This window comes from Olsenella sp. An188, assembly GCF_002160255.1.
GTDB classification, from domain to species: Bacteria; Actinomycetota; Coriobacteriia; order Coriobacteriales; family Atopobiaceae; genus Thermophilibacter; species Thermophilibacter avistercoris.
Genome location: NZ_NFKF01000006.1, coordinates 56491 through 165909, shown reverse-complemented (window position 1 = coordinate 165909; position 109419 = coordinate 56491). Strand labels below are relative to the sequence as shown.

Annotated in this window: 96 protein-coding genes and 6 tRNA genes (1 of these 102 only partly in view); 34 read left to right on the top strand and 68 right to left on the bottom strand. The window is 66.1% G+C overall.

Features of this window, described 5'->3' with window-relative positions; all coding sequences use genetic code 11:
- From B5F23_RS07840 to loaP, 10 genes are all read right to left on the bottom strand, one after another.
- Positions 1–108: sugar phosphate nucleotidyltransferase (locus B5F23_RS07840; protein ID WP_275083209.1), on the bottom strand; the 108-nt coding region annotated here is incomplete at its 3' end.
- A gap of 64 nt (positions 109–172) precedes the next feature.
- Positions 173–1627 carry a flippase gene (locus B5F23_RS07835; protein WP_087353416.1) on the bottom strand — a complete coding sequence of 485 codons (1455 nt, stop codon included), beginning with the start codon at positions 1625–1627 and terminating at the stop codon, positions 173–175.
- 2 nt (positions 1628–1629) lie between these two features.
- Positions 1630–2856 carry a hypothetical protein gene (locus B5F23_RS09610; protein ID WP_143786390.1) on the bottom strand — a complete coding sequence of 409 codons (1227 nt, stop codon included), beginning with the start codon at positions 2854–2856 and terminating at the stop codon, positions 1630–1632.
- 11 nt (positions 2857–2867) lie between these two features.
- Entirely contained in the window at positions 2868–3767 is a 900-nt protein-coding gene (locus B5F23_RS07830; RefSeq protein WP_087353414.1) for a glycosyltransferase family 2 protein, read from the bottom strand.
- 10 nt (positions 3768–3777) lie between these two features.
- Complete coding sequence (locus B5F23_RS07825) at positions 3778–4767, bottom strand: glycosyltransferase (protein ID WP_087353412.1); 990 nt, start codon at positions 4765–4767, stop codon at positions 3778–3780.
- Positions 4764–5915, bottom strand: coding sequence for a glycosyltransferase WbsX family protein (locus tag B5F23_RS07820; protein ID WP_087353410.1), 1152 nt, complete (start codon positions 5913–5915; stop codon positions 4764–4766). The genes B5F23_RS07825 and B5F23_RS07820 overlap by 4 nt, the downstream gene beginning before the upstream one ends.
- Positions 5916–5931: 16 nt before the next feature.
- The gene (locus tag B5F23_RS07815; RefSeq protein WP_087353408.1) at positions 5932–6897 is read right to left on the bottom strand and encodes a glycosyltransferase family 2 protein; all 966 of its coding nucleotides are present in this window, start codon (positions 6895–6897) and stop codon (positions 5932–5934) included.
- Positions 6898–6899: 2 nt separating this feature from the next.
- On the bottom strand, positions 6900–8066 hold the full coding sequence (cps2T, locus tag B5F23_RS07810; protein WP_087353406.1) for a beta 1-4 rhamnosyltransferase Cps2T: 1167 nt from the start codon (positions 8064–8066) through the stop codon (positions 6900–6902).
- Positions 8066–8785, bottom strand: a complete 720-nt coding sequence (locus B5F23_RS07805) for a sugar transferase (protein WP_241145834.1) — start codon at positions 8783–8785, stop codon at positions 8066–8068. Before B5F23_RS07805 ends, cps2T begins: the two co-directional genes overlap by 1 nt.
- Positions 8778–9302, bottom strand: a complete 525-nt coding sequence (gene loaP, locus B5F23_RS07800) for an antiterminator LoaP (protein WP_087353404.1) — start codon at positions 9300–9302, stop codon at positions 8778–8780. Before loaP ends, B5F23_RS07805 begins: the two co-directional genes overlap by 8 nt.
- Before the next feature lie 408 nt (positions 9303–9710).
- On the opposite strand from loaP, the gene B5F23_RS07795 reads away from it, so the two are divergent.
- A complete protein-coding gene (locus tag B5F23_RS07795; protein ID WP_087353402.1) occupies positions 9711–11222 on the top strand; it encodes an endonuclease/exonuclease/phosphatase family protein in 1512 nt (503 codons plus the stop codon).
- 321 nt (positions 11223–11543) lie between these two features.
- Here B5F23_RS07795 and B5F23_RS09745 read toward each other — a convergent pair whose 3' ends face one another.
- From B5F23_RS09745 to B5F23_RS07750, 9 genes are all read right to left on the bottom strand, one after another.
- A complete protein-coding gene (locus B5F23_RS09745; RefSeq protein WP_087353400.1) occupies positions 11544–12617 on the bottom strand; it encodes a PRC-barrel domain-containing protein in 1074 nt (357 codons plus the stop codon).
- Between the two features lie 3 nt (positions 12618–12620).
- Positions 12621–13064 (bottom strand): YtxH domain-containing protein, encoded by a 444-nt coding sequence (locus B5F23_RS07785; RefSeq protein ID WP_087353398.1) that lies wholly within the window; start codon positions 13062–13064, stop codon positions 12621–12623.
- Between the two features lie 56 nt (positions 13065–13120).
- Positions 13121–13810, bottom strand: coding sequence for a cyanophycin synthetase family protein (locus tag B5F23_RS07780; RefSeq protein ID WP_087353396.1), 690 nt, complete (start codon positions 13808–13810; stop codon positions 13121–13123).
- A gap of 111 nt (positions 13811–13921) precedes the next feature.
- A complete protein-coding gene (locus B5F23_RS07775; RefSeq protein WP_087353394.1) occupies positions 13922–15268 on the bottom strand; it encodes a hemolysin family protein in 1347 nt (448 codons plus the stop codon).
- A gap of 443 nt (positions 15269–15711) precedes the next feature.
- Positions 15712–16731 (bottom strand): hypothetical protein, encoded by a 1020-nt coding sequence (locus B5F23_RS07770; RefSeq protein ID WP_087353392.1) that lies wholly within the window; start codon positions 16729–16731, stop codon positions 15712–15714.
- Between the two features lie 218 nt (positions 16732–16949).
- Positions 16950–18140, bottom strand: a complete 1191-nt coding sequence (locus tag B5F23_RS07765; protein ID WP_087353390.1) for an FprA family A-type flavoprotein — start codon at positions 18138–18140, stop codon at positions 16950–16952.
- A 137-nt stretch (positions 18141–18277) separates the two neighbouring features.
- The gene (locus B5F23_RS07760) at positions 18278–20353 is read right to left on the bottom strand and encodes an elongation factor G (protein WP_087353388.1); all 2076 of its coding nucleotides are present in this window, start codon (positions 20351–20353) and stop codon (positions 18278–18280) included.
- Between the two features lie 140 nt (positions 20354–20493).
- Complete coding sequence (locus B5F23_RS07755) at positions 20494–20697, bottom strand: hypothetical protein (protein ID WP_087353386.1); 204 nt, start codon at positions 20695–20697, stop codon at positions 20494–20496.
- A 12-nt stretch (positions 20698–20709) separates the two neighbouring features.
- Positions 20710–21741, bottom strand: a complete 1032-nt coding sequence (locus B5F23_RS07750; RefSeq protein ID WP_087353384.1) for an SPFH domain-containing protein — start codon at positions 21739–21741, stop codon at positions 20710–20712.
- Positions 21742–21843: 102 nt separating this feature from the next.
- Between B5F23_RS07750 and B5F23_RS09600 the strand changes: the two genes are divergently transcribed.
- Complete coding sequence (locus tag B5F23_RS09600; RefSeq protein WP_143786389.1) at positions 21844–22062, top strand: hypothetical protein; 219 nt, start codon at positions 21844–21846, stop codon at positions 22060–22062.
- Positions 22063–22150: 88 nt separating this feature from the next.
- Here B5F23_RS09600 and B5F23_RS07745 read toward each other — a convergent pair whose 3' ends face one another.
- From B5F23_RS07745 to B5F23_RS07710, 8 genes are all read right to left on the bottom strand, one after another.
- Entirely contained in the window at positions 22151–22501 is a 351-nt protein-coding gene (locus B5F23_RS07745) for an Hpt domain-containing protein (RefSeq protein ID WP_087353382.1), read from the bottom strand.
- Positions 22498–23616 carry an HD domain-containing phosphohydrolase gene (locus B5F23_RS07740; protein ID WP_087353380.1) on the bottom strand — a complete coding sequence of 373 codons (1119 nt, stop codon included), beginning with the start codon at positions 23614–23616 and terminating at the stop codon, positions 22498–22500. The genes B5F23_RS07745 and B5F23_RS07740 overlap by 4 nt, the downstream gene beginning before the upstream one ends.
- Positions 23613–24773, bottom strand: coding sequence for a GGDEF domain-containing protein (locus B5F23_RS07735; RefSeq protein WP_087353378.1), 1161 nt, complete (start codon positions 24771–24773; stop codon positions 23613–23615). The genes B5F23_RS07740 and B5F23_RS07735 overlap by 4 nt, the downstream gene beginning before the upstream one ends.
- Complete coding sequence (locus B5F23_RS07730) at positions 24770–26986, bottom strand: ATP-binding protein (protein WP_087353376.1); 2217 nt, start codon at positions 26984–26986, stop codon at positions 24770–24772. Before B5F23_RS07730 ends, B5F23_RS07735 begins: the two co-directional genes overlap by 4 nt.
- Positions 26983–29544 (bottom strand): hybrid sensor histidine kinase/response regulator, encoded by a 2562-nt coding sequence (locus tag B5F23_RS07725; protein WP_087353374.1) that lies wholly within the window; start codon positions 29542–29544, stop codon positions 26983–26985. Before B5F23_RS07725 ends, B5F23_RS07730 begins: the two co-directional genes overlap by 4 nt.
- Positions 29545–29761: 217 nt before the next feature.
- Positions 29762–30247 carry a hypothetical protein gene (locus B5F23_RS07720; RefSeq protein ID WP_087353372.1) on the bottom strand — a complete coding sequence of 162 codons (486 nt, stop codon included), beginning with the start codon at positions 30245–30247 and terminating at the stop codon, positions 29762–29764.
- A gap of 21 nt (positions 30248–30268) precedes the next feature.
- Positions 30269–35518, bottom strand: a complete 5250-nt coding sequence (locus B5F23_RS07715; RefSeq protein WP_143786388.1) for an InlB B-repeat-containing protein — start codon at positions 35516–35518, stop codon at positions 30269–30271.
- Positions 35519–35939: 421 nt separating this feature from the next.
- Complete coding sequence (locus tag B5F23_RS07710) at positions 35940–37217, bottom strand: ATP-binding protein (RefSeq protein ID WP_087353368.1); 1278 nt, start codon at positions 37215–37217, stop codon at positions 35940–35942.
- Positions 37218–37432: 215 nt separating this feature from the next.
- Here B5F23_RS07710 and B5F23_RS07705 point away from each other — a divergent pair, with 215 nt between their 5' ends.
- The 8 genes from B5F23_RS07705 to rlmD all read left to right on the top strand — a co-directional run bounded on the left by B5F23_RS07705 (position 37433) and on the right by rlmD (position 43515).
- Positions 37433–38365 (top strand): transglutaminase-like domain-containing protein, encoded by a 933-nt coding sequence (locus B5F23_RS07705; protein ID WP_158096144.1) that lies wholly within the window; start codon positions 37433–37435, stop codon positions 38363–38365.
- Between the two features lie 9 nt (positions 38366–38374).
- A complete protein-coding gene (locus tag B5F23_RS07700; protein ID WP_206392332.1) occupies positions 38375–39457 on the top strand; it encodes a type II secretion system F family protein in 1083 nt (360 codons plus the stop codon).
- Positions 39458–39778, top strand: coding sequence for a hypothetical protein (locus B5F23_RS07695; RefSeq protein WP_087353364.1), 321 nt, complete (start codon positions 39458–39460; stop codon positions 39776–39778).
- Positions 39775–40299, top strand: coding sequence for a DUF4860 domain-containing protein (locus B5F23_RS07690; protein WP_087353362.1), 525 nt, complete (start codon positions 39775–39777; stop codon positions 40297–40299). The genes B5F23_RS07695 and B5F23_RS07690 overlap by 4 nt, the downstream gene beginning before the upstream one ends.
- Positions 40299–40679 (top strand): hypothetical protein, encoded by a 381-nt coding sequence (locus B5F23_RS07685; RefSeq protein WP_087353360.1) that lies wholly within the window; start codon positions 40299–40301, stop codon positions 40677–40679. The genes B5F23_RS07690 and B5F23_RS07685 overlap by 1 nt, the downstream gene beginning before the upstream one ends.
- Before the next feature lie 47 nt (positions 40680–40726).
- Positions 40727–41182, top strand: coding sequence for a hypothetical protein (locus tag B5F23_RS07680; protein ID WP_087353358.1), 456 nt, complete (start codon positions 40727–40729; stop codon positions 41180–41182).
- 11 nt (positions 41183–41193) lie between these two features.
- Positions 41194–42279: a type IV pilus twitching motility protein PilT gene (locus B5F23_RS07675; protein ID WP_087353356.1), complete on the top strand. Its 1086-nt coding sequence runs from the start codon at positions 41194–41196 to the stop codon at positions 42277–42279.
- Between the two features lie 69 nt (positions 42280–42348).
- Entirely contained in the window at positions 42349–43515 is a 1167-nt protein-coding gene (rlmD, locus tag B5F23_RS07670) for a 23S rRNA (uracil(1939)-C(5))-methyltransferase RlmD (protein ID WP_087353354.1), read from the top strand.
- A 286-nt stretch (positions 43516–43801) separates the two neighbouring features.
- Here rlmD and purN read toward each other — a convergent pair whose 3' ends face one another.
- The 5 genes from purN to purE form a co-directional block, all read right to left on the bottom strand.
- On the bottom strand, positions 43802–44416 hold the full coding sequence (gene purN / locus B5F23_RS07665) for a phosphoribosylglycinamide formyltransferase (protein WP_087353352.1): 615 nt from the start codon (positions 44414–44416) through the stop codon (positions 43802–43804).
- Positions 44406–45503, bottom strand: coding sequence for a phosphoribosylformylglycinamidine cyclo-ligase (gene purM / locus B5F23_RS07660; protein WP_087353350.1), 1098 nt, complete (start codon positions 45501–45503; stop codon positions 44406–44408). Before purM ends, purN begins: the two co-directional genes overlap by 11 nt.
- An 86-nt stretch (positions 45504–45589) precedes the next feature.
- On the bottom strand, positions 45590–47116 hold the full coding sequence (purF, locus tag B5F23_RS07655; protein ID WP_206392324.1) for an amidophosphoribosyltransferase: 1527 nt from the start codon (positions 47114–47116) through the stop codon (positions 45590–45592).
- Positions 47117–47127: 11 nt separating this feature from the next.
- The gene (locus B5F23_RS07650; RefSeq protein WP_087353348.1) at positions 47128–48192 is read right to left on the bottom strand and encodes a class B sortase; all 1065 of its coding nucleotides are present in this window, start codon (positions 48190–48192) and stop codon (positions 47128–47130) included.
- Between the two features lie 26 nt (positions 48193–48218).
- On the bottom strand, positions 48219–48680 hold the full coding sequence (gene purE / locus B5F23_RS07645) for a 5-(carboxyamino)imidazole ribonucleotide mutase (RefSeq protein ID WP_087353346.1): 462 nt from the start codon (positions 48678–48680) through the stop codon (positions 48219–48221).
- Between the two features lie 526 nt (positions 48681–49206).
- Here purE and B5F23_RS07640 point away from each other — a divergent pair.
- On the top strand, positions 49207–50088 hold the full coding sequence (locus B5F23_RS07640; RefSeq protein ID WP_087353344.1) for a PfkB family carbohydrate kinase: 882 nt from the start codon (positions 49207–49209) through the stop codon (positions 50086–50088).
- Positions 50089–50203: 115 nt separating this feature from the next.
- Here B5F23_RS07640 and B5F23_RS07635 read toward each other — a convergent pair whose 3' ends face one another.
- The 16 genes from B5F23_RS07635 to B5F23_RS07560 form a co-directional block, all read right to left on the bottom strand.
- Positions 50204–51760, bottom strand: a complete 1557-nt coding sequence (locus tag B5F23_RS07635) for a DUF6273 domain-containing protein (protein ID WP_087353342.1) — start codon at positions 51758–51760, stop codon at positions 50204–50206.
- 128 nt (positions 51761–51888) lie between these two features.
- Positions 51889–52686, bottom strand: coding sequence for a hypothetical protein (locus B5F23_RS07630; protein WP_206392322.1), 798 nt, complete (start codon positions 52684–52686; stop codon positions 51889–51891).
- A 377-nt stretch (positions 52687–53063) separates the two neighbouring features.
- A complete protein-coding gene (locus tag B5F23_RS07625; RefSeq protein WP_087353340.1) occupies positions 53064–54854 on the bottom strand; it encodes an ABC transporter ATP-binding protein in 1791 nt (596 codons plus the stop codon).
- A gap of 86 nt (positions 54855–54940) precedes the next feature.
- Positions 54941–55615 (bottom strand): NUDIX domain-containing protein, encoded by a 675-nt coding sequence (locus tag B5F23_RS07620; RefSeq protein WP_446723487.1) that lies wholly within the window; start codon positions 55613–55615, stop codon positions 54941–54943.
- 89 nt (positions 55616–55704) lie between these two features.
- Positions 55705–56991: a phosphoribosylamine--glycine ligase gene (gene purD, locus B5F23_RS07615; RefSeq protein WP_087353336.1), complete on the bottom strand. Its 1287-nt coding sequence runs from the start codon at positions 56989–56991 to the stop codon at positions 55705–55707.
- Positions 56992–57045: 54 nt separating this feature from the next.
- Positions 57046–57900 carry a DegV family protein gene (locus B5F23_RS07610; protein ID WP_087353334.1) on the bottom strand — a complete coding sequence of 285 codons (855 nt, stop codon included), beginning with the start codon at positions 57898–57900 and terminating at the stop codon, positions 57046–57048.
- Positions 57901–57922: 22 nt separating this feature from the next.
- Positions 57923–59203, bottom strand: coding sequence for an adenylosuccinate synthase (locus B5F23_RS07605; RefSeq protein WP_087353332.1), 1281 nt, complete (start codon positions 59201–59203; stop codon positions 57923–57925).
- Between the two features lie 99 nt (positions 59204–59302).
- Positions 59303–60655: a replicative DNA helicase gene (dnaB, locus tag B5F23_RS07600; RefSeq protein ID WP_241145835.1), complete on the bottom strand. Its 1353-nt coding sequence runs from the start codon at positions 60653–60655 to the stop codon at positions 59303–59305.
- A 478-nt stretch (positions 60656–61133) separates the two neighbouring features.
- Positions 61134–61661, bottom strand: coding sequence for a 50S ribosomal protein L9 (gene rplI, locus B5F23_RS07595; RefSeq protein WP_087353328.1), 528 nt, complete (start codon positions 61659–61661; stop codon positions 61134–61136).
- A 15-nt stretch (positions 61662–61676) separates the two neighbouring features.
- Positions 61677–62765 (bottom strand): DUF2232 domain-containing protein, encoded by a 1089-nt coding sequence (locus B5F23_RS07590; protein ID WP_087353326.1) that lies wholly within the window; start codon positions 62763–62765, stop codon positions 61677–61679.
- Positions 62766–62789: 24 nt separating this feature from the next.
- Complete coding sequence (gene rpsR / locus B5F23_RS07585) at positions 62790–63062, bottom strand: 30S ribosomal protein S18 (RefSeq protein ID WP_075577340.1); 273 nt, start codon at positions 63060–63062, stop codon at positions 62790–62792.
- Positions 63063–63107: 45 nt separating this feature from the next.
- Positions 63108–63608 (bottom strand): single-stranded DNA-binding protein, encoded by a 501-nt coding sequence (locus tag B5F23_RS07580; RefSeq protein WP_087353324.1) that lies wholly within the window; start codon positions 63606–63608, stop codon positions 63108–63110.
- A 48-nt stretch (positions 63609–63656) separates the two neighbouring features.
- The gene (gene rpsF, locus B5F23_RS07575) at positions 63657–63944 is read right to left on the bottom strand and encodes a 30S ribosomal protein S6 (protein ID WP_087353322.1); all 288 of its coding nucleotides are present in this window, start codon (positions 63942–63944) and stop codon (positions 63657–63659) included.
- A gap of 285 nt (positions 63945–64229) precedes the next feature.
- The gene (locus B5F23_RS07570; protein WP_087353320.1) at positions 64230–65372 is read right to left on the bottom strand and encodes a DUF4013 domain-containing protein; all 1143 of its coding nucleotides are present in this window, start codon (positions 65370–65372) and stop codon (positions 64230–64232) included.
- Positions 65373–65489: 117 nt separating this feature from the next.
- Positions 65490–65579, bottom strand: a tRNA-Ser gene (locus tag B5F23_RS07565).
- 40 nt (positions 65580–65619) lie between these two features.
- Positions 65620–65710 (bottom strand) — tRNA-Ser (locus B5F23_RS07560).
- Positions 65711–65861: 151 nt separating this feature from the next.
- Here B5F23_RS07560 and B5F23_RS07555 point away from each other — a divergent pair.
- Positions 65862–66602, top strand: coding sequence for a trimeric intracellular cation channel family protein (locus B5F23_RS07555; protein WP_087353318.1), 741 nt, complete (start codon positions 65862–65864; stop codon positions 66600–66602).
- Between the two features lie 84 nt (positions 66603–66686).
- Here B5F23_RS07555 and typA read toward each other — a convergent pair whose 3' ends face one another.
- The 5 genes from typA to B5F23_RS07530 form a co-directional block, all read right to left on the bottom strand.
- Positions 66687–68525 carry a translational GTPase TypA gene (gene typA, locus B5F23_RS07550; RefSeq protein ID WP_087353316.1) on the bottom strand — a complete coding sequence of 613 codons (1839 nt, stop codon included), beginning with the start codon at positions 68523–68525 and terminating at the stop codon, positions 66687–66689.
- Between the two features lie 163 nt (positions 68526–68688).
- Complete coding sequence (locus B5F23_RS07545) at positions 68689–70119, bottom strand: PTS ascorbate transporter subunit IIC (protein ID WP_087353314.1); 1431 nt, start codon at positions 70117–70119, stop codon at positions 68689–68691.
- Between the two features lie 19 nt (positions 70120–70138).
- Positions 70139–70558 carry a hypothetical protein gene (locus B5F23_RS07540; RefSeq protein ID WP_087353312.1) on the bottom strand — a complete coding sequence of 140 codons (420 nt, stop codon included), beginning with the start codon at positions 70556–70558 and terminating at the stop codon, positions 70139–70141.
- A 427-nt stretch (positions 70559–70985) separates the two neighbouring features.
- Positions 70986–71058 (bottom strand) — tRNA-Ala (locus B5F23_RS07535).
- Between the two features lie 91 nt (positions 71059–71149).
- Positions 71150–71226 (bottom strand) — tRNA-Ile (locus B5F23_RS07530).
- A 135-nt stretch (positions 71227–71361) separates the two neighbouring features.
- On the opposite strand from B5F23_RS07530, the gene B5F23_RS07525 reads away from it, so the two are divergent.
- Complete coding sequence (locus B5F23_RS07525; protein WP_241145833.1) at positions 71362–71895, top strand: bifunctional nuclease family protein; 534 nt, start codon at positions 71362–71364, stop codon at positions 71893–71895.
- 84 nt (positions 71896–71979) lie between these two features.
- Here the strand turns inward: B5F23_RS07525 and gyrA are convergent, their stop codons facing one another.
- The 7 genes from gyrA to B5F23_RS07490 all read right to left on the bottom strand — a co-directional run bounded on the left by gyrA (position 71980) and on the right by B5F23_RS07490 (position 82752).
- A complete protein-coding gene (gene gyrA, locus B5F23_RS07520; RefSeq protein ID WP_087353440.1) occupies positions 71980–74703 on the bottom strand; it encodes a DNA gyrase subunit A in 2724 nt (907 codons plus the stop codon).
- A 143-nt stretch (positions 74704–74846) separates the two neighbouring features.
- Complete coding sequence (gene gyrB / locus B5F23_RS07515; RefSeq protein ID WP_087353308.1) at positions 74847–76889, bottom strand: DNA topoisomerase (ATP-hydrolyzing) subunit B; 2043 nt, start codon at positions 76887–76889, stop codon at positions 74847–74849.
- A 147-nt stretch (positions 76890–77036) separates the two neighbouring features.
- Positions 77037–77597, bottom strand: coding sequence for a hypothetical protein (locus B5F23_RS07510; RefSeq protein WP_087353306.1), 561 nt, complete (start codon positions 77595–77597; stop codon positions 77037–77039).
- Positions 77581–78675, bottom strand: a complete 1095-nt coding sequence (recF, locus tag B5F23_RS07505) for a DNA replication/repair protein RecF (protein WP_087353304.1) — start codon at positions 78673–78675, stop codon at positions 77581–77583. Before recF ends, B5F23_RS07510 begins: the two co-directional genes overlap by 17 nt.
- Positions 78676–78711: 36 nt before the next feature.
- Positions 78712–79812: a DNA polymerase III subunit beta gene (dnaN, locus tag B5F23_RS07500; protein ID WP_087353303.1), complete on the bottom strand. Its 1101-nt coding sequence runs from the start codon at positions 79810–79812 to the stop codon at positions 78712–78714.
- Between the two features lie 245 nt (positions 79813–80057).
- Positions 80058–81623, bottom strand: a complete 1566-nt coding sequence (locus B5F23_RS07495; RefSeq protein WP_087353301.1) for a chromosomal replication initiator protein DnaA — start codon at positions 81621–81623, stop codon at positions 80058–80060.
- A 73-nt stretch (positions 81624–81696) separates the two neighbouring features.
- Entirely contained in the window at positions 81697–82752 is a 1056-nt protein-coding gene (locus B5F23_RS07490) for an ATP-binding protein (RefSeq protein WP_087353299.1), read from the bottom strand.
- 349 nt (positions 82753–83101) lie between these two features.
- On the opposite strand from B5F23_RS07490, the gene rpmH reads away from it, so the two are divergent.
- The 8 genes from rpmH (at position 83102) to B5F23_RS07450 (ending at position 87949) form a co-directional block, all read left to right on the top strand.
- Positions 83102–83236 (top strand): 50S ribosomal protein L34, encoded by a 135-nt coding sequence (rpmH, locus tag B5F23_RS07485; protein WP_072373740.1) that lies wholly within the window; start codon positions 83102–83104, stop codon positions 83234–83236.
- 12 nt (positions 83237–83248) lie between these two features.
- A complete protein-coding gene (rnpA, locus tag B5F23_RS07480; protein WP_087353298.1) occupies positions 83249–83569 on the top strand; it encodes a ribonuclease P protein component in 321 nt (106 codons plus the stop codon).
- A gap of 1 nt (position 83570) precedes the next feature.
- Complete coding sequence (gene yidD, locus B5F23_RS07475) at positions 83571–83807, top strand: membrane protein insertion efficiency factor YidD (RefSeq protein ID WP_342586925.1); 237 nt, start codon at positions 83571–83573, stop codon at positions 83805–83807.
- 23 nt (positions 83808–83830) lie between these two features.
- Positions 83831–84592: a YidC/Oxa1 family membrane protein insertase gene (locus B5F23_RS07470; RefSeq protein ID WP_087353296.1), complete on the top strand. Its 762-nt coding sequence runs from the start codon at positions 83831–83833 to the stop codon at positions 84590–84592.
- Between the two features lie 86 nt (positions 84593–84678).
- Complete coding sequence (locus tag B5F23_RS07465) at positions 84679–85221, top strand: Jag family protein (protein ID WP_241145832.1); 543 nt, start codon at positions 84679–84681, stop codon at positions 85219–85221.
- Between the two features lie 122 nt (positions 85222–85343).
- Positions 85344–86090 (top strand): 16S rRNA (guanine(527)-N(7))-methyltransferase RsmG, encoded by a 747-nt coding sequence (gene rsmG, locus B5F23_RS07460; protein ID WP_241145831.1) that lies wholly within the window; start codon positions 85344–85346, stop codon positions 86088–86090.
- Positions 86091–86286: 196 nt separating this feature from the next.
- Positions 86287–87087 carry a ParA family protein gene (locus B5F23_RS07455; RefSeq protein WP_087353292.1) on the top strand — a complete coding sequence of 267 codons (801 nt, stop codon included), beginning with the start codon at positions 86287–86289 and terminating at the stop codon, positions 87085–87087.
- Entirely contained in the window at positions 87080–87949 is an 870-nt protein-coding gene (locus B5F23_RS07450; protein ID WP_241145830.1) for a ParB/RepB/Spo0J family partition protein, read from the top strand. The genes B5F23_RS07455 and B5F23_RS07450 overlap by 8 nt, the downstream gene beginning before the upstream one ends.
- A gap of 330 nt (positions 87950–88279) precedes the next feature.
- Here B5F23_RS07450 and rlmN read toward each other — a convergent pair whose 3' ends face one another.
- A complete protein-coding gene (rlmN, locus tag B5F23_RS07440) occupies positions 88280–89326 on the bottom strand; it encodes a 23S rRNA (adenine(2503)-C(2))-methyltransferase RlmN (protein ID WP_087353432.1) in 1047 nt (348 codons plus the stop codon).
- Positions 89327–89428: 102 nt separating this feature from the next.
- Between rlmN and B5F23_RS07435 the strand changes: the two genes are divergently transcribed.
- Entirely contained in the window at positions 89429–90415 is a 987-nt protein-coding gene (locus B5F23_RS07435) for a D-alanine--D-alanine ligase family protein (protein WP_087353287.1), read from the top strand.
- Positions 90412–93354: a helicase C-terminal domain-containing protein gene (locus B5F23_RS07430; protein ID WP_087353285.1), complete on the top strand. Its 2943-nt coding sequence runs from the start codon at positions 90412–90414 to the stop codon at positions 93352–93354. The genes B5F23_RS07435 and B5F23_RS07430 overlap by 4 nt, the downstream gene beginning before the upstream one ends.
- A 3-nt stretch (positions 93355–93357) precedes the next feature.
- Here B5F23_RS07430 and B5F23_RS07425 read toward each other — a convergent pair whose 3' ends face one another.
- Together B5F23_RS07425 and B5F23_RS07420 are read right to left on the bottom strand one after the other, a co-directional pair.
- The gene (locus B5F23_RS07425; protein ID WP_087353283.1) at positions 93358–94287 is read right to left on the bottom strand and encodes a WYL domain-containing protein; all 930 of its coding nucleotides are present in this window, start codon (positions 94285–94287) and stop codon (positions 93358–93360) included.
- Positions 94277–95239: a helix-turn-helix transcriptional regulator gene (locus B5F23_RS07420; protein ID WP_087353281.1), complete on the bottom strand. Its 963-nt coding sequence runs from the start codon at positions 95237–95239 to the stop codon at positions 94277–94279. The genes B5F23_RS07425 and B5F23_RS07420 overlap by 11 nt, the downstream gene beginning before the upstream one ends.
- 132 nt (positions 95240–95371) lie before the next feature.
- Between B5F23_RS07420 and B5F23_RS07415 the strand changes: the two genes are divergently transcribed.
- The gene (locus B5F23_RS07415; protein WP_087353279.1) at positions 95372–97534 is read left to right on the top strand and encodes a M28 family peptidase; all 2163 of its coding nucleotides are present in this window, start codon (positions 95372–95374) and stop codon (positions 97532–97534) included.
- A gap of 464 nt (positions 97535–97998) precedes the next feature.
- On the opposite strand, the gene B5F23_RS07410 is transcribed toward B5F23_RS07415, so the two are convergent.
- Entirely contained in the window at positions 97999–98535 is a 537-nt protein-coding gene (locus tag B5F23_RS07410) for a biotin transporter BioY (protein ID WP_087353278.1), read from the bottom strand.
- Positions 98536–98716: 181 nt separating this feature from the next.
- Between B5F23_RS07410 and B5F23_RS07405 the strand changes: the two genes are divergently transcribed.
- A complete protein-coding gene (locus B5F23_RS07405) occupies positions 98717–99577 on the top strand; it encodes an aldo/keto reductase (RefSeq protein WP_087353276.1) in 861 nt (286 codons plus the stop codon).
- A gap of 5 nt (positions 99578–99582) precedes the next feature.
- Here the strand turns inward: B5F23_RS07405 and B5F23_RS07400 are convergent, their stop codons facing one another.
- The 3 genes from B5F23_RS07400 to B5F23_RS07395 all read right to left on the bottom strand — a co-directional run bounded on the left by B5F23_RS07400 (position 99583) and on the right by B5F23_RS07395 (position 101408).
- Positions 99583–100425, bottom strand: coding sequence for a LysR family transcriptional regulator (locus B5F23_RS07400; protein ID WP_158096143.1), 843 nt, complete (start codon positions 100423–100425; stop codon positions 99583–99585).
- A 142-nt stretch (positions 100426–100567) separates the two neighbouring features.
- A complete protein-coding gene (locus B5F23_RS10045; RefSeq protein WP_275083208.1) occupies positions 100568–100690 on the bottom strand; it encodes a hypothetical protein in 123 nt (40 codons plus the stop codon).
- 124 nt (positions 100691–100814) lie between these two features.
- Positions 100815–101408, bottom strand: a complete 594-nt coding sequence (locus tag B5F23_RS07395; protein WP_087353272.1) for a type IV toxin-antitoxin system AbiEi family antitoxin domain-containing protein — start codon at positions 101406–101408, stop codon at positions 100815–100817.
- Positions 101409–101634: 226 nt separating this feature from the next.
- On the opposite strand from B5F23_RS07395, the gene B5F23_RS07390 reads away from it, so the two are divergent.
- The 4 genes from B5F23_RS07390 (at position 101635) to B5F23_RS07375 (ending at position 104220) form a co-directional block, all read left to right on the top strand.
- Positions 101635–101709: transfer RNA gene (locus B5F23_RS07390), tRNA-Gly, on the top strand.
- Positions 101710–101760: 51 nt separating this feature from the next.
- Positions 101761–103041, top strand: coding sequence for an aminopeptidase (locus tag B5F23_RS07385; protein ID WP_087353270.1), 1281 nt, complete (start codon positions 101761–101763; stop codon positions 103039–103041).
- 28 nt (positions 103042–103069) lie between these two features.
- Positions 103070–103145 (top strand) — tRNA-Lys (locus B5F23_RS07380).
- A 403-nt stretch (positions 103146–103548) separates the two neighbouring features.
- Positions 103549–104220: a transaldolase family protein gene (locus tag B5F23_RS07375; protein ID WP_087353268.1), complete on the top strand. Its 672-nt coding sequence runs from the start codon at positions 103549–103551 to the stop codon at positions 104218–104220.
- Positions 104221–104262: 42 nt separating this feature from the next.
- Here the strand turns inward: B5F23_RS07375 and B5F23_RS07370 are convergent, their stop codons facing one another.
- On the bottom strand, positions 104263–105057 hold the full coding sequence (locus B5F23_RS07370) for a DeoR/GlpR family DNA-binding transcription regulator (RefSeq protein ID WP_087353266.1): 795 nt from the start codon (positions 105055–105057) through the stop codon (positions 104263–104265).
- Between the two features lie 200 nt (positions 105058–105257).
- On the opposite strand from B5F23_RS07370, the gene B5F23_RS07365 reads away from it, so the two are divergent.
- The 5 genes from B5F23_RS07365 to B5F23_RS07345 form a co-directional block, all read left to right on the top strand.
- Positions 105258–105710, top strand: coding sequence for a PTS sugar transporter subunit IIA (locus tag B5F23_RS07365; protein ID WP_164484258.1), 453 nt, complete (start codon positions 105258–105260; stop codon positions 105708–105710).
- Between the two features lie 94 nt (positions 105711–105804).
- Positions 105805–107220, top strand: coding sequence for a PTS ascorbate transporter subunit IIC (locus B5F23_RS07360; RefSeq protein ID WP_087353263.1), 1416 nt, complete (start codon positions 105805–105807; stop codon positions 107218–107220).
- Positions 107221–107265: 45 nt separating this feature from the next.
- A complete protein-coding gene (locus B5F23_RS07355) occupies positions 107266–107550 on the top strand; it encodes a PTS sugar transporter subunit IIB (protein WP_087353261.1) in 285 nt (94 codons plus the stop codon).
- 101 nt (positions 107551–107651) lie between these two features.
- Entirely contained in the window at positions 107652–108506 is an 855-nt protein-coding gene (locus B5F23_RS07350) for a transketolase (RefSeq protein WP_087353259.1), read from the top strand.
- Positions 108506–109419, top strand: partial view of a transketolase family protein gene (locus tag B5F23_RS07345; protein ID WP_087353257.1) — the 5' portion only. Its footprint extends 46 nt past the window's final position; 914 of the gene's 960 nt are visible here — the first part of the coding sequence; the start codon lies at positions 108506–108508; its stop codon lies beyond the right edge, outside the window. Before B5F23_RS07350 ends, B5F23_RS07345 begins: the two co-directional genes overlap by 1 nt.

Here is a 109419-nt window from a genome sequence, read left to right as displayed (position 1 = left end):
GTAGTAGACCATCGGCTTGTCGTAGACGGGCAGCAGCTGCTTGCTCGTCACGAGGGTGAGCGGGTACAGGCGCGTGCCCGAGCCGCCCGCGAGGATGATGCCCTTCATGCGGCGCTCCTTCCTTAACTTCATTGTGCGCTTACTGCCTAAATGGCTTCTCGCACCACAAACTTCACCCGCCGATTTTTTGGTCAACAAATGTTTTGATTGGAGTGAGAACCAAGCTCTCGGCGTATTCGTTTTTCGTAAGCATTGTCCAGAGCAGCGTAATCAGCGTAAACGTTACCATGCCCACGGTTATTTCGACGAGAACCCCGACGACGTCTTCCTCAACAAACCCGGCGGACATTCGCACAACGCCCAGCATAATCAGCCCGTTTACTAGACTTGGAATGTTTTCCTTAATCCAGCGTTTTATTGGAAGGCTTTGCCTCACTGCAACCGTTTGTGCAACACAGACTGTAATTTCTGCCAAAAGTGTTCCAACAGCGGCCCCAAAAGCGCCGAACCGAGGAATAAGGATACAATTTGAGGCCAGGTTAACAACCGCTCCAAGCATAACTGAAGATATGTAGGAGCGATCTTTGCCCGTTGGAATTAGCCATTGTGTACGTATTACGTTTGCCCATGCCATAAACGGCATATCTAGCACTATTACAATCATAAGTATCGAACACGGATCATATCCCGGTCCAAAGAATACCGGAGCCAATTCGGGAGCTATTGCCGTTAGTCCAAAACAAAATGCTGAAGACAGCAGCATGGCAAACCACATGGACGGCGCCATATGTTCTATTGCCTCGAACTTTCTGCCGCTTGCAAATAAATTTGATGCATGCGGTAACATGACTGTTCCTAATGCAGTAATTACTGTAAAAGGCATATTTGCAACTTTATACGCGTTTTCGAAGTACCCAGTCTGCTCCATTGTGCTCATTTGTCCAAGCATTACCTTGTCAAGCACTGTATAGAGAGAAACCGCAACCACAGGAATGAACAGTACTAGGTTCGGTTTTATATGGCTCAACACCCCTCTGATTTCAACCTTAATGGGAGGCACTCTTTTAATTGCCGCAGGCCAAAGCACTAGAGCCGAAATGATGAATTGAGCTGACATGATGCAGACATATATTTGGAGCGCATTCTCACCTTGCACTAAAGCGAGCGTGGCAAGAACAGTAATGATTTTAATCGCCGTATTTCTTACCGTTGTAAGCTTGAACTGCTCAAGGCCAAAAAATAGCCAGTTGATGTCAAGTCCTGCTGAGATGACATACGGAACCCAGATTAATGAAACGACCCGGTCGTCTGCAAACTCCAGCGAATATACTGTATATATTACAGTGCACGCCACTGATAGAGCAAATTGGAGTACCCATATGCTCCAAAAGACTTCTCTGAGGTGCCTAGGGTTACTCCTATTCTTCGCAACCTCCCTATTCCCATAGTTGTTCACGCCGAGCATCGCAACCAATACGAAGTAATACGCAACAGAATACGTATAAGAATACGTTCCGAGATTGGTCGCACCCAGCACTCTTGAGACAAAGGGAGCCGTCACGAGAGGGAGAATCAAGCTTAATATTTGATAAGATAGATTGTATATAAAATTGTGTCTGATGCTCATCTTTAATCATCCGCGGCATTTGGGTGGCCGACATTACCGTTTGAAATCTGACCTCTAGGAAAGTCCGCATACGTTGCCATCAGCAGCACTGATATTGACGGCATAAAGAGCCACGTCTCTAGCATCCCCAGAACACAAATCAGTGCAACCATTGAGCACATCAGAGCATCTTTGCTGGAAAATGCTCGTCTAACCAACAACCCATATACAGCAACGATCGCAATCAATGAAAGCACGCCGTAATGAAGCAGTAGATGGATATACGCGTTATCCAAGACTGATGCCGTTAATCCAAGAGCAGCCGCGTCTTGCGTGCTGAGGAAATGTATTTCTTGGCCGAACGGAGGAATATCATGGCTTCCCAAAAACCAGCTCGCACAAGATAGCCTCCCGCTCAGCCATCCATCAATAACCTGAAATAAACCTTTATCTTCGTACGCAAACGGAAGAAACACGCCCGCAAACACGCAGAGCAGACAAACAATCAATGAGGCATGCAGAGCCACTCGACTATTTACACGATGAATTAGCAACCACATCGCATCCATGATAAGAATAGAGTAGGCGGCTGTTCTTGTATCGACAACAAGCAGCAAAACAAGGGCAACTCCCGCAAACGCCAACGCTCTCCCAAATGGTTGCTTCTCACGATGGCTTAACACGTAGCTCGAGCACACGGCAAGACAAGTCGCACCCAATCCATTTTGACTGGCAAATCCAAACGATCGACGTATCCTTGTAGCCCCTGATTCTGTCACCGAGACAACTGTGGCGTTGTCTACAAATCCTAGTAAGGAGGAGAGCACAACTATACACCCTACTGCCACAGCAGTAGTGTAGAGCACTTTGCATATTTTATTAAAATCTACTTTCCTTGCCCCCACAACCATAATTGCAAGGTCGAGTATTTTTGAGTCGAAGCTATATTGAGCCGTAATCATACCAACCATGATTAATGCAGAGCAGCTTAAGGCTGTTGCACCATCATAGCTAATCATTATTATTTTAATAATAACCAATGCAAAAGCAGAATACTTGAGTAGCGTTACTGCCTTTGGGACAACCGTGTTGCTTTCAGCAAGCAGGGAAATTCCCAGTATAGAGGACACTTCGTATAGGAATAAGCCCAGCAGATAGAATATCTCTGCCTTATTCAGGTGCTTCGAGTTCCAGATTTGGATAAGCCCTTCGACACCTATAGCCGCTGATTGGAATCTCCTTACGCTCAAGCTAGCCGCCCCTATCTGCCTCTTTGTACGGAGCTTCTCCGTACAAGTGAGCTGACTCTGTTGGAAACAGCTATCGAAATATACTTGGCCAGCACTTCTGGCCTGACGGATCTTTTGAGACTTGCTCTAAAACACTGCTCTGAGTGCAAGGCATTAATTGAGCCAGTATCTTTGTATAGCTCTCCAAGCCACGCCAAAAATACAGCATCCGATTTCGCGTGCTCGCTATATTCGCACTGATACTTAGTGTGAATGTACTTACATGCTGGAATTAGCAGCTCATCCTTTGACGTAATGCTATCTTTAAGTATCCTTTGTGTCACCAGTACTTCAGGCACATATGTAAATACGTACCGTTTAATGAGTTGGATTCCAAGATCCCAATCCTGAAGTCTCTTTAGTCGCTCGTCAAACCTCACCTCATTAAAGCACTCAGCACGTGCAACCACCATTTGGGTACTAATAAAGTTACCCTTAAGCAAGGCTTCAAGACTAATCCCGTCCTGTCGAGGAGAAACCACGTTCGCGGCTCCGCTTAACATGTTTACGCTCAACATTTTGCATATGCATACGTCCGCCCCGGTAGAGTCTAACGCCAGCACCTGCCTCATTAATTTGTCGCTCTCCCAAAGATCATCGCTATCTTGAAAGGCAATATAATCTCCACTCGCTAGGTTAATTCCCGCATTTCTTGCAGAGCAGGCTCCGGCATTGTCCTGCCGCTCATATCGCACCCTTGAATCACGGATGCTTTTAACTACTTCGCACGTGTTGTCAGTTGAGCCGTCATCGATTACGAGTATTTCGAGATTCCGATACGTTTGAGCCAACACGCTTTGAATCGATTCGGATATGGTGTTTGCCCGATTGTATGTTGGTATGATTACTGAGACAAGTTTTTCGTCACTCATATGCCTTCGCCTACAACCGTCCAAGCAAGAACTTCGTTCGAATTAGTAGTGTGTCCATGATTGATGTGGAGCCATATTTTGAACTCAGGGCCCACTCAATCTTCCCGTGAGCTGTGTTTCTGTACTCTGCAAGCGATCTGAGCATCTCTCTATCCTCTGAATCCATAAAATTGGAATAGCCGCTCAGCAGTCGCGTTGCTGCGAGCTGGCATTCATGGGCGGGTGTTTTAAGGAAAATATTGCGTAACGAGGCTCTTTTGAAATCCATTCCGGGCAACTGTTCGCCCAACTGATTTAGCCCGCTAATCCTTCTTAATATGTTTGCACTCTCCAGGTCATAAATAACATGACCGCAGTAAAATGCGACCTGGTGACACCACGCGTCATGATATGTCGCAAAGCATGTTTGGGGCGCTTGCTGGAGCAACCTCACCATTGAGCCATTCATTACCATTGTGCAGCCTGAATAATAGTTTCGCACTACTGGTGTTGCCCGTAAAAATGTATGAAGATTTAGCCCTCTAAGCTCCCGTCTTCGGTTTTGTAAGCTTTCGTCAACATTAATTAAATCTGAACAATACAAAATCGGATGAGATTTGTGTTGGGTCCCCTCCCTGTTGAGCTGCAGTTCTTTGCTGTTTATTTCAGCCCACGCTTTGCCCAACTTTTCTGGTAGCCAAACATCATCCTGATCAGAAAATGCATATAAATCATATGCATTCGCATCCACTCCATACAGCATTCTCATGAAGTTCTGGTTTGATCCAAAGTTGGTTCTGTTGACCGCATATTTTAGAGGATAATTTCTGTTAATGTATTCTTTGCATATTTCGATAGTTTCATCAGTCGAAACATCGTCGGAAATCATCACTTCAACTTCTATATGTCTTTGGGAAAAGATTGAGTCGAGCTGTTCCCTCAGATACTTCGCCCCGTTATACGTTGCCATCATGACCAGGGCCCTCGGCACAGCTCTTTCGGAATTCATCTGTATGCTCACCGGTCATTCTCGTCGGGCAGTTCATTGTTATTTTGCAACGCTTTACGCACCGCCTCAAGGTACCTGTAGCCATACTTTTCGTCAGGCTCAAGGTGACCGCCTTCAGCCCATTCGTTCCAAGCAGTAATAAACAGCATGTCGGAGTGATAGACCTCCCGTGCCCTTTTTATCTGACATGTTAAGTACTTTTCGAACTTCTCGGGAGTTGATTCAAAGTATATCTTTGCGTTTTTGCCTCTTCTCGGAGTGTTGTCAAAACCCGTAAATGCCCCGGGTATACTTTTTTTGCTTACCGGCCTTCTCGTCAAAATGCACTCCCAGGCATCATCATAAGAAAGAGGCCTATTCCCACGATTAATGATTCCCTGGCCTACGTTGAGTAAATCGATTCCGAACAGTTTTCCTAGATTGTTTGACAAGCTTCGTCGAATTGCGCGCAGATACTTATGCTTACTCTTCGTCATGTCACGATAAGCGTAAAGCGGCTCAAACTCGATATCAAATGCGAACCTGCTATCGTCTTTATCGTGAATCAAATCGAAGTCAACGTTTTGATACCCGAATGCGATTCCATTCTCAAAGCCTGCCTCAATGGCAAGCGCGTTCCAATAGTCGAGCATCTCGTTTAGGCAGGGTACAATTTCAGGTCGATAGATAATAAACAGCGGCCTACCCATGCCATCAACGATATATCTTTTATCTCGAAGAAACGGGAGAAGGTACTCGAAGTGATCCCTCCACTCGGGCTCGCCACCATATGTTTGCGGCATTAAAACCTTGTTCTCTCCAACCCAAGCTTTTGTCCACGGCTCGTTTGCCCAAGAAATGCAGAACGGCAGATCAAGGGTCGGATCGGCAAGCATCTGTTCCATCGGCTTCTCTAAGAGCAGCTTGCCATTAAACCAATAATGGTAGTAACAGAACCCGTACACTCCGTATTCTTTTGCAAGAGCAATTTGCCAGCGTTTTGTTTCGTCATCCAATAGGTTGTAATAGTTGTCGTTGAGAGGAACATGTGGCTGATAATGGCCTGAAAATTGTGGCGTAGCTTTTTTTACGTTTACCCATTCGGTAAACCCATCGCCCCACCACTTATCATTTTCCGGGATATTGTGAAATTGCGGGAGATAGAAAGCGATTACCTTCAATATGGGTCTCCTTAGGCTATTTCCAACGGTTAATGTAGGGGTAAATTCGATATAGAAGCGGTCGGGCATAGCGGAACAGAATCAACGCCAGCTTGAGTTTTGTCCTCGCACGTCTATTATTAAGCACTTCCGTATATTCATTTAATATTAGATCACTACACTTACTTCTAATCTCTTGATATTTCTCATCAATTGGAGCGCGCAGTAAAACTCTCAAGGAGCAGTTCGCTCTGTAGCACTTCGCGGCTAGGTATAGTATCTCGTCTTTTCTATAGCGCTCGCAATATTGGTCACATATTTCAAGAATGTCACAGTCTCTTTGATCAAATATTCTGTTTGTTATACTATTTTTTCTATGGACGTATCCATATAGTCTTGATTTGTTCCACACTATTTTCGAGCATCCCTCGAATAATGGCCCCATAACAGCGATGTCCTCAAATAGTTTCCCCTCCGGGAACCGAATTTTATCAAAAATCTTTGTTCTATATAGCTTTCCACATGCTGACGGATAGATGCCATCTTGATAAAGGACATCTAGAATCGCTGCTCTGTAGTCATAGCAATCAGTTTGGTTCGAGTAACAAAACTCCGGTTCTTCATTTTCGGCAATATGCTCTGGATCAATCGAGACTATCTCAGCGTCATACTTATTTGCCAATTCAAACAACGTGAAGAGTAGGTGTGTGCTTACGACATCATCACCATCAATGAAGGTAATCCACTCGCCACGAGCCACGTCAATTCCAGCGTTTCTTGCGCCGGAGAGACCCTTATTCCTCTGATGAATCACTCGGACCGTGTCGTAATCAGCAGCATACTGATCGCAAATTACTCCGGACTGGTCCGTCGAACCGTCATCAACGAGAATAATCTCCGCATTATCGAATTCTTGCTGAAGGACCGAATCGACGCAGCGCCGCATATATTTTTCCACGTTATAGATGGGAATAACTACGCTTATTTCTGGCTTATTACTCATATCTAGCCGACTGTTCCTCTCACAAAAAGGTGCTCATACTTATCAGCAATCCTGCGCCAGCTGTACGCTTCAGCAATACGACGCGACGAAGCCTCCCCCAGCCCCTCGATCTGCCCCTCATCAAGCGCGTCGGCGTAATCAATCAACGCGGCTAGGTTGCCGGAGTCTTTCGTCCAGTACAGTGCGGCGTCCTCGGCCACCTCACGGTTGAAGCCCACGTCGAGCAGCAGGTTAAGGTCAGTTGATCCCAGTGCCTCGAGCAGGCTCGGGTTCGTTCCGCCCACTTCGTGACCATGGAGGTATGCATAGGCGTTCTCGCGAATTTTCATGAGGAGCTCCTGGTCATAGACCGTTCCCACGAACCTAATCCGAGGGTCGGAGCGAAAGTGGGTCCTCTGCTCTAGCTCGTCAAGGAACCTGTCGTTGACGTTCGTGATAAGCGCAAAGTCTCGATTGGAGCCACTCTTCATAAACTCGCGAATCATCGTCTCATAATTATTCTCGGGAACAAAGCGTCCTACCACAAGATAGTAGGACTTGGACGCCAGGCCCCTCTTAGCGTACCAGTCGAGCAACTTTGGATCGTCATCGGCGAGCTTGCTCTTACGCGTCTCGGCGCCGTAGGAGATGTAGGTTGTCTTGGGGTGGCACTTCACGTATTCCACGTTGATGTACTTCTCGATGCTCTTGCTATCGCAAATCAGCAGGTCGCAATGCTTGACCATAAGCCGCTCGGACAGCTTCCAGTACCTGCGCACTGGGGCACTCCACTTGGCACGCATCCACTCATGACCGTCCGGATTGACGTAAAGCTTGCCACCCAGTCGGTGAATCTGGCGTTCAAAGTGCGCACAGAAAGGCCCAATGCGGCACGCCAAGACGTAGACGATAGGATGCGCAATTTTGTGCTCACGGATGTACGCGACGCATCTTTTGAGCGCGCTCACGTCATAATAGATGGCTTGTGCGGGGCCGATGTCGGGCACCCTCACCTTGAAACAGTGGGCATTGTGGTATTCGAACTCGCCGACTTCCCTGGCCTTGCAGGCAACGTGAAATTTAAGGTTGAGTTTGTCCTGGTGGTACTCCGTAAGCTTGTCCACGAAGGTCTCGTAGCCTCCATAGCTACCCGGGATGCCCTTGGACCCCACGATGAAGACATGCTGCACTACGCGGCCCCCTCACCCGTGAAGATGACCTTTACGGTCCTTGCGATGAGCTTGAGGTCGTAGAGGAAGGACCTCTTATCGATGTATTCGAGATCGAGATTGACCATGTCCTCGAAGCTCAAATCGGAACGTCCGCTCACCTGCCAAGGACCCGTGAGACCGGGCTTCACGGTAAGCCGCCGGAAGTCGCGCGATTCGTACTCCGGAATCTCCCTCGGCAGCGGCGGACGCGGACCCACCACGCTCATCTGGCCCAGCAGCACGTTCACGAACTGCGGGAACTCGTCGATGGAGTGCCTCCTGATGAAGCGGCCGATCATCGTCACGCGCGGGTCGTCCTTCATCTTGAACATGGCGCCCTCGACCTCGTTCTTGTCGAGGAGCTCCGCCAGGCGCTCGTCGGCGTCCGCGTACATGCTGCGGAACTTGTACATGCGGAAGGGGTGGAGGGTCCCGTCGCGGTCGATGCGGCCCATCCTGATCTGCGAGTAGATAGGGCACCCCGGGCTCTCTAGGCGGATGGCCAGGCAGAGCAGCGCCGACGGGATGGCCGCCACGGCTATGACGGCGGCGGAGAACGCTATGTCGAAGGCGCGCTTGGCAATGCGGTAGCCACGCCGCCCGAGCTCGGGTCGATAGTGCGTGCGAAAGGTGCCGTTGGCGGCGGCGTCAACTATCGACGGGTTCTTCTCGCCGAGTAGGCCGGTGGAGCTAAGCACGTTTTCTAACGATTTCGAGTCCAACCTTGATCCTCTTGGTTCTGCCGAACATGTGCACTTCCAGCTCGGCGGTGCGCCGATGGCGGTCAATGCGTGCTATCTGGGCCTCGTGGCCACGCAAGGGGCCCTTGGTCACCAGCACGCGGTCACCCTCGATGACGCCTTCTGACATCTCGACCACGTGGGTCTGGACGTTGGTGAAGGCGTTGAGCCATGCGACCTCGTCGTCCGTCAGGGGAATGAACGAGTCCTCGCTGTTGCCAAGGAGACGGGTAAACGCGGGCACGCTCGCGAGCCTGTGCGCAAGCGCCGCGGGGTCGGTCGTCTGGACAAAGATGTATCCGGGGAAGAGAACGCCCCGGCAGAGCCTCCACTCGCCGTGGATCTTCTTCATGGCCTCGTACGCTGGGGTATAGCAATCCTCGGCCACGTCCGGCAGCAGGCGCAGCACGAGCTGACGCGCGCGCTCTTCCCGGCCACCCGTGACCTGAATCACGTAAAGAGAGGACTTGGCCATGGCATCACCCTCTTTCAGCAAGGCTTCGCCATGTGCCGCTCCCGGCAACAACTGCGACTATTCATTCTCCTGGCGGCCGCGACAACGCGCACCCAGCGACGATTGCCCGCCGGAAGGATATGTGAGCCCCGCGCCTGCGGGACATGCCCTCGGGCCGCAGGCGGCCGTCAGACATATGCAGCAGACATCATCGCATAACCCGGAGGCGTTTCTATGCCCCCTTGAATAAATTCAGCGCAATCTTACAGAGGGGTGAAAGAACCGGGATAGTTAAATTATCATTTATTAATGACTGGCGAGAAGGACCATGGTGCGGGAGATCTTGCGCATTCTGGAATGCACGTGGGAAACACGTGAATGTCCGGCCGCTCCGCTACGATGGGGCGTGAAGGCAACGGAAGAGGGACCATGGCGCGACACTTCACGGAAGACGACGAGACGCAGGCCCTGGGCGCGGACGAGACGGTCCTCGCGCCCTCGGACGAGGCGACGGTGCTGCTGGGCGCCGCGTCCCCCGAGGACGAGGCCACCACGCTGCTCGGCGCCGCCGGCGCGGGTCCCGCGGGCGCGTCGGGCCTCCCCTCCGACGACGAGGACACCGATGTCCGCTGGGAGCCCATGTCCGACGAGGAGTGGGCCATGACGATGGCCGCCCCCGAGCCGGCCTCCGAAACCGGCGCGGCTGCCGCCGTGGACGAGTGGCTCGAGCCCTCCTCGACGCTCCTCCAGCCTCGCGCCGTTGGCACCGTCCCCTCCCCCGGAGACACCGCGCCGGGGCCGCGCGTTGCCGTGGCGTCCCCGAGCACGGGAGAGGCGGGAGGTGCGTGGGAGCTCGAGGCGGCCGCCGGTGGCGCGGGGCCTGCGGGCGGAGGCCCTTCTCGCCGCGGCCGCGAGCCGCGGGAGCATGGTCCCCGACCGGCCCGGCACGGCTGCCTCTCCTTCCTGCTCTGGCTGGTCATGCTGGGCGTCCTTGCCCTCATGGCGCTGCGGATGCTGCCGTCGGAGCTGGCGAACGGGCGGCTGGTGCCCGAGGTGGTCTCGTTTGTCCCGTGGCTGTTTGCGCCCATCCTTGCGTGCCTCGTGCTGGCCGCACTGTGGCGCCGTCGGCTGCTCCTGGTGGTCACCGTCGCGGCCCTGGCAACGATGGCCTGGTGGCACCGCGGCTTCCTGCTCCCGGGATCGAGCGTCTCCGACGCGGCGGCGCTCACGGCGCAGACGGCGGCCGATACCTCGGACAACGTCGCGCGCGTCATGACGCTCAACACCAAGAACGGCGACGCGTCCGCGGAGGAGGTCGTGGCCCTCGTGCGCGAGAAGAACGTCGAGGTGCTCTGCCTCCAGGAGCTCTCGGACGAGTTCCTGAGCGAGCTCGCCGCTGCCGGCATCTACGACGTGCTGCCGTACTACGTGATCTCCGACGCCGCCTCCGAGGTGAGCAACGGAGGTCGCAACGGCATCTGGACGATGGCGCCCATGAGCAACGTCTCCGGCAACCTCCTGCCCATCGAGACGAGCTCCATGCCGGCGGGGACCATTGAGATCGGCGGGCGGGCGGTGCGCGTGGTGAGCGTGCACCCCAACTCGCCGGTACGCGGCGCCCAGGACCTCTGGGACGAGGGGCTTTCCGTGATTGGCTCGCTCTCCGACTACGACCACACCTACCTGGTGATGGGCGACTTCAACTCCACGTGGAACCACGCGCGCTTCCGCGAGCTGCTGGGGAGTGGCTTCGTTGACGCGGGCGAGCAGGCCGGCGAGGGGTTCCACATGACCTACCCCTCGGGCGCGCTGCCCTCGCTCATCGAGATCGACCACATCGTGTACGCGCGCGACTCCGGGATCGTGGTGAGCGAGCTGGAGGCCGTGGAGGTCAGCGGGACGGATCACCGGGCGCTGATCGGCGTGCTCGAGGTGTCGTAGCGAGCGTTCGAGTCGGCGTTTGGGCCGCACGCAGGCGTATGCGGGCGGTTGTCTGTGGTTTTTTCCGAGCAGCTTAAGTACTACCTTTCTGGTGCCATTTCTCTACCTGCAGTTTTGCTGAGCCGGAGCGCGCTGATACTTTGGGTACCCCGAAAAACCACTGACAACCGGTTGGCAGGGTCCGGAAGAGGAAAACAGGCGGCGCAAGTCAGTCGCAGGTGACCTCATCGAGAATGCCGTAGGAGCTCCCGGTCGGCTTCCCTGCTGGAAATGACCGGGAGCTCCTACAGTGGATGACGAGAGCAGGATAGGTTGATGCGGCTAGCCCTTGCTGGCCTTGTCGAACTCGTCCTTGAAGGAACCGAACATCTTGCCGAGGGAGCCGAGCTGCTTGCCGGCGGCACGGGCGACCTTGTCCCCGGTCGTCGCAGGCTTCTTCGCGGCAGGCTTCTTCCTGGCGGCGGGGGCAGCCTTCGGCGCGGCGCCGGCTGCCTTGGGCTTGGGACCAGGCCCGGGCTTGGGCGCCGCACCGTCCGCGACGGGCGCGTAGGTCTTGGGGGCGGGACGCGCGGGGGCGTCCGCGGGACCTGCGCTCTTCTCGGCGATGCGCTCGACCGGTCGCTCGACCCTGACGTCCGCCGCCTCGACAGCGGGCGCCTGGGGCTGCGGCTCCTCCTCGGGCGCGGTGGCGTCGGCGATGGCGCGCTTGGCCTTGCCGAGCGCGCGGCCGAGGGCGAACGAGCCCTTGTCAACGGCCTGGCCGGCCACGGCGCCGACCTTCTTGCCGACCTCGGCACCCTTGGCCTTGGCGCGCGCGTAGCCCTCCCCGGCCGCGCCGGCGAGACCGCCGTCGAGCTGCGGGGTCGCGTCGCCCGGGTCGATGACCATGCAGCCGTCCGCATAGCCGCGGACCATGTCGGGCGTAATCACGAACGAGCCGATGAGGGCGCGCGCCATCCCGCCGTCGGCGGTGAGGAAGCGGCTGACCACGCCGGTCTTCTCGTCAAACTCGGCGTCGGACACGTACCCGAGCGGCTTGCCCGCCACGGTGCGCGCGTCCATGCCGGCCCACATGATGCAGGCGTCCCAGTTGAGCTGCAGCCGCTTGATGGCGGCGGCGTCCATCCCGTCGTCCGGGCGCGACACCAGGAGGGTCTTCTCGTCCATGCGCTCGTAGGAGTCCCAGGCGAGAAACGCGTCCTCGCGCTTGATCATCCCGGCCACGTCCGGGCGCTTGATCATGAAGCCCACGACCCGCGCGCCGTCGGGCGAGAAGACCGCGTTGTGGACCTTGCCGACCTTGAGGTACTTGTCCGTGACGGTTCCGTCCTTGGCGGTCTTTGTCTTCTTGTGGAGAAGGACGCGCAGGCCGGTGAGCTCGCTGACCTTTGGCACGGGCTAGGCCTCGGGGGTCTCGTCGGCGTCGACGACCTCAACGTGGACGGCGTCGGCGGGCTTGGCGTCGACGGGCTCGTCGGCCATGGCGGAGACGCGGTCGGCAACGTTGGTCACGGCGTCCTGCACCTGGCTGGACGCGCTCGCGACGGCCTCGGAGAGAGAGTCGCGGAGCTGGTCCATGCGCTCGCGGGCGAGGTCGACCTTGGCGCGGAGCTCGTCGGTCTTGGCGTCCACGACGGGGCGCACGCCGCTGAGCTTGTCGTTGACGGCGCTGGCGCCGCGCTCGTAGGTGTCGACCGCGGAGTCCCACGCGTCGTTCATGGCATCGGCGGCCATGGCGCGGCTCTCGGCGCCCGAGCGGGGGGCGAGCATGACGCCCGCGACGACGCCCGCCGCAGCGCCGACGATGCTGCCAAGAATGAAGCCGACGGTCTTCTTGTTCATGAGGTCCTCCTGTCAGTGCTGTCTACATGCGGGCGCGCGAGGCGCCGTCTAAACGACTAGCGAACGAATCGGGGGCGCGGGACGTCGTCCATGTCCCAGCCGTCCCGGGGCGCGGAGCCGCGGGCGGGCGCGGGGTCGGGAGAGACCGGCTGGTCCGCGGGGGCGGCGTCAGCGTCGGTGGGCGGGGTCTCGGCCGCGGGCTGCTGGACGGGCGCCTCGGGCTCACCCTCGGCGACGTCTGCGGGCTCCTCGACGGGACCCTCCCCCGCCGCGGCGGGATCGAGGCTCTCCACGAGGCCGACGAGGCCGTCGGCGATGGCGTCGACGTCCGGCTGCGGCTCTCCGCCGCCGGAGTAGGCCCACTGCAGGATCCAGACGGCGCTGGAGAGCGCTCCGGCAACGAGCACGTCGTCGGGGCACGCGAGGGTGATCTGGTAGGTGCGCTCGCCGACCTGCGTGGTCTGGCCGCTCGGGGTGTCACCCGCGGCGTCGGTGCGGGCCAGGAGCTCGACGCTCACGTGCTCGAGCAGGTGCGCGAGTTCGGTGTCGGCCACGACGTCGCCGAAGCGCGGCGAGGAGTCGCCCAGGCAGAGGTGGTCGGCAAGGGCGGGCATGAGGTCGAGCACGAGCTCGGTGCCCTCGGTGTCGTCGCTCGTCATGAGCGGTGCGCTCGGCGCGACCTCCACGACGGCCTCGAGGTTCCTCGGCCCCACCACGACCTTCTTGATGTCGAAAAGCTGAGCCATGCTGCGGCTTCCCCTCACCTCGTGCCCGGCGCCGGCGCGGCGGGCTGCGTACTGAACGTCCTCACGAGCGTCGTGTATCCAACCATTGTAGTTAATGTCGGGGGCGCGGGCCTACTTCTCCGCCGAGTCCACGTCCTTCTCGCCGCCAGCGTTGGATTCCGCGTCCTCGGCGGACAGTTCGGGCGCGATGACGCGCAGCATCGAGAGGCGACGGCCGCGCATCGACTGCACGCGGAACTGGTAGCCGTCCTTCTCGATGACGTCGCCGGGGTGCGGGAGCTTGTCGGCGAGGTCCGTCACGAAGCCGGCGATGGTCTCGTACTCCTCGCTGTCCTCGACGGGCCAGCCCAGGTCGATGGCGTCGTCCAGCGAGAAGCGGCCGTCGACGAGCCACTCGCGGTCGGAGAGCTTGGTGAGGTACTTGTTGTCCGGGTCGAACTCGTCCTCGATCTCTCCCACGACCTCCTCGACGATGTCCTCGATCGTGATGACGCCCGCGGTCCCGCCGTACTCGTCCACCACGATGACCATCTGGTCGTGGCTGGACTGCATCTCGGAGAGCAGCGGGATGATGTCCTTGGTGTCGGGCACGAAGTCCGCCGAGCGGACGTGCGCGGAGACAGGGTCGGCGGCGCGGCCCTCGTCGAGGATGGGGCTGATGATGTCCTTGATGTGCGCGATGCCCACGATGCGGTCGACGGAGTCGTGGTAGATGGGGATGCGCGAGTAGCCCGTGCGGCGCATCACGGCGAGCACCTCGGTGAGCGTGGAGGTGTCCTCGAGGGCGGTCATGTCCACGCGCGGGACCATGACCTCGCGGGCGATGGTGTCGCCCATGTCGATAACCTCGTGGATCATGGACTTCTCTTGGTCGGAGAGCTCGTCCGCGTCGGTCACCATGTACTTGATCTCCTCCTCGGAGACGCTGTCGCGCTCGTCGGCGGACTTGATGCCCAGGAGCGCCGAGAGCCCGTTGGCCGACGCGGCCGTGAGCCAGACCAGCGGGCGCGCCACGTGCATGAAGCCGCGGATGGGCCCCGCGACGGACTTGGCGACGGACTCGGCGTTGGAGAGCGCCATGCGCTTGGGCACGAGCTCGCCCACGACGATGGAGAGGTAGGAGACCGCGAGGGTGATGAGCACCGGTGCCAGCGGGGTGGCGATGGCCTCGGGCATGCCGAGGCTCATGAACCAGGTATCGAGCGGGTCCGAGAGGCTCGTGCTCGCGAAGGCGGAGGACGCAAAGCCCACCAGGGTGATGGCGACCTGGATGGTCGCGAGGAACTGCTCGGAGTTGGAGGCAAGATTGAGGGCGGCACGTGCCTTGCGGTCACCATCCTCAGCCTCGGGTTCGAGAACCGCCCTCTTGGCGCTCACCACCGCCAGCTCGGACATCGAGAAATAGCCGTTGGCCAGGGTGAGCAGGAAGGTGACCACAATACTTATCGCTACGTCCATGCGCTCGTGCGCAACCTCCTCGGTCTGGGGTCAGATGCGCGCCGCCGGCAGGGACGCTGGCGCCAACGGCACAATAGGATGATTCTAGCAGGTCGCGGGCGTAGCTGCTTTGGAGGATGCCGGCGCGCGGGTACGTTGGCGGCTAAATTCACTGACGGAGGCCTGGGACGGCGGCAAGGTGGGGCGAGCGGGAACGTTCGAGCCCTTCGTGAGGTGAGATGGGGCGGACTGGCGCGTTCGGGCCCTTCGTGAGGTGGCTATTTTGGCTGGCAGCGGCCGTTTTTGGGCAGAGTTAGCGTGCCGACACTACAAAACCTCAGGTAGCGTCTCTTGCCATGCGAGGCCTGTACTTGCCCGCCCGCGCAAACTCCACCTCACGAAGGGCCCGAATGCGCTCTGAAGAGCACTCTCACCTCACGAAGGGCCCGAACGTCTCTCGGGAACTACCAGATGGGGCTTGGCAGTCCGCCACCGAGGCGGCGCAGCGCCTCCTCGGTCACCTCCGGGCCAAAGAGCTCCTCGCGACGCGCGGACCTCAGCCGCAGAATTGCCTCTGTGGGCCGCCGGCGCTTTACCCCCAGGCTTTCCTCGAGCTCCAACGCGTATGAGTTCAGCCTCTGGTCGCTCCCGAGAATGCCTTTCGTCAGGGTGAGGCAGTCGAGCCCGGCCTTTCGATAGGCGCGGCGCTTGCTCTCGTCGCGGGCGCGGGCCTCCGGGGAGTCGTGCTCGGAGTGGCTGTCGTACTCCGTTACGGTCCCGTTGCCCCAGGAAAAGTCGGGTACCAGAGTTTTCCTGCCGAGGTCTTGGGCCAGCGCGGCGGGCAGCTCGATTCGGTCGTTGAGCCGGAAGCCTCCCAGCCCAAGACCCCCTCGTCGACGTGGGAGAACGTGGAGGATGGCGACGTCCGTCTCACGCGGGGAGTTTGAGTTGGGCACGACCCACCTGAGGGCGTCGCTTGCCCGGGAGGCTCCTCGGACGCCGTTTGCCCGAGCGTAGTCTGCGTACGTCTGGAGCTCGCCAAGATCGACGAGGGGGCTGAGGCCGGTCCGCATCCCCTTGTCCGCCCACTCCGCCAGGCCATACGTCCCGGTCATCTCGTAGGCAATTCGCATGAGGTCGATCTCGCCGAGCTCGGCACCAAGCTGCGCAAGGACAACAGGCATGCGGCAGACAGCAATGCCGTCCCCCAGGCGAAACAGCCACCCCTCGCCCAGCGGGCCGCGCCACACGTGACTCTCAACGGGGCCTCGAGCGTATCGAGCGGCCGCCCTTGCGGCAACGACGTCTATGGGGCCCTCGGTGTGACACAGGGCGCTGATGCGCTCGGCCTGCTCGCGAAGGGTTAGGTCGCGGGCGCCAAATATCCTGCCCTCGCTCTCCAGCCAGGCGATGCCGCCCTCGGCGATACGGGCTGACCGCCAGAAATCGAGCGCCGTCTGAAAGCCAACAATGAGCTCGCGCATGCCTCTCCTCCCCCGTGCCGTGAGAACCCTACGCCATGAGAAGAAGGTATCGTAAAAATTGACGTCTATGCTTATAGATATATCTTTTAGGTTGTACTAGTTTTGAAGATAAGCGAAAGTCTGGCGTAAGCTAATCGCAAGCTGGAAAGAGGGGCCGCTCAGGGCATGCGCCCCGAGCGGCCCCTCGTACAGACGGGTCCAACTTGTCCCGGACGTCGCTACTCCGCGGCGGTAAGCCTCGCCACGAGGTCGCGCGCCTCGGCGAGCTTCTCCTCGCTCGGGATCCAGTTCACCGCGAAGGTCTTCTCCGGCAGCTGGAAGCCGGCGGCCTCGAGCTCCTTGCCCACGTTGTTGGGGCCGAGCGGCGCCCAGCCGTAGGAGCCAAACGCCAGGCCGACGCGCCCCTCGTTCTTGGGCGAGAGCCCCTTCATGTACGTGAGGAAGCTCGCCACGGTCGGCAGCATCTGGCTGTTGAGCGTCGGTGAGCCCACGCACACGTACCGGCAGTCCAGGAAGACGTCCATGACGTTGGAGATGTGGTTCTCCTTGAGGTCCATGAGCTGTGCGGGAATGCCCGCGGCGAGGAAGCCGTCGACCAGCGAGCGGGCGATCTTCTCGGTCGAGTGCCACATGGAGTCGTAGACCACCACGGCGCGCTCGCGGACCTCGCCGGAGACGAAGCCCTCGTAGGCGGCCAGGATGTCCTCCACGTGGCTGCGCCAGATCACGCCGTGCGCCGGGCAGATCAGGTCGAGCGCGTCGGCGCCCAGCCCGCGCACCGCCTTCACGGCAGCGGCGGCCTGCGTGCGGTACGGCTGCACGATGTTGGCGTAGTACTTGCGCGCCTGGTGCATGACCTCGCACATGTCGTTCTCGTCGTCAAAGCGCGCCGAGCTGGCAAAGTGCTGGCCAAAGGCGTCGTTGGAGAAGAGGATCTTGTCGTAGGCGTCATAGGTGACCATGTTGTCCGGCCAGTGGACCATGGGCGTCTGCACGAAGGTGAGCGTGCGCTTGCCGATGCACAGGGTGTCGCCGGTCTTGACGCCGTTGTAGCCAAGGTCGCCGAAGTGCGCGGTCATGTTCTTGACGCCCTGCGGCGCGGAGCAGTAGATCTGGGCGCCCGGCGCCAGCTCGTGGATGACCGACGTGGAGCCAGAGTGGTCCATCTCCACGTGGTTGGCAATGAGCACGTCGATCTTGGACGGGTCGATCACCGAGGAGATGCGCTGCAGCAGCTCGTCCTTGAAGGTGATCTTGGCCGTGTCGATGAGCGTGACCTTCTCGTCCAGGATGAGGTAGGCGTTGTACGTGATGCCCGCCTCGGTGGTGTAGCCGTGGAACTCGCGCGCGTTCCAGTCGAGCGCGCCGACCCAGTAGACGTCGGGCTTGATCTGAACTGCAGAAAGCATGCGTCCTCCCTTTTTGGAGTGGTGATGTGCTGCGTCGCAGCTAGCATAGCACGCCCGGGCGAGAAGAACGGGCGGCCGGCGCCTGGCCGACCGCCCGCGTGGGGGTCACGATGACGCGAGGGGACCGTCCCCTCGTATCACTTCTCGCCGGCGGCGCGGCGGGCGGTGTAGTCGGCCGCGAGCTTCTGCTGGATGTCGTGCGGCACCTGCTCGTAGCCGCTGACCTCCATCTCGAACTCGCCCGTTCCGCGCGACAGCGAGCGCAGGCGCGTGGCGTAGTCGGTGACCTCGGCGTACGGGATGGTGGCCACGACGGTGGTCTCGCCGGCCTGCGCGCCGGTGCCGGCCTCCATGCCCTCGACGCGGCCGCGGCTCGCCGAGACGTCGCCCATCACGGAGCCGGCGTAGCTCTCCGGCACGGTGATGCGCAGGTGCGCCATGGGCTCGAGCAGCACGGGCTCGGCCTGCTCGACGGCCTTCTGGAAGCCAATGCGCGCGGCGGTCTTGAACGCCATCTCGTTGGAGTCGACGGGGTGGTAGGAGCCCTCGTACACGGCGACCTTGACGTCGATCATCGGGTAGCCGGCAAGCACGCCGTCCTTCATGGTCTCCTGGACGCCCTTGTCGATGGCCGGGATGAAGCCGCGCGGGATGTGGCCGCCCACGACCTCGTCCACGAACTCGTAGCCCGCGCCGGGGTTGGGCTCGATGCGCAGCCAGCAGTCGCCGTACTGGCCGGCGCCGCCGGTCTGCTTCTTGTGGCGGCCCTGGGCGCTGGCCACGCGGCGGATGGTCTCGCGGTACGGGATCTTGAGCGCCACGGTGTGCGCGGTGATGCCGGCGCGGTCCTCAAGACGGTCGAGAAGGACGCTGACCTGCGCCTCGCCGATGGCGGAGATGACGGTCTGGCCGGTGTCCTCGTCGCGCTCCACCTTGAGGGTGGGGTCGGCGTCGGCGCTCTTCTCGAGGAAGGCGTAGAGCTTGCCCTCGGTCCCGCGGGCGTCGGCCTCGATGGCGGTGCGGTAGAGCGAGTTGGGGAAGCGGAACGCCGCCGCCTCGACCTTGCCGGTCACGGAGAGTGTGTCGCCGGTCATGGCCTCGAGCTTGGGCACCACCACGATGTCGCCCGCGGCGGCCTGCTGCACGTCGGTGGTCTCCTTGCCGCACATCTGGTAGAGGTGGCCGAGGCGCTCGTTCTTGCGCGTGCGCGCGTTGGTGAGCTCGACGCCCGGCGTGATGGTGCCGGCCAGGACCTTGAGGAACGAGAGGCGCCCGTTCTGCGGATCGTTGAGGGACTTGAACGCAAACACCACGGGGCGCTCGTCGTCCTCGGAGATGTCGAGCTGCTCGCCGTTGACCAGCGGGATGCGGCCGAAGTCGGCCATCGTGGGGAACCACGCAACGGCGGCGTCCATGAAGGAGATGACGCCCTCCTCGCGCACGCAGCTGCCGGAGAACACCGGCACAAAGACGCGCTCGCGGATGGCCTTGGCGAGAAGCCCCTCGAGCTCGTCCTGGGTGACCTCCTCGCCCTCGAGGTACTTCATCATGATCTCGTCGTCGGCCTCCACCACGAGCTCGGTGAGCTGCGCGCGGGCGGCCTCGGCGGCGTCGGCGTACTCGGCGGGGATGTCCTCCACGACCGGCTTGCCGCCCTCGAGGTGGCGCGCCTTCATGTGCACGACGTCGATGATGCCGGAGAAGGCGTCGCCGGAGCCCATCGGGATGGTCACGGCGCCGAGGTTGGTGCCAAAGCGCTCCTGCAGCGTGGCGAAGGCCACGTCATAGTCCGCGTCCGACCGGTCGAGGCGGTTGATGAACAGGGCGCGTGCGAGGGAGAGGTCCTCGGCCGCGTACCAGAGGCGGGTGGTGATGGTGCCGGGGCCGGACGCCGCGTCCACGACGAACACGGCCGTCTCGCAGGCGCTCATGGCAGCGTAGGCGTCTCCGACAAAGTCCGGGTAGCACGGGGCGTCGAGCACGTTGAGGCGGGTGCCCTCCCAGGTGATCGGGGCGATGGCGGTGGAGATGGAGAAGCCGCGCTCGCCCTCCTCGCCGTCGTAGTCGAGCGTGGGCTTGGTGCCGGCGTGGCCGCCGAGACGGGTGGTGCGACCCGTCAGGTGGAGCATGGCCTCGGCCAGCATGGTCTTGCCCACGCCGCCTTGGCCCACAAGGACCACGTTCTTGACCTTCTCGCTACCCTTTGCTGCCATGATGCCTCCCTCGAACGGGTGTATGCACGATGCCACTTACCATACCCACGTTGTCGCGCGGCATTGCGCACATATCGGGCAGCGGGCGAGAAGGGCGGCGGGCGCGCCGGCGGGGTGCCTGATCCCGCCGGCGACCATGGCTAGGTTGTTGGGCCTCCGTCCGACGGGCCCTCGTCCCCACCGCCGGGGCGCCTGCCCGGCAGCCGCCCCGCACGCCGCAGCGCGTCGCGCAAGATCCACTCGACCTGGCCGTTGGCGCTGCGCATCTCATCCGCGGCCCAGCGCTCCACCGCGGCCCAGACCTCCGGGTCGATCCTCAGCGGGTACTGCTTGCGCGCGGCCATGACCTCGCCCGCCTACTGGTACAGCGAGCCGGTGTTGAGCACGGGCTGGGCCTCGGACTCGCCGCAGAGCACCACCATCAGGTTGGATGCCATCACGGCCTTGCGGTCCTCGTCGAACTCGACCACGCCGCCGTCGGAGAGCTCCTTGAGCGCCATGTCCACCATCGAGACGGCGCCCTCGACGATCTTCTTGCGCGCCGCGATGATGGCCTCGGCCTGCTGGCGGCGCAGCATCGCCTGGGCAATCTCCGGCGCGTAGGCCAGGTGCGTGAGGCGCGCGTCGTCCACCGAGACGCCGGCCGGCGCCAGGCGACGGTCGAGCTCCTGCTTAAGGCTCTCGGAGACCTCCTCGATGTTGGAGCGCAGCGTGATGGACTGGTTGGAGGAGTCGTCGTCCTCCATGTGGTCGTAGGCGTAGATGCTGGCGACGTGGCGCAGCGCGGTCTCGGTCTGCATGGCCACGAAGGAGGGGTAGTTGTCCACGTCGAAGAGGGCCTTAGCGGTGTCGGCCACGTGCCAGACCACGACCGTGGCGATCTCGATCGGGTTGCCCATCTTGTCGTTGACCTTGAGGCGGTCGCCGTTGAGGGTGCGGGCGCGCAGGGACACCTTCGTGGAGAGGCCGCTGGCCGCCGCGGCGGCGATCTTCGCGGCCTTGGTGGAGCTCTCCACGCCCTCGGAGAGGCTCTCGGCAACGGCGGCGCCGTCCGGGTTGCCCAGGCTGCGCGCGTAGAAGGGGTTGGCCCAGTAGAAACCCGAGTCGTGGACCGTGCCCACGTAGCTGCCAAAGAGCACGAGCACGCGCGCCTGACCCGGCTGCAGCGAGAAGAAGCCGCAGGAGACGATGACGTCCACGATGAGCAGGACGATGCTGCCCACGAGCAGCACGGGGCCCCAGATGGGCGCGGCGACGCCGGCATCCTCGGCGGTGGCCAGAATGATGATGCCCTGGACCATCATCCAGACGGTCGCGGCGTACAGGGCCAGGTTCACGAAGAGCATGGGCCAGCCGTTCGCGGCGCGGGCCTTCTTCTCGACGGTCATTGCGGTTCCTTTCCTTGGGGCGGGCACGCCCCGGGGTGGGCGTCCTCGCGCTGAGACCATTGTGATATCACATTGGTCTCAGCGCAAGCGGGAGGAGCAGGCGTGAGGGAAACGTCGGCGAACGGCACGGGCCGCGAGGCGGGCAGGCGTGTGCAATTTGGGCCTTCGATCCATGAAACGGCCACCCCGCTGTGCAGTTTGGCCTCTCAGTTCATGCAAAATGCCGCCAAAATCGAGAATCGGGCGAATTTGATTAAGAACCTAATCCAGAATCCTGGGGTTTTGCAGAGCGCACGCCTCGGCGAACCCCAAAACGCATGAATCGAGAGGCCAAACTGCACACGCGAACCCCCAATCCATGGACCGAAGGCCCAAATTGCACAGCGGCGGGGCGGAAACCCCGGCGCGCCTAGAGCTCGCAGGCCTCGATCGCCGCCTTGACGCTGGAGTACGCGGAGCCCAGCTCGTCCGCGAGGCCGCGGGCTGCGGGCCAGTCCCCGGCGCGGATGAGCTCGCACGCCCGCGTGGTGAGCTCGTGCACCCGCACCATGGAGAGGTTGCCGCTCACGCCCTTGAGCGCGTGGGCGGCCTCGAGGCCGGCCTCGGCGTCGTCGGCCGCAACCGCGTCAAGAAAGCGCTGGTAGCTGGTATCGTCGAGGAACTTCCCCAGAAGCCGGGCAAGCAGCTTCTCGCTGCCCATCAGACGCCCCAGCGCGTCGTCCACGTCGATCCCGCCCGCAGCCAGCACCTCATGCCTCATCGCTCACCCTCCGTCTCCGGGGCCTCGGCCCCCTCGTAGAGCCGCGCGATCGCGGGCTCGACCTCCAGGAAGCACTCCAGCAGCCGCGGGTTGAACGCGCCGCACTCCCCGTCGCAGATCATCCGCAGCGACTCCTCGCGCGTGAACGCCGGCTTGTAGACGCGCCGGTTGGTGAGGGCGTCGTACACGTCGGCGAGGCCCACCACCTGCGCCCACGGGCTGATCTCGTCGCCCGCGAGCCCGTCCGGGTAGCCGCGCCCGTCCCAGCGCTCGTGGTGGTGGCGCGCGATGTCCACCGCGTATCGGTACGCGCCGAGCGATCGCATCTGCGGGATGCGCCCGAGCAGCACCGCACCCTGCGTGGTGTGGGTCTTCATCACCTCGAACTCCTCGGCCGTGAGGCGGCCCGGCTTGCAGAGGATGGCGTCGGGGATGGCGATCTTGCCCACGTCGTGCATGATCGAGGCGAGCGCGATGTCGTCCACGTCCTCTGCGCTGAGCCCCTCGCCAAACGGCGTCTCGAGCAGCATCGTCCGCGTGATGTCGTGGATGCGCCGGACGTGCTCGCCCGACTCGCCGTCGCGAAACTCGATCGCCGCGGAGAGCGACTCGATCATCCCCCGGTTGAGCTCGATGATCTGCTCGGCGCGCTCGAGCAGCTGGAGGCGCTGGTCCTCCACCGTGAGCGACAGGCGCTTCCTTGCCTCGAAGAGCTCCACCACGGAGAGCACCCGTCGCACCACCACGTAGGGCACCACCGGCTTGCCGATGAAGTCCATCACGCCCAGCCGGTACGCCTCCTCCATGACGGCGTTGCCGCGCTCGGCCGTGATGAGAAACACCGGCACGCGCTCGAGCAGCCCCGTCGGCTTCAGGCGCTTGAGGACCTCCATCCCGTCCACGTTGGGCATCATGACGTCCAGCAGGACGGCGGCAAACCCGCCCGGATCGGCGAGAAGAACCTCGAGCGCCTCCTGCCCGTCGGACGCCGTGACGACCTCGAAGTGCTCCTCGAAGAGCGCCGCCAGGATGAGGCGGTTGATCTCCTCGTCGTCCACGACGAGGATCCTCGAGGCGCGCGCGCCGTCCGCGCCCGCGCCCGTCTGCGTCGTCATCCGCACACCTCCGCTTCCCCCGCGCGCCGCGCGGGACTCTTCCCGGACTCGTAGCCGCGCACGACCACGCAGTCGCGCCCGGAGCGCTTGGCCTCGTAGAGCGCCTCGTCGGCCTGACGCAGCGCCTCCTCGTAGGTGACTGCGCGGCCCTGGGCGAAGAGCGCGCCGCAGCTCAGCGTGACCGGCTCGCCCAGGACCCGCTCGCCCGCCTCGCGCATGGCCGCGCGCACGCGGTCGACCTTCTCCCTGATGACGCGCTCGTCCACGAGGGACGGCGCGAGGACCATGAACTCGTCGCCGCCGAAGCGCCCCACCGTGTCCGTTGCCCTGAAGCTCGTGCGCAGTGCCTCGCCGAAGGCGCGCAGGACCTCGTCGCCGGCGTAGTGCCCATGGGTGTCGTTCACGCCCTTGAAGTGGTCCACGTCAAAGAGCAGGATCGCCCCCGTCGCGTGCGCGCCGGAGCGCTCGAGGTACTCGCGCAGCGCCGCGACGAGCGCGCCCTTGTTGTAGACGCCGCACAGGGAGTCGAGCAGCGAGCTCACCCGCAGGACCTCGCGCGCCTCGAAGTCGCGCAGCCGCAGGTGCATGGTCACCTGCGAGACGGCCACGGCGACGACCATCCCGATCAGGCACGAGAAGGCGTCGAACTGCGCCACCGGCGCCGACTTGAGCGCGGCGGAGAGCACGGCGAGCGAGACCTCGGCGCCGAGCGCCACCACGAGCGGCAGCGCGTAGGGCGTGACGATGACCGCGGTGAGCGCGATGCACGCCGGCTGCAGGAAGACCCCCGGCATGCCGCGCGTGGCCGTCGCGTCGATGGCAACCACGAGCGCGAGCAGCGCGGCCTCGGCCGCCAGGCACACCGCCGTCGAGGCCACCGGGCGCGCGGCGAGCCTGTGCCGCAGCAGCAGGGAAACCGCGAGGACCCCCGCGGAGACGCCGAGGACGACGGCGTGGGCGGAGGTCGCCTCCCAGAGCGGGGAGACCAGCCGCGCCGCCGCGGAGAGCGCCGTCACGAGGGCGAGCACCATGGCCGAGGCCACGGCGACGCTGCCCAGGTTGGAGCTGACGATGCGCTCGCTGTCTGCCGTGAAGTAGGCACGCCGCCGCGCCGCGGAGCGCCTCAGCACGCTCGCCGGGAGGTCGGTCCTCCTCATGCCCCTCCCCTCCCGTCGTCGCGCTCGCCCACGAGCCGCGCCAGCACGCGCAGGACCTCGGCCACGTCGATCGGCTTGGCCACGTGCGCGTCCATGCCCGCCTCGCGCGCCCGCTGGCGGTCCTCCTCGAAGGCGTCCGCCGTCATGGCCACGATCGGCACCGACCGCGCGTCGGGGCGGTCGAGCGCGCGGATGGCGCGGGTCGCCTCGTAGCCTGTCATCTCGGGCATGCGCAGGTCCATGAGGATCGCGTCGTAGTGGCCCGGCTCGCTCGCCGAGAACCGCTCCACGCACTCGCGGCCGTTCTCCGCCCAGTCCAGCTCGAGGCCGCAGGCGCCCAGAAGCTCGCTCGCCACGTCCCAGTTGAGCTCGTTGTCCTCGGCCAGGAGCACCCGCGCGCCCGCGAGCGACGCCGGGTCCGGCTCGGCCAGCCGCTCGGCCTCCCCCGCGCAGCGCTCGAGGTCGAGCGTCACGTGGAACGTCGAGCCGTGGCCCTTCTCGCTGCTGACCTGGATGGAGCCGCCCATGCCGTCCACGATCCGCTTGACGATCGACATGCCGAGCCCCGTGCCCTCCGTCTTGCGCACGCGCTCGGTGTCCTCGCGCTCAAAGGAGTCAAAGATGCGCCGCATGAACTCCTCGGACATGCCGATGCCGGTGTCGCGCACCCACACGTGCGTGCGGACGCGCCCGTCGGGCGCCGGCTCCGCCCCCTGCTCCACGCGCAGCGTGACCTCGCCGCCGCGCGGCGTGAACTTGACCGCGTTGGACAGCAGGTTGAGAAGGACCTGCGAGAGGCGCGTGCCGTCGGTGAGCACCACCGGGCACGAGAGCTCGCGCTCCACGACGAAGGTGACGCCGCGCGCCTCCGCCTGCGTCCGCGCGATCGCCTCGACGGCGTCGAGCGTCTCGGGCAGCGAGACCCGCTCCGAGGCGAGCTCCATGCGGCCGCTCTCGATGCGGGACATGTCGAGCACGTCGTTGATGAGGTTCAGCAGGTGCGCGCTCGAGTTGGCGATCTTGTCGAGGCACCCGGACACGGCCGCGGGGTCGTCCGCATGCTCGCGCGCGATCTGCGTCATGCCCACGATCGCGTTCATGGGGGTGCGGATGTCGTGGCTCATGTTGGAGAGGAAGCGGCTCTTGGCCAGGCTCGCGGCGTCCGAGGCCGCGCGGGCGCGGTCGAGCTCGTCCATCTGGGAGCGAAGGAGCCGCAGGTAGCGCACAAAGACGGCGAGAAGCGCCACGAGGATCGCAAGGCACCCCACAAACGCCGCGGCGACGAGGCTCCACGCGAGCGAGTCGATCGGGTCGTGCAGCACGCGGTGGGGCAGCACCGAGACGATGAACCAGTCCGTGCCCTCGAGCGGCGAGAGGTAGCTCGCGTAGCGCTCGCCGCCGACCACCGCCACGTAGAAGACGCTGCCGCGGTCGTCCATGACCTGGGCGAGCTCGTCTGCGGTTATGTCGTAGTCGACGCCGGGGCGCCCCTCGTTGTCCCTGAGCATCCCCAGGTAGGAGTCGGCGTCGAGGTTCTTGTTGCTGTTCAGGATGAAGGAGCCGTCCGGGCGGATGATGTGCGTGTAGACCTGGGTCGCGGACACGTCGAGCGAGAGCGCGGAGACCACCTCGCCAAGCGGCACGCCGGCCACGAGCACGGCCCCGTCGAGCTCCGGCAGGCGGCGGTTCTCGAGCACCTCGCCAAAGACGAGCATGGACTCTCCGTCGGCCGAGGTCCCCACGGTCACCGGGCGCGACCCGTCAACGACGCCGTCCACGAAGGCGTCGCGCTCGTCGAGCGCGAGCTCCGGACCAAGCAGCAGGCTCGTGCGGCCCTCGGGGTAGATCACGCCCACGTAGGCAAAGCCGCGCGCGGCCGCCTCCCGCGCAAAGCCGTCGCGCAGCTCGTCGCGCCCGGTCGCGCCCGAGGCGCGCACGGCGAGGCGCGTACTCTCCAGCTCGGAGCGGTACAGGCGCATCTCGGAGGCAAAGTTGAGCCGGATCTGCGCGCTCATCTGCTCCATGAAGCCGGCGCTCACGCCGTCGATCGTGACGTCGCTCATCCCCACCGCCGTGAACGTCACGGCGGCAAACACCACGGCGCACAGGGCGAGAAGCCCCAGCACCCCGAGCCTGATGGCGCGCACGGGGCGCGCGGGCGAGGCGCTCCCCGCGGCGCGCGCGGCGGCCTCGCGGTTCTTCTCGCCAGTCATGGGCGATCACCTCCCCGGCGCCGCGCGATCAGGGACTCGAGCGTGCGGCACAGCACCGTGAAGTCGATGGGCTTTGAGACGTGCGCGTCCATGCCGGCCGCGGTGGTGGCGGCCACGTCCTCGGCGAAGGCGTTGGCCGTCACCGCGACGACGGGCACCTCGCGGGCGTCCGGGCGGTCCAGCGCGCGGATGGCGCGGGCCGCCTCGCAGCCGTCCATGACCGGCATCTTCATGTCCAGCAGCACGGCGTCGACGGCATCCGGCTCGCTCGCCGCAAAGGCGTCCACGGCCTCCTGGCCGTTCCAGACCTGGACCACCTCGACGCCCGCCTCGGAGAGCAGCTCCGAGGCGATCTCCATGTTGATCTCGTTGTCCTCGGCCAGCAGCACCCGCGCGCCCGCGAGCAGCGAGGGCCCGTCCTCGGGCATCCCCGCGGCGACGCTCGGCGTGGCGGCGCAGGCCGGGGCGTCCTCGGGCGGCGCCGGCGAGAAGGGCAGCGTCACCGTGAAGGTGGTGCCCACGTCGAGCGTACTCTCCACCTCGATGCTGCCGCCCATCTGCGTGACCAGGCTCTTGGTGATCGGCATGCCGAGCCCGGTTCCCACCGTCTGGGCCGTGCCAAAGCGCTGCTCGCGCGCGTAGAGCTCAAAGACGTGCGGCAGGTACTCCTCGGACATGCCGATCCCGGTGTCGGCCACCACGATCTTGTAGCTGCCCACGTCGCCGCGGTCCTCCTGCGTCACCGCCACGCTCACCGAGTCGCCGGGCTCGGTGTACTTGAGCGCGTTGGAGAGCAGGTTGTTCATCACCTGCGAGAGGCGCATCGGGTCGCCGAGCACCCAGGGGTCGGGCGCATCCACGCGCGCCGAGAAGGACTTGCCCTGCTCGCGGGCCTGCATCTCGAAGGGGGCGATAGCGTCGCGCAGGGTCTGGGCGAGGTCCATGCGCTCGCTCGCAAAGGAGACCTTGCCGCTCTCCATGCGCGAGATCTCCAGGATGTCGTTGATGAGGTTGAGGAGCTGGTGGCTCGACTGGTCGATGCGCCGCAGGTAGTTGGCGGTCTTCCCGGCGTCGGCGGTGTCGCGGCTCGCGAGCTCGGTAAGGCCGATGATGGCGTTGAGCGGTGTGCGCATGTCGTGGCTCATGTTGTTGAAGAACGCCTGCTTGGACTCGAGGCTGTCCTGCGCGGTGTCGAGCGCCTGCTCGAGGTAGTGGCGCTCGCGGAGCTGGCGCTGCTTCTCCGCGTCGACCTCGCGGAAGCACAGCACGACCTCGTCCGGCGCGAGCGACTCGTCGTAGAGCACGCGCACGTTGACCCAGCGGTAGCGCTCGCCGAACTTGCGCAGGAAGTCGCCGCCGTAGTCGCGCACGCGGCCCGCCACCAGGCTCCGGATGTTCTCGGCCGAGAAGCTCTCCTCGAACTCGCGGAAGGTGTTCTCCTCGATGACCTCGCTCGCCGTGCGCAGCAGGTCGGGGTAGGGCCCCCGCGGCGGTATGCGGTCGCGCACGTAGTCGGAGCCCTTGATCATCTCGTAGGTGCCCTCGTCGTAGTTGACCAGGTAGATGGCGTAGTAGGAGTTGCCGAGCACGCGCACCGTCTCGTTGGTGCGCTCCATCGCGCGGGTGCGGCGCCAGTCGCGCACGCCCATCACGGCAAGGGCGGCGAGAAACGCCACGCCCATCGCAACAAACACCAGGTAGACGGTGTTGAGGTCGCCCAGGATGAGCGAGTAGGGCGTGGTCACCACCGAGTACCAGCCGTTTGAGAGCCGCGTGTAGTCCACCGCGCGCCGCTCGCCGCGCGAGTCCACGAGGTTCGCGTCGTGGCCCTCGAACTCGCCCGCGTCTATGCGCGAGACGAGGTCGGCGAGGTAGGGCGCAACGGCGGCGGGGTCCAGGTCGGTCCGGGCGTAGAGGGGCACGCCCGCCGAGTCGCACAGGAAGTACGAGACTCCCTCGGGCAGGTCCGAGGTCGCAAAGCGGAACTGGAAGCTCTCGGGGTAGACGTCAAAGGCAAGGACCGCGTCCACGCCGGTGCAGGCCTCGGCGACCGTGACCACGGGCTCGCCGGTGATCGCGTCCTCGTAGACGTCGGTGAAGACGGGCTCGCCGCGCCGCTCCGTGGCCGCCTGGTACCAGGCGCGCGAGGTCGGGTCCGAGCCCTCCCCCAGGTCCGGCACGCCCACCGCCAGCACGCGGCCGTCCACGACCCCGTACAGGTTGATGTTCTCGTTGCCGAGCACGGTGCGTAGGCGCTCGCAGTAGAGGTTGGCCCACTCCTCGATGGAGTCCCACGGCTGCTCCTCGTAGACGCGCGCCTCGATGGAGGCGGTGCCAAACTCGAGCAGGGCCTCGTAGGTGACGAGGTTGCTGTCCGTCTCGGACGCGTAGTAGCGCGAGAGGGCGGTGTTGGACTCGTAGGCGTTCTGCAGCAGCGTGTCGCGCAGGATGAGGCCGCCGGTGACGGCCATGACCACAAAGAGGGCAAAGACCGCAAGGCTGAGGCGCATGCGGCCGAGAAGCCCGAGCAGCCTTCTTGTCCCCCTCTGCCGAGCCATGGCACCCCCCTGACGATTTTCCTCCTACGGCTAGTGTAGCAGGGGCGGTGTCCGATTTATGCCCCCTCCCCTCTCCCGTTGGCCACGGGCGGGGCGAGAAGAACCACGGTGCGGCGGGGGAAGGCGGGGCGAGGGCCGGCTCTGCGCGGCTCCCGCGCAAGCAAAGGGCCCCCGGAGCGCAAGCTCCGAGGGCCCGGCAAAGCAGGTGCGGACGTGGCTAGCCGATGATGCGGGCCAGCTCGTCGCGGGACGAGAAGGGCACGACGTTGCCCGTCGCCACCACGGCGACCTCGCCCTCCCAGGCGCCGTCACCGTACTCGAGGCTGCGGACCACGTACTTGTAGCCGCCACGCTTGCTCGCGTCGGAGCCCTCGCCCACGTTGGCAAAGTCGTAGGTGAGCGCGCCGAGCACCGCGCTGACGGCACCCGTCACGTCGGCGCCGGCAGGCAGCGTGACGGTACCCGCCTCGCTGTTGTAGATGCGGCCGTCGGCAACGTAGACGGTGCGGACGCGGGCGCGGCGGACGCGCTCGAGGCGGACGAGCAGGATGGCGCCGCCAACGATCACGACCCACCACACGACGCTCAGGACGAGGTCGAGCGGCTCGTCGACGTGGTTGAGCCCGAGGGCGTACCAGACCACGAGCAGCACCACGGAGATCACGGCCAGGACGGCGGCGATGATGGTGTTGGTCTTCTTCATCTCAGTTCCTCCCTCCTGATCCTAGCGACGGTCGAGGACGTCGTCCTCGAAGGAGGTCAGCTCGTCGGTGGCGCGGCGCGTGCGCGCGGCGCAGACCGCGAAGTAGGCAACGGTCACGATGATGCCGACGATGACGGCCCAGTGGACCCAGCAGGTCTCGGCGGTCGAACCGGTGCCGGAGGCGAGCGGGTTGGAATCGTCGTCGATGGACTCGGCGTCGTCAGACTCGTCGTCGGCGGAGGCGTCGTCGGCGAGCGGGTTCTCGTCGTCGTTGATCGCCTCGTCGTCGGCGGCCGCGTCATCGTCGGCCGCGGCGGTCACGGGCGTGGGGGCGGGGTTGGTCCCAGCGCCCGTCCCGGTGCCGGTGCCAGCGCCGGTACCGGTGCCGGTCCCCGCGCCGCCGGGGTTAGTGCCGCCGGTGCCGCCACCGGGGTTGGTGCCGGTGCCGCCACCCGGGTTGTCAGTGCCGCCACCGCCGCCGGGGTTGTCCGGCGTGTCGGTACCGCCGCCGGGGTTGTCACCGCCGCCGGGGGCAGCCGTGATGGTGAAGGTGCCGGGCACGACCTCGAGCGTGTAGTTGGAGGCCTTGAAGTCCTTCTCGCCGGCGAGCTGGGCGGTGCGGTCGACAAGGACCAGCGTGCCGCGGCCGATCACGTAGGTGCCGGGCTCCTCGCCGGGCTCGCGGGCGATGCTGCCCTCAAAGCCGGCAAGCTCGCCGGCAACGGGGACGACGTATGTGGACTCGAGGCCCGGGTCAACCTGGCCCTCAACCTTGGTGGCGTCGCTGATGGTGACGCGGATGGTCGCGGGCGTGATGCTCACGCTCGCGGTGCCGGTCCAGATCGCAACGCCGTTGCGCGTGACGGTGGCCTTGACGCTCACGGGGCTGCCGGTCACGTCGGTGAAGCTGTTGCTGACGCTGTAGCTCACCACATCGCCCTCGATGAGGCCGTTGACCGTGATGCCGTGGGACTCGCCGTCATAAACGCCGCTGTAGTTGGAGACGGAGAGCGCGGAGGTGCCCGTAGACCAGGAGCCGCTAATCACCACGTCGTGATCCGGCATGGTGAAGTCCTCGGTATCCCAGCCGCTGAACGTCCAGTTCGCAAATGCGGGATCAGTGGCAACCTTAACGGGCTGGTTAAGGACATACTCCTGTGTGCTCGGCAGGGCGGGAGCGCCCTCCGGGACAGCTCCGTCATACCTGTAGGTCACGGTGTACGTGTCGACCTCAGCCTCGGCATAGGTCCACTCGCCGGTGATCGGAACGTCGGAGTTGCCCATGACACCGTTGTTCGGGTCGGTCCAGCCGGAGAAGGTCCAGGTACCGTTGACGTTGCCGTAGGCGTCGTAGGAGTTGACCGAAGCCCCAGCCGCATAGGTTTTGTCAACCGTATAGTTCTGGCCGGGAACGTAGGAGCCGTTGTCGGTGGGCAGGGTCGGGACCTCGCCCTCGCGGACCCCCTCGAAGGCGGGCTCGCCCCAGTCGTAGGTGACCTTGTTGAGCTTTTCCCACTTCGCCTTGAACTTCAAGTGACCAACGGTTCCACCGGCAAGACTAAATGTCTTCGGCGAACCAAACTCTCCACCCGCTGGATCCTTCACGCTTGTCAGTTCACCCAGCTCCCAGCCAGCAAACGCATAGCCATCTCTCACGGGTTGGGCGGTAATGCTTACTCCGGGGCTCTCAATCTCCGCTACGGTATACGTTTCTGGGTGGTTGCCATCTGACTCGGGGTCCCAAGCGCCCTCACCCAAATCGTAAGTGATTGTATATTCGGTCGGTTCGACGGTAATCTTGATGACGTTCTCACTACCGACGCTGAGCTTAGCCACGACGCTTTCGTCAATAAAGCTATAGCCGTTCAGCTCAGCCCAACGCTGCCCTTCCTCGGTTGGAGTGACAATGAACTCAGAAGCCGATGCGCTAACTGGGTTGCCTTCGTTCTCAACATACACCTGAGTTCCAGCTTCAGTCACATAGGCGACTTTGTATGTCAGGCTGCTGGGACTCGCGTAGTTGAACACAATCGTGTGCTCTTCAGCAGACACTTTAATTGACTTTGTATAAGCATCTGGTAGGTAACCGTCATACTGGCTGGAGATCTTAACAAGTTCGTCATTCGACAGAGCATTTGCCTGAACAGTTGTTCCAACGGAGACAGTCACAGGCTCAGTCTCTTTGATAACCTCGTTACCGATCTTGTGCTGAACGGTATACGCAACCGTAGAGGACTCACGCCACTTTGCGTAAATAATAGTGTCCCCGGTTATCTGATTTGCAAAGTCATATGCCTGCTCAGCCCCATCAACCCTCCAGTACCAACCGTCGAAGACATAGCCTTCCTTGGTCGGAATCCCGGGATTTTCGACCGTGTCGTTCTCCTCCACGGTCATCGCGGTGCCGAACTGGTCACCATTCTCTTCACAAAGGAACGTTACGTCGTAGGTGTTGACCTTCGTCTTGGCGTACAGCACAAGGCCCTTCGGCATGGTGAAGTCGCCCTCATATGGGGTGGTGAACTCAGGATCGAGATACCAACCATCGAAGGAGGAACCCATTTCATTAATGAAAGAGCCGGCCTCATCGCTAAAGCTGCCGAGGTAAGGCACCTCGTGAGACTCACTCACTCCACCACCGATGAGCTCAAGGTCGTAACTGTGTCGAGTGTAGTAGAACGAACCGCCGCCTGTTTTGTCCCAGCTTGCGTTGCCGTACCCTTCCGTGCCGTTCTGCCACTTTTCAATAGTGCTTCCATACCGATCGTACCCATCAATCGCAAAGAACTCCTCGTCAAACGTAGGATAATCGCCGGTAGACAACACATCCGCGAACAGAGTGAAGGTTTTGCCCCTGTATTCAACCGTTCCCTCAGGGTCTTCAATGTAGTAAAGCAGGTTACGGTTGCAACCATCTGAGTACTTTTCCAGTGACTTGTTCTCTCCCGGCATGCTTGCCTGATAACTGGTGAACTGCTTACCACTCCAATACCAGCTCGTCCCCTTGACCAAATCAAGCCACTGGTCTCCAATGAACGCCTGATATTTTGCGGTAATTGTCAGCGTGTCACGATACCCGTAACACTCACTGGTGTGGCTATGCTCCTCCAGACCGCAAATCGTATGGCTGTAATCGTCATGCCACCAGTGAATAATGCTGGTGCCACCATACGGACAATCAAGCTCATAGCAGCCTTCATACCGGCTGTGCTCATGCGCATCCTTACCGCAAACAAGCTGACGACCACCGGTTCCCTCAAATGTAATCGTATACTCATTACGGCTATATCTCACCGTGATGACTGTGCTGCCATCCGCAGCAACATCTGCGCTCGTCGCCCTCTCAAACGAAAAGTGCTGCGTATCAAACCCATATGGCTTCTGAGTCATATTATCGGCTGAAACTGTAGTTCCTGCCTTCGCACTAAGCTCCACCGTGCCAGCATACGAGTATCCATTGTCGTCGGCGTTCTCGGTCATGTAAACAACCTTGTAGCCAACGATGGCGCCGTCCCACTTAGCGTAAACGGTAGTATCCCCGCTCAGGACAACAGACGAATCTGCCTTTTTGCTAAGGTCTTCGTCGAGATACCAGCCATCAAACGTATAGCCCTTGCGCGTTGGAGCGTCATCTCCCGAGACAAGACTTACGGCTTGCCCATATCTGACCGATGTTGAAGGCACATATGAACCGCCATTGGTATCGTACATCAGTGTGTATGTATTGCGATTGTAGAAAACCTTTACAACCGTCCCTGATGCCTCAATTATTTGCTGCTCCACAGGCTGATACGTAAAGCCATCTATCTGGCTGGGCTGCACATCCGTTAGTGTCGTAACAAGACCGGTGCGAGTCTCATCCCTGCTTGAGTCGTGGTCGTATTCACTTCCTTCAAGCTTCTGGAAGTAGTACTCCACCTTAAATTCGGCTTCCGTGCCAACAAAGACAACCACGACTTCAGCGTCGCTGTTGTCGGTATATGTCATAGAAATTGTATTGCCTTCGACGTAGACCCCGTCGGTCTCCACCCGCATCGTGAAGCCGTCGGGAACGTTCACCGAGTACTCGAAAGCAAATTTCCCCTCATCATTAGCGGAGATGGCCTGGCTGTAAGGCTCGGCCGCAGTTGCGCCGCTCTCATACTGAAAGCGAACAACGACAAACTTCTGACTCGCCGCCTGAATATTGATGTCCTCAAGCTCTCCAAGCAAGACGTAGGAATTCTCATTTCCTTCGTCTAGGGGATCAACCTGGTAGCTATCCGCGACGCCATACTCGAGCGTCGTCTCAGCAACTCCATCGTCCTCAAAGTCTACGACCTTGACTGGGGACGACGAAACCACACGCAAGCCATCGACGCTCTTAGCATTCTGAGCAGGGTCGTACTCTCCATTGATAAGACTGTCGGGGCTGACCCTCACTGTTTCCACCGACTCATAATAACCACCAGTCACCTCAAGCCGATGTGAGATGGTCAGGGAATACTCAGACGGCGTCGCCTCATCCTCTACGGGAGCCTCCTCGGCGGGAGCCTCGGGCTCAGCGGGGGTCTCCTCCGCGGGAGTCTCCGCGGCCGGGACGGCCTCGGTCGTGACGACGATCTTCTCGCCGTCGGTCAGGTCCGCGGTGGCGACGGTGTAGGTGCCGGCCTCGTCAGCGGTCAGCTCGGTCTCGCCGTAGCTGACGGAGGAGACCCGCTGGCCCTCGTCGGGGGTAACCGTGAACTTGAAGTCGAGAGTGTTGGGAACGTCAACGGACTTGGGGTCCGTCTCGGGCGTGACGTTCTGCTCGGTGCCATCCTCAGCCGTGTAGGTCAGCTTGGCGCCGCTGATCTCAACGTTGAGGGTGACGGTGGTTTCGGCCTCCTCGGCGGGAGTCTCCGCGGGAGCCTCGGTCTCGGTGGTGTCCTCGACGACCTCCTCGGGAGCCGCGGGGGCGTCGGTGGACTCCTCCTCGGTCGGCTCGGCGTCCGTGGCCGTCTCGTCCGTCTCGGGAACCGTGGCCTCGGTGGACGTGGTGTCCTCCGCGGTCTCGTCGGTCGTGACGTCCTCGGTGCCGGTCGCTGCGTCGGTGCCGGTGCCGTCGGTCGGCATCGTGTCCGTAACCACAGGCCTGTCACCGGCAAGGCCCTCGGCGATGCCCTCGGCTATCGCCTGGACATTGGAGGACTGCATCACCATGGCGATGGTGAGGACGGCCACGAGTGCGACCTTCCACCTCTTCATCGTCTGGCGCCGCGTGGCGTTGTGACCCTCGCGCCTCTCACTCATACAAACCACCATTCCCTCGTGCCTGGGGCGCCGCCCGACGACGCCCGCTTGCTTACACGTGGTCCGCAGGCAGAGTGCGCCCACAGCCCATTTTGGCGTCACTGTAACACAAAAAGCGGTAGGGGGTATCTTCCTATTTTGCCTGCTAAATAGCACATTAAGGGCATTTTGATTATCGAATGTTAATTGTAGAATTTGCAAACGGATTGACGCATTACTGATGCTTAAGGCTTCTATCAGGCATTTGTTGGTTCCTGAAAATCTCTAAACGCGTGATTGAGGGTTTGGCCAACCGCCTAAGGAGGTTTTGTTAACTTCTCGGTTCGCGTGAAATTTTGCGGTAGGGGGTTTGATTTGTAGGGTGGACGGTCGGGGCGCGGGTTCTTCTCGCCGGGCGGAAACGCTCTGTGTTGACCGTGTGTTAGAGACGGAGACACCCGAGGGGGACTACGTGAACCCCGTCGGGGCGGGTGTAGGCGAACTGACCGCCGGTGAGGACCATCAGGAAGGCCGGCTTGGGCGTGCGCCTGCCGTCAAGGCGCGCGACGAGGCGCGTCATGTTCCTGGCCCCCTCGTCTATGCGGTCGGCTCCGCCGAGCTTGACCTCCACCGCCCCCCATGCACCAGAGTTGAGGCGAACGATCGCGTCAACCTCGAGGCCCGACTTATCTCTGTAGTGATACACCGCACCGCCCAGCGCTCGCGCGTAGACGCGAAGGTCGCGGACGCAGAGGGACTCAAAGAGGTAGCCCATCGTGACCAGGTCGGACAGCAGGCCGTCCGCCGTTGTCTCGAGCGCGGCCGCGGCGAGGGAGGGGTCGCACAGGTGCCACGTTGCCGCCGAGCGCAGGGGCGTGCGCGAGCGGAGGGCCGGAGCCCATGCCTTGAGGTCCTCGATGACGAAGAGTCGCCGGAGGGCGGCCAGATAGGTCCGCAGGGTGGGCTCGCTCATGCCGACGCCCACTTCACGCACGTCGGCAAGGAGCGTGGCGGAAGATGCCTCCTGAGCGGTATTGCGCGCGAGCGACCTCATGAGGGCTCGTGCCCGCTCGGGATCGAGGGCGCTGTCTGCCGCCTCAGAAATGTCAGACTCGCAGATCGCGTCGACGTAGTCGCGCGCGACCGAGGAGTCCGCCTCTCCCCTTGAGATTGGGGCCGGCCACCCGCCAGAGCAGATGAGGCTGGCATACTGCTCGACGGTGATGGTGGACGAACCCTCCACCTCATCCGCACCGCCAAAGAGGGCCGAGAGCGACACCTCACCGGTTGAGCTCCCAGACTCCTGAAGCGTCATGGGGTCCATGCTCACGCGCGCTATGCGCCCGGTGCCGGTGTGCTTTGGCCAATCCTCCCCGGCAGCGATCGGGGTCGCCGACCCGGTAAGGAGAAACTGGCCAGGCGCGCCACCCAGGGAGTCCACCTCGTTTATTACGGCGTCCCAAAGCACGGGTGCCACCTGCCACTCGTCGATAAGGCGGGGGCGCTCCCCCCGGAGCAGCAGGGAGGGACGCACCGCCGCGGCCTCCATGTTTGAGGCGTAGGTGTCTGGGTCGCGCAGCCTGAGCGCGCTTACCGAAAGCTGGTCGCACGTCGATGTCTTCCCACACCACTTGGGCCCCCTGACATAGACGGCACCGGCGTGGGCGAGCTTGTTCTTGAGCTCGTTGTCGACGATTCTTGGCATGTAATGAGCGAGCATCTTACCCTCCCTTAGCTGGTGTTATTGTAGCACTTTCGGGTTTGGCGCGATTTTGTTTTCGGGTTTGGCGCGATTTTGTTTTCGGGTTTGGCGTTTTGGGGCGCGCGGCGGGCCTCCCCGCTCTTCGGGCGCTAAAACATACCCCCTCCCCTATAATCATGTGCACCGACGGGCTCCTGCCCGGCGGCTGCCGGGCGTTGGTCTGGGGAGGTGCCGTGCGTTCCACGTGGGGAAGGGGTGTCACCGCAGCAGCGCTGACCTGCGCGCTTGCCCTTGCGGCATGCTCCGGCGCCACCACGAGCGCGGCAGACGGCTTTGACGAGGGCACCACCTCGGGACCGGAGTGGACCGAGCCCGCCGAGGTTCTTCTCGCCCCGTTTGACGCGGACGCGGCTGCGGCCGGCGCCCCCGTGATAGACGTCTCCCACGCCTCGGAGGGCTACGTGGCCGCTTCGGCCACGAGCGACGCGCGGCTCAAGCTCCAGGTCAGCTCGGGCGAGATGAGCTACAACTACGACCTGCCCTCCGACGGGACGGCCGTGGTGGCGCCGCTCAACATGGGCAGCGGCTCGTACCGCGTGCGCGTGATGCAGAACACGAGCGGCAACAACTACGTTGAGATCGCAGGGACTACGGTGGACGTGGCGCTGGCGAGCGAGTTTGAGCCGTTTGTGCGCCCCAACGTCTTCTGCAGCTACACGGAATCCAGCGCCGCCGTTGCCAAGGCGCGCGAGCTGGCCGCCGGGGCCGCCAACGAGGGCGACGTCATGCGCGCCGTCTGCATCTGGGTGGCGTCCAGCATCAGCTACGACTACGACAAGGCCGCCGAGCTCTCGGGCGGGAGCGGCTACGTGCCCGACCCGGACGCCACGCTCGCGGAGGGGTCGGGGATCTGCTTTGACTACGCGTCGCTCTCCGGCGCGATGCTGCGGAGCCTGGGGATACCGTGCAAGGTCATCACCGGCTACGTCTCTCCGGACGACGTCTACCACGCATGGAACATGGTCTACGCGGACGGAAGCTGGCACAGCGTGGAGTTCTCCGTGGACCAGGACAGCTGGTCGCGCGTGGACCTCACGTTTGCGGCCGCCGGCGCCGGGGACACGGTCGGCGACGGGACGTCCTACACGGACAGATACGTCTACTAAGGGGTTGCGATGGACAGGATGACACGACGGGTGCGGGAGACGGGCGCGGAGGCGCTGCCCGCCGGCGAGGTCGCCGCCTTCTGCGAGGGCCTGGCCGCCATGCTCGCGGCCGGCATCCAGACGGACGAGGCGCTCGCGCTGCTTGGCGAGAGCGCGGCGGCCACGCCGCTCGAGGCGGTGTGCGAGGCGCTGTACCCGCAGGTGGCGGCCGGCGAGCCGCTCGCGGGGGCGCTCGCCGCGTCCGGGCGCTTCCCCGAGCGCGCCTGCCGGCTGCTCGCCGTGGGCGAGCGGGCCGGGCGCACCGAGGAGACGCTGCGCGGCCTGGCCGGCTACTACGGCGAGGAGGCGCGCATGCTCGCAAAGATCCGCACGGCCGTGGGCTACCCGGCGGCGCTTCTGCTGGTCATGAGCGTGGTGCTCGTCTTCACCGTGGCCGTCATCCTGCCGGTGTTCATCGGCGTGTACGAGGACATGGCCGGGTCGCTCACCGCGGGGTCGGGCCTGGCGGTCACGGCGTCGGTGGCGGTCGGGTGGGTTGCGCTCGTGGCCACGCTCGTGTGCGCGGCGCTCACCTGCGGCGCGGCGCTTCTCGCCCGCAGCACACGCGGGCAGGCGAGGATCGTGCGGCTCATGGAGCGCCTTCCCGTCACGCGCGACGCCATGCGCCAGCTCGCGCTCTCGCGCTTTGCGGCGGCGCTCTCCACCTGCCTGGCGGCCGGCTCCAACGTTGACGCGGCCATGACCGAGGCGCTCTCCACCGTGGAGAGCGACGAGCTGAGGGGCCGTCTCGAGCCCGCGCTCGACGCCATGACCGACGCCGGGCGCGCCCTGGGGCTCGCCCAGGCCATCGCCGAGAGCGGCGTGCTCGAGCCCACCTACGCGAGGATGCTCGTCATTGGCTCGCGCGCGGGCTCGGTCGACGCGGTGCTCGAGCGGCTCTCGCAGGCGTTCTTTGACGAGGCGGCCGAGCGGGTCGACCGCGTCGTGGACGCCACCGAGCCCGTGCTCGCGGCGTTTCTGACCGTGGCCGTGGGCGCCACGCTCGTCTCGGTCATGCTACCGCTCATTGGCATCATGGGGTCGGTGGGCTAGATGGGCCGCCGGCAGGGACAGGTCTCGCGCGGCAGGCGCGCCCTCGTGGGGGCGCTGCTCGCGTGCGCCGTGGCGGTGGCCGCGCTCGCGCTGGCGTGGCCGGCCGTGGCGGCGGCGCTGCGCGACCAGGGGGCGGCGAGCGTGCGCGAGGCGGTGCTGCGCGCGGCCTCGCAGTGCTGCGCCGTCGAGGGGTCCTACCCGCACAACCTCTCCTACCTTGAGGAGCACTACGGCCTCACGGTGAACCGCGAGGACTACGCCGTCATCTACGAGGCCTACGCCTCCAACGTGGCGCCGAGCGTCGTGGTGGTGCCGCGATGAGCGGGCGGGCGGAGCGTCTGCTCGACGCCATCGGCGAGGTCCAGGCGGCGCGGCGGCCGGGCGGGGACGCGCGGAGGGCCGACCACGTCTTTGCGGTCGCGCTGCTCGCGCTCTTCCTGCTCGCACTGCTCGGGGCCGTTGCGGTCGGCACGTCCGTCTACCAGCGGCTCAACGAGCGCAGCGACGCGGCCGCCGAGGCGCGCTCGCCGCTCGGCGTGGTGGTCAACGCCGTGCGCGCGACCGACGCCGCGGGCTCGGTGACGCGCGCCGCGGGCCCGGAGGGCGACGCGCTCGTCCTGGTGGAGCGGCTCGACACGGGCACCTACGAGACGCGCTTCTTCCTCGCCGACGGCTGGCTCGTGCAGCAGTACGCGGTGGAGGGGTCGCCCGTGGGCACGCAGGGGGCCACGCGCCTCGCCGCCTCGGGGAGCTTCTCGTTTGAGCTGGACGACGGCCTGCTCACGGTCTCCTGCGACGCGGGGACGGCGCGCGTGGCGCTGCGCTCGGGAGGTGAGTCGTGATGGGCGATGACCGTACGCGGTCGGGCGGCTCCGCGCCGTGGCGCGGCACGGCGTTTCTCGTTGAGGCGTGCGTGCTGCTGGCGTTTGTGGTCGCCGCCGTGGCGGTGTTTGCCGCGCTCTTCCTTGGCGCCGCGCGCGAGGGCGAGCGGGCCGAGCGGCTCACGCGGGCCGTCGTGGCCGCGCGCGACGCGGCCGAGCGCTTCGTCGCCGACGGCGAGGACGGCTCGTGGGAGGCCGGCGAGCTCCGCGTGCGCGTTGACGTGACGGAAGACGACGAGGTGGCGGGCCTGCTGCGCGCCACCGTGAGCGTGACCGACGCCGGGGGCGAGCTCGTCTACCAGCTCACGACCGCCCGGGCAGCGGGAGGTGACGAGTCGTGAGCGGACGTGCGTCACTGAGGGCGAGAGCCGGCACAACCGGCGTGCGCATGGGACCGATCAGCCTGTTCGCGCTCGTCGTGGCCCTGTGCCTGGCCGTCATGGCGGTCCTCGCCGTGACCACGGCCCGGGCCTCGTCCGCGCTCGCGGAGCGCCAGGCGGCCTTCACGGCGGACGACTACGCCAACGAGGCCGTGGCCGCCGAGGTCCTGGCCCGTGTGCGCGAGGCGGCCGGTGCCGCCGAGCCGAGCGGAGCCGCCAGTGCGGTGGGGCGGCGACTGGAGGCACTTCTTGCCGAGGCATCCGCCGGCGACGAGGAGGGACCCGTTGCGTCCGCAGAGATGGACGGCGACGAGGTCGTGCTGCACGTTGAGTCCGCAAGCGGGCGGTGCCTTGACGCGACGCTCGCCGTGGGCGACGACGGGGAGGTGCGCGTGACGTCGTGGAAGGCGACCACGCGCTGGGAGGAGAACACCGGCGACGTCCTTTGGACGGGCCGGGAGTGAGAGGAGCCACGATGAACCTGGTGGAGTTTCTTGGAGAGATGGTCGAGCGCCGGGCGTCCGACGTCTTCTTTGTTGCGGGCCTGCCGCTGACGTACCAGTCGGGCGGGCGGCAGACGCGGCTGGGCGAGGGTGCGCTCATGCCGGCGGACACCGAGGCCGCGGTGCGTGAGATCCTTGCCGCAGCGGGGTGGGCGCCGGGGCGCGCGGACGCGTGGGTCAAGGAGCAGGGCAACCACGACCTCGACTTCTCCTTCGCGCTGCCGGGCGTGGGGCGCTTCCGCGCGAACGTGTTCCGCCAGCGCGGCTCGCTCGCGGCGGTGGTGCGCGTCATCCCGTTTGGCCTGCCCGACCCGGCCGACTTTGGCATCCCCGAGGAGGTGCTCTCGCTGGCGGGCCTCAAGAAGGGCCTGGTGCTCGTGACGGGGCCGGCGGGCGCGGGCAAGTCCACCACGCTCGCGTGCATCATCGACCGGATGAACCACGAGCGCAGCGGGCACATCATCACGATGGAGGACCCCATCGAGTACGTGCACCGCCACGGGACGTGCATCGTCACGCAGCGCGAGATCCCCACGGACGTGGAGACCTACGCAGAGGCGCTGCGCTCCGCGATGCGCGAGGCGCCGGACGTGATGCTGCTCGGCGAGATGCGCGACCCGGAGACCATCGCCACCGCCGTGACCGCGGCCGAGATGGCGCAGCTGATCTTCTCGACCCTGCACACCACGGGCGCGGCGGGGACCGTGGACCGCATCATCGACGCGTTCCCGGCGAGCCAGCAGCGCCAGATCCGCATGCAGCTCTCCATGGTGCTGCAGGCTATTGTGAGCCAGCAGCTCGTTCCCACGGTCGACGGCGGCGTGACGCCGGCGTGGGAGATCATGGTGAGCACGGCGGCGATCCGCAACCTCATCCGCGAGGAGAAGACGCACCAGATGGACTCGGCCATCGCGGCGGGCGGGGAGCTCGGCATGAGGACGATGGACCAGAGCCTGTTTGCGCTCGTCGAGGGCGGGCGCGTGTCGCGCGAGGTGGCGCTGCAGTACGCGATCCACCAGGAGGCGCTGGCGCGGCGGCTGGACGCGGCGGGGCTGTAGCGCGGCGCGGGGCGCGGGCTGCGGCGCGGGGGCGCGGTCGGGTATCCTAGACGGGACGAAGGGGGCCTCATGGGATACAAGACCTACACCTGTCCGATAGCGCGCGACTGCGGGGGATGCGAGTGGCTCGCCGTTCCCTACCCCATACAGCTGCGTCGCAAGCAGGAGCAGGTCGAGGACCTTCTCGGCCCCATGACCAGGGAGGACGGCGGCGCGCTGGAGGACATCCGTGGGATGGACGAGCCGGTGCGCTACCGGCACAAGGCGGCAACCCCGTTTGCCTACGGCGGACGCGGTCGGGTGCTCTGCGGCTTCTACGCCACGGGGACGCACCGGATCGTGCCGTGCCGGGAGTGCCTGGTTGAGGACCCGCGGGCCCGACGCGTGCTCTGCGGCGTGGGCCGCGTTGCCGAGCGGCTGCACCTCCCGCCCTACGACGAGGACCGGGGCGTGGGCGTGCTGCGCCACGCCGTGGTGCGCTGTGGCTGGAAGACCGACGAGGTTCTTCTCGTCCTTGTGACGCGCGTTGACGAGCTGCGCGGAGTCGAGCGCCTGGTGGCGGAGCTGCGCGCCGAGTGCCCCGAGGTCACGAGCATCGTGCAGAACGTGAACGACCGGCGGACCAACGCGATCCTGGGGCGCAGGTGCCGCACGCTGTACGGGCCCGGCATTATGCACGACGAGCTGCTCGGGTGCAGCTTTGAGATTGGTCCCACGAGCTTCTACCAGACCAACCCCGAGCAGACCGAGGTGCTCTACCGCCTGGCGCTCGAGGGCGTCGGCGGGGCGGGGCGCGTGCTCGACGCCTACTGCGGCACGGGGACCATCGGCATCTGCGCCGCCTCGGCAATGAATGAGCTGCAGGTGGTTGGCGTTGAGCAGGTGGTCGGGGCCGTGTCGTGCGCGCGGCGCAACGCCGCCGCGAACGGGGTCGCGCGGCGATGCGACTTCGTTGCGGCCGACGCCACGGCCTGGATGGCGCGCGAGGGCGCGGCGGAGCGGTTTGACGCGGTGATCATGGACCCGCCTCGCGCGGGGAGCACGCCTGAGTTTCTCGACGGCGTGGCGGGGCTGGCGCCGCGGAAGGTGGTCTACGTCTCGTGCAACGTGGTCACGCAGGCGCGCGACCTGTCGCTGCTGCGCTCGCGCGGGTATCGCCTGGAGCGCGTGACGCCTGTGGACATGTTTCCGCACACGCGCCACGTGGAGTGCGTGGCGACGCTGGTCCGGGGGTAGAGCGCGGGTCCCGTCGGGGGCTTTACGGCTGTGCGGTGCGCCGCGGGGGGCGCTGCGCTTCGGGAAGGGTCCCGTCTGTCCCAAACCCCCACGGATTGGGTGGCATTCTTGATGCGTCAGGGCCGTCCCTGTCGCAAAACCCACCCAGTTGGGCGCGTTTTGCGACAGAAGGGGACTCGACACATCAAGGATGCCACCCAACCACACGCCGTTCGTGGCAGAGACGCCGTTCGGGAAAGCGCTCCGCCGGACGGCGGGGACGCCGGCCGCGGCCGCCGCCTCGCGCCTACTCCGGCGCCACCTCGACGGTCCCGTTCTCGCGCACGCGCACGCGGCCGGCCGCGAGCAGGCCCACGACCTCGGGATAGAGCTCGTGCTCGATGGCGTGAATGTGCTCCTCGAGCTCGTCGACCGTCCAGCCCTCCTCCACCGCGAGCGCGCGCTGGGCGATGATAGGACCGGCGTCGTAGTCGGCGTTGGCGAAGTGCACGGTCACGCCCGTGACCTTGACGCCGCGCTCGTAGGCGTCGGCGATGGCGTGTGCACCGGGGAAGCTCGGCAGCAGCGCGGGGTGCAGGTTCACCACGCGGTTGGGGAACGCCGCCAGGATCGGGTCGTGCACCTTGCGCATGTAGCCCGCCATGATGACGTAGTCCACGCCGCGGCGGCGCAGCTCGGCGGCGATGATCTCGTCGGCCTGCTCCGGGTCCGCGTAGATCTCCTTGGAGAGCGTGAGGGTCTGCAGGCCCGCGGCCTCGGCCCGCTTGAGGCCGTAGGCGCTCGGACGCGAGCTCACGACCAGCTCGATCGTGGCGTCAAGCGTGCCGTCCGCGATGCGGTCGATGATGGCCTGCAGGTTGGTCCCGCTGCCGGAGATGAGAACGCCCAGCTTAACGCTCATCGTCGTACACCACCTTGCCCTTCTCGCCGGGCGTGCCCGCCACGACGCGACCGACCGTAAACGGCTCAAAGCCCTGCTCCTCGAGCGCGGAGCGCACCGTCACCTCGTCCTCGGGCGCGCAGATCACGACCATGCCCACGCCCATGTTGAAGGTGCGGTACGCCTCCTCGAGCGTGAGGCCGGCCTCGCGCACCAGGTAGGAGATCACGGGCGGGACGCTCCACGCCGGTCCGTCCTCGCCGCCGCGGTACACGAGCGCGTCCAGGCCCTCGGGCATGGCGCGGTCCAGGTTCTCGGTGATGCCGCCGCCGGTGATGTGTGCCATCGCGTGAATCGGCGCGCCGGCGCGCAGGGCGGCGAGAAGCCCGCCCGCGTAGATGGTCGTGGGGCGCATCACGGCATCGGCCACGGACTCGCCGCCCAGCTCGTCAAGCGGGGTCTCGAGCTCCTCGACCGTGCGGCCCTCGATGGCGACCTTGCGCACGAGCGAGTAGCCGTTGGAGTGGACGCCCGAGCTCGGGAGGCCGAGGATCACGTCGCCCTCGCGCACCAGCTCGGGGCCGATCATCTTGGGACGGTCCACCACGCCCACCACAAAGCCCGCGAGGTCGTAGTCGTCCTCGGCCATGACGCCGGGGTGCTCGGCCATCTCGCCGCCCACGAGCGCGCAGCCGCTCTTGCGGCAGCCCTCGGCGATGCCGCCCACGATCTTGGCGACGTGCTCGGCGCGCAGCTTGCCGATCGCCACGTAGTCGAGGAAGAACAGCGGCTCGGCGCCCATGGGCACGATGTCGTCCACGCACATGGCCACGAGGTCCTCGCCCACCGTCTCGTGACGGTCGAGCAGCTGCGCGATGGCGAGCTTGGTCCCCACGCCGTCGGTGCCGGAGACCAGGATCGGCTCCTCCATGTCCTTGAGCGCCGCGGCCGAGAAGCACGACCCAAAGCCGCCAAGGCCACCGATGACCTCGGGCCGGTTGGTCGTGGCAACCGCCGCCTTGATCGCGTCGACCGCGCGGAGGCCCTCGGCGGTGTCGACGCCGGCGTCCTCGTAACTCACGTGCTTGGTGCTGGGCTTCTCGGCCATCTTTCTCCCCTTTCCGTGACACGAAGGGCGGTCCTCCGTATCAGTTCTTTGCCTGACGATGCGAAGGGTCCGCCCCTTCGCACCCATCACTCCTGCGAGAGGACCTTCTCGGCCTGCTCGATCGGCATCTGCGACGTCTCGGACGCGGCGCTCAGGTTCCTGGGCTCAAACCCGGGCAGGAAGCGCTCCTCCCAGAACGAGCGCGGGATCTCCACGGGGTACTCGCCGGTGAAGCACGCCTTGCAGTAGCCGCGCGTGCCGTCGGCCCCGCCGGGGACGCAGTCCAGCAGCCCCTCGATGGAGAGGAACCCCACCGAGTCCGCCTCGATGTGCGCGCGGATCTCCTCGAGCGACATCCGCGCGGCGATGAGCTGCTCCTGGCTGCCCGTGTCGATCCCGTAGAAGCACGGCCACGTGACCATCGGCGAGGCGGAGCGCACGTGCACCTCGGTGGCGCCCGCGGCCTTGAGCATGCGCACGATCTGGCGGCTCGTGGTGCCGCGGACGATGGAGTCGTCCACCATCACGAGGCGCTTGCCGCGCACCACGTCGGGCAGCGCGTTGAGCTTGAGCCGCACGCCCATCTGGCGCAGCTCCTGCGTGGGCTGGATGAAGGTGCGCGCCACGTAGCGGTTCTTGATGAGGCCCGTGCCAAAGGGGATCCCCAGCTCCTGGGCAAAGCCCTCGGCCGCCGGCGTTCCCGAGTCCGGCACGGAGATCACCAGGTCGGCCTCCACGGGCGTCTCCTGCGCAAGGCGCCGGCCCATGTTGTGGCGCATGAGGTAGAAGCTCTCCCCGTCCTTCACGGAGTCGGGGCGCGAGAAGTACACGTGCTCGAAGATGCAGTCGGCCCGGCAGCCCGGCTTGCAGCCGCGCTCCGAGCGGATGCCGTCGTCAGAGACGCGCACGATCTCGCCGGGCTCTATCTCGCGGACGAAGGTGGCCCCGGAGATGTCGAGTGCGCAGGTCTCGCTCGCCACGACCCAGCCGTCGTCGCCGAGGCGCCCCAGCACGAGCGGCCGGATGCCGTGCGGGTCGCGGAACGCGTAGAGCGCGTTCTCGCGCACGAGCACCATGGCGTAGCCGCCCTCGAGCATGCGCATCGCGTGTGCGATGCCCGTGCGCAGGCGGCCGGCGCGACGCGTGAAGTGGCCGATGAGCTTCGCGGCCACCTCGGAGTCGGTGTTGGAGCGGAAGGGGATGCCCATCTCGATGAGCTCGCGGCGCAGCGCGTCGAAGTTCACGAGCGTGCCGTTGTGCGCCAGCGCCACGATCACGTCGTCGATGGTGGAGAGGTGCGGCTGCGCGCTCTCCCAGCCCTTCGCGCCCGCCGTGCCGTAGCGGCAGTGCCCGCAGGCGACCTTGCCCGGCATGGCCGAGAGGTCGGCGTCCGAGAAGACCTGCGTCACGAGGCCCAGGTCCTTGCGGACGAGCACCGTGCGCCCGTCGCCCACGGCTATGCCCGCGGACTCCTGGCCGCGGTGCTGCAGGGCGCGCAGCGCGAAGTACGTGATGCGCGCCACGTCGCGCCCGGGGGCCCAGACGCCAAAGACGCCGCACTCCTCGTGGAGCCCCTCTGTCTCGTTTGCGGTACCGGCTTTGATCTCTGCCAAGGAAGGGCTCCCTACTCGCTCGTGGTCGTGGCGTCAGCGGACGCGTGGGCAGACTTGGGCACGCAGACGAGCAGCGTGCGCCCGGAGTCGCCGTTGTCGTAGTTGCAGGTGCACAGCGTCAGCACGTTGCTGGCGTTGGCGATGAGGTCGGCCGCGTCGGAGCGGCTCGTCACGGCGCGGCCGAGAAGCTCGGTGAGGTAGGAGCGCAGCTCGTCGACGGACTCAAACGAGAAACGCCGGACGTTGGTGTCGTTGGCGTCCGTCTCGTACAGCAGGAGCGGCTCCAGCTCGTAGGTGGCCTCCTCCGTCACGTACCAGACGGTGGAGACGCTGTCGAACATCTCCTGGTTGGCCATGTCGGAGACGGGCTTGAACATCGCGCCGTTGCGCAGGTGGTGGCCGTAGACGATCGTCTGGCCGTCGACCATGCCGGGCGCCGCGTTCTCGTAGTCCATGAACACCTGGCCGCCGAGAGAGTAGTTGCCCTCGGCCGAGGTGTGCAGGTACTTCTCGTTGTCAGATGCCTGGTAGACGGGGAAGTTGACGGCGGTGCCCGGAATCTGCAGCCAGCCGACGACCTCGTCGTTCACGGCCTTGAGCGCCTCCCAGTCTACCTGCGGCGGCGTGGAGCCGTTGTCGGAGACGTCGGCGTAGGTGGCGAGCTCCTCGTTGATGCGGTCCTGCTCGTGGTACTGCCACTGGTTGTGGATCCACATGCCCGCCGCCACGGCGATGAGCGCGATGCCCACCACGAACAGCAGGACCGAGACGACGCGGCCCACGCGCTTGCGCGGGTCACGGCTGCGGCGGCCCGAGAGGTCGTAGGGGTCGGTCTCCACGAAGCCGTGGTCGCGACGGCGACGGTTGTGGCCGCGACGCTGGTCGGAGGGCTCGGACACCACCGGGATGTAGGTGGCGTCGTGGCGGTGCGGCACGCTCGCGGCGTGCGGGTTGCCCTCCGGGGCGTGGTACGACTCCTCGCCGCCCCGACGGGTGTTGAGCCGGGTGCGCGGGTTGCCCCCCAGGCGCGCGTGGGCGCCGCGGTCGTCGCCCGGCTGCTTGAAGTGCGCGGCCATTGCCTGCCCCCCCTGACCTCTCCGGCCTAGCCCTCGGCCATCTGACGCTTGAACTCCACGATCTTCTCGCGGTACTCGGGCATGGTGGCGCCGAGGATCTGCGTGGCGTAGATGGCCGCGTTCTTGGCGCCGTTGATGGCCACGCAGGCCACGGGCACGCCGGAGGGCATTTGCACCATGGAGAGCAGCGAGTCCATGCCGCCGAGGTCGGAGGTCTTCATGGGCACGCCGATGATGGGCAGCGGGGTGAAGGCGGCCACCACGCCGCCGAGGTGGGCGGCCTTGCCCGCCGCGGCGATGATGACCTTGAGGCCGCGCTCGGCCGCGGAGCCGGCCCACTCGTGGACCTTGTCCGGGTTGCGGTGCGCGCTGGCGATGACCAGCTCGTACGGCACGCCGAGCTCCTCGAGCTGCGCGGTGCACGCCTCCATGACGGGCAGGTCTGACTTGGAACCCATGATGATTCCCACGAGCGGCTGGTCTGCCATGATGCTCCCTCTCTCGATTGGGTACGGCACCTCAGTATACGCAACCTGCGCCGCTGCGGCACGCCGGGCATCCGGCGCCGCGCGGCGGCGGGCCGGGCTGGGCCGAAGCCCCGTTTTGCCCGAAGCCCCGTTTTGCCCGAAGCCCCGTGCGATTGGGCGGCATCCTTGATGTTGGGTGCCGCCTCGCAGCGTTCTTCTCGCCGATTTATGCGCCTAGGGCCACGTTTCCCGCGTGATTGGGTGTTGTCCTTGATGCCCGGGCGCACGTCGCATCAAGGATGCCACCCAATCGCACCGGGATTTTGCCGCAGGGGGCGTCGGGCAAGACACGGGGTCCCCATAACACCCAATCGCCCGCGTTTTGTGGCACCCGGCCCCGCGGGCCCCGGAGCGCAGGTCCGCCCGGCACCGGAGCCGGGACGACCCCCGGCGGCGCTTTGGAGATTCGTAACCACATCGCCACAGAGAAGGTCTATCCTTTCCCCCTGTACGCTGGTCCATCAGTCCGCGGACAAAGGAGAATCCCATGAACACAGCCAGCAATCTGCACCTCTACCAGCGCGAGGGCGGCTACCTGCCGCGCGTGGCGGCCGTCCACGACCTCTGCGGGTACGGAAAGTGCTCCCTGGGCGTCGCCATCCCGGTGCTCTCTGCGGCGGGCATCGACGTCTGCCCCGTGCCCACGTCGCTCTTCTCGGCGCACACGCGCTTCCCCAAGTTCTACATGCACGACACCACCCCCATGCTCGGAGAGTACCTCGACGCGTGGCGCGAGGAGGGCATCGAGCTGGACGGCGTCTACTCGGGCTTCCTCGGCTCGGCCGAGCAGGTCGACGCGATCCTGCGCATCTACCGCGACTACCCGCGCGCGCTGCGCATCGTGGACCCGGTGATGGGCGACGGCGGCGCCAAGTACCCCACCTACACCGACGAGATGTGCGAGGCCACCAAGGGCCTGGTCGACGGCGCGGACGTGCTCACGCCCAACCTCACCGAGGCCTCGATCATCACCGGCATCCCCTACGAGAGCCAGGACGTGGACGAGGCCTACGTGCGCCGCATGATGGACGCGCTGCTTGGGATGGGCGCCAAGTCCGTGGTGCTCAAGGGCGTCGTCCACGCGGGCGAGAAGGTCATCCGCAACTACGTGGCCGTGGCGGACGGGGACGGCGCGGTGGAGGAGGTATCCGGCGAGCTGCTTCCCTACATGCTGCACGGCACCGGCGACCTCTTCGCCTCCGGCCTCACGGCGGCGATCTACGCCGGGCGCGACCTGCGCTCCGCCGTCGAGTTTGCGAGCGCGCTCGTGCGCCACGCCATGCAGATTACGCCCGAGCAGCCCGACTACCAGGTGCGCGGTGTGAGCTTCGAGAGCGTCCTCGGGGACGTGACCGCGCTGCTGGCCTAGGGCCCGCGCGGCCGGGTCCAAAACCGGGTACCTGCAAGGAGGCGGGGCCGGGCGCGCTGCCCGACCCCGCCTCTTCCTTTCTGACTCTGGGGCGCCGCGGCGAGGGCTAGAAGGGCTAGAGGCAGAACCCCATGACGATGGCGTTCTCGGTGGCGGGGCGGTGGCCGTAGGCGCTCTGGCCCTCCGGCCCCACGACCACGAACCAGCGGTCGTTTGCCACGTCGGGGCTGCGCAGCCACCAGTAGCCGCCCGACGGGATCACGAGCTCGGAGCTCGGCTCGGCCCAGGTGACGCCCAGGTCGGAGAAGAGCTGGTACTGGTCCCCCTCGGACTCGTAGAGGCCGCTGCGGTTGCTGCCGGAGCCCGGCTGACCCACGACCTCGGAGTACGACGGAACCCAGAGCTTGTCCTCGGTCACGTCCTGGCCTGTCTCGCCGGTGCCCGCCGGCGGGTTGGTGCGCTTCTCCACGGCGACCACGAGGTCGGAGACCTCGCTCGGGAGCTCGCCGATCAGCGACTCGTTCATCCAGACGCGCAGTGTGGAGCCCTCCCAGCCGCCGACGAGCTGGCCCGTCGCGTTCATGGACTGCTCGGAGACGCCGTCGGAGGCGATGAACGTGATGCCCGCCGCGCCCGAGCCGTCGGCCTTCTCGTCCTGCCTGAACCCGGCGACGCGCATGCTCGCCTCGGTGCCGTCCGAGAGCTCGAGGTCCTTGGTCTGGGTGCCGTCGAGCGTGCCGTCGTCGGCGCAGAGGTGGTAGGTCTTTGCGATCTCCAGGCCGGCCTCGTCGGAGTCCGCCGCGGCGATGAGCGCGGAGATCTGCGAGAGCTCCTCCCAGGAGTAGTCCTCCACGGCCGCGCGCACCTCCGGCCCGCCCTCGGGCTGGGACGCGCCGTCGCCCTCCTCCTCGCCCTGCTCCGCGAGGGCGGCGAGGCTGCCGTCCGAGGGCGGCTGGACCTGGGGCGCCTCCTCGGCCGGCGGTGCAAACGGCCCGATCCAGCTGGACGAGAAGAACCCCACGAAGACCGCAACGCCCACGATCGCCACGGCGAGCACGCCGACCGCGATCAGGCGCCGGCGGCGTACCTCGGGGACGGAGAAGCCCTCGGCCAGGGACCGGAGGGCCTCGCGGGCGCGCGAGGTGCGGGCCCGGCCGCCGGAGCGCTCCTGCGCGACGGGGGCGGAGACGCTGGTCGGATCCTCGTCCGCGGGCGCCTCGCCGGCCTGCTCGGGGGCCTCCTCGCGACGGGCCGCCGCGCGGTCACGGTCGTGGTCGCGCGGGAAGTCGTGCTGGTAGGGGTGGTCAACGCGATGCTGTGCGCCGCTCGGACGGCCCGCGACGCGCGATCCGTAGGAGCGGGGGTGCTGCGAGACCCACGAGGCGCGCGGGGGCGGCGCCACGGGAACGAGCGGGACGGCGCCCACGCCCATCGGCTCGAGGGGCTCCTCGAGCTTGCGCGGAGCGGGGACGTCCGCGGGCGCGGCGGTCCCGTCGGACGGGGCTTCGGGCTCGGGCGTGGTCGGGGCCTCATCGCCCTCGACAGGCGGCTCGGCGCCAGCGGGGTGGTTCTTCTCGCCCCCTGCGGACTCGTCGAGGTCGACGGAGGTCCCGCAGAAGGGGCAGAACCTCGCGCGCTCGGGAAGCTCCTCGCCGCACTGTTTGCACCTCATACGCGCCCTCCTCGCTCTTCCGCACGTCCTCACACGGTACCATGAAGCGTCGCGATAAACTACGAAAACTTCTCAGGGGGCTCATATTTCGGTGGGCAGGGACCGCGGCGGGGCGGCCGCCGAGGGCGCTACTCGCCGCTCAGGATCTGGACCGGGGTGAACGAGGTCGTGATCTGGTCGCGCAGCTCGTCCTGCAGCTGGGAGTCGACGCCGGTGATGCGACACGAGAAGCTCACGCCGCTCTCAGACTGCGTCTTGGTCCAGACGAAGGTCATGAACGAGCTCACGTCGCCGGTCGGCTTGAGGAAGCCGAAGAGCGACGACTGCTGGATGTTGCCCTCGGCGTCCTTGTGGACGTTCACGTGGTAGACCACCGTGTCGACGTTGGGGTTGAGCAGGGCGTTGACCGCCAGGGCCGTGGCCTGGACCTGGGAGCCGGCAAAGCACTCGAGCGCGTTCTCCGAGCTCGTGTCTATCACCGTGACCTCGACGCGGCCCGTGTTCTCGTCCGCCTCCTGCACGGAGAAGTCCTCGGGGAACTGCGTGAAGCCGTTGCCCCACTCCACGCCGCCCGAGAGGGCGGACGCGACGGTGCGGACGTTGGCCTCCTCGGCGAGGTTGGCGGTGTTGGCGCGGCGGATGAGGCCAAAGGCGACCTGGCCCACGACCACCGCGACGAGAAAGACCACGACGAAGGACACGGCCGTCTTTGCGATGACCTTGCCCACGTTGGAGCCGGAGGGGTCCTCGTCTGCGAGCGGGTCAACGTCGAGCGAGACGCCCTTCTCCCTGCGGTGCGCCCTCTGGCGCCGCGCGCGCTCCTCGTCGGTATGGCCGGTGTGGTCGACGCGAGAAAACAGCTCCTCGGCCTCGTCCGCCGTAAGGGCGCCCCTCTGGATGCGCGCAACCTCGCTTTTCTTAGCCATGCGTTCTCTTCCCGTCACAGATGCGGCGATGACCTCCGGTCACATGCGCCGGGCTTCCAAGTGCTTAAGGTTCGGTCCACCATAGTATACGCAATCCCAGCTCGCCGCTTCGGGGCCTCCATGTGCAAAAGGGCCCTTCGAGCCATAAAAACGCGGGTGCGTCGTGCAATTTGGCCTCTCAGTCCATGCGATTTTGGGGAGAACCGCAACATTTGGCCAAAATGTGTCCCCTCCCCTAGTTTTGCCAACTGGGGTTTCTTTGTCCGGCGCCCGCACGAGCCTCAAAAACGCATGGACTGAGAGGCCAAACTGCACACGGAACCACCGTTTTTATGGACTGAACGGCAGAATTGCACATCCGCGACGTGCGGGACGGCCTAATCGGCCGACGGCGCGGCCTCCACGACACCGTCCGCGAACTGCATCTGGTAGTAGCGGGCGTAGGTTCCGCCGCGGGCGAGCAGCTCGTCGTGCGTGCCGCGCTCCGAGACGCGCCCGCCCTCCATCGTGACAATTTCGTCAGCGTTCTTAATAGTGGAGAGCCTGTGTGCGATGACGAGCGTAGTACGACCGCGGGAGAGCTCCGCGAGCGACTCCTGGACGGCCTGCTCGGACTCGTTGTCCAGCGCCGAGGTGGCCTCGTCGAAGATGAGGATCGGCGGGTTCTTGAGGAACACCCGCGCGATGGCCACGCGCTGCTTCTGCCCACCGGAGAGGTGGCTGCCGCGCTCGCCCACCTGGGTCTCGTAGCCCTCGGGCAGGCTCTCGACGAAGTCGGCGATGTTGGCGCGGCGCGCGGCCTCGCGCACCTCCTCGAGCGTGGCGTCCGGACGCCCGTAGGCGATGTTCTCGGCGATGGTCCCGTCAAAGAGGTAGACGTCCTGCTGGACGAGGCCGATGGCCTCGCGCAGGCTGCGCTGGGTGACCGAGCGCACGTCCTGGCCGTCGATTGCGATGGAGCCCGAGGTCACGTCGTAGAAGCGCGGCAGCAGCGAGCACGTGGTGGACTTGCCGCCGCCCGAGGGACCCACGAGCGCGATGGTCTCGCCGGGGCGGATGTCCAGGCTGAGGCCGCGGATGACCTCGTCTTCCGCCTCGCCGGGCGTGTCCGGGTAGGCAAAGTGGACGTCGCGGTAGCTGATGGCGCCCTCGGTCACGTTGATGGCGCGCGCGTCCGGGGCGTCCTGGATGTCGGGCTGGGTGTCGAGCACCTCGCAGAAGCGGCGGAAGCCCGCGATGGCCTTCTGGAAGGTCTCGGTGAAGTCCAGGATTGAGGTGATCGGCGCGGTGAACAGCGAGATGTAGAGCGCGTAGGTGGCCAGGTCGATCGCCTGCATCTGCCCCTGCGCGATGAGCCAGCCGCCAAGGACCACCACGGCCGTGTTGAGCGCGCCCATCATGACCGCGATGGCGCCCTGGTAGCGGCCCATGGCGCGGTACATGCGCGTCTTGGAGTCAAGATAGGCGTCGTTGCTCGCGCGGAACTTGGCGCGCTCCACGTCCTCCGCGGCAAAGCTCTTGACCACGCGCACGCCCGCGAGCGAGTCCTCCAGGCGCGAGTTGACGCCGGAGATGCGCACGCGGTTCTCGGTGTAGACGGCGCGCATGCGGTAGTTGGCGTAGACGTTGTAGGCCACAAGCAGGCAGGCGATAAGGGCCAGGACGCCCGTGAGCGGCAGGTTGATGGTGGAGAGGATGATGAAGCTTCCCGTGACCTCCACCACGCCGATGAGGATGAACTCGGGGCCGTGGTGCGCGGCCTCAGCGATGTCAAAGAGGTCCGAGACCAGGCGGCTCATGAGGTCGCCGGACTTGTTTCGGTCAAAGAACGAGAAGCTCATGCGCTCGTAGGCGTCGAAGAGGTCCTCGCGCATGCGGCTCTCCATGCGCGCGCCCATCACGTGACCCCAGAAGATCACGAAGTAGCGGCACACGAAGCGCAGCGCGTACATGGCCACCAGGCCGACGGCCAGGTAGGCGAGCGCGCCCATGATGGCGTCCGGCCCCTCGGTGAACAGGCCGCCCGTGAGGTTGCGAAGGATCTGCGGGAAGGCGAGGTCCACCGCCGCCACCGTGACGGCGGCGGCGATGTCTATGACAAAGAGGTGCAGCTGGCCGCGGTAGTAGCTCAGGAAGCGCGAGAAGAGCGAGCGGGGCTTGTTGGACATGGGGCGGGGCTCCTTGGGTTCCGTGCCTGAATCGTGCGCAGAACAGGTTAGCACCGCCCGCGCCGGGCGTGGGGCGCGCGCCCGCGCTACGCCTCCGGGTCGAGGCGATGCGAGATCGCGTCGCACACGAGCGCGCCCACGACGGTCTTGGCGTCCTCGATGCGCCCGTCGAGCACGGCGTCGACGAGCTCGCCGAGCGGGACGAGGTCCACGTTGATGAACTCGTCCGCGTCCGGGTTGGAGCGGGAGAACGAGATGCCCGTGGCCATGTAGATGTGGATGAGCTCGTCGCAGAAGCCGTCGGAGGTGGCGATGGTGGTGAGAAACGCGATCCTCTCGGCCGTCATGCCGGTCTCCTCGAGCAGCTCGCGGTTGGCGCACTCGAGCGGGTCCTCGCCCGGGGAGAGCTTGCCCGCGGGAATCTCCACGGTCACGCGCCCGAGCGCGGTGCGGTACTGGCGCACCAGGCAGATCCGGCCGTCCTCGGTGAGCGCGACCACGGCAACGGCGCCGGGGTGACGCACCACGTCGCGGATGGCCATGCGGCCGTCGGGCAGCTCGACGCGCAGGCGGTCGACGTTGAAGATGCGCCCCGTCCAGGCAACGTCCTCGGTCACGGGCTTCTCCGCGAGCGCGGCGTCGCGCGGGTCCTCCTCGCCGAGGACCAGGTCTCGCTCGACGGGCGCGCCGGAGAAGTGGTCGAGGTTGGACCGGTCGCCGTCGTAGGTGAACGCGGCCACGGACTCGCGCATGTCGTCCATGGCGGCCTCGTAGGCGCCGTCGGACGGGATCTCGTTCTCTGCCATGAGTGTCCTCCTAGCTGTCTGGCGTTGCGTCCGGGGCGCGCAGCCTACCGAGCGATCGCGCGCATGCCGATGTCGCTGCGGTACGTCTTGCCCTCGAAGTCGATGAGCTCGCAGGCGGCGTAGGCGCGCTCGCGGGCCTCCTCGAAGGTGGGGGCAACCGCGGTCACGTCGAGCACGCGGCCGCCAGCCGTCACCAGCTCGCCGTCACGCAGGGCCGTGCCGGCGTGGTACACCGTCACGCCGGGAAGCTCCTCGGCGCGCTCGATGCCGGTGATGACCTTGCCCTTCTCGTAGGAGCCGGGGTAGCCCGCGGAGGTGAGCACCACCGAGACGGCCCAGTCGTCGTCCCAGGAGACCATGTCCTCGGTGAGCGTGCCCGCGTCGCACGCCAGGAACACCTCGATGAGGTCCGCCTTCATGCGCGGCAGCACCACCTGGGTCTCCGGGTCGCCGAAGCGCGCGTTGAACTCCAGGACCTTGGGGCCCTCGGACGTGAGCATGAAGCCGCCGTAGAGGCAGCCGGAGTAGGTGATGCCCTCGGAGGCGAGCTCGGCCACCACGCGGCGCTCGATCTCCACCATCGCGGCGAGCTGCTCGGCGCTCACCAGGTGCTCGGGGACGGGCGAGTACACGCCCATGCCGCCCGTGTTGGGGCCGCGGTCTCCGTCAAGCGCGCGCTTGTGGTCCTGCGCCGTGGCGAGCGGCACCACGGTACGGCCGTCGGTGAGCGCCAGCAGCGAGCACTCGGGGCCATCGAGCATCTCCTCCACGACCACGGTCGCACCCGCCTCGCCAAACACGCCCGAGAAGCACTCGCGCACGCCGGCGAGCGCCTCCTCGGTGGTCTTGGCCACGATGACGCCCTTGCCCGCGGCCAGGCCGTCGGCCTTGATCACGATCGGGGCGCCCGCGCGCTCGACGTACTCCGCGCAGGTGGCCTCGTCGGTGAAGCTGCGGTAGGCGGCGGTGGGCACGCCGGCGCGGCTCATGACCTGCTTGGCAAACTTCTTGGAGCCCTCCATCTGGGCCGCGTCGCCGTTGGGGCCAAAGCAGGGGATGCCCGCGGAGCGCACCGCGTCGGCCACGCCGGCCACGAGCGGGGCCTCCGGGCCGATCACCACGAGGCCCACGCCGTGCTCGCGAGCCCACTCGGCCACGGCCACCGGCGACTCCACGTCAAGCTCCACGGCCTCGGCCGTCGCGTTCATGCCTCCGTTGCCCGGGGCCACGTAGAGCCTGCCCGCGCGCGGGGACTCCGCCAGCTTGGCGAGAAGCGCGTGCTCGCGCCCGCCGGATCCAAGGAGCAGGACGTCGATCTTCTCGGTGCTCATGCTAACCTCCCTCTCGGGCCCGCGCGGGCCCCCGTGCCCTCCTCGCGGGGGGCGCTAATCCTTCGTTTCCGCAGGCGCGGGCGGCACCTCGCGCGAGTACGCCGACTCGGGCGCAAAGGCCACGGCAACGGCGCCTGCCCCCACGACCTCCTCGACCGCGGGCGTGGCGCGCACCGTCCCCAGGCGGCGGGACTCGAACTCGTTGGTGTCGAGCGGCTTCTCGACGGCGCGCAGCGCGCGCGGGTCGCCGGTCTCCACCAGGGCGTACGTGACCGGGCCCTCGCCGGCCGAGACCGCGCTCATCGCGTGCGCGAGCCGGCTCGTCAGCTCCACGAGGTCCGTCGCGCGCGCCAGCTGCGTGACCTCCCCGCGCGAGAGCAGGAAGAGCCCGCGCTCGCCGGACACGCGCATCCTGAGCGACGCCGTCGCGCGCCCCAAGATCCCCTGGCGCTCGCGGTGCGTCCTGCGCCGCGCGAAGTGCGCCTTCGCGGTCGGCACCACGAGCAGGCGCACCTGGCCCGCGAGCTGGCGCACGGCCTCGACGGCCTCGTCAAACTCTACGCCGAAGTAGCGGTAGCGAGAGATCCTGTCCACCAGCATGCCCGTCGCGGCCGAGGCGGCCCCCGAGTCGACCACCTCGACCTCGCACACGCCCGTGCAGGCCTCAGCCGCCTCCCTCGCCCTCAGGATGGCCGGCGAGAAGGACGCCGCGGAGTGCACCGACGCCACGCGCGCGTAGCCGCGCGCGGCGAGGTCGCGGTAGGTCCGCTCGAGCCGCGACGAGAGGTCCTGCTCGCCGCCCGCGCCCGACGGGCCCAAGTCGACAAGCACGACGCCCGCGCGCTCGAGAAACGCCGGCGGCAGGTCGCACCCGCTGTCGCAGACGATCGCGAAGTCCCTTTCCGACACAAGCCGCCCCGATCCGGCCGGCCTAGTGCCAGTAGCGGTCGATGGTCTGCTCGCGGTCCGGGCCCACCGTGATGATGGAGACGCGCACGCCGGCCAGCTGCTCGAGGAAGTCGATGTAGTCCTTGGCCTCGCGCGGAAGCTGGTAGAAGTTGCGCACGCCGGAGATGTCGCACTTCCAGCCGGGCAGGGTCTCGTAGACCGGCTTGGCGTGGTAGAAGACGCTCTGGTGCTCGGGCACGGTGTGGTACTCCACGCCGTCGCACTCGTAGGCCACGCAGACCTTGATCTCGTCCAGGCAGCCGAGCACGTCGAGCTTGGTGATGGCGAGGTCGGTGAGGCCGTTGACGCGGGCGGCGTAGTTGACCACCACGGCGTCGTACCAGCCGCAGCGGCGCTTGCGGCCGGTGGTCACGCCGTACTCGTGGCCCACCTCGCCGAGCTTGTCGCCGATCTCGTCAAAGAGCTCCGTGGGGAACGGGCCGGAGCCGACGCGCGTGAGGTAGGCCTTGGCCACGCCGAGCACGCGGTCGATGTTGGTGGGGCCGACGCCCGAGCCGGTGACGGCGCCGCCCGCGGTGCAGTTGGAGCTCGTCACGAAGGGGTAGGTGCCGTGGTCGATGTCAAGCATCGTGGCCTGCGCGCCCTCAAAGAGGATGTTCTTTCCGCTCTCGAGCTGCTCGTTGAGGAACAGGCTGCTCTCCACGATGTAGGGGCGGATGCGCTCGGCGTACGGCAGGTAGGTCTCGCAGATCTGCTCAACGGTGTAGGTGGGCAGCTCGTAGACCTTCTCAAGGATGGGGTTGGTGTAGGCCAGGGCGCTCTCGAGCTTCTGGCGGAAGATCTTCTCGTCCAGCATGTCTTGGATGCGCAGGCCCGTGCGGTTCATCTTGTCCATGTAGCAGGGGCCGACGCCGCGCTTGGTGGTACCGATGAGGTTCTTGCCGAGCTTCTTCTCGTGCGCGCCGTCGAGGTCCTTGTGGTAGGGCATGACGATGTGGGCGTTGCCGGAGATCTTGAGGTTCTCGGCGGAGATGCCCTGCTCGGCGAGCATGTCGATCTCGGAGAGGAGGATCTCGGGGTCCACGATGCAGCCGTTGCCGATCACGGGGTAGGTGCCCTCGTACATGACGCCGGAGGGAACCTGGTGCAGCGCCAGCTTCTTGCCGTTGGCGATGACCGTGTGGCCGGCGTTGGCGCCGCCTGCGTAGCGGCAGACCACGTCGAAGTCACCTGAGATGAGGTCGGTGACCTTGCCCTTGCCCTCGTCGCCCCACTGAGTACCCACGAGCACTGATGCGGACATGTGCGCCCTTTCGTCGCGATTCACATACGTGACAATTATACGGCAGGGCGGTTGCGCGCGGTGGGAGTGTGGCGGTTTACCCTATCCCAATCGTCTCTCCTAGTCGTGGAAGCCGTCGATCTCCACGAACTTCGTCGAGCCCGGAAGGAACGTCAGCGGGATGTCGTCGAGCGCGCCGGAGCGGTTCTTGGCGATGATGAACGTCGTCTCGTTCATGGCCGGACGGTCCTCGCGGGCGGCCTCGTCCTCGTTCATCGAGCGGTCGAGAAGGGCGACGATGTCGGCGTCCTGCTCGATGGAGCCCGACTCGCGCAGGTCGGAGAGCTGCGGGCGCTTGCCCGTGCGGTTCTCGACGGTACGGTTGAGCTGGGAGAGCGCCACGACCGGGACCTCGAGGTCCTTGGCCATGATCTTGATGCCGCGGCTCATCTCGGAGACCTCGGTCGCGCGGCTGTCCGCGCGGCGGCCGCCCGCGGGCGGGGAGATGAGCTGGAGGTAGTCGATGATCACGATGCCGAGCTTCTTGCCGTGCAGGATGCGGCGGGCCTTGGCTCGGATCTCGGTGACGGTGGTTCCCGGAGTGTCGTCGATCATGATGTCGAGCTGCGAGAGGCTGTTGGTGGCCTCGAGGATCTGCGGCCACTGGTCGTCGCGGATGTGGGCGGAGCGGATCTCGCGCAGGCCCACGCGCGCCTCGGCAGCGAGCAGCCTCTGGGCGATCTCCACCTTTGACATCTCGAGCGAGAAGAGCGCCACGGAGGCGCCGGCAAAGGCCGCGTTGGTCGCCAGGTTGAGGGCGAACGACGTCTTGCCCACGCCGGGGCGCGCACCGATGACGATCATCTGGCCCGGGCGCAGACCGAGCAGGCACTCGTCGATGCGCTTGAAGCCGGTGGACACGCCGAGCTGGCCGCCGGGGTTAGCCGCGTTCTGGCCGAGGTCCTCGTAGAGGTCGGCCATGATCTCCTCGAGCGACTGCTCGCCGGCCTTGACGTCGCGGTTGGTGACGTCGAGCAGCAGGCGCTCGGCGCTGTCCACGACCTCCTTGGTGTCCTCGGGCGCATCGAAGGCGAGCGCCGTTATCTGCGCGGCGGCGTTGATCATCTTGCGCAGCGTGGTGTCGCGGTGCAGCATCTCCACGTGGCGGCGCCAGCCCACCAGCGCGAGCGAGTTGTTGCCCAGGCCCAGCAGGAAGCTGCGGCCGCCCACGCGCTCAAGCTCGCCGGTGGTCTTGAGGTAGTCGGCGAGCGAGATGGTGTCGATCGGGAGGTTCTTGTCGAACATCTCCCGCATGGCCACGAAGACGGTGCGGTTGGACGGGAGGTAGAAGTCGTCCGGGTCAAGGTCGATCAGGCACTCCTGCAGGGCGTCCGCCGAGACCATCATGGCCGAGAGGATCGAGGCCTCCGCCTCCGGGTCCTGGGGCATGGCCGCCCCCTCGCCCATGGTCATCCTCGTCGGATTAACGCTGTAGTCGCCCTGTGCCACGCTGCCCCCTCGCACGCCCTTCTCCTGAGCGTCCATTCTACCCGTGAGAGGCCCTAACGACCAACTTCCCCGGCTGTCAAGGGGTCATTTTGCGCAGGCCCGGTCTTCGACACTCCCGGCGAGAAGAACCTTGCGCCTGAACGGCGGTTTCTCTCGCTTTCTACGTTTTCGACAAATTTTTCCCCGGTCGTTTAGGCATGTTTTCAACACTTTTCTACTTTTTCGACACGCCCTGGGACCCCGGGGAGGACAATCTCAAGGTTCTATATAAAAGGGTGTAACTATTGGTAAAACCGCAGGTAGAGTGCCTAATCAGCACCGCTTAACAAAAGTGAACCCCGGGCGGCTCGAGGCCACCCGGGGTTTGAGGTTACACTTTCCTGACCTGCGGTTATTGTAGAAATCCCCAGCTCAGCGAGAAGTGCGTTGAAAAGTCTCGAGCCTACTCGGCGTCCTCGACGACGGCCTCCGCCTCGGTCTCCACGACCTCGGCCTCGGGCTCGGCCTCGTCCGCGACCTGCTCCTCGGTCACGCCCACCAGGACGTTGACCACGGCGGTGATCTCACGGTAGAGGTTGACCTCGACGGCGTGCTTGCCGGAGGTCTTGATGTTGTTGCCGCGGCCGACGCGCTTGCGGTCGACCTCGACGCCGAGCTGAGCGTTGATGGCCTCGGCGATCTGGGCGGGGGTGACGGAGCCGAAGAGCTGGCCCTCCTCGCCGATCTTGGCGTCAACGGTCACGGACTTGCCGTCAAGCGCGGCCTTGGTGGCCTCGGCGGCGGCGATGCGCTCCGCCTCGCGCTTCTCGATGTTGTGACGGCGCTCCTCGAGCTGCTTGATGTTGCCCGGGGTGGCGGGCTGGGCGATCTTGTTGGGGAACAGGTAGTTCTCCGCGTAGCCCTGGGCGACCTCGACGATGTCGCCCTCTCCGCCCTTGCCCCGGAGCTCACCCAAAAGGATGACCTTCATGTGACACTCCTTCGGTCAGTCGGCCTGAGCCGACCCGTTTTCCTGCTTCGCGGGCGTCTCGACGCCTGGCCTTCCGCCCCTGTCGAGGTGACGGAAGTTGGCCCACACGTCAACGAGCCCCGCGATGGTCAATACGACGAACTGTACTTCCAGATAGAGCGCCGCTCCCCCGAGCAGGGCCGATGCCACCGGCCCCACGCGGTGCCGCCCGAGGAACCAGGCGAGAACCGCCAGGCCCTGGATGGCGAACGCGAACCTCAGGCTCATGATCACGTTTGCAGAGACCATGACGGAGACGTCGGCCACCGCTCCGGTGAGGGAGAGCCCGAGCGCCAGGACCGCGGCCGCCGCGACGAGCACGGCCACGACCCACAGCGGCAGGTCGAACTCGGAGACGCGCTGAGGTCGGACGGTCCTCTCGGCCATCCTCGGTGCCGCGAGGCTCACGCCCATACCGGCGAAGAGGAACTCGCCGAGGGCGGTCACGACGTAGGCCATGGGCCAGAACGTCGACATGAGCGAGCGAACCTGCTGCATGACCGCCACCGCCGTGACGCCCGCGCCCGAGAGCTGGGCGTCGTAGGCGTCGAGAACCGCCTCGACGCTCGCGTAGACGCTCGTTCCCTGGGAGGCCGCGACGAACGTGTCGGCCCCGAGGTGCACGAGAGCGAGCGCGGCGACGACCAGGCAGCCAACCCCCGGCGTCACCTTGCCCCTGAGCGTGAGCTCGGCCACGAGAAGCGCGGCGAGGCAGCAGATGACGGTCGTGACCACGACGGCCACGCCTCCGGAGAGGCTGAGGGCGACGGCCGGGACGAGCGACGCCGGCAGGCACAGGAGCTTGCCGCGCAGGCCCGCGGCCTCCGAGGCGGAGACCAGGCCGTAGCCCACGAACACCGGGCCGAGCAGCGAGAGCGTCGAGGACGCCACGGCGCCGCCCAGCACGCAGAAGAACAGGCCCGACGGGAGCGTGAGCGCCTTGCGGCGCCCTCCGCCGGGGCCGAGCGGGACGATGCCCCGCTCTCCCGAGGAGCTCCCGGGCGCTCCTGCGCCGCCCGCCGTCCCCGGAGGGGGCGGGCAGCCGTTGTTGGGCCAGTCGCTCATCGCGCGCTCCTTGCTGGAAGGCGCCTAGCCGCGGTTACGGCCGCCGCGGCTGGAGACCACGGGGACGGTGTACGGGAGAAGCGCCATCTCGCGGGCGCGCTTGATCGCGAGCGCGATGTCGTGCTGGTGCTGCGTGCAGGCGCCAGTGACGCGGCGCGGCTTGATCTTGCCGCGGTCGGTCATGTACTTGCGGAGGAGCTGCACATCCTTGTAGTCGATGTACTCGGTGCCCTCCTTGCAGAACTGGCAGTACTTGCGACGCGGCTGGCGCTGAAAATCCTGCTTCTGCTGAGCCATGTCTTGTTTGCCTTTCTGTTGGCGGCCGCAGAGCCGCCGGGGTGGTTAGAACGGGATGTCCTCGTCGTAGACGTCTGCCGACGGCGGGGCCTGGACGGGCGCTGCGTAGCCCTGCTGCGGCGCGGGCGCCGCGGCGACGGGCATCGGCGCGCCGGCGGCGGGGGCGGCGTAGGACGGGCCCGGCTGGTAGGCGGGCGCGCCGCCTCCCTGCTGGTTCCTCGAGGAGAGGAACTCGACCTCGTCTACGACGACCTCCAGCTTGCTGCGGCGCTGGCCGTCCTTCGTCTCCCACGAGCTGTAACGAAGCTTGCCCTCCACGGCAACCTTCGAGCCCTTGGAGAGGAAGCGGGAGAGCGGCTCGGCGCGGGCGCCGAACACGACGCAGTCGACGAAGTTGGGAACGTCCTCCCACTCGTTGGTCTGCGGGTTGCGCCTGCGGTCGTTCACGGCCACGCCGAAGGAAAGGATCTGCGTGCCGCTGCCCGTCATGCGCAGCTCGGGGTCCCTCGTGAGGTTACCCGAGATGTTCACCCTGTTGATGCTCATGTTCTCACTCCCTCTCACCTGCGGGCCTCGCGGCCCGCGCTTCCATGCCTACTCCTTGTCCGCGCGGCGCACGACCATGTGGCGCTTCACGGCGTCGTTGATGCGCAGAACTCGGTCGAGCTCGGCGATAACGGTGGGGTCTGCGTGGAAGTTGATGAGGGTGTAGTCACCCTCGGTGAGGTCGTCGATCTCAAAGGCGAGCTTGCGCTTGCCCCAGTCCTCGACGCTGTCGACCGTGCCGTCACCAAGGGCAACCTCGATGCGCTTCATCACGGCAGCGCGAGTCTCCTCGTTGCACGTGGGGTCGACAAAGTACAGCAGTTCATAGGCCTTCATGTGGTCACCTCCTCTGGGCTAATGGCTCCGGGAAGTGAAGGTGCGCCCGGAGCAGGAAAGGTTCGGCGAAGCATCATACCACAGAATCTGTGAGCTGCTAAAACCCTCCACGAATCCCTTGTGGCGATGGTACCCAGCGCACCGGACACCAATCTTGCCCGAACCTTCCGGCTCTCTTTCAGGGCAGGTACAAAGCACGAGGTAGCGGCCAGGGGACGCGCGGATGCGCGCCCTCCTGGCCGCCCTGGACTCCATCGGTTCTTCACATGTGGGCCAAAGACTGCGCTAGTTCTTCTCGCCCTCGTCGTCATGGCCGGAGATCGGCCCCTCGTCCGGCTCGGGGACGTCATGGCTGACGACCGGGCCCTCGGGCTCGGCGTCCTCCACGGCGGTAGGCTCCGGCGCAGGCGCGGGCTCAGGCTCGGACGGCGTGACCTCGACCTCCGGGGCGGGCCGCGCGGCGTCCGGCGCCGCGGCGACCGTCACGACCTCGACGACCTCGGCCTGCGTCTCGGGCGCGGGCTCGGCGGCCGGGGAGGGAGCGGTGGCGGCGGGACGCTCGGGCTGCCAGGAAGAGGCGTCGCGCGGGTCCCCCACGAAGGGCGGCAGCGGGTCCTCCTCGCGTCCCCAGGCGTTCACGTCGAACTGGCGCATCCAGAGCCCGATCGCCGTGAAGCCGAGCATGGAGAGGACGATCCCGAAGAAGCAAGAGATCAGGTAGAGCACCACGAGGGCCGGGCCGATCGCGGAGAGGAAGGAGAAGATGATGTTGAGCGCAAAGGCCGCCTGCATGCCGCTCGAGAGGATGGCCTCGTAGCGGGTGACGTAGTCGACCATGTAGATGAGCTGGGGAATGGCGCTGAACAGCACCGAGAAGAGCACCACGAAGGTGATGACGGCCAGGATGGCGCCGCCCACCGCGAGGATGCCGAGGACGCGCGCGAGGCCGCCCACGTCATGCGAGGCCATCTCCCAGACGGTCTTCACGCGAAGGCCCGCCTTGATCTTCTGGTAGATGGTGGCGCGCAGGACGGCGACCATGACCATGAGATTGACGAATATGCCGAAGATCGTCCAGGCGAAGCCGAGGAGCCCGCCGAAGAGGGGCACCGCGCTCAGCACGGCCGCCACGACGGCGTTAACGAGGGACCACACGAGAATGACCACGAAGGCGCGCCATCCGCTCTTGATGCACTCGCCCACGCGGACGCCCTTCTGCTTGGGCGCGGCGTTGACCCCCCACGCCGTGAGGCGCGCCCATTCCTGGACGTAGCCAATGACGCCGAGCCACCCCACGAACGGCACGAGCGCGGCGGCGGTCATGACGAGGACGGGCTTGATCCAGCCGCGGTCGCGCGTGAGCAGGGCCCAGGACCGGGCGAAGTAGCGGTCTCTCCTGAAGCCCTCGAGCTCAGACTCTTCAATCATGATGCTCCCTTCGGAGTGGGTGTTCTGTGGGTAAGCGTACCCTAAGTCGCGGGAACGGAGATTACCGAGACATAAAAAGAGCCGGCCCGCTCGAGGCGGGCCGGCTTGTGCGCACTATGGCGGAGGAGGAGGGATTCGAACCCTCGTACCCCCGAAGGGGTAAACGGTTTTCGAGACCGCCGCATTCAACCACTCTGCCACCCCTCCGAAGGGTGACGTGGCGCCCGCAGGCGCCACGTGAAAGTTCTGGCGGAGAGTCAGGGATTTGAACCCTGGAGACGCTTTAGGCGCCTACACGATTTCCAATCGTGCTCCTTCGGCCACTCGGACAACTCTCCATGTGAACGTGCAGCGGTCAGTATAGCGTAAGTGGGCCGGCGGTGCGAGCATCAATCTGATGGTTTTTCTCGCCCCGGCGGGCGCGGCCGTGCGCAACAATGTACGGGCACCGTGTTTGCCGCCGGCATCCCCTACGCGCAAGGAGTCCGCGTGCCCGAGATCTTCTCCGCATACAGCCCAGAGCTTGCCGCCGTCTCTCTCCCCACGTGGGTCGACCTCGCCTCCGTCGTCGTGGGCTCGGCGGGCGGCGTCGTGGTGGCAAAGCAGCGTCACCTCGACGCGGTGGGCTTTGTGGGCCTGGCTCTTCTCTGCGGCCTGGGAGGCGGCCTCATCCGCGACATCATGATGCAGGTGGGCAGCGTCTACATGCTCGACTCGCCGTTCGCCATCCCCGTGAGCGTGGCCACGGGCATCCTCGCCTTCCTCTTCCCGCGGCCGCTCGAGAGCGCCGGGAGCCTCCTCGAGTGGCTCGACATCATGGCCGTGGCGCTCTTTGCGCTCGTGGGAACCGACAAGGCCGTCGTCTACGGCTTCTACCCGCCCGCGTGCGTGCTCATGGGCATCATGACCGGCGTGGGCGGCGGCATGCTGCGCGACGTCTTCCTTGGCGAGGTGCCGCGAATCTTCCAGAGGTCCAACCTCTACGCGCTCTGCGCGCTCTGCGGATCGGTAGCCTACTACGTCGCCGTGGTCCTCTTCTCAGTCAACAAGCTCTGGGGAGGGGCGCTGTGCGTGGCCCTGACCATCGCCCTCAGGCGCTGGTCGCTTCACTTCGACGTGCGGACGCCGGCGGACGTGGACCTCACGCCGCGCGTGGTGGGCCCCGTCAAGCGCGCCGCGCGCCGCGTGCGCGTCACCCGCTGGCGCGCGGGTCGGCGCCACTCGCGGTAGGACCGCCAAAAAAGCCGGCGAGAAGGACCACAGCCCTTCTCGCCGGCCAAGGATGAGGCGGTTTACCCTGCCCTCACTGTCACGCTACTTCTTCACCTTGCCGTTGCGGACGGCCCACTTGCGACGCTCGGTCTCGGACAGCAGGCGCTTGCGCATGCGGACGCTCTTGGGCGTGACCTCGACCAGCTCGTCGTCCATGATGTACTCGAGGGCCTCCTCGAGGGTGAAGGTGCGCGGCGGCGTGAGCTGCACCGCGATGTCGGCCGTGCTCGAGCGCTGGTTGCCGAGGCTCTTGGTGCGCGCGATGTTGACGACCATGTCGCCGGGCTTGGAGCGCTCGCCCACGAGCATTCCCTCGTAGCACTCGTCGCCGGGGCCCACGAAGAGCTGGCCGCGCTCCTGGAGCGTGCCGAGCGCGTAGGCCACGGCCTTCTCGGTGCTCATGGAGATCATTGCGCCGTTCTGGCGCACGCCGATCTCGCCGGCGTAGGGGCCGTACTCGAGGAACGTGTGGTAGAACACGGCCTCGCCGTGGGTGACGTTCAGGATGCGGTTCTTGAGGCCCATGATGCCGCGTGTGGGGATCTTGAACTCGAGGTGGGTCTGCGTGGTGCCCGCGTCCATCGTGGTCATGGTGCCGCCGGCGTTGCCAAAGACCTCGATGACCTTGCCGGAGTACTCGCCGGGGCACTCCACGACGGCCTGCTCCACGGGCTCGGTCATCGTACCGTTCTCGTCCTTCTTGAACAGGACGCGCGGGCGGCCCACCTGGAACTCGAAGCCCTCGCGGCGCATGGTCTCCATGAGGACGGAGAGGTGCAGGATGCCGCGGCCGGCGACCTCGATGCCGGTCTTGTCGGGGAGCTCCTCGATGCGCATGGTCACGTTGTTCTCGCGCTCCTGCATCAGGCGCTCCTTGAGCTGCCGGCCGCCCACGATGTCGCCCTCGCGGCCCACGAGCGGGGAGGTCGACGGCTCGAAGATGACCGAGAGCGTGGGCGGGTCGATCTCGATCGGCTCGAGCTCGACGGGGTTCTCCGGGTCGGTGTAGACGTCGCCGATGTCGGTGGAGTCGATGCCCACCACGGCGGCGATGTCGCCGGCCTGGGCCTCGGTGCACTCCCGGCGGCCGAGGTAGTCGAAGGTGAAGAGCTGCTTGACCTGGCTCATGGCGCGGCTGCCGTCGTTCTTCACCACGAGGATCTTGTCGCCGTCGTGGATGGTGCCGGAGTAGATGCGGCCGATGCCGATGCGCCCCACGTACTCGGAGTGGTCGATGGTCACGCACTGCATGGCGAGCGGGCCGTCCACGTCCACCTCGGGCGCGGGCAGCTCGTTCACGATCATGTCGAGCATGGGGAACATGTCCTGGTTGTCGTCATCGGGGTCGAGGCGGGCGAAGCCGTTCACGGCGCTCGCGTAGATCACGTGCTCCATGGCAAACTCGAGCTGCTCGTCCGTGGCGCCGAGGTCGGCCATGAGGTCGAGCGAGGTGTTCACGGCGCGCTCGGGGTCGGCGGCCGGCTTGTCGATCTTGTTGACCACGATCATGATGGCCAGACCCGCGTCGATGGCGTGACGCAGGACGAAGCGCGTCTGCGGCATCGGGCCCTCGGCGGCGTCCACCAGGAGCAGCGCGCCGTCGGCCATGCGCAGCACGCGCTCCACCTCGCCGCCAAAGTCGGCGTGGCCCGGGGTGTCGATGACGTTGATCTTCACGCCCTGGTACTCGATGGAGATGTTCTTGGCAAGGATCGTGATGCCGCGCTCGCGCTCCTGGTCGTTGGAGTCGAGCACGCGCTCCTGGACCTGCTGGTTCTCGCGGAAGGCGTCCGTGGCCTTGAGCATCTGGTCCACGAGCGTTGTCTTGCCGTGGTCGACGTGGGCGATGATCGCGATGTTCCTGATGTTCTCCTGGCGCATGTGTCCCTCTCGGTCTCTTGTGGACGCACTATTCGGTAACCGGTTGATTATACCGCGCAGGCGGCACAAGCGGCGAGAAGAACCACAGGTCACGGGTTCTATATGAGCTGACGAATACCGCACACGCCCCCGTCTTGGGCGCTTTTTCGGCGTTTTGGGCCACTTATGCGGTACGCGAGTCCTTCTCGCCGCGCGACCTGCTGTCCGCGACCACGCCGTAGAGCACGGGAACGAGGTAGAGGCCCACGCAGATGGCCACGAGCGGCAGGCCTCCCACGTACTGGGCGAGGTTGCCGAACAGGATGCCCACGATCGTGAAGTCCGCGTCCCCGTAGGTGGTGCCGGCAAAGCCGAGCGCGCCCATCACGGGCATGCACGCGGCCGCGAGGAACGTGATGAGCAGGCCGTGGACGAAGGCACCGGCCACGCAGCCGCGCACGCCTCCCCACGTGTTTCCAAAGACGCCAGCCGTGGCGCCGCAGAAGAAGTGGGGGACGACTCCGGGCAGGATGAGCGCGACGGGGGCGACGTTGGCGTTGATCAGCACGAGCGCGCCGAGCCCCACCACGCCGCCGAGAAACGACATCAGAAAGCCGATCACCACGGCGTTGGGGGCGTACGTGAAGCAGACGGGGCAGTCCAGGCAGGGCACTGCACCGGGCACGAGGCGCTCGGCGATGCCCTTGAAGGCCTCCTGGATCTCGCCGATGATGAGCGAGACGCCGGCGAGGATGATGTAGACGCCGCCCGCAAAGGCCGCCGCACTCGTGAGCGCCCACACGACCCAGTTGGTGGTCGTCTCCGTGCCAACGTTGAGCAGGCCGGACAGGGCCGAGAAGCGCGCCGGGTCCTCCGAGAGCACGCCGCGGCCCACCGCCGCGCCCGTCACCACGACAAAGAGCACCACCATCGTGAGCGTGACCGAGACGGTCGTGTCGCGCAGGAAGACGAGGCGCCGCGGGAAGCGCACGTCCTCCGTGGACCGCCCGCCGCGGAAGAGCTTGCCCACCTGGGCGGAGACCCAGTATCCGAACCCGCCGAAGTGTCCCATCGCCATGCCGTCGCCGCCGGTGATCTTTCTCATCGTGGGCTGCAGCAGCGCGGGGGAGACCACCATGACGAGGCCGAGCAGGCAGCCGCCGGCGAGGTAGAGCGCCCAGCCGTCGAGCCCGCCAACGCTCAGCACCACGGCAAGCATGGCCGCCATGTAGAGGGTGTGCTGGCTCGTGAGGAAGATGTAGTGCAGGTGCGAGAAGCGCGCGGCCACGATGTTGGCGAGCATGCCCAGGCACATGATGATCGCGGTGCTGCTGCCGAACTGCGTGAGCGCGAGCGAGACCACGGCGTCGGAGTTCTGCAGGACGCCCTGCATGTCAAAGGCGTAGTTGAAGAGCTCGCCAAAGGCGTTGAGCGAGCCGGACTGCAGGTAGCTCGACCCCGCCGTGAGCACGAGGAACCCCACGATCGTCCTGACCGTGCCGCGCACCACGTCCTCGACGGGCTTCTTCTGGAGCGCGAGCCCCACGAGCGCGAGCAGTCCCACCAGGATGGAGGGGGTGGAGAGGACGTTGACCACGAAGTCGAGCACAGCCATGGCTCCTCCTAGCGCGCTCTCAGATCAGGGGGTCGGTCTCGCCGGCCGGGGCGGGGTCGGTCCACGTGAAACCTTCGCCGGAGCCCTTGCCGTCCACGAACGAGAAGGCCGAGTAGCCCCGGTAGCCCCGCTCGCCAAACTCGAGCAGCAGGGCGTCGGCGTAGGCGCCGCCCTCGGCGGCGACGGCGCCCTCGTAGGCTATCGCGTAGCGCACGGCGCCCTCGACGGAGGCCACCTGGGCGCGGGCTCCCTCGAGGCAGGCCTCGGGGCCGTCGTCCTCGAACTCGTAGCTCCGCACGTCCCCGTCGGCGCACTGCACGGCGAGAAGAACCCCAAACTCCTCGCCCGCGGCCATGAGGTCGAGCGCGTCTCCCATCAGCGTGCTCGCGAGCTCGTCGGTCTCGGGGGAGACCCCCTCGCGCAGGTCCTTCTCGGCCATGTGGCTCCTTCGTCTTCCGTCCGCGCCGGGCGGCGCGCCCTCATGCTGCGATGATACACCGCCGGCCCAGAGAGGCGGGTCCGGGGCGCGGCGGCAGGGCGGGGTGCGGCCTCCGCGCTCACCCGTGTCCCCATCCGTGCTTAGAGAAACGGAGTTGTGGCAGTCCGGGCTCATCGACCGCTTAGGAATCCGGGGTTGTGACAGTCCGCCTACGCAAGCCATTCAAGAAACCCCAGGTAGCGGCGCCGCTCCCAGGTCCTTCTCGCCAAAAGAGGGGCGAGAAGGACCGTCCGGGCTGCCACAACCCCGAATCCCTAAGCACCTCAGGCGGCCAGATTGCCACAACGCCGTTTTCCTAAGCACGGAGGGGGCGCCGGGCCGGGCCACAAAAAAGCCGGGGCCCGCGGGCCCCGGCGTACGAGACGGGTGGAGACGATGGGGTTCGAACCCACGGCCTCAGGCTTGCAAAGCCCGCGCTCTCCCAGCTGAGCTACGTCCCCTCTGGGCCGGCACGCGCGCGTGGCGCGCCGGAAAAGAATAATCGCCCCAGCGGCGACTCGGCTAACGCTGGGGCGACTATTGTCAGGAAAGTGGTGGGCCTGACAAGGTTCGAACTTGTGACCTCCCGGTTATCAGCCGGACGCTCTGACCAACTGAGCTACAGGCCCAACGCAAGGAGATATATTACACAGCCCCCGCGTCTTGGTCAACGACTTTTTCGATTTCTTTCCGATTGACTTCCGACGCGTTGCTTGCACCACCCGATTGGGTAGGATATGCCAACAGAGAAGAGAGGACAGAGCGTGCCCCTGAGGAAGATGGACATACAGAGCGTCGTGGTCGGCGGTGGCCCGGTTGCCTCGCTCGTGGTGCTGAGGACCCATGACAACCGCGACGCGGCCGCGCTGCAGCTGCCCATCCGGATCGGCTCGGTCGAGGCCACGGCCATCTCCATGGGCGTGACGCCGCGCCCCGGCAGCCGCCCGATGACCCACGACCTGCTCTCCTCCACGATCTCCGCGCTCGGCGGGCGCTGCCTGAGCGTGCGCATCATGGCCGTGCAGGGCACCACGTTCTTCGCGCAGGTCGAGCTGATGACCGCCGCCGGCGAGCGCACCTACGTCGACGCACGCCCCTCCGACGCGCTCGCCCTCGCGGTCCGCGAGGGGGTCGCCGTTTACGCGGACGAGTCCGTGCTCGAGACCGCCGCGCTGCCGGACTTCCGCGGCGTCGAGCGCGACGAGCGCGCCCACGAGCTCGAGGAGTTCCACGAGTTCGTGGAGAACCTCTCCCCGGAGGACTTCAACGTCACGCACGGCGAGAAGGACGGCGAGTAGGCCCCGTCCAGCGCGCTCACGCCAAACCCAGGATAAGAAAGAGGCCCCGCAGGCTCGTCCGCCTGCGGGGCCGTCTCTTGGACGCTACTCCTCGTCGTCGAGGAGGTCGTCGGAGAGTTCCTCGTCGCCTCCGATGTCGACGCTCTCGGGCTCGTCGGCGTCCTTGGCGCCGGCGGCCGCCAGGTCGAGCATGCCCTGGCTCTCGTCGTGCTTGGGAGCCTTCTTCTTGCGCGCGACCATGCGCGCCACGGCGCTCACGTGGTCGCCGTCGACCATGTTCATCACCTTGACGCCCTGCGTGGAGCGGCCGAGGCGGCTCACGTCGCCGGACTTGACGCGGATGACCACGCCCTCGCTCGAGACGATCATGAGCTCGTGCTGCGGGCCCACCACGCGGCAGGCCACGAGGTTGCCCTTCTTGGCCGTCATCGCGATGGTGTAGACGCCCTGGCCGCCGCGACGGTGCTCGGGGTACTCGGCGACCGGCGTGCGCTTGCCGTAGCCGTTCTCGGTGATGACGAACAGGTCGCCGTTGCCGTTGGAGATCTCCATGCCGAGCATGCGCGCGTCACCCTTGAGCGTGATGCCGCGGACGCCGGACGTGTTGCGGCCCATCGCGCGGACCTCGGACTCGTCGAACAGGATGGCCTTGCCGTCCGTGGAGACGAGGATGACCTTGTCGCCGGGGCGCACGCGGCGCACGTTGACGAGCTCGTCGCCGGCGCGCAGGTTGATGGCGATGATGCCGTCGCGGCGGCTCTTGTCATACTCGCTCATGGCGGTCTTCTTGACCATGCCGCCGGACGTGGCGAACATGAGGTACTCGTCCGCCGGGAACTCGCGGCACGTGATCACGGCCGTGGGGTGCTCGCCCTCGGCGAGCGCGAGCACGTTGACGATGGCCGAGCCGCGCGCCTGGCGGCTGCCGATGGGCAGCTCGTGAACCTTGAGGCGGTAGACCTTGCCGAGGTTGGTGAAGAACAGCACGTAGTCGTGCGTGCTCGCCACGAAGAGGTCCTCGACGAAGTCGTTGTCCTTGAGGGAGAGGCCCTGGACGCCCTTGCCGCCGCGCTTCTGGGAGCGGTAGGTGGCCACGGGGATGCGCTTGATGTAGCCGGTGTGCGTGATCGTGACGACCATGTCCTCGTCGGCGATGAGGTCCTCGACGTCGAGGTTCTTGACGGCGCCCGCGATCTCGGTGCGGCGCTTGTCGCCGTACTTGGCGGCGATCTCGCGCATCTCCTCCTTGATCACCGCGAGGATCTTCTCCTCGTGGGCGAGAAGGTCCTCGTAGTAGGCGATCGCGCGGCGCAGGCCCGCCAGCTCCTCCTCGATCTTGTCGCGCTCGAGGCCGGTGAGGCGGCGCAGGCGCATCTCGAGGATGGCCTGGGTCTGCTCGGGCGTGAAGCCGAAGCGCTCGATGAGGCGCTGGGACGCCTCGGTGTCGGTCTGCGAGGAGCGGATGATGGAGATAACCTCGTCGATGTGGTCGAGGGCCATGAGGTAGCCCTCGAGGATGTGCGCGCGGGCCTGGGCCTTCTTGAGGTCGTAGCGCGTGCGGCGGGTGACCACGTCGACCTGGTGGTCGACGTAGTGGCGCAGGATCTCGCGCAGCGAGAGGCACCTGGGCACGCCGTCCACCAGGGCGAGGTTGTTCACGCCGAAGGTGGTCTGCAGCGAGGTGAACTTGTAGAGGTTGTTGAGGACGACCTCGGGCACCACGCCCTTCTTGAGCTCGATGACGAGGCGGATGCCCTTGCTCGTGGACTCGTCGCGCATGTCCGAGATGCCCTCGATGCGCTTCTCGTTGACGAGCTGGGCGATCTTCTCCTGGAGGGTGCCCTTGCTCACCTGGTAGGGGATCTCGGTGAAGACGAGGCGGCTGCGGCCGGTCTTGGTGGACTCCACGTGGGCCTTGGCGCGGATGGTGATCGAGCCGCGGCCGGTCTCGTAGGCCTGGCGGATGCCGTCGGAGCCCATGATGATGGCGCCGGTGGGGAAGTCGGGGCCGGGCATGACCTGCATGAGCTCGTCGACGGTGATCTCGGGGTTGTCGATGAAGGCGCAGGTGGCCTCGACGGTCTCGGCGAGGTTGTGCGGCGGGATGTTGGTCGCCATGCCAACGGCGATGCCCGAGGAGCCGTTCACCAGCAGGTTGGGGAAACGCGCCGGCAGCACGCGCGGCTCGGCGAGCGACTCGTCGTAGTTGGGGCCCCAGTCGACGGTGTCCTTCTGGAGATCGCGCAGGAGCTCCATGGCGGGCTTGGCGAGGCGGCTCTCGGTGTATCGCATGGCCGCGGCGCCGTCGCCGTCGATGTTGCCGAAGTTGCCGTGACCGTCGATGAGCGGCGTGCGCATGGAGAACCACTGGGCGAGACGAACCATGGTGTCGTAGACGGCGGAGTCTCCGTGCGGGTGGTACTTGCCGATGACCTCGCCGACCGTCCACGCACTCTTCTTGTGGGGCCGGTTGGGGAAGATGCCGGACTCGTTCATGGCGTAGAGGATGCGGCGGTGGACCGGCTTGAGGCCGTCGCGCACGTCGGGAAGGGCGCGGGCCGTGATGACCGACATCGAGTACTCGATGAAGCTCTGCTTCATCTCGTGACCGAACTCGCTCATCTGGAGGGAGCCGCCGTTGATGTCGGTCTCGCCGGTGTCCTCGCCGCGCGAGTTGGCGCCAAAGCTCTCCTCGAGCTCCTCGTCGTCGACGTCGTCCTCGTCGTCGGAGTCCCCCTCGACGTAGACGTCCGCCCCGTCCTCGCCCTGCTCGGCGCGGGCGAGCAGGCGCCTCAGGTCCTCGGGCATCTCCGCGCCGGTGCCGGTGGTGCTGTTCTGATCTTCTGCCACGTGTGGCCTTTCTTCTGGTGACGCGAGGGGGCGCTCCCCCTCGCATCATGCCCTCGGCGATGCGAGGGGACCGTCCCCTCGCATCACCCTCTCGGTCTGTTTTAAGCGTCGAGGAAGCGGGCGTCGTGCGCGTGCTTCTCGATGTAGTCGCGGCGGTACTCTACCTGGTTGCCCATCAGCTCGCGGACGGCACGGTCGGCCGTCATGGCGTCCTCGATGGTCACGCGCTGCAGGATGCGCGTCTTGGGGTCCATCGTGGTCGACGCCAGCTGCTTGGGGTCCATCTCGCCGAGGCCCTTGTAGCGCTGGACGGTGTAGCCGCGCCTCTTGCGCCCGGAGCCCTTGATGGCCGCCTGGGACTTGTCCGCGTCGTCCTCCTCGTCGGGGTTGAGGCCAAGGCTGCGGATCGTCTGGCGCAGCAGCTCGTCCTCGGGCGTCTTGCCGTCGGGGTAGACGTAGTGGATCTTGTTGCGCACCTTCACGCCAAAGATCGGCGGCGTGGCGATGTAGACGTAGCCGGCGTCGATGAGCGGGCGCATGTACTTGTAGAAGAAGGTGAGCAGCAGGATGCGGATGTGGGCGCCGTCGACGTCGGCGTCGGTCATGATGATGATCTTGTGGTAGCGCGCCTTCGTGATGTCGAAGTCCCCGCCGTCGCCGGTGCCCGTGGTCACGCCGGTGCCGATGGCGGTGATGAGCGACTGGATGGTGTCGCTCGAGAACGCGCGGTGGTCGCCCACGCGCTCGACGTTCAGGATCTTGCCGCGCAGCGGAAGGATCGCCTGGATGTCACGCCTGCGGCCGTCCTTGGCCGAGCCGCCTGCGGAGTCGCCCTCCACGATGAAAAGCTCGGTCATCTCGGCGTCGCGCACGGAGCAGTCGGCGAGCTTTCCGGGCAGCGCCGCGCTCTCGAGCAGGCTCTTGCGGCGCGTGGCCTGGCGCGCCTTCTGGGCGGCGAGGCGGCCCTTGGCGGCCTGGGAGGCCTTCTTCAGGATCTCCTTCGCCTGGTTGGGGTGCTCCTCGAGGTAGTCGGTCATGCCCTGGGTGACCACGCGGTTCACGAGCGTGCGCATGTAGGAGCTGCCGAGCTTGGCCTTGGTCTGACCCTCGAACTGCGGGTCGGGGAGCTTGACCGAGATGACCGCAGTGAGGCCCTCGCGGATGTCGCCGCCCTCGAGGTTGGAGTCCTTCTCCTTGATGATGTTCTGCTTGCGGCCGTAGTCGTTTACCACCTTGGTGAGGGCCGTGCGGAAGCCCTCGAGGTGCATGCCGCCCTCCTCGGTGTAGATGTCGTTGGCAAAGGAGAGGGTGCGCTCGGAGTAGCCGGTGTTCCACTGCAGGGCCACCTCGACCTCGCCCATCTGGCTCTCGGGGGCGTCGGCCGCGGAGCGGCCCTCGATGTAGATCGGGCGGGAGAGCCCGGGCAGGATGTCCTTCTCGTCGTTCAGGAACTTGACGAAGTCGATGATGCCGCCGGCGTAGCAGAACTCCTCGGTGCGCGGCGTGAGCTCGCGCTCGTCGACCAGCACGATCTTGAGGTTCTTGTTGAGAAACGCCGTCTCCTGCAGGTGGTCGTGGAGCGTGTCCCAGCTGTAGGTGGTGGTCTCGAAGATCTGGTCGTCCGGCCAGAAGGTGATGGAGGTGCCCGTAGCCTTGGAGGTGCCGACCTCGCGCATCTTCTGCACCGTCTTGCCGCGCTCGAAGACCATCTCGTAGATCTTGCCGTCGCGCTTCACCTGGGCGACGAGCCTCTTGGAGAGGGCGTTGACGACCGAGACGCCCACGCCGTGCAGGCCGCCGGAGACCTTGTAGGCGTTGTTGTCGAACTTGCCGCCAGCGTGCAGGATGGTGAGGACGACCTCGAGGGTCGGGATCTTCTTGACCGGGTGCTTCTCCACCGGAATGCCGCGGCCGTTGTCGTCCACGGTGATGGAGTTGTCCGGGTGGACGGTCACCTTGATCTTGGTGCAGAAGCCCGCCATGGCCTCGTCCACGGAGTTGTCCACGATCTCCCACACCAGGTGGTGCAGGCCGGTCTCGGACGTCGTGCCGATGTACATGCCGGGGCGCTTACGGACGGCCTCGAGGCCCTCCAGAATCTTGATCTCCCCGGCTCCGTACTCGTTCTCGCTCTTCTTTGCCACGCGCACATCCTTCCCAGACGGGCCGCGCCGCGGCCCTGCGCTCGTTGTTGGCGTTTTTTCTCTCGGCCCCGTTCAAAATAGAGCCAGATGGAACAAATATAGCGCTTGTGAGGCAATGAGAGGCCTTCTGAGGCCACCTTCACGATTTTAGCTGTTCCGGCGCTTCTCAGCCCGCATGGACACTCTCACGGCCCGAGAGACGCTTTGCCTGAGGGCCTCGGACACGCCGGCGAGAAGCTCCTCGGCCCGGCGCTCCTCCTCCGCGCTCAGCTCGGGGAGCGGCGGCTCGGCGGCCGGGGCCTTCCTGCGCGGCTCCCCGTCGCGCTCCGCGCGCGGCCGCTTCGACTGGCGGAAGCGCACCTCGCGGAAGCGCAGGCCCGCCTGCTCGAGGCGGGCGAGGTAGATCTCGCGGTTGGCCATGAAGTCGACCTCGCAGGACTTCGTGTCGACGTAGACCACGAGCACCGGCAGCGCGCCGGCGCGGCGGGGCTGCTCCACGAAGGTGCCGACCGTGTGCGCGCGCTCGTGGTCGCCGTTGACCGAGTACCACGCGCGCGTGACGTTCCACGTGGAGCGCACGCGTCCCTGCGCATCGGCGGAGGAGAGGAGCGCGTCGAAGGCGTCTGCAACCGGCGTCGGCGCGGCCTCGCGGCGCAGCGCCTCGGCCTCGAGCTCGCTTCTCGCGCGCACGTCACGACCGCTCGCCAAAGCGCACCACCTCCGCCGCCTCGAGGAGCTCGGGCGAGAAGTACCCGAGGTTGGTCGTCGTCACCACGGTCTGGATCCCGCCGCGGACGAAGTCCATGACCGCGGAGCGCCGGCTCTCGTCGAGCTCGCTCATCACGTCGTCGAGCAAGAGCAGCGGTCGGGAGCCAACGATCTCGCCCGCGAGCTCGACCTCGGCCATCTTGAGGGCGAGCGCCACCGTGCGCTGCTGCCCCTGTGACCCGAAGGCGCGGGCGTCGTGCCCCTCGATGACAAACGAGACGTCGTCGCGGTGCGGCCCGGCGCAGGTCTGCCTCCGGCGCAGGTCCTCGTCTCGGCCCGCGCGCAGGCGCTCGAGGAAGGCGTCGCGAAGCTCGTCGCGGCACGCACCCTCGAGGCCCTCGCCGAGCGTGCACACGTACGAGCAGCTCAGGAGCTCGCCCCCGGAGACGGCCTCGTAGACGGCGCTCACCTTCTCGGCCAGGCGCGAGAAGAGCCTGAGGCGCGCGGCGAGCAGCGTGGCGCCGCCGAGCGCGACCGAGGCGTCCCACGCGTCGAGCAGCCCCGCATCCGGCCACTCGTCCTTGAGCAGGCGGTTTCTCTGCTCCACGGAGCGCAGGTACGCGGAGAGGACGTTGGCGTAGCCCCGGTTGGCCTGGCGGCCGAAGTCGTCGAGCTCGTCGCGCCTGCCCGAGGCGCCGCGCTTGACGAGCGCGAGGTCGTCGGGCGAGAAGAGCACGCTCATGAGCGCCTCGGGCATCTCCGCCGCCTGGACGCGCTTGCCGTTGCGGAAGAACTGGCGCCGTCCCGCCACCACGTCGAGCCGCGCGTCTATCACGCGGCCGTCGCCCGTGAGCCGCGCGGCGGCGCGCGCCGACGCGGCCCCGTCGCGGACGAGCTGCGACGGGGTGGGCCGCCTGAACGACTGGCCGGCCGTGAGCAGCTGCAGCGCCTCGACGGTGTTGGTCTTGCCGGCCGCGTTGGGCCCCACGAAGACCGTCACCGCGTCGGCCAGCCGCACGGAGAGACGCCCGAAGCTGCGGAAGTCCGCCAGCTCGAGCTCTGTGACGCGAAGCCCCACGCCCCGACCCCTGGTCCTTCTCGCCGCGCCACGCGCCTAGAGGCGCACCGGCATGAGCAGGTAGAGGTAGTTGACCTTGCCGTTCACCTTGAAGATGCCCGGCTGGACCGAGCCCTGGAGCTCGAGGCGCATGGAGGGGCTGCCCGAGACCGCGTTCACGCAGTCGAAGACGTAGTGGTAGTTGAGCGCGATCGAGAGGCCCTGGCCCTCGACATCGCAGCTGATGGTCTCGCTGGACTCGCCCTGCTCCGGCGAGCTCGCGGAGAGGCGCATGAGGCCACCGTCGGCGTCGATGTCAAAGCGCACCGACGCGTTCTGCTGCGCGATGACCGAGACGCGCTTGAGCGCGGCCGAGAAGGCCGCCACGTCGATCTCGACCGCCGTGGCGCAGGTGGGCGGGAGGAGCTGCTTGTAGTCGGGGAAGTTGCCCTCGATGCGGCGGGACACGAAGGTCGTGTTGCCGAAGGTGAAGACCACCTGGCTCTCCGTCGTTCCGATGGAGATCTCGTCGGTCATCGACGGCATGGAGAGGACGTCGTGGAAGACCGCGCCGGGGACGATGGCACGGAAGGCCTCGCCGGGCGCCGCCTCGACGGAGGAGTCGCACACCGCGAGGCGGAAGGAGTCCGTCGCGACGAGGCGGATGGTGTTGTCCTCCACGGTGAGCAGGATGCCCTGCAGGATGGGGCGGCTCGTCTCGCGCGAGGTCACGCGGTAGACCTTGTCGACCATGCGGGAGAGCAGCTCGCTCGGCAGCTCGATCGTGCGCTCGGGGGCAAGCTCGGGGAAGCCGGACCAGTCGGCGGGGTTGAGCGTGTTCAGGCGGAAGGTCGACTTCTCGCAGGAGATCGTGAGCGTGCGACCGCTGCCCTCGAAGGTCACCGCGGCATCGGAGAGGGTCTTGACGATGCTCGTGAGCACCTTGCCCGAGACCACCGTCTCGCCCGGCTCCTCTACGTTCGCCGGGATGAGGTGGCGGATGGAGATCGTCAGGTTGTTGGTCTGGAACTCGAGCGTGCCCTCGGCGGCGCGCACGTAGATTCCCGAGAGGATGGGCAGGGTCGAGTTTGCGCCCATGCCCTTGGAGACCACGGAGAGTGCCTTCATGAGCGAGGACTGGCTGACGGTGAACTTCACGGCTGACCCTTTCTCTTATATCTATATATCCATTAAAGAACAGTAGTAGTAATAGGGCATGTCCAAAAGTCACAAAACACGGCAAAGCCCGAGCTAGCGCCCGGCGAGAAGAACCCCCGCCCGACCCCTCGCGCGTCAACGCCCGTCAACACGCGCGGTCCTTGTCGAAAACCCCTTCCACACGATCGCACCGCTTTTCTCCCCCTCTGGACACCATGTCGACACGGTTTTCAACAACGCCGCGCTCACGCGTTTCCGGTTATCGACTCGCGGATCTGCATGAGGCGGTCGTAGAAGCTCTTGTCCTCGCGCTTGGCGTCGTCCACGACGCTGATGCTGTGCATGATCGTGGCGTGGCTGCGGCCGCCGAAGTGCTTGCCGATGTCGGCGAGCGTGCGGTCGCACAGCTCGCGCGAGAGCCAGATGGCCACGTGGCGGGCCTCCATGAGCGACTTGTGGCGCTTGTTTCCCACGAGGCTCGAGTGGTCTATGTCGTAGTACTTCTCCACCGCCCTCTGGACGTCCTCGATGGAGACGGAGCGGCCGGCGCTCGGCCAGCACTCTCGGGCTATCGACTCGATCTCCTCGCGCCTGAGCTCGCCGCCCGCGCGCTCGGCGGTCGTGGCCGCAAACAGGCAGCGCTGGCAGAAGCCCTCGATGACGCGGATGTTGGTGCCAGCGCGCTCGGCCATGTACTGGCGCGCCGAGTCGGGGATGGAGCCGGAGAGCGCCGGCACGTTCTCGCGCAGGGCGTCCTCGCGCATCCGCTCGCAGAAGGTCTCGATGAGACGAAGCTTGAGCTCGTAGCTCGGGACCTGGATCGGCGCCGTGAAGCCCGAGCCCAGGCGGCTCGTCACGCGCTCGTCGAAGCCGTCCTTGCCCATGCCGAGCTGCGCCGGGGTCCGGTCGGCGGCGAGCACGATCTGCTTGCCGTTGCCGATGAGCTCGTTGAAGGTGTCGAAGAAGAACCCGATGGTGCCCGCCTTGCCGGCCATCTTCTGGACGTCGTCGATGATGAGCACGTCGATGTCGGCGTAGTTTTGGCGCAGGACCGAGGCGGCCGAGCGCTCGGAGTGGCGCATGGCCTCGGTGTAGTCGGTGATGAAGGTCGAGGCGTCTCGGTAGACGCACAGGCGCGACGGGTCGTTGCGCGCTATGTAGTTCTGCACGGCCCGCAGCAGGTGGGTCTTGCCCAGGCCGCTCTTCCCGTAGATGAACAGCGGGTTGTAGGTGCTGTTCATGCCGTTTGCCACCTGCAGGGCGGCCTGGTAGGCGATGTCGTTCTCGTCACCGCGGACGAAGCGGTCGAACGTGAGCTTGGAGGTCGTGGCGGAGATGTCCTCCACGAGGGGGTTGCGCTCGCGGCGCCTGCGGTTCTCGGCCTCGCGCGCCGCCACCGCCGAGCCCTCGTCCCAGGTGTCCTCCATGAAGGCGCTCGCGGCGGGAGCGGGCGGCGTCGGACGCGCGCCCGAGGTCTCCGCCGCCCAGCGGTCCGCCTCGTCGCGGGTCATCGTCGATCGCCGTGCGGCTGCCGCCGCGGGCTGCGCGTTTGCCTGGGCGAAGGTGATGTCGAGCCTCATCGGCTGGAAGGCGGCGGTGGAGAGCACGCCCTCGATCAGCTCGGAGTTCTTGGAGACGGTCTTGAGCACGAGCCTCATCGGCGTCTCGAGGTGCAGCACGCCCTCGTCCATGCCGGTCGGCGTGCAGTTCCTGAGCATGGCGAGCACCGCCTCGGGGAGGTTCTCGCCGGCGAGAAGGTCGAGCGTGTCCTGCCAGAGTGCCTCGGCGTCCGTTTCAAAGGAGAGTTCCATGGTCCCACGTTTCCCATTGTCGAAAAAGTCGGAGACCTAGTATAGCGATTGTTGATAACTTCTCCGAGGGGAGCTAGGCGAACGTCCGGCCGATGGCCGTCAGCTGGTACTTCTGGCCGACCTTGACCACGAGACCCTGCGCCGTGAGCGAGGAGAGGGCGCGCGACCACGTGGCAGCGGACGAGCCGAAGGCGCGCACGAGCTCGGTGGGCCCCCCGGCCCCGTGCTCGGCGAGAAACGCGAGCGCCTGGTGGCCGCGCTCGTCGATCGTGACCGCTGGCACCGCCGGCGCCGGCGTGGCCTGCGGCTCGGCGGGGCCAGGCCAGGGCTGCGGCTGCGCCCACGGCTGCTGGGGTGTCGGCGCCCCCTGGGGCCACGGCTGCTGCCACGGCTGGGCTGCCGGCGCGGCCTGGGGCCACGCACCGGGCGCGGCGGTCGGCTGCGCCCACGGCTGCTGGGGGTATCCCTGCTGGTAGGGGGCCTGCTGCGGGTAGGTGCCGGGCCACGGCTGCTGCGCCCACGGCTGCTGCCACGCCACCTCGGGGACGGTGGCGTCCTCGCGCTCCTCGCCCGCCCCGGAGACGGCGCGCGCCTCCTCGCGCGGGCGCGTGGAGATCGTGACCACCGTGCCCCCGGCAATGTTGTCCTCTATCTCGAGGCTGCCGCCCTTGTCCGTCATGTACTGCTGCACGTAGGGCAGCCCGCTCCCAACGCCGCGGATGTAGTGCTTCATCTCCTCGGTCGCCGAGCTTGTGCCGTACTCCATGGCCAGGGACTTCTCCTTGATGCCCGGGCCCTGGTCTGAGAAGCGGATCGTGTCCCCGCCGTCGAGGATGGTGATCGTGGGCGCCTGGAAGTAGGCGTGGATGAAGTTCTCCACGATCTCCCTGATGACCATGAAGGGGATGGTTCCCCCCTGCTCGTGCGAGAGGCGGTTCACCGCCGCGGTTATCTGCTCGAGGTAGTCGCGCACGTCGCACGGCTCTATGACCACCACGCGCGGGGCGGCCGAGGCGTCGTCGTAGACGGCGATGCGCGCCGGGTGATGGACCTCGCAGGCCGTGGCATCCTCCTGCGCCGCGTCCTTCTCGCCGTCCTTTTCCACAAACGGGTAGAAGTCCCGCGCCATCGTCCGTCCCCCTTTCTACATCTGTTCATCGGATGTCGAAAACTTTTCACTGAGAATTCGATATGAACGAAAGTTTTCTACAGCGGACGAACAATAGTAGAAAACTTGGAAAATCCCGATGAAACGCGTTGCAAAATCATAGCATGCGAGAAACACATTTCGCCGATTTGAAAATATGGTTCCAACCGTGCATGAAATGGATTCTCGTCCTCTCAGGCGCGCGGCGGCGCTGAGCGGGCAAAACGTGGAGATTCTCTGACGCGTAAATTGACATGTCGCGGGGAAGACCCTTACAATCTCTGAGCTTATTGCTCTAATGGAAGTTCATGCCCAACCGGGAGGAATAGCTATGAAGCGTACGTATCAGCCCAACAAGCGTAAGCGCGCCACCACGCACGGCTTCCGTGCCCGCATGGCCACCAAGGGCGGCCGCGCCGTCCTCGCCCGTCGTCGTGCCAAGGGTCGCAAGCGTCTCACCGTCTAAGACCCTCACACGATGAAGACCATCAAGTCCAAGAGAGATTTTGAGACGGTCTTCTCGCGCGGAAAGAGGCTCAACGACTCATTTCTGCGGATTCGAGTGATGCGTCTCGACGAAGGCGGCCCTGGTAGGGTCGCCTTCGTCGCGGCAAAGCGGCTTGGCAACGCCGTCTTCAGGAACCGGTGCAAGCGCGTCCTCAGGGAGGCCGCGCGGCTGTCCGGGCTTCCGAGAGACGGCTTCGACGTAATTCTCCTCTCGACGCACAGGACGCACGACAGCTCCCCCGAGCAGGTCGCCGTCGCGCTGAGGAGGCTCCTCGAGCGGGCAGGGGCCTAGGGTGGGCGCCGTCGCACGACGCTCGCTGGCGGCACGCGCGGCCCTGGCCGCGATTGGCCTCTACCAGAGGCGCGTGTCCCCGCTGCTTCGTGCGCGGTGCATCTACGTCCCCACGTGCTCCCAGTACGCGTGCCAGGCCATCGAACGGTACGGACTCATCAGGGGAGGCTCCCTCGCGGCTCGCAGGATCCTCAGGTGCCACCCCCTCCATGCAGGCGGATATGACCCCGTGCCCTGAGGGGCGCGGGCCACGGAGGAACCATGTGGGAATGGTTTATTAACTTTCTGACTTGGGTGCTGAACAGCCTCTACGGCTTCACCCACGACTACGGCCTCGCCGTCATCGTCCTTACGCTCATCATCCGTCTTCTCCTGACGCCGCTGATGACGCACTCGACCAAGTCCACGGCGCGCATGCAGGTGGTTCAGCCCAAGCTCCAGGAGATCCAGGAGCGCTATGCGGACGATCCCGTGCGCATGCAGGAGGAGCTGCGCAAGGTCTACGCGGACATGAAGTTCAACCCGCTCGGCGGCTGCCTGCCCCTGCTCCTTCAGATGCCGGTCTTCTTTGGTCTCTTCTCCGTCGTGCGCGCCGTCCCCGAGTGGGCGTGCTTCTTCAACATCCTCCCGTCCATCTCGCTGTCCGTCGCGCAGGTCGTCGAGCAGTCCGGCATCGTCGCCGCGCTGCCCTACGTTGCCTTCGACGTCGCCTTCGGCGCCCTGACGTTTTTGCCGATGGTCCTCACGGCACGCAACCAGCCTGCCGAGCAGCGCTCCTCGTCCTACCTCATGGGCGGCGTCATGTCGATCATGATGCTCTGGTTTGGCTGGGCCTCCTGCCCGGCGGCCGTCCTGCTCTACTACGTGACGTCCTCCCTGTGGCAGGTTATCCAGCAGCAGGTGATCACCAAGCGCGTCATGGAGAAGGCCAAGGCCGAGGCTGAGGCCGAGGCGGCAAACCGCCCCGTCGAGGTTGACGTGGTCCGTCGCGAGAAGAAGCCACGCCCGCACAAGAAGGGTTAGGCAAAACTACCTATCACCAGCTGTGATTCAGAGTATTTAGTTTGACTATTGTTTTATCGGAGGATAGTATGGCCGAGGAAGAGCGCATGAGTGCCGAGAGCCTTGCTGAGGATGACTTCTCCTCCATCCGAGAGCACTACGAGGCCGGCATCGAGCTGACCGACGAAGAGATGGACGCCATAGCAGACCTTGCGGTGGACTATCTCAAGGGTATCCTCTCCCTCTTTGGTGAGGACCGCTGCTCCATTGACGAGTACGACGGAGACAACGGGGAGCTCATCCTCGACGTCAGTGGCGGGGACCTCGCCGTTCTCATTGGCCGTCATGGGCGTACGCTCGACGCGCTGCAGATGGTTCTCACTTCGCTCCTCAGCAGCCGTATCAAGTTCTACTATCCCGTGGTCGTCGACATCGAGAGCTACAAGAGCCGCCGTCGTCACAAGCTCGAGGAGATCGCCCGCTCCTCCGCCGCTCGCGCCAAGCAGCGTGGCGGCAAGGTTTCCCTTGCTCCCATGAACGCCTACGAGCGTCGCCTCATTCACCTGGCGCTCGTCGATGACGATGAGGTCGTGACTCACTCTGAGGGTGAGGAGCCTGACCGTCACGTGGTCATCACGGCCGTTCGGTAGACGCTCACTTCGTTCTCCAGCGAACGCTATCCTATGAGGGAGGTTGCCACGGCAGCCTCCCTCTTCTCTTGCCAATTTCTTTCGACTCGTGACTTTTTGTCATCGTCCGATCGGAGTTTCCTATGACGACGCCCTGCAAGAATACTCTGACCCTTGTTACTCAGGTCATGAGCGAGCTTGGATCGTTTGGCATTGACTGTCCTGAGGACAAGGCCACTAAGCTCGTTGGTCACCTTGAGCTACTCATAGAGAAGAATAAGGTCGTCAATCTCACGAGGATCGTTGACCCTTCCTCAGCCGTGACGCTTCATGTTGTTGACTCGCTTCTTCCGTTGGCCTGCCAAGACGTCCGTCTTGAGGCTACCTCCACCTTTCTTGACATTGGCACGGGTGGTGGCTTCCCCGGCATTCCTCTTGGTGTCATGACCGGAGCTCACGGACTTCTCGTTGACTCTGTCGGTAAGAAGGTGAAGGCAGTCAACGAGTTCATTTCTGAGCTTGGTGTTGATGGTCTCGAGGCTCGCCACACCCGTGTTGAGGAACTTGCTCATGAGATTCCTGGATCTCAGGACTATGTCTTTGCTCGGGCCGTTGCGCAGTCTAATGTCCTCATTGAGTACGCAACGCCTCTCCTTCGTCGGGATGGTCTTCTCGTCATTCAAAAGGCGCGTCCTGAGATAGAGGAACTTACCTGTGCCGAACGTGCGGCGAAGCTCTGTGGTTTGGCCTTTGTTTCACGTGAAACCTTTGAACTGAGAGATGGACTTGGACATCGAGAGATCCTCATGTATAGAAAGACGTTAAAGAGTAAGATCAAGCTCCCTCGTAGAGTGGGACTTGCTAGCAAGGAGCCTCTTGGGGTGGAGTGAGTAGTTGGTTTCACGTGAAACAAAGTGAGTATATAGATGTGATTATCAGAAACCCGGACGTTTCACGTGAAACGCCCGGGTTTCTCTATGAGTAGAATGTCTCAATCCTGAACAACATTGAGCACGTTTCATGTGAAACAATACCGTATAGTTGTTAAGAGCAATATCGTGCCCAAACAAGACTCACGGAGGACAAATGAGCTACAAAGACGTAAAACGAGGTCTTCCTCAGCGCGATGCAAAGGTTGTCGCTGTCATCAACCAGAAAGGTGGTGTCGGAAAGTCGACAACAGTCATCAACCTGTCGGCATGTCTTGGTGAGGGCAAGAAAAAGGTTCTTGTCATTGACTTTGACCCTCAAGGAAACTCAACAAGTGGCTATGGCGTTGAGAAAGAAGAACTTGAGCACGATATCTACGACGTGATTCTTCACGATCAGCCGATCGAGGAGACGATTCTTCCAACCTGCGAGCCTAACGTCTTCATCGTTCCGGCGACTATCCAACTTGCAACTGCAGAAATCGAGCTCGTATCTGCGATGGCACGCGAGTCGATACTCAAGGAGGCGATTTCTCGCGTCAAGGACGACTTTGACTACGTTTTCATTGACTGTCCTCCGTCGCTCGGTCTGCTCACTATCAACGCGCTCGTCGCTGCTGACTCGCTCCTTATTCCGATTCAGTGCGAATACTACGCTCTTGAGGGGGTAGCAAAGCTCCTTGAGTCAATGCAAATGGTCAAGAAGCGCATGAATCCGAGTCTTGAGATTTTTGGTGTCGTCATGACCATGTATGACAGCAGGACGACGCTATCCAAGCAGGTTGTGGATGAGGTTCAGTCGTACTTTGGCAAGAAGATGTTCAAGACGATCATTCCTCGCAACGTAAAGCTGTCCGAGGCGCCGAGTCACGGACTTCCCGTTGTTATGTACGCACGTGTGAGCAAGGGCGCCCTTGCCTACTCAAAGTTGGCGAAAGAGGTGGTGCTACGTGGCTAAGAAGTCCGGCCTCGGAAAGGGGCTTGGCCTGCTCGTTGGTGAGGCTGACGCCGAGACGGCGGGAATGCGACCTGACTCAACCCTGCCAATTGATAAGGTGCAGCCGAACAAGGGGCAGCCTCGAAAGAGGTTCAACCCTGACGAGCTCGCTGAGCTTGCTGACTCAATTAAGCAGAACGGAATTCTGCAGCCGCTGCTTGTGCGCAAGCAGGGTGACCACTATGAGATAGTTGCCGGAGAGCGTAGGTACCAGGCCGCTCGGCTCGCGGGTCTTGACGAGGTTCCTGTCATCATCAAGGAGATCTCTGACGAGGAGGTCTTCAAGCTCGCCCTCATTGAGAATCTTCAGCGTTCCGACCTCACCCCGCTTGAGGAGGCCCAGGGCTATCGTCAGCTCATCAAGGAGAAGGGTCTCACGCAGGAGGAGCTCGCCAAGGCGCTCTCAAAGTCGCGCTCGGCGATCACGAACACCCTCCGACTCCTGGACCTTCCCCAGGAGGTCCAGGAGCTTGTGGACGATGGGAAGCTGACTGCGGGGCACGCTAGGGCGATTCTTGCCGTCCCATCGGAAGAGGGTCGTATCAAGCTTGCGGAGAAAGTTGTGAGCGAGCGTCTGTCGGTGCGTCAGACAGAAAGTCTTGCCCCACTGTTTTCTGTCACGGAGAACGTCGAGAAGCCCGTGCGGATACCTCAGCCCCAGTCCTTCAAGCGAGCGGCACGTCAGATGCGCCTTGCCCTCGACACCAACGTCAAGGTGAAGAACGTTCGCGGCAAGAACAAGATTGAGATCGAGTTCAAGAGCGAGGATGAGCTCGCGCGCATCGTGGATCTTCTCGCCGGACCGGGGACGTGGTCGGAGTGAGGAAGCTCAGGACGACACTGACCATCGCTACCCTTACGGCAGGGACCGTCTACCTTGCCTATCGGCTTCTGCTCTCCGATGAGGCGAAAGAGAGCATAAAGAGCGGAGCGCGCGCGGTAAACGACGCAGTTGAGCGTATGTGTAAGGTGGTCGATGACGCTCAGGGCTCCGTCATGGAGGAGGACGTGCTGCCCAACCGGCAGCGTACCGAGCAGCAGTGGGACGCGCTCGGCTTCTAAGGTGCAATCGAGTCAAAGGCGAGGGGGAGGACGCGCGATGCATCCTCCCCCTCGCGTTACAAGATAATAGAACATACGTTCTGTAAGTGTGTTACGACCTTAGGATGCGCTGCTTGAGTTGGCCGCACGCGGCGTCGATGTCCGCGCCGCGAGAGTTCCTGACCGTTGCCTCGACGCCGACGTTGGCGAGCCTGCGGACGAAGTCCTGGGCCCTCAGCTCGGTGGAGGGGCGGAACTTGGAGCCCTCGACCTCGTTGAGCTGGATGAGGTTGACGTGGGCGAGCGTTCCCTCGCAGAAGTCGCAGAGGGCCTGGAGCTCGGCGTCGGTGTCGTTGACGCCTCCGATGAGCGCGTACTCGTAGGTGGGACGGCGGCCCGTCTTGGAGACGTACTCGCCCATGACGTTGTAGAGGTTGACGAGGGAGTACTTGCGCACGCCCGGCATGAGGGCGTTTCTCGTCCGCTGGACGGCCGAGTGGAGGGAGACGGCGAGCGTGAACTGCTCGGGCTCGTTGGCAAAGCGCATGATCTGCGGGATGACGCCGCAGGTGGAGACCGTGAGGTGCCGCGCGCCTATGCCCGCGCCCTCGGGCGAGTTGAGCCGGCGCAGGGCCGCGAGGGTCTCGTCGTAGTTGAGGAAGGGCTCGCCCTGCCCCATGAGGACCACGCTCGTGACGCGCGCGTTGAAGTCGTCGCGCACGTGCATGACCTGCTCGTAGATCTCTGCGGCGGTGAGCGAGCGCGTGAGGCCGGCCGCGCCCGTGGCGCAGAAGGCGCAGCCCATGGGGCAGCCCGCCTGCGTGGAGGCGCAGACCGCAAGGCGGTTCCTGGACGGCATGCCTACGCACTCGACGCTCACGCCGTCGGAGAGGCGCAGCAGGTACTTGCGACTTCCGTCCGAGGACACCTGGCGCGCGGCCTCCTCGACGCCCCCGAGGGTGCAGCGGCGCGCGAGCTCCTCGCGCAGGGACTTGGGAAGGTTGGTCATCTCGTCGAAGGAGCGGGCGTTTCTGACCCACACCCACTCCTCGACCTGCTTGGCCCGGAAGGCGGGCTGTCCGAGGCCGGAGAGGAGCTCCTGGAGCTCCCCGCGCGTGAGGGTGTGGAGGTCGCGCCTCTCGGTCTTGTCTGCAGGCATGGTCTCTCCCGGGTCGTCAGGCGGCATCTGGAGTATCCTCATCTGCAGGGAAAACTCCACGTGAGAGTCTAGCGCACGGGGACGAGCGGCGAGGGAGCTTCGATGGACACAGAGGTGCTGCGCAGCAAGCGCGTGGCGGTCATTTGCGGCGGCTGGTCGGACGAGCGGGAGATCTCGCTCCAGTCGGCGAGCGAGGTTCGCCGCGCCCTTCTCGCCGCAGGCTTTAAGGTCGCTGACCTGCTCGACCTTGCCGCACGGGACTTTGTCGCGCGCCTCGTGTCGGGGAGCTACGACGTGGCCTTCGTGGCACTCCACGGCGCGTACGGAGAGGACGGCTGCATCCAGGGCCTCCTCGAGATCCTGCACATTCCCTACACCTTCTCGGGCGTGACGGCCTCGGCGGTCTCGGCCGAGAAGGAGCTTGCCAAGGAGGTGTTCGCGCGCGCCGGCATCCGCGTCCCGCGCGGCGTCGACCTCCCGTGCCACGCCCGGCTCTCTGAGGAGCGCGTCGACGAGCTCGTGGGCGAGCTTGGCCTGCCGCTGTTCGTCAAGCCGGCGGCAAACGGGTCGAGCTTCGGCATCACGCGCGTGACCGAGCGCGCCCAGCTCTCCGACGCCATCGAGCGGGCCTCGTCCGCCGGTGGCCGCGTGCTCGTCGAGGAGTGCGTGACGGGCATGGAGATCACGGTGCCCGTGGTCGGCAACGAGGACGCCCACGCGCTGCCGATCGTCGAGATAGTGACGGGCGCGGAGTTCTACGACCTCAAGGTCAAGTACGAGCCGTCTGCCCTGCACCACGTCATCCCCGCGCGCCTCGAGCCGGGCGTCTACGCCCGTGCCCAGGAGCTTGCCGTCCGCGCGCACCGGGCCCTCGGCTGCCGCGGGTGCTCGCGCAGTGACTTCATCGTCACCGAGGCCGGCGAGCCCGTGATCCTCGAGACCAACACCATCCCCGGCATGACGGCCGAGTCCCTGCTGCCCGACTCGGCGCGTCACGGCGGCATCGAGTTCCCCGAGCTCTGCGCGCGCTTCGTCGAGTACGCGCTCGAGGCGCACCAGGTGGGCGAGAAGAACGCGGAAGAGGCATGACGGACGTCGCCTCCCAGGTGGAGGCCATACTCCTTCCCGGCACCCCCGACGTGGTCAGGGATGCCTACGTAAGCCTGCCCGAGCGCGCTCGCGCGCTCGACTTCGGTCCCCTCGAGGACGAGGTCGTGGTGCTCGACACCGAGACGACGGGCCTCTCCTTCAAGGACTGCGACCTCATAGAGATCTCCGCGGCGCTGCTCTGCGGCCGCGAGGTCCGGGAGCGCTTCGAGACCTTCGTGCACCCCGGCGGGCCCGTCCCCGCCGAGATCACCCAGCTCACGGGCATAACCAACGCCGACGTCAGCGACGCTCCGAGCGCCCGTGACGCCGTCGCCGCCCTCGCGGAGTTCGTCGGCGGGCGGCCGGTGCTCGCCCACAACGCGACGTTCGACAGGACCTTCGTCGAGGGGGTCCCGGGCGGGTCGGAGGTCTCCGACACGTGGATAGACACCCTCGCGCTCTCCCGCATAGCCCTTCCGAGGCTCTCGACGCACCGCCTCGCCGACATGGCCTCCGCCTTTGGCTGCGCCTCGGTGACGCACCGCGCCGGCGACGACGTCGAGGCGCTCTGCGGCATGTGGCCGATCCTGCTCTGCGCCATCGCCGACCTCCCCGCGGGCCTGCTCGGCCGCCTCGCTGGGATGCACCCCGAGGTAGACTGGCCGTTCAGGCCGGTCTTCTCCTACCTTGCCGACCTCGGCGAGGAGGACGGCGGCACGTCCTTCTCGCTCAAGGCGGTCCGTGCCGAGTTGGTGCGCTCCTGCCAGGGAGCGCAGCGCGCCGACGCCGCCGAGCTGGACTCGACGCGGGGCGTCTCGGCCGAGGAGGTCGAGGCCGCCTTCGAGCCCGGCGGGGTGGTCTCGAGGATGTACGAGCGCATGGAGCGCCGCCCCGAGCAGGTCGCCATGGCCCGCGAGGTGGCCGAGGCGCTCTCCACCTCCACGCACCGCGCCATCGAGGCGGGGACGGGCGTGGGCAAGTCCGTGGCCTACCTGCTCCCCGAGGTGCTCTTCGCCCAGCGCAACAACGTCACCGTGGGCGTGGCGACCAAGACCAACGCCCTCACCGACCAGCTCGTCTCGCACGAGCTCCCGGCGCTCGCGGCCGCCCTGCCGGGAGGCCTCTCGTTCACGAGCCTCAAGGGCTACGACCACTACCCGTGCCTGCACCGCGTTGACCGCGCGGCGACCGGGGAGCTGCCGCTCGCCGCGGTCTCGGGACGTGACGGGCGGTCCGACAACGCCATCGCCTGCGACATGCTCACGGCCGTTGCGGTGACCTACGCCTTTGCCTGCCAGTCCCCCGAGGGCGACCTCGACGCCCTCGGCATCCGCTGGCGCTACGTGCCGCGCCCGATGCTCACGACCACGCCGGGCGAGTGCCTGCGTGGCCGCTGCCCCTACTTCCCCGGCGAGTGCCTGCTGCACGGTGCCCGCCGCCGCGCCTCGCGGGCGGACGTGGTGGTGACGAACCACTCCCTGCTGCTTCGCGACGTGGAGGCCGAGGGGCGCATCCTGCCCCCCGTGCGCCACTGGGTCGTGGACGAGGCGCACGGCTTCGAGGCCGAGGCGCGCCGCCAGTGGGCGGTCGAGGTCTCGGGCGAGGAGGCCCGCGCCGCCTTCGAGCTGCTCGGCGGAACGCGCACCGGCGCCATTCACGCCGCGATGGTCCAGTCCATGGCGCTCGAGGGGTCCACGCTGCTGGTGGGGCTCTTCACGAAGGCCGCGGCCTGCGCCGCGCGCGCCTCGACGACCGTCGCCGACCTGTTCCTCGCCGTCCACGAGCTCGCCCCGCTCGCGCGTTCGGAGGGCGGCTACGACAACGTGACCCTGTGGATCGACGCGGCCGTGCGGGCCACGTCGGAGTGGGATGAGGTCGCCCAGGCGGGAGAGCGCGCCGCCGACGCGCTCGACGAGACCTCCCGGGCCCTCGCCGAGGCCGTGTCTGCCCTCGCCCCGGACGCTCCCCAGCTGGCCGTCGACCTCGGCGAGTCCGCGCGGTTCGTGCGCGATCTTCTCGCCGCCGTCAGGCTCGTCTGCGACGGCACGGACGAGCGCTACGTCTACTCCGCGCAGCTCTCCCGCTCCAAGCGCCGCATCGCCGCCGAGCGCCTCGTTGCCGAGAAGATCGACGTGGGCGCCGACCTTGCCGAGCGGTGGCTTCCCGAGATGGAGAGCGTGGTGTTCACCTCGGCCACCATCGCCGTCGGGGACGACTTCTCGCACTTCGAGTCCGCGGTCGGGCTCTCGGCGCTGCCGGAGGCCGCCCGCCGCGACGTGCGGCTCGACTCGAGCTTTGACTTCGACGCGCACATGTCCGTCGTCGTGACGCGCGACCTGCCCGCCCCGAACGACCGCGCCTACCTGGGCGCCCTCGAGGACCTGCTCTTTGACGTGCACGTCGCCATGGGCGGCTCGGTCCTGACGCTCTTCACCAACCGAAGGGACATGGAGCGCGTCTACGAGGCCCTGCGCCCCCGCCTCGCCGCGGAGGGCCTCGACGTTGCCTGCCAGGAGCGAGGAAGCTCCCCGCGACGCCTGCGCACCAGGTTCATGGCCGAGAAGACCCTCTCGCTGATGGCCCTGCGCTCGTTCTGGGAGGGCTTCGACGCGACCGGGGACACCCTGCGCTGCGTGGTCATCCCGAAGCTGCCCTTCGCGAGTCCCAACGACCCGCTCGTGCGCGAGCGCGACCGGCGGGAGGACCGGGCGTGGTGGCGCTACTCCCTGCCCGAGGCGGTCATCTCGGTCAAGCAGGCCGCGGGGCGCCTCATCCGCTCGGCGACCGACACCGGCGTGCTCGTGCTCGCGGACTCGCGCGTGGCGAGCAAGGGGTACGGCAGGCTCTTCGTGAGCTCCCTGCCCTCGAGCAACGTCTCGCGCCTCGAGAGCGCCAACGTGGGCCGCTACATCAGGACGTGGCGCGCGAGCCACGAGTAGGCGCTACCGCACGCCTCTCCCGAGCTGCCCGCGGGCGTAGCTCCGGGCGAGCGCGGCGACCTCGGCGTCGTCGGTGGTCGCGGTGCCGCCACACGCCGCGAGCATGCGCGGGAGCCACATCCCCCCGTAGTAGGGCGTCACGCCCTGGACGCCGTCGGCCGTGCGCTCCACGCGCAGGTCGTGCCAGGGGAGAAGGTCCAGGTAGCTGGGGTCGGAAAACGATATCCTCACCTCTCGGCCGCCGCCGGCTTCAGCCTCGGCGCGCGCGAGGGGCTCCCTCGCCGCCACGCCCCGCGCGCCCTCCATGCGGTCCAGCCTGAAGGTTCGTCGTGCCCCGCGGCCCAGGTCGAGCGCGTCGAGGTACCAAGACCCGTCCTCGTGCCGCAGGCCTTCCGGCCTGACGAGGCGCTCCTCAGCCGCCGCGTCGGGCGACTTCCTGTACGAGAAGGACAGGTCCTCGCGTCTCACGAGCGCCCGCGCGCAGGCCTCGAGCGCCTCCCGCGGCACGTCCTGGTCCTCGGAGACGATTCTCCTTACGAGCTCCTCGTCCACGCCCTCGCGTGCGGCCGCCTGCTCGAGGCGCGCCCTCAGCGGGTCGTCCCCGTCGACGCCGAGCCGCTCGAGCGCGGCGGCGAGTGCGAGGGTCTCCGTCCTCGTGAGCCGCAGCCTGCGGCCCCGGACGCCCTGCGAGAAGGCGAGGGTCACCCCTCCGCCGTCCTCGACGAGCGGCAGTGTCGCCCCGCCGATCCCGACGGAGGTGAGCACGAGGGATATGAGCTTCTCGGCCCGCTCGACCGAGGTTCCGAGCCGCGAGGCGACCGCCTCAGCGGTGAGGGCGTCCCCGGCCTCGGAGAGGCTGGCGACAAGCGCGACGAGCTCCCGCGCCTCGTCGAGCGCGCCGGGGCGCCCCGCCCCAGGTCCCCTACGAGGCATCGCCGGCCACCCCCTCGAGCACGTGCTCCCAGGCGCTGACGAGCCCCTCCGGGGCCAGGGGGCGGATGCCCTGCGCGACGGCCCAGCTCGCCGCCGCGGCCTCGGAGCTTGCGGGGACCTCCCACACGAGCACGTCGTCCCCGAGCTCGAAGGTTCCGTGCACACCGGCGGCGCGCCGCAGGTCCTGCTCGCGCCCGCGGGGAATCTCAAAGCGCGCGGTGATGGTTGGGTCCCCCATCTGGAAGGGAAGCCTTCTCCAGTCGTCCACGCAGAAGTCGGCGGGCACCTCGAAGGACACGCCGCGCCGCTCCTCCGCCGACGAGACCCTGTCGAGGCGGTAGGTGCGCTCGGAACCCTCCTCCGGAGCGCCTCCCTCTCCGATCCGGGCAGCGACGAGGTAGCGGACGCCGCGCAGCTCGAAGAGCCCGTAGGGGGCGACGACGCGCTCGGAGGAGACTCCGCGCGCGTCGGTGTAGGAGATCGAGGCCGCATGGCCCGCGAGCAGGCAGGAGCGCAGCACGGTGAAGCTGCGCGGCTCGTGGCGGGGCGGGCTCGCCACGACACCCGCCTCGGCGAAGGCACGCGTGAGCTTGGCGAGCGCGAGCCTGAGCTCGTCGGCCATGGAGAACCCGGGGTCGCCGAGCAGCGGCTGGCAGGCGACCTCGAGTGCCGCGGCCTCGAGGGCGCCGAGCTCGGCGCCCCTCGCGAAGCAGCCCTCGTCGACTCCCCAGAGCGACTCGCCCCCGTCGCTGCCTCGCTCCTCGATGACCACGCCGCAGGCCGCGAGCGCCTCCCGGTCGCGGAGGAAGGCCCGTCGGAAGCTGTCGGGGGAGAGGTCGGGGTAGAAGTCGCGTGCCACGTCCGAGGAGGGGACGGGCGCTTTCGCGTTCATGAAGCCGATGGCGAGCGAGCAGATTCTTCTCGCCCGCTCGTCGTCCCTCGTGAGCCTCACGGGCCTCCTTTCGCACCGCTGTTTGCGTCGTCTGCGTCTTTTCTACGAAACGAGATGACAAGACGTATACTCTTTTGATTGTATGCACGCCGCGTGACCACGCTCGCGAGACTCGTAAAAAGGATGCACAGCATGTCCATGACACACGACTACCTGGACTACCTCAACGAGAAGGTCGGGATCTCGCCCGCCAACAGCCAGGAGGAGCTCCAGGCCGCTGAGGTCATCTCTCGCCTCATGGGGCAGCACGACGTCGAGGTCCACGTCGAGGACTTCTCCGCGCCCTCGCTCGGCGGGGTCGTCCCCGCGGTCATCTCCATTGCCATGTTCCTGGGCGTCATCGTCTCCGGGGTCGGGGTGCTCCCGCTCACCATCGTGGGCCTGCTCCTCGCAGCCGTCCCCGCCGTCCTCGCCGTGATGCGCATGTTTGGGCGTGAGGTGTCGCTCTCCGTCGGCCCGAGCGCCCAGAGCCAGAACGTCGTGGCGGTCCACCGCGCGACCGGCCCGCTCGTGACCAAGGGCAACCGTCCCATCGTGGTCGTGGCCCACTACGACTCCCCGCGGGAGAACTTCCTCGTCTCCTCGCCGCTCGCGCCGTACCTGCCGCTCGCGGCCAGACTCAGCGTCCCGTGCTCCTACGCCGTGGCCCTGTGCGCCTTCGTTCAGCTGCTCGGCTTCATCCCGTCTCCCGCGCGCATCGTGTTCTGGATCGCGGGCATCGTCGCCTCCCTCCCGGCCGTCCTCGGGGCCGTCGGGGCGATCGCCGAGCGCACGGCCCCGTGCACCGAGGGCGCCAACGACAACAAGTCCTCGGTCGCCGCCCTTCTCGGCGTGCTCGAGAACGTGCGCCCGAGCGGCCTCGTCCCCCGCGAGCGTCCCGAGGTCGAGGAGGCCGCCGACCCCGAGGCCGCCGACGAGGCTGCTGACCTCGACGAGCCCGTCGAGGAGGCGCCCGTGCAGGAGGACCTCACCGCGAGCCTCGAGCCTGAGCCGGTGCTCGGGGTGCGTCGCGGCGCCGAGGTCCTGCGCGAGCTCGGCATCCTGCCCGAGTCCTGCGAGATAGAGTACGTCGAGCCCGCTGCCCGCGCCGCCGCGCCGGCCCCCGCCGCCGCGAGCGCGGAGGCGCCCGCGCCTGCCGGCCAGACGGCTCCCCTGGCGCCCGCCGAGCCCGCCGAGGCCCCCGCGGACGCGACCGAGGCGACGCGCGAGGACCTGCTCTCCACGGGGCGCTTCTCGATCGTCATGGACGAGGAGGGCCGCGGCGTGGGCCCGAAGGACTCCTCCGGCCTCACCAACCTCGACGACGCGCTCGACCCCGACGCGACGCAGCCCACCCAGCCCACGCCGCGCCCCGAGGCGCCGGCTGACCCGGAGTGGGGCAAGTCGAGCTACCGACCGACCCTCTCGAGCGTCGCGCGTCGTGCCTCGCTCTTCGACCTCCCGGATCCCTCCGAGAGCGAGTCCGACCCGTTCGCGGACGACCCGGGTGCCACGCGCGTGGCGCCGACCACGCCGCGTCCTGCGGCCCAGCAGGCGCCGGAGCCGCTCGCACCCGCAAAGGGCGTCGCCGCGCCCGAGCCCATCGCCACCATCTCCTCCGAGCGCCCCCATCCCGACAAGGGGAAGAAGAACCCGCTGAGCGGACTCATCGGCAGGCTCCGCAGGCAGGCCAAAGCCGAGGCCTCCGACGCCGGAGACGGCTGGCTCGGCGGCGCCGACCCCGACTCAGACTCCGACGACGTCTGGCGCGGAGGCGCCGCGCCCCGCGCGGGACTCAGGCTCGTCGAGGACGAGGAGGCCCCGAGCGAGGAGGAGCTTCGCGAGGCCGTCCTGTCCCTCGGGGACGACGCCCTCGTCGCGCACGACGTGTGGTTCGTGGCGCTCGGCGCGTCCTCGCTCGACCACGCGGGCATGCGCGCCTTCCTGCGGCAGCACCGCTCCGAGGTGCGCGGCTGCTTCGTGGTCAACCTCGACTGCGTGGGCGCCGGGTCGCTCTCGCTGCTCAAGAACGAGGGGCTCCACGGCACCCGCCGCGCCGACCGCCGCATCTCCCGCCTGCTGCTCGGCGCCGCCTCCGACCTCCACGTCCAGCTCGACCAGCGTCCGTGCGAGTGGCAGGACACCGACGCCACGCAGGCCATGCGCTCGTCGCTGCGCTCGGTCACGATCCGCGGCGTCGACGCCAACGGCCTCCCCGCGCTCTCCCACACCCCGCAGGACGTTCCCGAGAACGTGAGCGGCGACCAGGCCGCGCAGGTGGCGGAGATCGTCACGGAGATGATTCGCCGGTCCTAGGGGTCCGGCCAGGGGAAACGCGTCATCGGGAGGGGCTCGCCGCCGGCGGGCCCCTCCCTTGCGTCAGGGCCGCAACGCCCAGGCGGTGGCACGACCGGCGTGACCGAGCGCCGGGGGCCGCCCGCCGCGTGGCACGTCGCCTCCCGTGAGCCGCGTCCTCGGCGAGCGACCGACGCCACATCCCGCCGCCCGCGCCTCCCGCGGACCTCGCCGCGCACCCTCGCGCGCACCGGTCCTTCTCGCCCCGTGTCCCATGCCGCCTCCCGTCTCTCGCGTCCGATGACGGAGACGCTACGCGGCCGACCTTCCACGAGGCTTACGCGAACCTTCCGGCTCTCTTCCACGATCCTGCGATCGGCCCGGGACGGCGCAGCTCCCGGTACCAGCGGCGCCCGGGACGCCCGTCCGGCCGCCTTCCGGGGGCGGAAAGATCAACACACGGGCGCCACACGCCGCGGCGCGCCTCAGCGGGCCGCACCGAGGGTCGGCACGGCGCGCCGCACCGCCCGGCCCACGCTCACGCCAACCGCGAGCTTGAGCGCGTCGGGCACGACGAAGGGGAGCACGGCCACGGCGAGCGCGGAGGGCACGTCGAGCCCCAGGAGGGCCATGAGCTGCACGGTGCCGAGCGCGTAGGAGACGAGCAGCATGGACGTCACGGCAAGGGCCTCGCGCGCCCGCTCGGGGATGGCGGTGACGCGAAGGACCGCCCATGCGACCGCGGTCCCCACGAGGAAGCCCCAGAGGAAGCCCCCCGTGGGCCCGAGCAGGTGGCCCGGGCCGCCCCCGAAGCCGGAGAACACGGGCAGGCCGAGCCCGCCGAGCACGAGGTAGCACGCAACAACGAGCGTGGCGTCCCTCCCGCCGAGCGCGACGGGCAGCACGGCGAGCGCGAGCGTCTGGAGGGTGAAGGGCACCGGGCCCAGGGCGAGCGTGACGGAGGACGCCACGGCGAGCAGCGCCACGCCCAGCCCGCACATCGTTACCTGCCGTGCCGTCATGCGCCCTCCCTGCAGTCGAGTTGCCGAGGCCCCATTGTAGCCGCAGCCGTGCCGCCCGCGTCCCGTCACGTGCCTCCCGCTATGCGCCCTGTGCATAGCGGGAGGCGGTCTGGGCATTGTACTTCTCGCCAGGCGGGCATGACGATGGGGGTGTCAGAGAACCACGTGCAAGGAGGCAACCATGGAGTACAGGACCCTCTCCAACGGCGTGAGGATGCCGATGCTCGGCTACGGCGTGTTCCAGATCGACGACGCCACGACCGAGCGCTGCGTCGAGGACGCCATCGCCAGCGGCTACCGCATGATCGACACCGCCCAGGCCTACGGCAACGAGCGCGGCGTCGGCGCCGGCATCAAGGCCAGCGGCGTCGACCGCGACGAGCTCTTCATCGTGAGCAAGGTGTGGGTGTCCAACTACGGCGAGGGCAAGACCTACGAGTCCATCAGGCGCTCGCTCGAGCTGCTCGGCACCGACCACGTCGACCTGATGCTGCTCCACCAGGCCTACAACGACTACCACGCCGCCTGGCGCGACATGGAGCGCGCCTACGAGGAGGGACTGGTCCGCGCCATCGGCGTCTCCAACTTCGACCCCACGCGCCTGCTCGACATCTGCACCTTCGCCAAGGTCGCCCCGATGGTCAACCAGGTGGAGACCCACGTCTTCTGGCAGCAGCACTACGCGCACCAGAACATGGAGAACCTCGGCGTGGCCCACATGGCCTGGGGCCCGTTCGCGGAGGGTGCCAATGGGTTCTTCTCCAACCCGCTGCTCGCGCAGATCGGCGAGAGGCACGGCAAGTCGGTGGGGCAGGTGGCGCTGCGCTACCTCATGGACCTCGGCGTCATCGTGATCCCCAAGTCCACGCACAGGGAGCGCATGGAGGAGAACTTCGACGTCTTTGACTTCGAGCTCACGGACGAGGACAAGGCCAAGATCGCCGAGCTCGACTGCGACCGCTCCATCTGCTACGACCACCGCGACGTACAGCTCATTGGCGGCCTGCTGCAGCTGGTGAAGGGCCAGATCGCCGCGCAGTAGCGCGGTCAGCGCCTGAGCTCCTCAACGATGTCGAGCACGGCGCGCGGGGCGTCGAGAAGCGCCACGACATAGAACGTCGCATGCGCGTCCGCGTCCTGTATGGGGATGCGGACGCGCCTCTCGTCCCCGTTCCTCCACTCGGCGACGTCCGTGACGAAGCCGAGCAGGTCGGAGGAGCGGATCATCTGCGAAAGCACGGTGGCGTCCCTCTGCTCGATGAAGCGGGCGTTTGGCATGGCGCCGCGCACGATGTCGCCCCAGAAGCCGACCTCCGAGTTCATGAGGAACGTGCGGCCGTCCAGCTCGGCAAAGCTCACGCTCGTCCGCCCGGCCAGCTCGTCGTCGGCAGGCGCGTAGACGAAGAGGTTCTCGACCATGAGCGGCGTGCAGGAGACGTTGGGCAGACCCATCGGCCGCCGCGTGACGGCCAGGTCGGCCGAGCGGTCAAAGAGCCGCCGCTCGACCTCGCGCTCGTCGTCGACGAGCTCCGAGGTGAGGATGGTCCCGGGGAGGCACTCGGTCACGCGCTCGGTCAGGCGCCACACCGGCGCCGGTGCCACCGAGGAGATCAAGATGGTGCGGCCCGTGCGCGTGATCTCGCTGAAGGCGTCGCGCATGCGGCGCTCCTCGGCCAGGATGGCCCGGGCATGGCGCAGCGCGAGCCGCCCGGCCTCGTTGAGCTCCGCGTGGTTGCGCGTCCGCTCGAAGAGCTCGCAGCCCAGCTCGCGCTCGAGGGCGCGCATCGAGCGGCTCACGCTGGGCTGGGACGTGTGCAGCGCCGACGCCGCGGCCGAGATGGTGCCCGTCCGGGCGATGGCGTCAAGTTGCCTGAGCTGCTCGAACTCCATGTGCGCCCCCGATGGTTCTTCTCGCCGCGTCACACCCACCAGTCTAGCGCTTGGCGAGAAGGACCTGGGGACGCGCCCCCCGCGGGAGACCGCAGGAGCTCCCGGCCGTTCTCCTCGCCGGAGGCGGCCGCGCGCGCCCGCGTTACCCCTCGACGCGCGTGCCACCGAAGACCTCCGAGGTCGGGATCTGGTCGAGGGCGTTGTCAATGGCGGCGACCTCCGCGCGCGAGAGCCTGACGTCGGCCGCGGCGAGGTTCTCTTCCACGGCGAGTGCGCAAGGCGGTCGAGGAACCGCTCCATGGCGTACAGGCGCATGGCCGCCTGGGCCTTTGCGCTGTCGGTGCCGACGAGGTTCTTGATGTGATCCATGAGCTGACGTGAGCCTGTGATCATAGGAGCACCTCCAGGTAGGTGGCGAGCAGGCGATCGACCGAGAACGCACGTGCGTAGCGCATGAGGAGGGGGGTGTCGCGCCGGCGCGAACGCGCGTAGCCCTTAAGGGCGGCGAGCAGCTCCTGCTGGTCGACCGTCGTCCGGCTGCGCAGGAGGTCCACGAGGGTCCGCTCGCGGCTGTAGCACCGCACGGGATGGCCGAAGGGGGTCTCCGCCGCCCCGAGCCCGAGCTCAAACAGGCCGCTCCTGACCTTATACACCCTCACGCCGTCGTGTGCGAGGGCGGCCGACCCCGTGCCTGTGGCGAGGGTCGCGCTCACCGCTACCGGCTCCCGCTCGGAGAGCCCGAGTAGGAACAGTGCCGTCTCATGGGAGAAGACGAGCTTGGGATAGCGGAACTGGAAAGTGTACAGGGGGTCCTCCCAGGCTCCCGGGTCCCGATAGAGCCCGCGAGCTTCGCGCACGAGCCCCTTCTCGTGTGCGTAGAGGGAGACCACCTGCGGTGAGATCCCGCGGTCCGCCGCCTCCTTGCAGGAGAGATACCCGTTTCCCTCGTCAACGAGCCTGTCGAGCTGTTCCCTCTGCGTCACTTCCCCTCCTCTGCTACTTATATTCAAGCCCAAATCGTATATCAAATGGGCTTGAAATTCAAAAGAACTTGCGCCTTGGGGTCGAAAGAACCGAGGCAACACCATGGCCTCGCAGCGTCGCATCAGACCCTGTCGGGCGTTTGAACCGAAGCCCCTTGGAAGAAATGTAGGCGGTTTGCGTAATGGCTCAGCCTGGAGCGAGGCGTGTGGTAGAATCCTCTCGCACGCGGGCATCGCCAAGTGGTAAGGCATCAGCTTCCCAAGCTGACATTCGCGGGTTCGAGTCCCGTTGCCCGCTCCATGAACCTCCAGGCCCCGCTGGGGCCTTTTTTGTGCTCGAAAGGAGCCGACCATGGCCCCCATCCCCATGACCGACGAGGAGTGCCGCCGCGCCACCGAGGCGCTCTCCGACCAGATCGACCTCTACGCCAACCTCCTCGTGAGGAAGGGCGCCGCGCTCAGGCCCGGCCAGGAGCTCGTGCTGCAGGCCCCCGTCGAGAGCGCCGACTTCGCCCGTCGCGTGGTGCGCGCGGCCTACCGTGCCGGCGCGGGCCACGTCACGGTCATCTGGGCCGACGACCAGGTCACTCGCCTCACGTACGAGAACTGCGACCTCTCCTTCTTCGAGCACACGCCCAGCTGGCAGGTCGAGCAGCTCAACTCCCTCGCCGAGGACGGCGCGGCGTTCCTTTTCCTGGAGGGGTCGGACCCCTCCGCGCTCAAGGACGTCGACCCCGCCAAGCCGGCCGCCGCGGCGCGCGCCAGGAACACCGAGTGCCGCTCCTTCCGCGACGGCATGGACTTCGGGCGCAACGTCTGGTGCATCGCCGGCGTGCCCGTCCAGGCCTGGGCGAGCGAGGTCTTCCCCGACCTCTCGCCGGCCGAGGCCCTCTACCGCCTGTGGGTCCTCGTCCTCGAGGTCTCCCGCGCCGACGGCGAGGACCCGGAGAGCTCCTGGGAGACCCACAACGCCTCCTTCGAGAAGACCAAGCGCTTCCTCAACTCCCGGCGCTTCGACGCGCTGCGCTACGAGTCCGACAACGGCACCGACCTCACGGTCGGCCTGCCCGAGGGGCACGTCTGGGACGGCGGCGCGGGCCGCACCCAGGACGGCGTGACCTTCTTCCCCAACATCCCCACCGAGGAGGTCTTCACCTCCCCCGACCGCCTGCGCGCCGACGGCGTGGTTCACTCCGCGCTGCCGCTCGTGCGCTCCGGCCAGATCGTGCGCAACTTCTGGCTGCGCTTCGAGGGCGGCCGCGTGGTCGACTTTGGCGCCGAGCAGGGCCGCGAGGTCCTGCGCCACATCATCGAGACCGACGAGGGCGCCCGTCGCCTCGGCGAGGTCGCGCTCGTGTCCAAGAACACGCCCATCCGCCAGAGCGAGACGCTGTTCTTCAGCACCCTCTACGACGAGAACGCGAGCTGCCACCTGGCCCTGGGCATGGGGTTCCCCGAGTGTCTCGAGGGGGGCGTGAACCTCGGCAAGGAGGAGCTTCTCGCCCGTGGCGTCAACCAGAGCTCCACGCACGTGGACTTCATGATCGGCACGGACGACCTCAACGTCTTTGGCATCTCGGCCGACGGGACGGAGACCCCCGTCTTCGTGAACGGCCAGTGGGCCTGGGAGTAGCCTCGCTCCGTGGTAGAATCGTCACCGCGCGCCGTTAGCTCAGCTGGTAGAGCAGGGGACTTTTAATCCCAAGGTCCAGGGTTCGAAGCCCTGACGGCGCACCACCGATCGCACGCCCCCGGCAGCGGACCCGCGGCCGGGGGCCTCTTGTGCGGCGGGAGGTTCTTCTCGCCGTGCCCTTTTGGCCGTGCTCCTGCGCCTCCATCCCCCACACCTCCATCGAGTGCGCGAAATTCGGCCTCAACTTTTTGAGTTTACCGACACAAACTCGGCGTTTGCCCAGTTGGCGGTCAGGGGCGGAGGTCGCAGCCCAAGAGAGAAACCTCGAATTTCGCGCACTCGGCGAGAGGGGGGGATGGCGCCGTGCCCCACTCCGCTCAACGGGCGAGAAGAACCCCGCGCCCGCGCCCGCCGACCAAAACAGGAAAAATCAGGAAATCCGGCCGCCGCGCGTCCCGAAAGCGGTTACAGTCTGCTTGACGTGACGTCTGCGGCGAAAGGAAGACCATGGAACTCATCGTTGACTCCGCCGACCTCGAGGCCGTGAAGGAGTTTGACTCCCTGCTCGAGGTGTCCGGAGTGACCACCAACCCCTCGATCATCATCAAGAGCGGAAAGTCCCCGGAGCGTGCGATCGACGACATCCTGGGCTACCTGCGCCCCGACCAGAAGTTCTTTGCCCAGGTCGTGCGGACCGACTTCGAGGGCATCATGGAGGAGGCGCGCGCCATCTGCGCCCTGCGCCCGGAGAACACCTACGCCAAGATCCCCGTGACGCGCGCGGGCCTGCGCGCCATCAAGGAGGCCAAGCGCGAGGGGCTCTCCGTGCTGGCCACCGGCATCCACTCCGCCGAGCAGGGGTTCCTTGCCGCGATGAGCGGGGCCGACTACCTGGCGCCCTACGTCAACCGCATGTGCAACTACGGCGACGGCGTGGGCCGCGTGATCGACCTCATCGACATGGTCACGGTCAACGGGCTGGACGCCCGGGTCATGGGCGCCTCGTTCCACAACGTCGAGGAGGTCCACGAGCTCATCCGCGCGGGCATCCACGCGCTCACGCTCCCGCCCAACATCCTTTCCCTCATGGTGGAGCACCCCGGGACCGAGCGCGCGGTCGAGGAGTTCAGCGCGGGCTGGCGCTCCGCGTACGGACGCGACCAGCTCTTCGAGAGATAGGGTGCGGCCGGGCCCGCGGGTGCGACGCGGGTCCGGCGCCGCCTAGCAGAGGGCGGGGGTACCCGTCCTCACGATCGCGCGCAGGATGTCGGGGTTCGTCTCGTCGGTGATGACGGCGGTGAAGTCGTTCACCGAGGCAAAGCGGTAACCCTTGTGGATCCTGAACTTCGAGCGGTCGGCGAGCAGGAACTTGTACGAGGCGTTCTGTAGCGCCCGCTGCTTGACCGAACCGTCGTCCATGTTGTAGGCGAGCACGGCGCTCGTCTGCAGGTCGACGCCCTCGGCGCCGATGAAGGCCTTGGCAAAGAGGAGCGGCTCGAGCAGGCTGATCGTGGCCGAGCCGATGAAGCCGGTGAGCTGGGCGTTGAGGTAGCCGCCGGTGGAGAGGGCAGTGACGTGCGGGTTCCCGGCAAGCCGCTTGGGGATCTCGATCATGTTGGTCGTCACCACGAGGCGCTTGTCGCCGGCCGCGATGATGTCGGCCAGGCAGAGGTTGGTGCGCGAGATGTCCAGGAAAATGGTGTCGCCGTCGTTGATCTCCATGTAGGCGCGCCGCGCGACCGCCATGCGGTTCTCGTTGCCGAGCAGCGTGTCGTCGTTGAGGTTGGCCAGGGCGGGGGACTCCGCCGGGACGGGCGTCGCCGGGCGCGACGGCTCGCCCACGCGGAAGGCCCCGCCGTACTCGCGGCGGCACTTCCCGGCGTCGGCGAGGGCCTTGAGGTCCTTGCGGATGCTGTCGAGGCTCACGCCAAACAGGACGGAGAGCTCCTCGACGGTCACGTGACCGGCCGAGTCGAGGATCTCGAGGATCTTCTCGCGTCGCTGCTTGGGAAACACCCTGTGTCCACGCCTTTCGTACAACTTCGTCAGCAACTTATCAGGATACGGCAATTGGTGGCGACGTGGCTGAAGGCGCGCCGGCGCTCCCCAAAAGACCACTCGCCGAATTTGGACGTGTTGTGAACAAAACAGGAAAAATCAGGAAAAAGAACGCTATAGTAGGTAGGGTCTGAGTCAAGAGTGGAAGGGGGCGCTTCATGGCCGGTATGGCATCCATGCTCAAGCGCGAGAACGTCCAGATCGTCGAGAAGGTGGACTCCTGGGAGGAGTCCGTCCACGTGGCCGTCCAGCCGCTCGTGGACCAGGGCTACGTCGAGAGCCGCTACATCGACGGCATCATCTCCAACGCCAAGGAGTTCGGCCCCTACTTCGTGATCTGCCCGGACCTGGCGCTCCTGCACGCCCGCCCCGACCAGGGCGTCCTCAAGCGTCAGCTCGCGGTGACGGTCCTGCGCGAGCCCGTCCGCTTCAAGGAGGAGGGCCCGGACGTGCGCGTCCTGGTGACCCTCGCCGCGACCGACGCCGACGGCCACATCGAGGTCATGCGTCGCCTCGCGACCATGTTCTGCGACCCGGACAACATCACCAAGATCGCCGAGGCCCCTTCGGCCGACGAGATCTACGACTACTTCACCGCGCCCGAGGAGTAGGGCACAGATTTGGCTTTCAGGCCGGCGGCGGGGAGAGGCCGCCGGCAGACGGCATGTATAACAGGCACTAGAAAAGGAAAGTGAGGTAGAGAAGATGGAGGCAGTTCTCGACTTTATCGTCAACATCCTGTCCACCCCGGCCATCCTCGTCGGTCTTCTCTCGCTCGTCGGCCTCGCCCTCCAGGGCAAGCCGATCGAGGACATCGTCACCGGCACCGTCAAGACCATCGTCGGCTTCCTCGTTCTTGAGGCGGGCTCCAGCTTCCTGCAGTCCGGCTCGCTGCTGGCCTTCGGCGAGGTCTTCAACTACGCCTTTGACATGCAGGGCGTCGTTCCCAACAACGAGGCCGTCGTGTCCATGGCCCTGAACGACTTCGGCCAGGCCTCGGCCCTCATCATGTGCATCGGCATGATCCTCAACATCGTGCTGGCGCGCTTCTCCCGCATGCCGTACATCTTCCTGACCGGCCACCACACGCTCTACATGGCGTGCATGTTCGCCGTCGTCCTCTCCATCGGCGGCCTCGAGGGCTGGACCCTCTACGTTGCCGGCGGCTGCCTGCTCGGCCTCATCATGGTCCTCTCCCCGGCCTACTGCCAGCCCACCTTCCGCAAGATCACCGGCTCCGACGGCATTGCCTTCGGTCACTTCGGCGGCATCGGCTACGCCTTCGCCGGCTGGATCGGCCACTTCTTCAAGGGCGGCAAGTCCACCGAGGACATCAACTTCCCGAAGCGCCTCATCTTCCTGCGTGACACCACCGTCTCCATCTCCATCACGATGATGGTCATCTTCGTGGTCGTCACCGGCGTCGCCGTGGGCCGCGGCCTCCTCGCCGAGGACCCGACGCAGTTCCAGTACCTCAACACGCTGCTCAACGTTGGCACCGAGACCCAGACCAACTGGCTCGTGTGGTCGCTGACCTCCGGCATGTCCTTCGCCGGCGGCGTCTACATCATCCTCTCCGGCGTCCGCCTGATCGTCGGCGAGATCGTCCCCGCCTTCAAGGGCATCGCCGAGAAGCTCGTCCCCGGCGCCAAGCCCGCCATCGACTGCCCGGTGTGCTTCCCGTACGCCCCTAACGCGGTCATCATCGGCTTCCTGACCTCGTTCGTCGCCGGCATCGTTGGCCTGGTCATCCTGACCCTCATCAACGCCAACATCACCCCGGTTGCCCTCATCCTCCCCGGCGTCGTCCCGCACTTCTTCTGCGGCGCCTCCGCGGGCGTCTTCGGCAACGCCGAGGGTGGCCTCAAGGGCTGCATCGCCGGCGCCTTCGCCCACGGCCTGCTGATCACCTTCCTGCCGGCCATCTGCATGCCGGTCTTCACGGCCCTCGGCTTCACCTCCGCCACGTTCTCCGACGCCGACTTCTCCTGGATGGGCATCGTCTTCGGCAACCTCGCCCAGGCCATCCCGGGCTGGCCGCTGTTCGCCGTCTGCGTCATTTGCTTCCTCCTGCCGATTATCTACAACATCGTTGCTCCCAAGCCCAAGGCCAAGGAGTAGCCTAGGTTGTGACGTCAGGCGTCACACGAGAAAGGAAGTAGGAACATGGCAATCAGGAAGATCATGTGCGCGTGCGGCTCCGGCCTCGGCTCGAGCCTCATGGTCGAGATGAACATCCAGGACGTCCTCAAGAAGATGGGCGTCGACGGCGTGGAGGTCGTTCACTCCACCACCTCCGATGTTCACCCCGGCGCCGCTGACCTCTTCGTCATCGGCCGCGACCTCGCCGACTTCATCAAGGACGTTCCCTCCGAGGACGTCGTGGTGCTCCAGAACATCGTCGACAAGAACGAGCTCGAGGGCAAGCTGCGCGAGAAGTTCGGTCTGTAAGATCTGACCTGCTTGGGGAGCCCGTTCGCCTGCGTTCGGGCTCCCCTTGTGTGTCGAGCACGTGACCTGCTGCAAACGACAAGGAAAGGGAGGATCGCTCAATGACGCCTGAGGAGCTTTCCGGACTCAAGCTGCTGTCCGCAAAGATTCGCCGCGACATCCTCGTCATGCTGGAGAAGGCCGGATCCGGCCATCTCGGCGGCTCCATGTCCATCGTGGAGCTCATGAGCGTTCTGTACGGACGCCGACTCAACTACGACCCCAAGAACCCGCGCTGGGAGGACCGCGACCGCGTGGTGCTCTCCAAGGGCCACGCCGGCCCCGGCTGGTACTCCGCCCTCGCGGAGAGCGGTTTCTTTGACCGCGAGATGCTGCTGACCCTCAACGTGGGCGGCACCAACCTGCCCTCGCACCCCGACCGCACCAAGACCCCGGGCGTCGACATGACGACCGGCTCGCTCGGCCAGGGCACGTCCACGGCGGCCGGCATCGCCACCGCGCTGCGCATGAAGGGCAGCAAGAGCCGCGTCTACCTCATCGTGGGAGACGGCGAGCTCAACGAGGGCCAGTGCTGGGAGGCCTTCCAGTACCTCGCCCACTACAAGCTGAACAACTGCGTCGTGGTCATCGACTGGAACAAGCGCCAGCTCGACGGCACCTGCGAGGAGGTCATGAACCCCTTCGACATCGCAGAGAAGATGCGCGCCTTCGGCTTTGCGGTCCAGCAGGTGAACGGCCAGGACATCGAGGCCCTCGACGAGGCGCTCGCCGCCGCCGAGGCCGTCACCGACTCGGCCACCTGCGTCGTCATGGACACCGTCAAGGGCGCCGGCGTCCCGTTCTTCGAGACCTACGCGGGCAACCACTCGGTCAAGTTCTCCGACCCGGCCTGCAAGGAGGCCGCCGACGCCGCCATCGCCGAGCTGACCGCCTACATCGAGGGGAGTGAGGCATAGTGTTCACGCTTGCCAAGAACCGTGACGAGAAGGGCATGGAGCTGCGCGACGTCATGGTCGACGCCATCGAGCTCGCCATGGCAGACGACGAGCGCGTCGTCGCGCTCGAGGCCGACCTCGGCGGCGCGAGCCGCTTCACCAACATCGCCAAGAAGTATCCGGGCCGCCTCATCCAGTGCGGCATCGCGGAGGCCAACATGATCGGCGTGGCCGCCGGCATGTCCTCCGAGGGCTACCACCCCTTCACGCACACCTTCGGGCCCTTCTCCACGCGCCGCGTCTTCGACCAGATCTTCCTCTCGGGCGCCTACGCGCACAACACGCTCAACATCTTCGGCTCCGACCCGGGCTTTGCCGTGGGCATCAACGGCGGCACGCACACCACGTGGGAGGACATGGCGCTCATGCGCACCATCCCCGGCGCCATCGTCTGCGACCCGGCCGACGAGACCCAGATGCGCTGGATCGTGGCCGAGTACGCCAAGATGGAGGGCATCCACTACATCCGCGCCAACCGCAAGAACGTCCGCAACGTCTACGAGCCGGGCTCCACGTTCGAGTTCGGCAAGGGCAACCTGCTGCGCCAGGGCTCCGACGTGCTGATCGTTGCGTGCGGCCAGCTCGTGAGCGAGGCCCTCGACGCCGCCGAGGCGCTCGAGGCCGAGGGCGTCTCCTGCTCGGTGGTCGACATGTTCTGCGTCAAGCCGCTCGACGAGGAGCTCGTGCTCTCCGAGGCGGCCGGCAAGAAGCTCGTGGTCACCTTCGAGAACCACGGCGTCATCGGCGGCCTGGGCGACGCCGTCGCCGCTACGCTCGCCGAGGCCGGTGCGGGCGTCAAGCTCGTCCGTCACGGCGTGAAGGAGCGCTTCGGCCAGGTGGGCGACCCCGCGTGGCTCCAGAAGGACTTCCACCT

Coding starts and splice junctions, on each gene's coding strand:
- B5F23_RS07835 (WP_087353416.1), bottom strand. CDS start 1,627: ATGAGCATCAGACACAATTTTATATACAATCTATCTTATCAAATATTA.
- B5F23_RS07830 (WP_087353414.1), bottom strand. CDS start 3,767: ATGAGTGACGAAAAACTTGTCTCAGTAATCATACCAACATACAATCGG.
- B5F23_RS07815 (WP_087353408.1), bottom strand. CDS start 6,897: ATGAGTAATAAGCCAGAAATAAGCGTAGTTATTCCCATCTATAACGTG.
- loaP (WP_087353404.1), bottom strand. CDS start 9,302: ATGGCCAAGTCCTCTCTTTACGTGATTCAGGTCACGGGTGGCCGGGAA.
- B5F23_RS07795 (WP_087353402.1), top strand. CDS start 9,711: ATGGCGCGACACTTCACGGAAGACGACGAGACGCAGGCCCTGGGCGCG.
- B5F23_RS07785 (WP_087353398.1), bottom strand. CDS start 13,064: ATGAACAAGAAGACCGTCGGCTTCATTCTTGGCAGCATCGTCGGCGCT.
- B5F23_RS07780 (WP_087353396.1), bottom strand. CDS start 13,810: ATGGCTCAGCTTTTCGACATCAAGAAGGTCGTGGTGGGGCCGAGGAAC.
- B5F23_RS07775 (WP_087353394.1), bottom strand. CDS start 15,268: ATGGACGTAGCGATAAGTATTGTGGTCACCTTCCTGCTCACCCTGGCC.
- B5F23_RS07770 (WP_087353392.1), bottom strand. CDS start 16,731: ATGCGCGAGCTCATTGTTGGCTTTCAGACGGCGCTCGATTTCTGGCGG.
- B5F23_RS07765 (WP_087353390.1), bottom strand. CDS start 18,140: ATGCTTTCTGCAGTTCAGATCAAGCCCGACGTCTACTGGGTCGGCGCG.
- B5F23_RS07760 (WP_087353388.1), bottom strand. CDS start 20,353: ATGGCAGCAAAGGGTAGCGAGAAGGTCAAGAACGTGGTCCTTGTGGGC.
- B5F23_RS07755 (WP_087353386.1), bottom strand. CDS start 20,697: ATGGCCGCGCGCAAGCAGTACCCGCTGAGGATCGACCCGGAGGTCTGG.
- B5F23_RS07750 (WP_087353384.1), bottom strand. CDS start 21,741: ATGACCGTCGAGAAGAAGGCCCGCGCCGCGAACGGCTGGCCCATGCTC.
- B5F23_RS07745 (WP_087353382.1), bottom strand. CDS start 22,501: ATGAGGCATGAGGTGCTGGCTGCGGGCGGGATCGACGTGGACGACGCG.
- B5F23_RS07740 (WP_087353380.1), bottom strand. CDS start 23,616: ATGACGACGCAGACGGGCGCGGGCGCGGACGGCGCGCGCGCCTCGAGG.
- B5F23_RS07735 (WP_087353378.1), bottom strand. CDS start 24,773: ATGAGGAGGACCGACCTCCCGGCGAGCGTGCTGAGGCGCTCCGCGGCG.
- B5F23_RS07730 (WP_087353376.1), bottom strand. CDS start 26,986: ATGACTGGCGAGAAGAACCGCGAGGCCGCCGCGCGCGCCGCGGGGAGC.
- B5F23_RS07725 (WP_087353374.1), bottom strand. CDS start 29,544: ATGGCTCGGCAGAGGGGGACAAGAAGGCTGCTCGGGCTTCTCGGCCGC.
- B5F23_RS07720 (WP_087353372.1), bottom strand. CDS start 30,247: ATGAAGAAGACCAACACCATCATCGCCGCCGTCCTGGCCGTGATCTCC.
- B5F23_RS07715 (WP_143786388.1), bottom strand. CDS start 35,518: ATGAGTGAGAGGCGCGAGGGTCACAACGCCACGCGGCGCCAGACGATG.
- B5F23_RS07710 (WP_087353368.1), bottom strand. CDS start 37,217: ATGCTCGCTCATTACATGCCAAGAATCGTCGACAACGAGCTCAAGAAC.
- B5F23_RS07700 (WP_206392332.1), top strand. CDS start 38,375: ATGGACAGGATGACACGACGGGTGCGGGAGACGGGCGCGGAGGCGCTG.
- B5F23_RS07695 (WP_087353364.1), top strand. CDS start 39,458: ATGGGCCGCCGGCAGGGACAGGTCTCGCGCGGCAGGCGCGCCCTCGTG.
- B5F23_RS07690 (WP_087353362.1), top strand. CDS start 39,775: ATGAGCGGGCGGGCGGAGCGTCTGCTCGACGCCATCGGCGAGGTCCAG.
- B5F23_RS07685 (WP_087353360.1), top strand. CDS start 40,299: ATGGGCGATGACCGTACGCGGTCGGGCGGCTCCGCGCCGTGGCGCGGC.
- B5F23_RS07680 (WP_087353358.1), top strand. CDS start 40,727: ATGGGACCGATCAGCCTGTTCGCGCTCGTCGTGGCCCTGTGCCTGGCC.
- B5F23_RS07675 (WP_087353356.1), top strand. CDS start 41,194: ATGAACCTGGTGGAGTTTCTTGGAGAGATGGTCGAGCGCCGGGCGTCC.
- rlmD (WP_087353354.1), top strand. CDS start 42,349: ATGGGATACAAGACCTACACCTGTCCGATAGCGCGCGACTGCGGGGGA.
- purN (WP_087353352.1), bottom strand. CDS start 44,416: ATGAGCGTTAAGCTGGGCGTTCTCATCTCCGGCAGCGGGACCAACCTG.
- purM (WP_087353350.1), bottom strand. CDS start 45,503: ATGGCCGAGAAGCCCAGCACCAAGCACGTGAGTTACGAGGACGCCGGC.
- B5F23_RS07650 (WP_087353348.1), bottom strand. CDS start 48,192: ATGGCCGCGCACTTCAAGCAGCCGGGCGACGACCGCGGCGCCCACGCG.
- purE (WP_087353346.1), bottom strand. CDS start 48,680: ATGGCAGACCAGCCGCTCGTGGGAATCATCATGGGTTCCAAGTCAGAC.
- B5F23_RS07640 (WP_087353344.1), top strand. CDS start 49,207: ATGAACACAGCCAGCAATCTGCACCTCTACCAGCGCGAGGGCGGCTAC.
- B5F23_RS07635 (WP_087353342.1), bottom strand. CDS start 51,760: ATGAGGTGCAAACAGTGCGGCGAGGAGCTTCCCGAGCGCGCGAGGTTC.
- B5F23_RS07630 (WP_206392322.1), bottom strand. CDS start 52,686: ATGGCTAAGAAAAGCGAGGTTGCGCGCATCCAGAGGGGCGCCCTTACG.
- B5F23_RS07625 (WP_087353340.1), bottom strand. CDS start 54,854: ATGTCCAACAAGCCCCGCTCGCTCTTCTCGCGCTTCCTGAGCTACTAC.
- B5F23_RS07620 (WP_446723487.1), bottom strand. CDS start 55,615: ATGGACGACATGCGCGAGTCCGTGGCCGCGTTCACCTACGACGGCGAC.
- purD (WP_087353336.1), bottom strand. CDS start 56,991: ATGAGCACCGAGAAGATCGACGTCCTGCTCCTTGGATCCGGCGGGCGC.
- B5F23_RS07605 (WP_087353332.1), bottom strand. CDS start 59,203: ATGTCCGCATCAGTGCTCGTGGGTACTCAGTGGGGCGACGAGGGCAAG.
- dnaB (WP_241145835.1), bottom strand. CDS start 60,655: ATGACCATGGGCGAGGGGGCGGCCATGCCCCAGGACCCGGAGGCGGAG.
- rplI (WP_087353328.1), bottom strand. CDS start 61,661: ATGAAGGTCATCCTTTTGGGTGAGCTCCGGGGCAAGGGCGGAGAGGGC.
- B5F23_RS07590 (WP_087353326.1), bottom strand. CDS start 62,765: ATGAGCGACTGGCCCAACAACGGCTGCCCGCCCCCTCCGGGGACGGCG.
- rpsR (WP_075577340.1), bottom strand. CDS start 63,062: ATGGCTCAGCAGAAGCAGGATTTTCAGCGCCAGCCGCGTCGCAAGTAC.
- B5F23_RS07580 (WP_087353324.1), bottom strand. CDS start 63,608: ATGAGCATCAACAGGGTGAACATCTCGGGTAACCTCACGAGGGACCCC.
- rpsF (WP_087353322.1), bottom strand. CDS start 63,944: ATGAAGGCCTATGAACTGCTGTACTTTGTCGACCCCACGTGCAACGAG.
- B5F23_RS07570 (WP_087353320.1), bottom strand. CDS start 65,372: ATGATTGAAGAGTCTGAGCTCGAGGGCTTCAGGAGAGACCGCTACTTC.
- typA (WP_087353316.1), bottom strand. CDS start 68,525: ATGCGCCAGGAGAACATCAGGAACATCGCGATCATCGCCCACGTCGAC.
- B5F23_RS07545 (WP_087353314.1), bottom strand. CDS start 70,119: ATGGCTGTGCTCGACTTCGTGGTCAACGTCCTCTCCACCCCCTCCATC.
- B5F23_RS07540 (WP_087353312.1), bottom strand. CDS start 70,558: ATGGCCGAGAAGGACCTGCGCGAGGGGGTCTCCCCCGAGACCGACGAG.
- gyrA (WP_087353440.1), bottom strand. CDS start 74,703: ATGCCCGAGGACCTGAGGCGCCTGCTCGCCCGCGCCGAGCAGGGCGAG.
- B5F23_RS07495 (WP_087353301.1), bottom strand. CDS start 81,623: ATGGAACTCTCCTTTGAAACGGACGCCGAGGCACTCTGGCAGGACACG.
- B5F23_RS07490 (WP_087353299.1), bottom strand. CDS start 82,752: ATGGCGCGGGACTTCTACCCGTTTGTGGAAAAGGACGGCGAGAAGGAC.
- rpmH (WP_072373740.1), top strand. CDS start 83,102: ATGAAGCGTACGTATCAGCCCAACAAGCGTAAGCGCGCCACCACGCAC.
- rnpA (WP_087353298.1), top strand. CDS start 83,249: ATGAAGACCATCAAGTCCAAGAGAGATTTTGAGACGGTCTTCTCGCGC.
- B5F23_RS07470 (WP_087353296.1), top strand. CDS start 83,831: ATGTGGGAATGGTTTATTAACTTTCTGACTTGGGTGCTGAACAGCCTC.
- B5F23_RS07465 (WP_241145832.1), top strand. CDS start 84,679: ATGAGTGCCGAGAGCCTTGCTGAGGATGACTTCTCCTCCATCCGAGAG.
- rsmG (WP_241145831.1), top strand. CDS start 85,344: ATGACGACGCCCTGCAAGAATACTCTGACCCTTGTTACTCAGGTCATG.
- B5F23_RS07455 (WP_087353292.1), top strand. CDS start 86,287: ATGAGCTACAAAGACGTAAAACGAGGTCTTCCTCAGCGCGATGCAAAG.
- rlmN (WP_087353432.1), bottom strand. CDS start 89,326: ATGCCTGCAGACAAGACCGAGAGGCGCGACCTCCACACCCTCACGCGC.
- B5F23_RS07435 (WP_087353287.1), top strand. CDS start 89,429: ATGGACACAGAGGTGCTGCGCAGCAAGCGCGTGGCGGTCATTTGCGGC.
- B5F23_RS07430 (WP_087353285.1), top strand. CDS start 90,412: ATGACGGACGTCGCCTCCCAGGTGGAGGCCATACTCCTTCCCGGCACC.
- B5F23_RS07425 (WP_087353283.1), bottom strand. CDS start 94,287: ATGCCTCGTAGGGGACCTGGGGCGGGGCGCCCCGGCGCGCTCGACGAG.
- B5F23_RS07415 (WP_087353279.1), top strand. CDS start 95,372: ATGTCCATGACACACGACTACCTGGACTACCTCAACGAGAAGGTCGGG.
- B5F23_RS07410 (WP_087353278.1), bottom strand. CDS start 98,535: ATGACGGCACGGCAGGTAACGATGTGCGGGCTGGGCGTGGCGCTGCTC.
- B5F23_RS07405 (WP_087353276.1), top strand. CDS start 98,717: ATGGAGTACAGGACCCTCTCCAACGGCGTGAGGATGCCGATGCTCGGC.
- B5F23_RS07400 (WP_158096143.1), bottom strand. CDS start 100,425: ATGGAGTTCGAGCAGCTCAGGCAACTTGACGCCATCGCCCGGACGGGC.
- B5F23_RS07385 (WP_087353270.1), top strand. CDS start 101,761: ATGGCCCCCATCCCCATGACCGACGAGGAGTGCCGCCGCGCCACCGAG.
- B5F23_RS07375 (WP_087353268.1), top strand. CDS start 103,549: ATGGAACTCATCGTTGACTCCGCCGACCTCGAGGCCGTGAAGGAGTTT.
- B5F23_RS07365 (WP_164484258.1), top strand. CDS start 105,258: ATGGCCGGTATGGCATCCATGCTCAAGCGCGAGAACGTCCAGATCGTC.
- B5F23_RS07360 (WP_087353263.1), top strand. CDS start 105,805: ATGGAGGCAGTTCTCGACTTTATCGTCAACATCCTGTCCACCCCGGCC.
- B5F23_RS07355 (WP_087353261.1), top strand. CDS start 107,266: ATGGCAATCAGGAAGATCATGTGCGCGTGCGGCTCCGGCCTCGGCTCG.
- B5F23_RS07350 (WP_087353259.1), top strand. CDS start 107,652: ATGACGCCTGAGGAGCTTTCCGGACTCAAGCTGCTGTCCGCAAAGATT.